Origin of the sequence: Blastococcus tunisiensis, assembly GCF_900112815.1 — a bacterium.
GTDB classification, from domain to species: Bacteria; Actinomycetota; Actinomycetes; order Mycobacteriales; family Geodermatophilaceae; genus Blastococcus_B; species Blastococcus_B tunisiensis.
On record NZ_FOND01000011.1, the window covers coordinates 55,785 to 170,733 of the forward strand.

The following is a 114,949-nucleotide window of genomic DNA, read 5'->3' on the forward strand; positions in this document are numbered from 1 at the left end:
CGCATCCCGGACGTGCCGGTGATCCTGATCGACGAAAGGCTCTCCACCGTGACCGCAGCCAGCCACCTGCGTGAGGGCGGCATCGACAGCCGCAAGCAGCGCGCGGTGATCGACCAGGCCGCTGCCGTGGTCATCCTGCAGCAGTTCCTCGACAGCCGGCGGCCGCGCGCGTGACCGAGTTCGCGAGGTCACGAGAAGGCATGGCACCGCCGGTCGCGAGGCCGACGAGCGCCGGCGAGGTGGCCTCGTGACCGGGTTCGGGGGCCGGCACTCCTCGCCGGAGGGCCCTCTGCCCCGGACGGACGGCTTCGGCTTCCCGGCCCCGCGGTACGAACCGGCCCGCTACGAGGTGCCCCCGTACGTCACCGGAGGGTTCGAGCCGATCGGGCGGGCCGGCACCGCCGCCCGCCCGGGCCCCGGCATCCTCGCCCGGCACGACGACGTGACCGGCCCGCTGGCCGAGCCCGACTGGTGGTCCTACCGGTCCAGCGACCACCCCGACCACCCGCTGAACGCTCGCTCCGGCGACGGCCGGGCGGCCGGGCGCGACGACCTCCCGCCCACGCACCCGTCCGCGCCGCTCCCGCCCCGGCCCCCGGGCGTCTGGGACCGGTTGCGCCCCCGCCCGGAGACCGACGACGACGAGACCGTCGCGACACCGCTGCTCCCGGGCGGGCCTCTCGACACGCCCGGGCACGGCGGGCAGACTTCCGGACCCGTGGGTGCCTCCCGCTCGTCGGACCCCGAGGATGCCGACGACGACATGACGGTCTCGCACGCTCCGCAGACCGGCGAGGGCTCCGACTGGGACGACCAGACCGGTGGCCTGGAGGTCATCGGTGCCCACGTCGAGGAGGACGCCCCCCGGCGCCGGGGGCGGCGCGGCAGGAGGTCCCAGGAGGGGGCCGGCGACGGCCCGCCCGCCGGGTCCGACCCGGCCGGAGCCGGGGACGACGCCCTCGTGCACGACCCGGCGTTCGGCGAGGACATCCCGGTCAAGCCCTACGACCCGCGCACCGGCCGCGCCCGCCGTCGCCGCAACCCGATCGCGGTCCTCGCGTCGCTGCTCGTGCTCGCCGGCATCGTGGTCGGCATCGTCCTGGGCGGCCAGAAGCTGATCGAGCTCGTCGACCCGACCGCCAAGGACTACACCGGCCAGGGCACCGGGGAGGTCTCGATCCGGGTGCAGGGCGGCGACACCCTCAGCGACATCGGCCGGACCCTCACCGAGGCCGACGTGGTGGCCTCCGTCGCCCCGTTCGTCGAGGCGGCAGAGGACAACGCCGCCGCGGTCGGCATCCAGCCCGGCGTCTACACGATGCGCCTGCAGATGAGCGGCCAGGCGGCCCTGGACCGGCTGCTCGACCCGGCGTCGCGGATGCTGTCCCGCGTCACGATCCCCGAGGGGCTCACTGTCGAGCGGACCCTGGCCCGCATAGCCGAGGAGACCGGCCGCCCGGTGGAGGAGTTCCGGGCCGCCGCCGCCGATCCCGCCGCCCTGGGCCTGCCCGCCTACGCCAACGGCCAGCTGGAGGGCTTCCTCTTCCCGGCCACCTACGACGTCGAGCCCGACGACGCCCCGGTCGACGTGCTGCGCGGCATGGTGGCGCAGTTCAACGAGGTCGCCGGGCGGATCCAGCTCGAGCAGCGGGCGGCGGCCATGGGCCGGACCCCGCTGGAGGTCGTCACCGTGGCCTCGATGATCCAGTCGGAGACCAGGCTGGACGAGGAGCGCGCCGACGTGGGGCAGGTCATCTACAACCGCCTCGACCAGGGCATCCCACTGGGGATCGACGCGACCCTCGCCTACGCCCTGGACAAGAGCGGCAACGACCTGACGGTGACGGACCTGCAGACCGACGGTCCGTACAACACCCGGACCCGGGTGGGCCTGCCGCCCACCCCGATCAGCTCGCCCGGCGAGGCCAGCCTGGAGGCGGCGCTGGCACCTAGCACGGGCAACCTCCTGTACTACGTGCTGGAGAGCGAGGAAGGGTCGCACTTCTTCACCAGCGACTACGCGGAGTTCCAGGCCGCGCGGCAGCGGTGCGCCGACGCCGGTCTCGGCTGCGGTGGCTGACGGGACGACGTCTCCGGGTGGGCCCCGGCGGGCCGGCGTGCTCGGCCGGCCGGTGGCCCACTCGCTGTCCCCGGTGCTGCACCGGGCGGCGTACGCGGCGCTGGGGCTCTCCGACTGGACCTACGACGCCCTGGACATCGGGGCCGAGGACCTGCCGGTGCTCCTGGCCGGGCTGGGCGAGGAGTGGCGCGGCTTCTCGGTGACCATGCCGTGCAAGCAGGCGGCCGTGGACGTCGCCGACGTGGTGGAGCCGCTGCCGCGCCTGCTGCACGCGGCCAACACCCTGGTGCGCGTCCCCGAGGGCTGGCGGGCGGAGAACACCGACGTCACCGGCATCGGCATGGCGCTCCAGCTCGCCGGGGTCGACCAGGTCGGCGCGGCGGTGGTCGTCGGCGCCGGAGGGACCGCGGCCGCGGCCGCGGTGGCCCTGGCCTCCCTGGGGGCCGAGCACGTCGACGTCGTCGTCCGCGAGCCGACGAGGGCCCGCGAGGTGGTGCGGGTCCTCGCCGCGCTCGACGTGCCGGCCACCATCACCCCGATCTCCCGGGCGACCCTCGACGCCCCCCTGGTGATCAGCACCGTGCCCGTCGACGGCCAGCCGGCGTTGCTCGGTCTGCCCTGGCGCGCGGACCACACGCTGCTGGACGTGCTGTACGCGCCCTGGCCCTCGGTGCTCGCCGCGCACGTGGCGGCCCTCGGTGGCACGGTCGCCGGCGGGCTGGACGTGCTGTTCTGGCAGGCGACGGCCCAGGTGGAGCTGATGACCGGGCTCCCGGCCCCGATCGAGGCCATGCGCACCGCCCTCGACGCGGCGCTCGCCACCCGCTGACGGCCGTGCTCGTCGGCGCCGCGCTGCTCGTCGCCCTGATCGCCGGGCCACTGCTGGCCCGGGTGGCCGTCCGGCTGGCGAGCGGGGACGCCGCCGCCAGGCCGACGGCGGCCCGCGTGGCGGTCATGACGGCGGTGCTCGCCGGCCTGCTCGCCGGCAGCGTCGCCCTCCTCGGCCTGCGCCCCGGGACGGCGGCACTGGCCTGGGCGGCCGGGGCCGCCGTCGTGCTGGGCGCGGTCGACCTGCTCAGCCACCGGCTGCCCGACCGGGTCACCTACCCCGCGGTGGCGGTGTGCGCCGCCGCGTTCCTGGTCGACGCGCTGGTGCTCGGCACCTGGCCGGCGCTGCTGCGGAGCCTGCTGGTCGCGGTCGTCTCCTTCGCCGTCGGGGTGGGTGCCGCGATGGTCTCGCCCGACGGGTTCGGGTTCGGTGACGTCAAGCTGCTGGGCCTGCTCGGCCTGGTGCTGGGCTGGTTCGGCTGGGGAGTGCTCCTGACCGGGGTGTTCCTGGGGCTGCTGACCGGTGCGCTGGTCTCCCTGGTCCTGCTGGCGACCCGGCGGGTGGGGTGGCGGAGCGCGATCCCCTTCGGCCCGCCGCTGCTGACCGGGGCGGTGCTGGTCCTCGCCCTCGGCGCCGTCTCGCTGACCTGAGCGGACGGCGCCGCGAGGGACCCTCCCCGCTGCTGGCAGAATCGCGCTCATGTTGCGCTGGTTGACCGCAGGGGAATCGCACGGTCAGCAGCTCACCGCGATCCTGGAGGGGCTGCCCGCCGGTGTGCGGGTGCAGTCCTCCGACATCGACCTGCAGCTCGCCCGCCGGCGGCTCGGGCACGGCCGCGGCGCCCGGATGTCCTTCGAGCAGGACGAGGTCACCCTCACCGGCGGCGTCCGGCACGGGCGCACCCAGGGCGGGCCGATCGCCGTCCAGGTGGGCAACACGGAGTGGCCGAAGTGGTCCACGGTGATGTCGGCCGACCCGGTCGACCCCGAGGTGCTGGCCGGGCAGGCGCGCAACGCGCCCCTCACCCGGCCGCGCCCCGGCCACGCCGACCTCGCCGGCATGCAGAAGTACGGCTTCGACGACGCCCGCCCGGTGCTCGAGCGGGCCAGCGCGCGGGAGACGGCGGCCCGGGTGGCGCTCGGCGCCATCGCCCAGGCCTTCCTGCGCCAGGTGCTCGACGTCGAGGTGGTCAGCCACGTCGTCGCGATCGGGCCGGTCGTCGTGCCCGAGGGCGTGCTCCCCGGCCCGCAGGACAACGCGCGCATCGACGAGGACCCGGTCCGCTGCGCCGACCCGGCGACCAGTGCGGCGATGATCGCCGAGATCGACGACGTCCGGAAGAACGGCGACACCCTCGGCGGGGTGATCGAGGTGGTCGTGCACGGCCTGCCCCCGGGCCTGGGCAGCCACGTGCACTGGGACCGCCGGCTGGACTCGCGGCTGGCCGGTGCGCTCATGGGCGTCCAGTCGGTCAAGGCGGTCGAGGTGGGCGACGGGCTGGAGACCTCGCGCCGCCGGGGCTCGGTGGCCCACGACGAGATCGACTACGCCGAGGGCCGGGTGCGGCGGCGCACCGACCGGGCCGGCGGCATCGAGGGCGGCATGACCAACGGCGAGGTGCTCCGCGTCCGGGCGGCGATGAAGCCGATCTCGACCGTCCCGCGGGCCCTGGCGACGGTCGACACGGGGACGCTGGAGCCCGCTGTGGCGATCAACCAGCGCAGCGACGCCTGCGCGGTGCCCCGCGGCAGCGTCGTCATGGAGGCCATGGTGGCCCTCGTGCTCGCCGACGCGGTCCTGGAGAAGTTCGGTGGCGACTCGGTGCCCGAGACCCGCCGGAACGCGCAGGCCTACCTCGACGCCCTGCCGGTCCGATGAGCACGCCCCTGCTCGTGCTGGTCGGTCCGCCGGCGTCGGGGAAGACGACGGTCGGGATCGCGCTGGCCGACGCCCTGGGTGCCGGCTTCCGCGACACCGACCGCGACGTCGAGACCGCCACCGGCGTCTCCGTCGCCGACCTGTTCGTCGCCGAGGGGGAGCCGCACTTCCGGGCGCTGGAGGAGCAGGCGGTCGCGGACGCGATGGCCGGGCACGACGGTGTCCTCGCCCTGGGTGGCGGGGCGGTGACCAGTGCCGCGACGCGCGAGCTGCTGGTGGGGTACGGCCGCGCCGGCGGCGTGGTGGTGTGGCTGGACGTCGACCTGGCCTCGGCGGCCAAGCGCGTGGGCCTGTCCCGGGATCGCCCGATCCTGGGCATCAACCCGCGGCAGATGCTGCGCCACATGCTCGAGACGCGCGCGCCGCTCTACGGCGAGGTCGCGACGCTGACCGTGCCGACCGGCGGCCGTCCGCCCGAGGACGTCGTCGCCGAGGTCCTGGCGGCCCTGCCGACGGCGAGGACCGGCCGATGAGCGGACAGGGGCGTGAGCATCGCAGCGAGGAACGAGCGAGGAGCGGAGCGTCCCGCGGGAGCGGACGACAGTCCCAGCGGCGGGTTCCGGTCGCGGGGGACCGGCCCTACGAGGTGGTGATCGGGCCGGGGGCGCAGGCCGAGTTGGGGCTCGTGCTCGCCGGCACCGCCAGGGCCGCGGTCGTGCACGCGCCGCCGCTGGCGGCGATGGCCGGTGCCGCGGTGGAGACGCTGCAGAGCGCGGGTGTGGCGGCCGAGGCGGTGGTCGTCCCCGACGGCGAGGCGGCCAAGACCGCCGCTGTCGCCGCCGGGCTGTGGGAGGAGTTCGGCCGGCTCGGCCTGACCCGCTCCGACGCGGTCGTCGGCATCGGCGGGGGAGCGGTGACCGACCTGGCCGGCTTCGTGGCGGCCACCTGGACGCGAGGTGTCCGGGTGGTGCAGCTGCCCACCAGCCTGCTCGGGATGGTCGACGCCGCCGTGGGTGGCAAGACGGGCATCAACACGGCGGCCGGCAAGAACCTGGTCGGCTCGTTCCACCCCCCGGCCGCCGTCCTGGCCGACACCGACTCGCTCGCCGGACTGCCGGAGGCGGAGTTCCGGTCGGGCCTGGCGGAGGTCGTGAAGTGCGGCTTCATCGCCGACGGCGTGATCCTGGACCTGCTCGACGCCGACCCGACCGGCCGCCGGGACACCGCCGAGCTGATCGAGCGGGCGGTGCGGGTCAAGGCCGACGCGGTGGGGGAGGACCTCTACGACACCGGCCGCCGCGAGTTCCTCAACTACGGGCACACGCTGGCGCACGCGATCGAGCGGGTCGAGGACTTCGGCTGGCGGCACGGCGAGGCGGTCGCCGTCGGCCTGGTCTTCGCCGCCGAGCTCGCCGGGCAGGCCGGCCTGCTCGCCCGCGGCGACGTCGACCGCCACCGCGCGCTCGTCGACCGGATGGGCCTGCCCACCCGGTACGCCGGCCACTGGGCCACGCTGCAGTCGGTGATGCGGGTGGACAAGAAGGCCCGCGGCGCCACCCTGCGCTTCGTCGTCCTCGACGGCCTCGGCAATCCCACGATCCTGACCGATCCCGACCAGGCCTGGCTCGACGCCGCCTGGGCCGCCGTCTCTGCCGAAGGAACCCCATGACCATCCAGGTGCTCAACGGCCCGAACCTCGGCCGGCTCGGGCTGCGTGAGCCGCAGAAGTACGGCACGACGACCTACGCCGAGCTCGTCGAGCTGGTGGAGGCCACCGGCCGGGAGATGGGCGTGGAGGTGCGGGTCCGTCAGACCGACGACGAGGGCGAGATGCTGCGCTGGGTGCACGCCGCCTCCGACGCCGGCGACCCGGTGCTGATCAACCCCGGCGGCTGGTCGCACACCTCCGTGGCGCTGCGCGACGCCCTCGCCGGGCTGAACGCCCCCCTGGTGGAGGTGCACCTCACCAACATCCACGCCCGCGAGGAGTTCCGGCACCACTCCTACGTCTCCGGGGTGGCCGACGGCGTGATCGCCGGGCTCGGGGTCAGCGGCTACATCCTGGCGCTGGGCTGGCTGGCGCAGCAGGGCGTGCGTTGAGGACGGCGGACCGCCGCGACGCGCTGCGGCGGACGGCGGCCGAGCGCGGGCTCGACGCCGTCCTGGTCACCAACCTGCTGAATGTGCGGTACCTGACCGGGTTCACCGGGTCCAACGGCGTGCTGCTGGTTTCGACTTCCGGCGCCGACCTGTTCGGCACCGACGGGCGGTACACCACCCAGGCCGCGGCCCAGGTGCCCGGCGTGGAGGTGCTCGTCGACCGCGGCACCGTGGCCGCGGTCGCCCGCGAGGCGGTGCGCCGTGGCCTCGGCCGCCTCGGCTACGAGTCCCACCACCTCACCGTCGACGGGCTGGCGCACCTGGAGAAGGTGCTCGCCGATGCGGCCGCCGGGGGCACCCTGCCGGAGCTGGCCTCGGTCCGCCGGGCCGTGGAGGCGCAGCGCGCGATCAAGGACGACGACGAGATCGAGGCCCTCCGCCGCGCGTGCGCGGTGGCCGACCAGGCGCTGGCCGAGCTCGCCGCCGAGGGGGCACTGCGGCCCGGCCGCACGGAGCTGGAGGTCGGGCGCGAGCTCGACGCCCGGATGCTGCGCCTGGGCGCGGAGGCGCCGTCGTTCGAGACGATCGTGGCCGCCGGCGCCAACTCCGCGATCCCGCACCATCGGCCCGACGCCACCGTGCTGCGGGACGGGGACTTCCTCAAGCTGGACTTCGGCGCCACCGTCGACGGCTACCACTCCGACATGACCCGCACCGTCGTGCTCGGGCACGCCGCCGACTGGCAGCGGGAGGTCTACGCGCTCGTCGCCGCCTCCCAGGCTGCCGGCCGGGCGGCCCTGGCGGTCGGGGCGGACGTCGTCGCCGTGGACGCCGCCGCCCGGGACGTCATCGTCGACGCGGGCCACGGCGAGCACTTCTCCCACGGGCTGGGGCACGGGGTCGGGCTGGAGATCCACGAGGCGCCGGGCATCGGTCCGCTCGGCGCGGGTACCCTGGCCGCCGGCATGGCCGTCACCGTGGAGCCGGGCGTCTACCTGCCCGGCCACGGCGGTGTCCGGATCGAGGACACCCTGGTCGTCACGGACGACGCGCCCGAACTGTTGACCCTCACGAGCAAGGAACTGCTGGTTCTCTGATGGCTACCACCAACGACCTGAAGAACGGCATCGTCCTCAACCTGGACGGCCAGCTCTGGACGGTGACCGACTTCCAGCACGTCAAGCCGGGCAAGGGTGGCGCGTTCGTCCGCACCACGCTGAAGAACGTGCTGTCGGGCAAGGTCGTCGACAAGACGTTCAACGCCGGCACCAAGGTGGAGACCGCCAACGTCGACAAGCGGTCGATGACCTACCTGTACAAGGACGGCACCGACTTCGTCTTCATGGACGGCGACACCTACGACCAGATCCACGTGTCGTCGGAGGTCGTCGGCGGGGGTGCCGACTACCTGCTGGAGAACACCGAGGTCATCGTGGCCGTGCACGACGGCACCCCGCTCTACGTCGAGCTGCCGGTGACCCTGGAGCTCGTCGTCGAGCACACCGACCCGGGCCTGCAGGGCGACCGCTCCACCGGCGGCACCAAGCCGGCCACGCTGGAGACCGGCGCGCAGATCCAGGTCCCGCTGTTCATCACCACCGGCGAGAAGCTGAAGGTCGACACCCGCGACGGCCGGTACCTCGGCCGGGTCAACTGAGCTGCGTCGGCTGAGCGAGGCACCTCGTCCCATGGCTGCCCGTACCAAGGCGCGCAAGCGTGCCGTCGACGTCCTCTACGAGGCCGACCTGCGGGGGGACGACCGGCTCGCCGTCCTCCGCGACCGGATCGGGACGGCGAACCCCCCGGTTCCCGAGCACACCGTCCGGCTGGTGGAGGGCGTGGCCGAGCACGCCGCCCGCATCGACGGGCTGATCGACGCGCACGCGGCCAACTGGTCGATCGACCGGCTGCCCGACGTCGACCGGGCGATCCTGCGGATGGCCGTGTTCGAGCTGCTGTGGGTCGACGACGTGCCCGACGTCGTCGTCATCGACGAGGCGGTCGAGCTGGCCAAGGCGCTGTCCACCGACGACTCACCGGCCTACGTCAACGGTGTCCTGGGCGCGATCCTCGCCGCCGAGGTGCCCACCGCCTGACGGCGGGCGCACGTGCGCCCCAGGGTGTCGCTCCAGGCGCTGCATGACGGTGCGGCATCGTCCATGACCAGGTGCCACGGCGCGCCCGGGGTGGTTGACGGGTCGTCGACGGCGGCGCTTCGATCGTCCACGGGTAGGGGCAGCTCTCTGGATGGAGCGTCGGTCGCCGGCTGACCCGTGGAACCCACTCTCGATAGCGCAACGGGGGCACCGAAGCCTCCCTGGCGCGGACGTCCCGGCGCGATCCCTCGTACGAGGAGATGCACATGTCCGTGCCCGTCGACCCCACCCCACGTACGGCGACCGTCGCCGCCGTGCCCGAACCGCGCGCCGAGGCCGACCTGACCGCGGTCCGCCCCTTCGAGGTCCACGTCCCGGATGCGGAGCTCGCCGAGCTGCGCCGCCGTCTCGCGGCCACGCGCTGGCCCACCCGGGAGCTGGTGCCGGACCGCGCGCAGGGCGTGCAGCTGACGACGATGCAGGAGCTCACCCGCTACTGGGCGAGCGAGTACGACTGGCGCCGGTGCGAGGCCCGGCTGAACGCGCTGCCGCAGTTCACGACCGAGATCGACGGGGTCGACGTCCACTTCGTCCACGTGCGGTCGCCGCACGCGGACGCGATGCCGCTGATCATCACGCACGGCTGGCCGGGGTCGGTCCTGGAGCTGCTCGACGTCATCGGCCCGCTCACCGACCCCACCGCGCACGGCGGGCGCGCCGAGGACGCCTTCGACCTCGTGCTGCCATCGCTGCCCGGCTACGGCTTCTCCGGCGAGCCGTCGGTGCTCGGCTGGGACTCGGGCCGGGTGGCACGCGCATGGGCGGAGCTGATGCACCGCCTCGGCTACACCCGCTACGTCGCCCAGGGCGGCGACGTGGGCGCCCTCGTCACCGACCTCATGGGACGACAGGCGGTGGCCGGTCTCGTCGGCTACCACCTCAACCTGCTCACGGCAGTGCTGGCGATCGGCGACCACCTGCCGAAGGAATCCGACCAGGAACGCGCGGCGGCCGAGGCCTTCGCGACGTTCCGGCAGGACGGCTTCGGCTACTTCCTCGAGATGGCCACCCGGCCCCAGACGATCGGCTACGCACTGCTGGACTCACCCGTGGCGCTGGCGGCGTGGCTGCTCGACCACGACACGGACAGCTACCAGAAGATCTCCCGCGCGTTCGTCGACGGGCAGCCCGTGGGCAGGCTCACCCGGGAGAGCATCGTCGACAACGTCACGCTGTACTGGCTCACCCGCACCGCGGCGTCGGCGGCCCGGTCGTACTGGGAGGACGCACGAGCGCTGGCCGCGGCGCTGGCGAGCGGTCAGCCTCCTCCGGCCGTCACGGTGCCGGTCGGCTTCACCACGTTCCCCGGCGAGATCTGGGCCTCCCCCCGCAGCTGGGTGGAGGCGGTCTACCCCGGCCTCGCCTACTTCCACGAGGCCGAGAGGGGCGGCCACTTCGCCGCATGGGAGGAGCCCGAGGTCTTCACCAGGGAGGTCAGGGCGGCGTTCCGGCACCTGCGCTAGCCGCGGCGTCGGGAAGGTCCGCCGGCGCGGGCCTTCCCGACAGGCGGGTCGAGGCGGTGCGGGGTGGAGCCGACCTCGCAGCAGCCACCCGTCGCCGATGCCGGTTCAGCGGGGGGAGCGGCGGCGCTCCCAGTTGGGGTCGAGCTCCTCGTCGTCGTCGCCGCCGAAGCCGACGACGCTCTCCATGCCGGGGGAGAGGACGCCCCACTCGATCAGCCGGGTGGTCAGCTCGTCGGGGCTCATGTCGTAGATGATCGCCAGCGACTTGAGGTCCTCGGCGCGGATCGAGAGCACCTTGCCGTTGTAGTCGTGCCGCTGTGCCTGGATGGTCGAGGCGTAGCGGGCCAGCGGGCCGGCCTCGTCGGCGGGCAGCGAGCCCAGCGACTCCAGGTTCAGCACGATCTTGGTGCTGGAGGTGACCGCGGAGCTGGGCCGCGGGTCGGGCAGCAGCTCGGAGACGGGGACGCCGTAGAACACGGCCAGCTCCGAGAGCCGCTGCACGGTGACGGCGCGGTCCCCGCGCTCGTAGGAGCCGACGACGACTGCCTTCCAGCGGCCGTGCGACTTGTCCTCCACCCCCTGCAGCGACAGGCCCTGCTGATTGCGGATGGCGCGGAGGCGGGCACCGAGGGCCCGTGAGTAGTCGGTGCTCATCGCTGTCTGCTCACTGTCCGTCGTCTCGGGAACGTCATGTTGGTCACTGAGCGTACTGGTCGCGGGCGGCGCGCAACAGGCGGCGTCCCGTCCTTCGTCGGTGGCTCTCCGGTGGGCGCGCCCGGCCCATTCCGGTCCCGACCTGGGGCGGAACAGGCGGCGGTCGGGGCGGTCGGCGGGTGCAGTACCGTCGGCGTCGGTCCCACCCACTCCTTTAACGACCCGTCCCGTGAGGCGGGGAAGGAGGCCTGATGGCCAGCTCGACCGAGCCTGCCCGGAGTCCGTCTCCCGACAGTGCCCCCTCGGGTGCCCCCGGCACCCTGCTCTCCGCCGCCGACGTCGCCCGCGTGGTCGACCGCATGGCCCACCAGCTCATCGAGCGGGCCGCGTCCCTCGCTCCCGGCGCGGACGACGGCGGCCTGTCCGACCTGGTGCTCGTCGGCATCCCGACGCGGGGTGCGCCGCTGGCCCGGCGTCTGGCCGCCCGCATCGAGGCGTTCAGCGGGACGGCGGTGGATGTCGGCACCGCGGACATCACGCTCTACCGCGACGACCTCCGGCTGCGCGGCGTCCGGGCGCTGGAGCCCACGGTGCTGCCCGACGCCGGGATCGACGACCGGCTGGTGGTGCTCGTCGACGACGTGCTGTTCTCCGGCCGGTCGGTCCGCGCGGCACTGGACGCCCTGCGCGACCTGGGCCGGCCCCGCGGCGTGCAGCTCGCGGTGCTGGTCGACCGGGGGCACCGCGAGCTGCCGATCAAGGCCGACTTCGTGGGGAAGAACGTCCCGACGTCGAGGTCCCAGCAGGTCAAGGTGCACCTGACCGAGGTGGACGGGACCGACGAGGTGCTCGTGACCGAGGAGAGGGACAAATCGTGAAGCGGCACCTGCTGGAGTCCGCCGACCTCGACCGGTCCGACGCGACGCTGGTCCTCGACACGGCCGCGCAGATCGAGCAGGCGCTGGCCGGCCGGGAGGTCAAGAAGCTGCCCACGCTGCGCGGGCGCACGGTGGTCAACCTCTTCTACGAGGACTCCACGCGCACCCGGATCTCCTTCGAGCTGGCCGCCAAGCGGCTCTCCGCCGACGTCATCAACTTCTCGGCGAAGGGCAGCAGCGTCTCCAAGGGCGAGAGCCTCAAGGACACCGCGCTCACCCTCGAGGCGATGGGCAGCGACGCGATCGTCGTCCGGCACGGTGCCTCCGGGGCTCCGCACCGGCTGGCGAACTGGGTGCGCGGCAGCGTGGTCAACGCCGGTGACGGCACCCACGAGCACCCGACGCAGGCGCTGCTGGACGCCTACACGATCCGCCGGCGGCTCGGCCGGCTGGACGGCGTCCGGGTGGTCCTCGTCGGCGACGTCCTGCACAGCCGGGTGGCCCGCTCGAACGTCTGGCTGCTGCACACCCTCGGCGCCGAGGTCACCGTCGTCGCCCCGCCCACGCTGCTCCCGGTGGGCGTCGGCAGCTGGCCGGTCGAGGTGGGCTACGACCTCGACGCCGTCCTGCCCAAGGCCGGCGTGGTGATGATGCTGCGGGTCCAGGCGGAGCGGATGAACGCCTCGTTCTTCCCGAGCGCCCGCGAGTACAGCCGCCGCTACGGCCTCGACGCCCGCCGGATGGCCGCGCTGTCCGACGACGCGATCGTCATGCACCCCGGCCCGATGAACCGCGGGATGGAGATCGCCGCCGAGGTGGCCGACTCCGTCCGATCCACGATCGTCGAGCAGGTCGGCAACGGGGTCTCCGTGCGCATGGCCGTCCTGTACCTGCTGCTCGGAGGTAACGAGCCCGCATGACCACGTACCTCATCACGGGCTCGCGGCCCTACGGCGGGGACGCCACGGACATCCTGATCGCGGACGGGCGGATCACGGCCGTCGGCGACTCGCTGTCGGCTCCCGGTGCCGAGGTCGTCGACGCGGCCGGGCTGATCGCCCTGCCCGGACTGGTCGACCTGCACACCCACCTGCGCGAGCCCGGCCGGGAGGACGCCGAGACCGTCGAGACCGGCAGCCGCGCCGCCGCGCTGGGCGGCTTCACCGCCGTGCACGCCATGGCCAACACCGACCCGGTCGCCGACACCGCGGGTGTCGTCGAGCAGGTGTGGCGGCTCGGCGAGCAGGCCGGCCTGGTCGACGTCGTCCCGGTGGGTGCGGTGACCGTCGGGCTCAGGGGCGAGCGGCTGGCCGAGCTCGGCGCGATGGCGGACTCGGCGGCCCGGGTGCGGGTGTTCTCCGACGACGGGCTCTGCGTCAGCGACCCGGCGCTCATGCGCCGGGCGCTGGAGTACGTGAAGGCCTTCGACGGCGTGGTGGCCCAGCACGCCGAGGAGCCGCGGCTCACCGCCGGCGCCCAGATGCACGAGGGCGACCGGTCGGCGCGCCTGGGCCTCACCGGCTGGCCGGCCGCCGCCGAGGAGGCGATCATCGCCCGCGACGTGCTGCTGGCCGGCCACGTCGGCGCCCGGCTGCACGTCTGCCACGTCTCCACGGCCGGCTCGGTGGAACTGCTCCGCTGGGCGAAGGCGCGCGGCGTCCAGGTGACCGCCGAGGTCACCCCCCACCACCTGCTGCTCACCGACGCCTGCGCGGAGAGCTACGACCCGGTGTTCAAGGTCAACCCGCCGCTGCGCACCGACGAGGACGTCGCCGCGCTCCGGCAGGGGCTCGCGGACGGCACGATCGACGCCGTCGCCACCGACCACGCCCCGCACGCGGTCGAGGACAAGGAGAGCGAGTGGGCCCAGGCCCGGCCCGGGATGCTCGGGCTGGAGCAGGCCCTGTCGGTCGTCGTCGAGACGATGGTCGAGACCGGCCTGCTCGACTGGGCCGGCGTCGCCGACCGCATGTCCGTCCGCCCCGCGGCGATCGGTCGCCTCGCCGGTCACGGCCGGCCACTGGCCGTCGGCGAGCCGGCCAACCTGCTGCTGCTGGACCCCGCGCACCGGGCTCCCGTCGACCCGGCCGCACTGGCCAGCCGCAGCCGCAACAGCCCCTATGCCGGCCGGGAGCTCCCCGGCCGGGTGGTCGCGACGTTCCTGCGGGGGACGCCGACCGTTCTGGACGGAAAGGCAACACGGTGAGGCGACAGCGAGTGAGCATCGCAGCGAGGGACGAGCGAGGAGCGGAGCGAGCGCGGAGCCGAACAGGAGTTGCGGAGTGAGTCAGGCGATCCTCGTGCTCGAGGACGGCAAGACGTTCCGGGGCGAGGCCTACGGCGCGGTCGGGACGACGGTCGGCGAGGCGGTCTTCGCCACCGGGATGACCGGCTACCAGGAGACGCTGACCGATCCCAGCTATCACCGGCAGGTCGTCGTCATGACCGCCCCGCACGTCGGCAACACCGGCGTCAACGGCGAGGACGACGAGAGCAGCCGCATGTGGGTGGCCGGCTTCGTCGTCCGCGACCCGGCCCGCCGGTCCTCGAACTGGCGGGCCACCGGCAGCCTGGACGACGAACTGGTGCGACAGGGGATCGTCGGCATCAGCGGGATCGACACCCGTGCGCTGACCCGGCACCTGCGCGACCGCGGCGCGATGCGCGCCGGCATCAGCTCGGTGCTCACCGACCCGGACGAGCTGCTGGCGCAGGTGACCGCGGCCGACAGCATGACCGGGGCGGACCTCGCCCCGCAGGTGAGCACCGGGGCGGCCTACGTCGTCCCGGCGGTGGGGGAGAAGCGGTACACGATCGCCGCCCTCGACCTCGGCATCAAGACGGCCACCCCGCGGCACCTGGCCGAGCTCGGTGTCGAGACCCACGTCCTCCCGTCCACCGCCACCGCCGAGGAGCTGCTGGCGGCCGGCCCGGACGGCGTCTTCCTCTCCAACGGCCCCGGTGACCCGGCCGCCGCCGACTACGCCGTCGAGGCGGTCCGCGGGGTGCTGGACGCGCGACGGCCGCTGTTCGGCATCTGCTTCGGCAACCAGATCCTCGGCCGGGCCCTGGGCCTGGGCACCTACAAGCTGCGCTTCGGCCACCGGGGCCTGAACCAGCCGGTGCTCGACCGGGTCAGCGGCACGGTGCGGGTGACCAGCCACAACCACGGCTTCGCCGTCGACGCCCCGCTCGACCGGCCGACCGACACGCCCTACGGGCCGGTGGAGGTCAGCCACGTCGGGCTCAACGACGACGTGGTGGAGGGCCTGCGGCTGACCGGGGCGCCGGCGTTCAGCGTCCAGTTCCACCCGGAGTCCGCGGCCGGGCCGCACGACGCCGCGCCGCTGTTCCAGCGGTTCGTCGACCTGATGGAGACCGCACGCCGCGACGGTGCGGCGGTCAGCCCGCCACCCGTGGTGGAGCACAGCACGGGGGAGGACGCCTGATGCCGAAGCGCACCGACATCGAGCACGTGCTGGTGATCGGCTCCGGGCCGATCCTCATCGGCCAGGCCGCGGAGTTCGACTACTCCGGCACCCAGGCCTGCCGGGTGCTGCGCGCCGAGGGGCTGCGGGTCAGCCTGGTCAACAGCAACCCGGCGACGATCATGACCGACCCGGAGGTCGCCGACGCGACCTACATCGAGCCGCTGACGCCGGAGTTCGTCGAGAAGGTGATCGCCAAGGAGCGCCCCGACGCGCTGCTGGCCACCCTCGGCGGGCAGACCGCGCTCAACATCGCGATCGGCCTGTACGAGAACGGCGTGCTGGAGAAGTACGGCGTCCAGCTCATCGGCGCCGACGTCGCCGCGATCAACCGCGGCGAGGACCGGCAGCTGTTCAAGGACATCGTCCGTTCCGTCGGCGCCGACGCCCCGCGCTCGCGGGTGTGCGGGTCGATCGACGAGGCCCTGGAGACCGCCGCCGAGGTCGGCTACCCGGTGGTCATCCGGCCCAGCTTCACCATGGGCGGCCTGGGCTCGGGGTTCGCCACCGACGAGGCGATGCTGCGCCGCATGGCCTCGCACGGACTGGCCGACTCCCCGGTGCACACGGTGCTGATCGAGGAGTCGGTGCTCGGCTGGAAGGAGTACGAGCTGGAGCTGATGCGCGACCGCAGCGACAACGTGGTCGTCATCTGCTCGATCGAGAACATCGACGCGATGGGCGTGCACACCGGGGACTCGGTGACGGTGGCACCGGCGATGACGCTCACCGACCGCGAGTACCAGCAGATGCGCGACGTCGGCATCGCGGTGCTGCGCGAGGTCGGCGTCGACACCGGCGGCTGCAACATCCAGTTCGCGGTGAACCCGGCCGACGGCCGGCTGGTCGTCATCGAGATGAACCCGCGGGTGTCGCGGTCCTCCGCACTCGCGTCCAAGGCCACCGGGTTCCCGATCGCGAAGATCGCCGCCAAGCTCGCGATCGGCTACACCCTCGACGAGATCACCAACGACATCACCGGGGTCACCCCGGCCGCGTTCGAGCCGACGCTGGACTACGTCGTGGTGAAGATCCCGCGGTTCGCCTTCGAGAAGTTCCCCGGCGCGGACCCGCGGCTGACCACGACGATGAAGAGCGTCGGCGAGGTCATGTCGATGGGCCGCAACTTCGCCGAGGCGCTGGGCAAGGCGATGCGCTCGACGGAGACGAAGGTCGCCGGCTTCTGGACCGGCGAGCCCGATCCCCGGTCGGCCGAGGAGCTGCTCGACGCGCTGCGCGTCCCGGTGGACGGCCGGCTGTACCTGGCCGAGGCCGCGCTCGCGGCCGGCGCGACCGTCGAGCAGGTGGCGGCGGCCAGCGGGTTCGACCCGTGGTTCGTCGACCAGATCGCCCTGGTCCGCGAGGTCGGCGAGGCCGTCCGGGACGCGCCGTCCCTGACCCCGGAGCTGCTGCGCCGGGCGAAGCGGTTCGGCCTGTCCGACCGGCAGGTCGCGGCACTGCGGCCCGAGCTGGCCGGGGAGGACGGCGTCCGGACGCTGCGCTGGCGGCTGGGCATCCGGCCGGTCTACAAGACCGTCGACACCTGCGCCGCCGAGTTCGCGGCCCGCACGCCGTACCACTACTCCTCCTACGACGAGGAGACCGAGGTGCAGCCGCGGGAGAAGCCGGCGGTGCTCATCCTCGGGTCCGGGCCCAACCGGATCGGGCAGGGCATCGAGTTCGACTACTCCTGCGTGCACGCCGTCCTGGCGCTGCAGGACGCCGGCTACGAGGCGGTGATGGTCAACTGCAACCCCGAGACCGTCTCCACCGACTACGACACCGCCGACCGGCTCTACTTCGAGCCCCTCACCTTCGAGGACGTCCTGGAGGTCGTCGAGGCCGAACGTGCCGCGGGCCCGGTGGCCGGGGTGATCTGCACGCTCGGTGGGCAGACCCCGCTGGGCCTGGCGCAGCGGCTCAAGGACGCCGGGGTCCCCGTGCTGGGCACGTCCCCGGAGGCGATCGACGACGCCGAGCACCGGGGCGCCTTCTCCCGGGTGCTGTCCGACACCGGACTGCTGTCGCCGAAGCACGGCACGGCGACCACGTTCGCCGAGGCGCGGGCGATCGCCGCGGGGATCGGCTACCCGGTGCTGGTCCGGCCGTCCTACGTCCTCGGCGGCCGCGGCATGGAGATCGTCTACGACGAGGGGACCCTCGAGGCCTACATCGCCAAGGCGACCGACGTGAGCGCCGCACACCCGGTGCTGGTCGACCGGTTCCTGGAGGACGCCGTCGAGATCGACGTCGACGCGCTCTACGACGGCACCGACCTGTACCTGGGCGGGGTCATGGAGCACATCGAGGAGGCCGGCATCCACTCCGGCGACTCCGCGTGCGCCCTGCCGCCGATCACCCTCGGGACGGCCGACCTGCTGAAGATCCGGGCCGCCACCGAGAAGCTGGCCGCCCGGATCGGCGTGCGCGGGCTGGTGAACGTCCAGTACGCCATCAAGGACGACATCCTCTACGTCATCGAGGCCAACCCGCGGGCCAGCCGCACGGTCCCGTTCGTGTCCAAGGCGACCGCCGTCCAGCTGGCGAAGGCCGCCGCCCGGATCGCGGTGGGGGAGACGATCGCCGACCTGCGGACGGCGGGCGTGCTGCCGGCGACCGGGGACGGCACCGACCTGCCCGACACCGCGCCGATCGCGGTGAAGGAGGCGGTGCTGCCCTTCCACCGGTTCCGCACGGTCGAGGGGCACGGCGTGGACACCGTGCTGTCGCCGGAGATGAAGTCCACCGGCGAGGTGATGGGCCTCGACGCCGAGTTCGGCACCGCGTTCGCCAAGTCGCAGGCCGCGGCCTACGGGTCGCTGCCCACCCGCGGCACGGTGTTCGTCTCGCTGGCCAACCGGGACAAGCGCTCGGCGGTCTTCCCGATCAAGCGGCTGGCCGACCTCGGGTTCACGGTGCTCGCCACCGCCGGCACCGCCCAGGTGCTGCGCCGCAACGGGGTCGCCGCGGAGGTCGTCGGGAAGTTCAGCGAGGGCCCGGGGAACGTCGTGGAGCGGATCCTGGCCGGTGACGTCGACATGGTGGTCAACACCCCGTTCGGCGCACCGGGCAACAGCGGCCCGCGGCTGGACGGGTACGAGATCCGCACGGCTGCCGTCGCGGCCGGGATCCCGTGCATCACCACGGTCCAGGGCATGGCCGCGGCGGTGCAGGGCGTGGAGGCGCTGCTGCGCGGCGACATCGGGGTGCGGAGCCTCCAGGAGGTCCACGCGACCCTGGCCGCGGCGCAGGCGGGGTCGCGTCGGTGACCCCGCTGACCACCCCGGCCCCGCGCGCGGCCCGGCCGCCGGTGCAGCGCGTGGTACGGGTCGCCGGTCGCCGGCCGGTCGGCGACTACGTCGAGCTGACCCTGGCCGCGCCGGAGATCGCCGAGCGCGCCGAACCGGGCCAGTTCGTCGCCTTCGCCGTCGGGGGCCCGACGTCCGGGCTCCTGCTGCGCCGCTCGATCGCGATCGCGACCGCCCGGGACGGCGAGGTGAGCGTGGTGGTGTCCGCCGCGGGGCCCGGGTCCACCTGGCTCACCGAGCGGCAGGTGGGCGACACCGTGGACGTGGTGGGCCCGCTGGGCCGGCGGTACCCGATGCCGCCCCCGGGCACCCCGGCGCTCGTCGTCGGCGGGGGGTACGGGTCGGCCGCGCTGCTGGGCCTGACCGCGGCCCTGCGCGACGCCGGCTCGGCGGTCGTCGCCGTCGTGGGCGCGGCCACGGCCGGGCGGCTGTGCTCGGTGGACGACCTGGGGGAGCTGGCCGAGGTGGTCGTCACGACCGACGACGGCAGCGCCGGGCAGCGGGGGTGGGTGACCGACGCCGTCGCTCGCGTGATCGGCCGGGCCGGGATCGTCTACGCGTGCGGGCCGATGGGCATGCTCCGGGCGGTCGCCGAGCAGGCGACCGCCGCCGGCGTGCCGTCCTACGTCGCGGTGGAGGAGTCGATGGCCTGCGGGATCGGGGTCTGCATGACCTGCGTGCTGCCGGTGGTCGGGGAGGACGGGCGCACCCGGTTCTCCCGCTCGTGCACCGAGGGGCCCGTGTTCGGCGGGGACCGGGTGCGCTTCGCCGACGTCGGCACCCTGCCGTGGGACGTCGTCGGCGCCGACGCGATGGGAGTGGTGCAGCCGTGACCGCCGTGGACACCGCCGTCGACATGTCGACCGCGCTGGGGGCCGCACCGATCCCGAGCCCGGTGCTCACCGCGTCCGGCTGCTCGGCCAACGGCGCGGAGCTCGAGCCGTTCGTCGACCTCACCGCGATCGGCGCGGTGGTGACCAAGTCGGTGCAGCTGCGCCCCCGGTCCGGCCGGCCGACGCCGCGCATGGCCGAGACGCCCAGCGGCATGCTCAACTCGATCGGCCTGCAGGGCCCGGGCATCGACGGTCTGCTCGCCGACGACCTGCCGTGGCTGGCCGAGCGCGGGGTCCGGGCGTTCGTCTCGATCGCCGGCACCCGCGTGGAGGACTTCGCCGAGCTGGCCCAGCGGCTGCGTGGCGTCCCGGGGGTGCTGGGCCTCGAGGTCAACATCAGCTGCCCGAACGTCGAGAGCCGCGGCGAGGTGTTCGCCTGCGACCCGGTCGCCGCCTCCGACGTGGTCTCCGCGGTGCGCGCCGTCGCGGACCCGGCGCACCCGGTCTACGCCAAGCTCAGCCCCGACGTCACCGACATCGTGAGCGTGGCCCGGGCGGTCACCGACGCGGGCGCCGACGGCCTGTCGATGATCAACACGCTGCTGGGCCTGGTCATCGATCCCGACACCATGCGCCCGGTCCTCGGCGGGGTGACCGGTGGCCTCTCCGGGCCGGCGATCCGGCCGGTCGCGCTGCGGTGCGTCTGGCAGGTGCACCGAGCGCTGCCCCACGTGCCCATCCTGGGCATGGGCGGCATCCGCACCGGCCTCGACGCCCTGCAGTTCGTGCTCGCCGGCGCGTCGGCGGTCTCCGTCGGGACGGCGGTCTTCCACGATCCGTCCGCGGTCGCCCGGGTCCACGAGGAACTCGCCGTCGCGCTCGCCCAGCGGGGCTTCGCGAGCCTGCGGGACGCCGTCGGCTTCGCACACCGGGAGGCGGCGTGACCGCCGACCGCGTCGAGCCCTTCGGCGCCCGGCTGGCCCAGCGGGTCGGCGAGCGGGGCCCTCTGTGCGTGGGCATCGACCCGCACCGTGAGCTGCTGACCGGCTGGGGCGTCGGGGACGACCTCGACGGCCTGCGCCGGTTCACCGACGCCGTCGTCGACGCCCTCGCCGGGACCGTGGCGGTGCTCAAGCCGCAGATGGCCTTCTACGAGCGGTTCGGGGCGCGCGGGATCGCCGTCCTCGAGGAGGCCGTCGCCGCCGTCCGCGCCGCGGGCTGCCTGGTGCTGCTCGACGCCAAGCGCGGGGACATCGGCTCGACGATGGCCGCCTACGCCGACTACCTGCGCGCCGGGCACCCGATGCAGGTCGACGCCATGACGGTGAGCCCGTACCTCGGGCCGGAGTCCCTGGCCCCCGCGGCCCGCACGGCGAAGGACGCCGGTGGCGGGCTCTTCGTCCTCGCGCGCACGTCCAACCCCGACGCCGGCACCTTCCAGCACGCCCGGGTGGGGGAGCGGTCGGTGGCCCAGGCGGTCGTCGACACCGTGGGTGGCTGGAACGACGGTGGGGTCGGCTCGTGGGGATCCTCCACCGGCTCCTTCGGCGTCGTCGTCGGTGCCACGCTCGCCGACCTCGACGTCGACCTGGACGGGCTCCGCGGGCCGATCCTGGCGCCGGGGCTCGGCGCGCAGGGCGGTTCGGTGGCCGACCTGCGGCGGCTGTTCGGCCCCGACCGCGCCGTCGTCCCGACGGTGTCGCGGGACGTGCTGGCCGCCGGGCCCGACGCCACCGCCCTGCGGGCCGCGGCTGACCGGTGGACGGCGGAGCTCGCGGGGTGAGACGAGCCCTGCCGGCGCTGCTGGTCGCGTCCGGGGGACTCCTCGTCGGCGCGGGCATCGCCGTCTTCTGGCTGACCAACACCCGGCGGTGGACCCACTACGACGGCAGCTACGCGCCCCTGCGGCCGGGATCGGCCTACGAGAGCCGGCTCACGCTCACGTTCGACGACCGCTGGACGGTGCTCTGGACCACCGGCCACCTGGTCGGCGCACTGCTCGCGGTGGCCGGACTGCTGGTCCTGGCCGCGACGGGTGGCTGGTGGCTCGGGCGTCGAGGCGGCCGCCGGAGGGGCGCGCGCGACGCCTGACCGGCGTGTCGTCCTGCGGCGTGTCGTCGTCCCCACGGACAGCTCCGAGCCCGGGCGCCGGAGGTGCGCGAACCGGAACGGAAACGCACGGTTCCGGTCTCGACCTGCGAAGATCCGTGATCGCCGCCGCGTAGGTGAACACCATGTGAACCGCGACGACACGCGAGCAGCGGATTTCCCGGCGGGGATGCGCGTGACCAGCGGATTTGCCGGGAACTAGGTTGATCGTGAGGCTCAGAGGCGAGCCACCCCTACGACTCCCTGCGACGACTGACCGGCCGAAATCCGCGCCGGCACCGACACGATTGGGTCGCCATGCCTTTGCCAGATCTGTCCCCCGAACAACGCGCAGCGGCCCTCGAGAAGGCCGCCGCGGCCCGCAAGACCCGTGCCGAGCTGCGCGAGCGGCTCAAGAGCAAGGGCGCCACCGTCGCCGACGTCCTGAAGCAGGGCGAGACCGACGAGGTGATCGGGAAGATGCGGGTCTCGGCCGTCCTGGAGTCCCTGCCCGGAGTGGGCAAGGCCCGGGCTGCGAAGATCATGGAGCGCCTGGAGATCTCCCCGACCCGCCGCGTGCGCGGCCTGGGGGCCAACCAGCGAAAGGCGCTCGAGGCCGAGTTCGCGGACGCGAAGGTCGAGCCCTGAGGCGCCCCCGTAGCTAGACCGAGCGAGGACGGCGAGTGGTTGCAGGTGATGTGGCACGGCTGACCGTGCTGTCCGGCCCCTCCGGGGTCGGCAAGGGCACGGTCGTGGCGGAGGTCCGACGGCGGTATCCCGGCGTCTGGGTCTCGGTGTCGGCCACCACTCGCCGTCCGCGTCCGGGCGAGGTCGACGGCGTGCAGTACCACTTCGTGGACGACGCCGAGTTCGACCGGCTGATCGCCACCGACGGGCTGCTCGAGTGGGCCGAGTACGCGGGCAACCGGTACGGCACCCCGGTCGCGCCCCTCCGGGAGCGGCTCGCCGCGGGGGCGCCGGCCCTGCTGGAGATCGAGCTCCAGGGCGCGCGCCAGGTCCGGGCCCGCGATCCGCAGGCGCAGCTGGTCTTCCTGGCCCCGCCGTCGTGGGCGGAGCTGGTCAGCCGGCTGGCCGGCCGCGGCTCCGAGCCGCCCGCCGTGCAGGAGCGCCGGCTGGCCCTGGCGCAGGCGGAGCTGGACGCCGCGGGGGAGTTCGACGTGGTCGTCGTCAACGACGACGTCGCCCGCGCCGCCGACGAGTTGGTAGGCTTGCTGACTGCGCCCTCGCCCGGCCTCGTGCCGGGGGAGTAGCGCCCACGAGGAAGAGCCTCGCCGGGGTCCCGCGCCGGCGCCTTCCTCCCGCTTACGAATGAGGAGCACGCCCGCCCGTGTCCGGAGTCGCACCCGCCCCTGAGGGCATCACCAACCCGCCGATCGACGAGCTGCTCGAGCGCACCAGCAGCAAGTACGGCCTGGTCATCTTCGCCGCCAAGCGCGCGCGGCAGATCAACGCGTACTACAGCCAGCTCTCCGAGGGCCTGCTCGAGTACGTCGGCCCGCTGGTCGACACCGCGCCGCAGGAGAAGCCGCTGTCGATCGCGCTCCGCGAGATCAACGAGGGTCTGCTGACCCACACCGCCGGCGAGAACTGAAAGAGGACCCCGGTCCCCCTCATCCCCTCGCAGGCTCGGGGACGAGCCTCTGGACCGGGGCCTTGCGCCGGGTACCCACCCGCGCGAGGGAATCCGTAGTGATGAGAAGGCACCCGGCTGCTGCCGGGTGCCTTCTCGTGTTGGGAGGATGAACGGCGTGAGTTCGATCGTGCTCGGTGTCAGCGGGGGAGTGGCCGCGTACAAGGCCGCCTTCGTGCTGCGTGCGTTCACCGAGGCCGGCCACGACGTCCGCGTCGTCCCGACGCCCGGGGCCCTGCACTTCGTCGGCGCCGCCACCTTCGAGGCGCTGTCGGGCAACCCGGTGACCACCGACGTCTGGTCCGACGTCCCCGAGGTCGCGCACGTGCGGATCGGGCAGCATGCCGACCTCGTCGTGGTGGCGCCGGCGACAGCGGACCTGCTCGCCCGGGCCGCCGCGGGCCGCGCCGACGACCTGCTCACCGCCACCCTGCTGACCGCCTCCTGCCCGGTGGTCTTCGTGCCCGCCATGCACACCGAGATGTGGCTGCACCCGGCCACGCAGGACAACGTGGCCACCCTCCGCCGTCGCGGCGCGGTCGTGCTGCCGCCTGCCGTGGGCCGGCTGACCGGGCCCGACTCGGGACCCGGCCGGCTGCCGGAACCGGCCGACATCGCCGCGCTGGCCATGGTCGTCCTCGAGCACGGCGCCGGGGCGCTCGCGCCCGATCTCACCGGACGGCGGGTGGTGATCAGCGCCGGCGGCACCCGTGAGCCCCTGGACCCCGTCCGGTACCTGGGCAACCGGTCCTCGGGCCGGCAGGGCTGGGCGCTCGCCCGGCTCGCCGCCGCACGGGGCGCCGACGTGGTCCTGGTGGCGGCCAACGTCGAGGCCGCCGCGCCGTTCGGCGTCCGCGTCGTCGCGGTGGGCACGGCCGACGAGCTGCGCACCGCGATGCACGCCGAGGCCGCGAACGCCGACGTCGTCGTCATGAGCGCGGCGGTGGCCGACTTCCGGCCGTCGGCCGTCGCGGGCAGCAAGCTGAAGAAGGGCTCCGCGGGCGAGCCGGACTCGGTCGCCCTGGTGCGCAACCCCGACGTCCTCGCCGAGCTCGTGGGCAGCCGGGCGGCCGGGCAGCTGGTCGTCGGGTTCGCCGCCGAGACCGGGGACGCCGACGCCGACGTGCTCACCCATGCCCGGGCCAAGCTCGCGCGGAAGGGCTGCGACCTGCTGGTGGTCAACGACGTCTCGGCCGGCCAGGTGTTCGGCCAGGCGGACAACACCGTCGTGGTGCTGGCCCCCGACGGCTCGGCCACGGAGCTGCCGCACGGCAGCAAGGACGCGGTCGCGGCCGGCATCTGGAGCACCGTGGCCGACCGGCTCCCGGCGGCCGCGCAGAGCTGAGGAGCCCTCGGGGGGTGCGCGGGCAGGGATGCGCAGCCGGTAGCGTTCCGCCCGGGCCGTGCTCCGATCGGCCCGACGACTTGTCCACCACGTTAGGGAGTGCCGCGTGCCGCGCCGTCTCTTCACCTCCGAGTCGGTCACCGAGGGCCACCCGGACAAGATCGCCGACCAGATCAGCGACTCGATCCTGGACGCGATGCTGGCCCAGGACCCGGCCAGCCGGGTCGCCGTCGAGACCATGATCACCACCGGTCAGGTGCACATCGCCGGTGAGGTGACGACCGGTGGCTACGTCGACATCGCCTCGATCGTCCGCGACACCGTGCTCCGGATCGGCTACGACTCCTCGCGCAAGGGCTTCGACGGAGCCTCCTGCGGCGTCAGCGTCTCCATCGGCGCGCAGTCGCCCGACATCGCCCAGGGCGTGGACACCGGCTACGAGGCGCGCACCTCCGGCACGAGCGACGACGCGATCGAGCGGCAGGGCGCCGGGGACCAGGGCCTGATGTTCGGCTACGCCACCGACGAGACCCCCGAGCTCATGCCGCTGCCGATCGCCCTGGCCCACCGCCTCGCGCGCCGGCTGTCGACGGTCCGCAAGGACGGTTCGGTGCCCTACCTGCGCCCCGACGGCAAGACCCAGGTCACGGTCGTCTACGAGGACGACCAGCCGGTCGCCGTCGACACGGTGGTCGTCTCCTCCCAGCACGCCGAGGACATCTCGATCGAGCAGCTGCTCGCCCCCGACATCCAGGAGCTCGTCGTCGAGCCGGAGCTGGCCGCCCTCGGCCTGCCCACCACCGGGTACCGGCTCCTGGTGAACCCGACCGGCAAGTTCGTCATCGGTGGCCCCATGGGGGACGCGGGGCTGACCGGCCGGAAGATCATCGTCGACACCTACGGCGGCATGGCCCGTCACGGCGGGGGCGCCTTCTCGGGCAAGGACCCCTCGAAGGTCGACCGCTCGGGCGCGTACGCCATGCGCTGGGTGGCGAAGAACGTCGTCGCCGCCGGGCTGGCCCGCCGCTGCGAGGTGCAGGTCGCCTACGCGATCGGTGCCGCGCACCCGGTGGGGCTGTTCGTGGAGACGTTCGGCACCGGCACCGTGCCGGAGGACGCCCTCGAGAAGGCGATCAGCGCCGTCTTCGACCTGCGCCCGGGTGCGATCGTCCGCGACCTGGACCTGCTGCGGCCGATCTACGCGCAGACGGCCGCCTACGGGCACTTCGGCCGGACCGACGTCGACCTGCCGTGGGAGCGCCTGGACCGGGTCGACGCACTCCGCGCCGCCGTGGGCGCCTAGTTCCGCTGGACGCCCCCGTTCCACCCGACGACCCGGGCCGCCCGCTGGTGGCCCGGGTCGTCGTCGACGTGCCGCTGGCGCACCTGGACCGGCCCTTCGACTACGCCGTCCCGGAGAAGCTCGCCGGCACCGTGCAGGCCGGCTGCCGGGTCCGGGTGCGGTTCCACGGCCGGCTGGTCGACGGCGTCGTCTGGGAGCTGGGGGACACCACCGACTTCCCCGGCTCCCTGCAGCCGCTGTCCCACGTCCCCTCCGGCGAGCCGGTGCTGACCCCCCAGGTCGCGCGGCTGGTCCGGACCGTCGCCGACCGCTACGCGGGGACGGCCACCGACGTGCTCCGGCTCGCCCTCCCACCGCGCCGCGGCGCCGCGGAGAAGCGGCCGACGCCCACCCCGGACGCCCTTCCCGGCCCGCCGGATCCCGCCGGCTTCGCCCGCTACCGGGCGGGGCCGGCCCTGCTGGACGCGCTGGCCGACGGCCATCCGGCCCGGGCGGTCTGGACCGCGCTGCCCGGCGGGGACTGGCCGGCCCGGCTGGTCGAGCTGTGCCGGGCCGCGCTGTCGGGCCGGCGGGGGGCGCTGGTCGTCGTCCCGGACGGCAAGGACCTGGACCGGCTCGCCGCCGCGGCCGAGGGGCTGCTGCCGGAGCACTCCTGGACCGTGCTGCGGGCCGACGACTCGCCCGAGAAGCGCTACCGGCGGTTCCTGGCGGCCTCGCGCGGCGCGGCCCAGGTGGTGCTCGGCACCCGGGCGGCGATGTTCGCCCCCGTCCGCGACCTCGGGCTCGTCGTGGTCTGGGACGACGGCGACGACCTGCACGCCGACGAGCGCGCGCCCTATCCGCACGCGCGCGACGTCCTCGTCCAGCGGGCCTGGCTGGACAACTGCGCCGCCGTCGTCGCGGGCACGTCGCGCACCGCGGAGGCCGCGCTGCTGGTGCAGTCGGGCTGGGCGCACGAGCTGGTGGCCGAGCGCGCCGTCCTCCGCGCGGCCGCCCCCCGCGTGCAGGCGCTCGGCGAGGACGCCGAGCTGGCCCGCGACCCGGCCGCACGGTCGGCCCGGCTGCCGTCGCTGGCCCACGAGGTGGCCCGCCGGGCGCTGGCCGCGGACGCCCCGGTGCTGGTGCAGGTGCCCCGGCGCGGCTACGTGCCCTCCCTGGCGTGCGCACGCTGCCGGGCGCCGGCACGGTGCGCGCACTGCGCCGGTCCGCTCGGGATCTCGCCGCGGCCGGGCCCGGGCGGGACGCGGATCCCGGCCTGCCGGTGGTGCGCCCGTCCCGCGGCCACCTTCGACTGCCCGCACTGCCACGGCACGAAGCTGCGGGCGTCGGTGGTCGGGGAGTCGCGGACGGCCGAGGAGCTGGCCCGGGCCTTCCCCGGCGCCACGGTCCGCACGTCCGGCAGCACGTCGGGGGTCCTGGCCACGGTGCCGGGCGGACCGGCGCTCGTCGTCGCGACGCCGGGCGCCGAGCCGGTCGCCGAGGGTGGCTACGGCGCCGCGCTGCTGCTCGACTCGTGGGCGCTGCTGGGCCGCGCCGACCTGCGCGCGGGCGAGGAGACCCTGCGTCGCTGGATGAACGCGGCGACGCTGGTCCGCCCGGCCTCCGCCGGTGGCCGCGTGATCGTCGCGGCCGACGCCGCGCACCCCGTCGTCCAGGCGCTGGTGCGCTGGGACCCGGGCTGGCTCGCCGACCGCGAGCTCGCCGACCGCGGCGAACTGGGCTTCCCGCCGGTCACCCGCATCGCGTCGGTGGCCGGTTCCCAGGCGGCCCTGGGCGAGTTCCTCGACGCGCTGCGGCTGCCGGCCGACGCCGACCTGCTGGGGCCGGTGCCCGAGCGGCCCCGTCCGGGCCAGGAGGGGGAGCGGGAGCGCTACCTGGTCCGGGTGCCCCGCAGCGAGGGCGGTGCCCTGGCCCACGCGCTGGCCGAGGTGCAGGGCGTGCGCAGCGCGAAGAAGTCGCAGGAACACGTGCGAGTCCAGCTCGACCCGCTCGACCTCGTGTAGCCCGGCGGAGCCGCCGCGCGCCCGGTCATCGTGCCCGGGGGGGTGCAGGCCGAAAGGGCAGTCGTGGTCGCCCCCGCCGGCGAGTCGACGCGTGTCGGCGACCACAACTGCCTTCTCGGCCTGCGACGGGGGACGACGACGCCGAGCAGGCCACGCCTACGATCGTCCGGTGAGCGTGACCCCCATCCGGTTGTTCGGCGACCCGGTGCTGACCACCCCCGCCGCGCCGGTGGTCGACTTCGACGCCGAGCTGCGGCAGCTCGTCGACGACCTGACCGAGACCATGCACGCGGCCGGGGGCGCCGGGCTGGCCGCCCCGCAGATCGGTGTCGGCCTGCGGGTGTTCACCTGGTACGTCGACGGTGAGGTCGGGCACCTGGTCAACCCGGACGTCTCGCCGGTCGGCGCGGAGACCGAGGAGGGCCCCGAGGGCTGCCTGTCCATCCCCGGTTTCCGCTGGGACTGCCGCCGCCACCTGCACGTGGTGGCCAGCGGCTGGAACGTGCACGGCGACCCGGTGCGCGTGGAGGGCTCGGAGCTGCTGGCCCGCGCCATCCAGCACGAGACCGACCACCTCGACGGCGTGCTGTTCGTCGACCGGCTCGACCCCGACGCCCGGGCGGCGGCGCTGGCCGAGCTGGCGGCCGCGGAATGGGCCGGTGCCGCCGCGTACCTGCCCAGCCCGCCGCCGGTCGTGAAGGTGAGCCCGCACTGAGGCTCCTGTTCGCCGGTACGCCGGCGCCCGCCGTCCCGTCGCTGGAGGCGCTGCTGGCCTCCGGGCACGAGGTCGCCGCCGTCCTCACCCGTCCCGACGCCCGCTCGGGGCGGGGGCGCCGGGTGAGCCGCTCGCCGGTGGCCGAGACCGCGGACGCGGCCGGGCTGCCGGTCCTGCAGCCCCGGTCGCCCCGCGAGCCGGAGTTCCTCGAGCAGCTGGCCGGGCTGGCCGTCGACTGCGTCCCGGTGGTGGCCTACGGCGCGCTCGTGCCGCCGGCCGCGCTCGGCGTCCCGGAGCACGGCTGGGTCAACCTGCACTTCTCGCTGCTGCCGGCCTGGCGCGGCGCCGCGCCCGTGCAGCACGCGATCATGGCCGGCGACGAGATCACCGGTGCCTCGACGTTCCGGCTGGAGGCGGGCCTGGACACCGGGCCGGTCTACGGCACCGTCACCGAGCCGATCGGCCCGCGGGACACCGCCGGCGACCTGCTCGGCCGGCTGGCGATCAGCGGTGCCCTCCTGCTGGTGGCCACGCTCGACGGCATCGCGGCGGGCACGCTGGTCGCCGAACCGCAGCCCGCCGAGGGGATCAGCCTGGCACCCAAGCTGGAAGCGGCCGACGCGCAGGTGGACTGGTCCCTGCCGGCGCACGTGGTGGACCGGCGCGTCCGCGGGGTCACCCCGGTGCCCGGTGCGTGGACGACGTGGCGCGGGGACCGGCTCCGGCTCGGCCCGGTGGTCCCGGTCGCCGAGCGGTCCGACCTCGCTGCCGGTGAGCTGTCGGCCGGCCCGGACGGCGTCCTCGTCGGCACCGGCCGCGGCGCGGTGCGGCTGGGCGACGTCCAGCCCGCGGGCAAGCGGATGCTCCCGGCCGCCGACTGGGCGCGCGGCGCGCGCCCGGCCCCCGGCGAGCGGGTGGGTCCGTGACCCCGCCGAAGCGGCGCCATCCGGCCGCCCGACGACGCAACCTGGACGGTGCCCGGCTGACCGCCTTCGACGTGCTCGACGGCGTCTCCTCGCGGGCCGCCTACGCCAACCTCCTGCTGCCGCAGCTGCTGCGGGAACGACCCGAGCTCGACGAGCGGGACGCCGCCTTCGCCACCCAGCTGGCGTACGGGGCGCTGCGCGCGCAGGGCGCCCTGGACGCGATCCTGGCCGGGCTGGTGTCCCGCCCGCTCGGCGAGCTCGACCCGAGAGTGCTGGACCTGCTGCGGCTGGGGACCTACCAGCTCATCGACCTGCGGGTGCCTGCGCACGCCGCCGTCGACACCACCGTGGACCTGACCCGGGCCATCGTCGGCACGGGCGCGTCCGGGCTGGTCAACGCGGTGCTGCGCAAGGTCGCGGCGGGTGGGGCCCGGGAGCAGTGGCTCGACGCCCTCGGTGGGGACGACGCCCGGCGGCTGGCGCTGGCCACGAACCACCCCGCCTGGATCGTGGACGCCTGGCGCGACGCGCTCGGCGGCGACGCGGAGCTCGAGCCGGCGCTGCTGGCCGACGACGCGGCACCGGAGGTGCACCTGGTGGCCCGGCGCATGGCGCGCGACGAGCTGGCGGCAGAGTCCGGCGGCGAGGCGGGGCCGTGGTCCCCGTACGCGGTGCGCCTGCACGGCGGCGACCCGGGGCGGCTGGCCTCGGTGCGCTCGGGCGCCGCCGCGGTGCAGGACGAGGGCAGCCAGCTCGCCGGGCTGCTGCTCGCCCGCGCACCGCTCGAGGGCAGGGACGAGGCGTGGCTGGACGTCTGCGCCGGCCCCGGGGGGAAGGCCGGTCTGCTGGCCGCCGTCCGGCCCGCCGGCGTGCGGCTGACCGCCGCGGACCGGGCGACGCACCGGGCGGAGCTGGTCCGCGCCGCGCTGCGGGACGCGGCCGACGTCGAGGTGCTGACCGCTGACGGGCGCGAGCCGCCGTGGGCGCCCGGCTCGTTCGACCGGGTGCTGCTCGACGCCCCGTGCACGGGGCTGGGCGCTCTCCGGCGGCGGCCCGAGGTCCGCTGGCGGCGGACGCCCGAGGACGTCGCCCCGCTGGTGGAGCTGCAGCTGGAGCTGCTGGCCGCGGCGCTCGCGGCGGTCCGCCCCGGGGGAGTGGTCGCCTACGTGACCTGCTCCCCGCACACCGAGGAGACCGTCGGCGTGGTCGACGTGGCGGCGGCCCGGGACGACGTCGAGGTCCTGCCCGTGGCTCCGCTGTTCCCCGAGGTGCCGGGGCTGGCGCGCGGGCGGTACGGCCAGCTCTGGCCGCACCGGCACGGCACCGACGCGATGTTCATGGCGCTGCTCCGCCGCACGAGCTAGGGGGCGGCCGGCCCGCCCGCTCAGGCCGCGAGGGTCAGCACGACGACGACCAGGACGTAGGCGGCCAGCAGGCCGAGCAGCCGGCGGCCGCCGAGCCAGGGCTCCCACCACGGGATCGGTGGCCCGGCCCGGGGCGGGCCGGGCGGATCCGCCGCCCAGCGGGATGCGGCGGCGACCTGCCGGTGGTGCCACCCGGCGAGAACGGCGTAGGCCACGACGAGTACGACCGCTGCCGGCAGCGCGCGGGCGCCGTCCCAGTCGGCCTGCACCAGCACCGACAGCGGCAGCAGGGGCAGCGCCCGGCCCGTCCACCGGAGCCGCAGCGACCGGCGGGCGAGCACGTCGACCCGCGCGCGCAGGCCGGGCCCGGGATCGACGTGTGCGCGCAGCGCGTGCTGCACCCGTACGGCGGTGTCCCGGAGCGCCCGCAGCACGGGGACGGTCGCGGCGGCCAACGGAGCCGCCAGGACCAGTCCCACGACGGCGAGCAGCAGCGACCGTGCCGCCGCACCGTGGAGGCCGGCGTAGTCGCCGGTCAGCAGCACCCGGCACGCACCCAGGACGACCACCAGCGCGGGGAGCAGGAGCCCGGTCACCCGACCGCGGCGCTCCACCTCCACCCAGTCGACGTCCGCGCCGTCGGCGACCGCCGGGGCGGGGTACGCCGCACCGCCGACGTCCTGCGCCCGGTTGCCGGCCACGACCACCCGACGGACGCCGGCCGTCCCCTCACCCTCGGTGATCTGATCGCCCGACGGCCAGGTCGGACGTCGATCGGACGGGGACGGACGGGCCTGCACGGTCACCGACCGTAGGGGGCGGGAGCCGGTGCCCGCGCCTCGTGCACCCGCCCGGGTGAACGGACGGGCGCCGACGATCAGAAGGGGAACGCCCGGCGGGTGTGCTGGACGCTGACCCAGTGGTCGCTGGTGAACTCGTCGATCGCCCACTCGCCCCCGAAACGGCCCAGACCCGACTCCTTCTCCCCGCCGAACGCGGTGTTGTTCTCGTCGTTGAGCGGGGAGTCGTTGACGTGCGTCATCCCGGCCTCGACCCGCAGCGCGAAACGGACACCTCGCTCGGTGTCGCGGGTGAAGACGGCGCTGGAGAGCCCGTACTCGGTGTCGTTGGCGATCGCGAGGGCGTCGTCCTCGCCGCGCGCCCGGATGATGGTGGCCACCGGGCCGAAGACCTCCTCGCGGGCGGTCGTGACGTCGTTGGTGCCCAGCAGCACGTGCGGCGGCAGCACCGAGCCGATCGGTCCGGTCGGGTCGCCCCCGAGGACCTGCTGCGCCCCGTCGGCCAGGGACCGGGAGACCTTGTCCTGGATGCCCTCGAGCTGCTTCGCGTTGATGATCGGCCCGATCACGGTGTCCTGCTCGGACGGGTCGCCGGCCTTGAGGCCGCGCACCTTCGCCACGTACCGCTCGACGAACTCGTCGTGCACCGCGTCGTCGACGACGATCCGGTTGGTGATCATGCAGACCTGGCCCTGGTGGAAGAACTTCCCGAACGTCGCGGCGTCGACGGCGTACTCCAGGTCGGCGTCGTCCAGGACCACGAGCGGCCCGTTGCCGCCCAGCTCCAGGGAGAGCTTCTTCAGGCCGGCCTTCTCCGCGATGCCCTTGCCGACCGGGGTGGACCCGGTGAAGGACACGACGCGCGGCGTGGGGTGGGAGACGATCGCGTCGCCGATGTCGCTGCCGGAGCCGATGACGACCGACAGCAGCCCCTCGGGCAGCCCGGCCTCCTCGTAGACCTTGGCGAGCAGCAGCCCGCCGGTCACCGGCGTGTCCCCGGCCGGCTTGAGGACGACGGCGTTGCCCAGCGCCAGCGCCGGCGCGACCGAGCGGTTGGACAGGTGCATGGGGACGTTCCACGGGCTGATGACGGCGACGACGCCCACCGGCCGCTTGTAGACCCGGCTCTCCTTGCCCTCGACGTCGGCCGGGAGGATCCGGCCCTCCATCCGGTACGGGTAGGAGGCGGCCTCGTGGAAGTCGCGCAGGGTGATCGCGTACTCGAACTCCGCGGCGGGTGCGGCGGCGCCGCTCTCCCGGACGTGCCAGTCCACGATCTCGTCCTTGCGGGCCACCATGATGTCGGCGGCGCGGCGCATCACGTCCGCGCGCCCGCTGGGCAGCCGGGCGAACCACTCCCGCTGCGCCTCCGTGGCCCGGGCATAGGCCTCGTCGAGGTCGTCGGCGTCCGCGAGGGGGATCTCGGTGAGCGTCTCGCCGGTGTAGGGGTCGGTGTCGGTGGCGGTCTTCCCGGAGCGCCCGGCACGCCAGGTGCCGGCGATGGGCATGCGGTCGAAGCCGTCGTAGCGGGGCGGGGGAGTGTCGGAAGCCATGGGTTGCGCCCTACCCGGTCGTCTGCGGCGAACACGTCCCCCGCCGGGGTGCCGACCGGGCTCCTGCCGGGCCGATGCACGGTGCCGCCCACCTACGATGCAGCCGTGCCCCGGGAACCGATGATCGCGCCCAGCCTGCTGTCGGCGGACTTCGCCCGGCTCGGCGAGGAGGCCCGGCGGGTGGCCGACGCCGACTGGCTGCACTTCGACGTCATGGACGGGCACTTCGTGCCGAACCTGACCTTCGGCCTCCCGGTGATGGCGGCGGTCCAGGCGGTCAGCCCGGTGCCGCTGGACTGCCACCTGATGATCGAGGAGCCCGGGCGCTGGGCGCCGGGCTACGCCGAGGCCGGCGCGCGCAACGTCACGGTGCACGCCGAGGCGTGCACCGATCCCCGGGCCGTGGCCCGCGACATCCGGGCGGCCGGTGCCCTGGCGGGCCTGGCGATCAAGCCGGGCACCCCCCTGGAGGGCTACCGGGACGTCCTGCGGGACTTCGACACCCTGCTGGTCATGAGCGTCGAGCCGGGGTTCGGCGGCCAGTCCTTCATCCCCGACGTCCTGGACAAGGTCCGGACGGCGCGGCGGCTCGTCGACGCCGGCGAGCTGACCCTGATCGTCGAGATCGACGGTGGCATCAACGCCGACACCATCGAGCAGGCCGCCGAGGCCGGCGTCGACATGTTCGTCGCCGGGTCGGCCGTGTACGGCGCCGACGACCCCGGGAAGGCGATCGCCGCCCTGCGCGACCGGGCCGCGGCGGCGATGCGCGGGTGAGCGTTCCCGCGGCCGAGCTGCGGGCCATGCTCCGGGCACGCGAGCTCGGTGCCTCCGTCCTCGGCACGACCAGCCCCAACCCGGCGGTGGGTGCGGTGGTCCTCGCCGCCGACGGCACGCCGGTGGGTGAGGGCGCCACGGCCCCGCCCGGCGGTCCGCACGCGGAGGTCGCCGCCCTCGCCCGGGCCGGCGAGCGCGCCCGCGGGGGCACCGCCGTCGTCACCCTGGAGCCTTGCGCGCACACCGGCCGCACCGGCCCCTGCGCGGACGCGCTGATCGCGGCCGGCGTCGCCCGCGTGGTGGTGGCCGTCCCCGAGCCGACCGAGCTGGCCGGAGGGGGCGCGGACCGGCTGCGTGCCGCCGGGATCGACGTCGAGCTCGGCGTCGATCGGGACGCCGCCGAGGAGGGCGCGCTCGCGGCCTGGCTCACCGGCGTGCGCGAGCAGCGGCCCTTCGTGGTGTGGAAGGTCGCGGCGACCCTCGACGGCCGGGTCGCCGCCGCCGACGGCACCAGCCGGTGGATCACCGGCGAGCGGGCGCGGGCCGCGGTGCACCGGCTGCGGGCCACCTGCGACGCCGTCGTCGTCGGGTCCGGCACGGCCCTCGCCGACGACCCGCAGCTCACCGTCCGCGACGCCGCGGGCGCGGCCACCGGCCGGCAGCCGCTGCGGGTGGTCGTCGACCGCCGGGGCCGCGTCCCCGCCGCCGCCCGGGTGCGCGACGACGCCGCGCCGACCCTGGTCAGCCGTGCCGGCACCCCGGCCGAGCTGCTGGCCGAGCTCTACGCCCGCGACGTCCGCCGGGTGCTGCTGGAGGGCGGCCCCACGCTCGCCGCGGAGTTCCTGCGCGCGGAGCTGGTGGACGAGGTGCTGGTGCACCTGGCGCCGGTCGTCCTGGGCGCGGGGCCGTCCCTGGTGGGCGACCTGGGAATTCCCACGATGGCCGACGCGCTGTCCCTGCGGATCGTCGATTCCATCCCGCTGGACGGGGACCTGCAGATCCGGCTGCGGCCCACCCGGCACACTGGTGGCGACCAGCACGCCGGCGGAGGGAGTTGAGGTGTTCACCGGGATCGTGGAAGAGGTGGGCACCCTCGTCGTCCGCGAGGAGCGGTCGGACTCGGCGGTGCTGCGGATCCGGGCGTCCCGCGTGCTCGAGGGAGTCGCGCTCGGCGACTCGATCGCGGTCGACGGCGTCTGCCTCACCGTGACCGCCGTCGACGGCGACGTCTGGAGCACCGACGTCATGGCCGAGACCCTCTCCCGCAGCAGCCTCGGCGGCGCGGGAGCCGGGCAGCCGGTCAACCTCGAGCGCGCCGTCACCCCGCACACGCGGCTCGGCGGGCACCTGATGCAGGGCCACGTCGACGGTGTCGGCCGCGTCCTGGCGCGCAGCGCGGGGGAGCAGTGGGAGGTCGTGCGGATCGCGCTGCCCCCCGGCCTGGCCCGCTACGTCGTGGAGAAGGGCTCGATCGCCGTCGACGGGGTCTCCCTCACGGTCAGCGCGGTCAGCGCCGTCCCGGAGCCGGACGCCCACCCCGACGCCGAGGCATGGTTCGAGGTCAGCCTCATCCCCACCACCCTCCGCGAGACCACGCTCGGTGGGCGCGCCCCGGGGGAGCCCGTCAACCTGGAGGTCGACGTGATCGCGAAGTACGTGGAACGCCTGCTGGGGGACCGGCGATGAGCGAGAGCCCCCTGACGCGGCTGGACACCATCGAGACCGCCATCGCCGCGATCAAGAGCGGCCGCCCCGTCGTGGTCATCGACGACGAGGACCGCGAGAACGAGGGCGACCTGATCTTCGCCTCCGAGCTCGCCACCCCCGAGCTCGTGGCGTTCATGGTCCGGTACACCTCGGGATACGTCTGCGTGGCCGTGACCGAGGCCGACGCCGACCGGCTGGACCTGCCGCCGATGTTCCGGGTCAACCAGGACCGGCACGGCACCGCCTACACGGTCACCGTCGACGCCCGCGAGGGCATCACGACGGGGATCTCCGCCGCCGACCGCGCGACCACCGTCCGCACCCTCGCGGCGGCGGACACCACCGCGCAGGACCTGAGCCGCCCCGGCCACGTCGTGCCGCTGCGCGCCAAGGACGGCGGCGTGCTGCGCCGGCCCGGGCACACCGAGGCGGCCGTCGACCTGGCGGTGCTCGCCGGGCTGCGGCCCTCCGGTGTGCTGTGCGAGATCGTGAGCGAGAAGGACCCGACCGGCATGGCCCGGGGTGAGGAGCTGCGGGTCTTCGCCGACGAGCACGACCTGGTGATGGTCTCCATCGCCGACCTCATCGCCTACCGGAAGCGCTTCGACAAGCTGGTCGAGCGGGTCGCCGAGGCCACCGTGCCGCTCGCGCCGGGAACGTTCACCGCCGTCGGCTACTCCAGCTCCTACGACGACCGCGAGCACGTCGCCTTCGTGTACGGCGACATCGGCGACGGCGAGGACGTGCTGGTCCGCGTGCACTCCGAGTGCCTCACCGGCGACGTGTTCGGCTCGCTGCGCTGCGACTGCGGCCCCCAGCTGCAGGCCGCGCTGGCGGCGGTGGCCCGGGAGGGGCGCGGCGTGGTGCTCTACATCCGCGGCCACGAGGGCCGGGGGATCGGCCTCCTGCACAAGCTGCAGGCCTACCAGCTGCAGGACCTGGGCGTGGACACCGTCGACGCCAACCTCGACCTCGGCCTGCCCGCCGACGCCCGCGACTACGGCACCGGCGCGCAGATCCTCGTCGACCTGGGGGTGCGCACGATGCGGCTGCTCACCAACAACCCGGCCAAGCGCGCCGGGCTGGAGGGCTACGGGCTGAGCATCCTGGTCCGGGTGTCCCTGCCCAGCCACGTCACCGCCGAGAACCTGGCCTACCTGCGCACCAAGCGCGACCGGATGGGCCACCTGCTCGACATCATCGAGCCGTCGGCGCAGCCGGGCGCCGTGGCGGGACCGGCCGACGACCCCGGCGAGCCGGCGCACGCCGACCCGATCCCGGACAACGTCCCCCTCCGCGTCGACGAGCAGCCCTCATGAGCGGGAGTGGAGCTCCCGCGGTGGAGGCCGTCGACGCCGCCGGGCTGACCCTCGGCATCGTGGCCACCACCTGGCACGCCGAGATCACCGACCAGCTGCTGGCACGGGCCGTCGCGGCGGCCGCGGCCAGCGGCGTGCCCGAGCCGACGGTGGTCCGCGCGCCCGGCGCCGTCGAGCTGCCCGTCGTCGCGCAGGCGCTGGCCGAACGGCACGACGCCGTCGTCGCCCTGGGGGTCGTCATCCGCGGGGGGACGCCGCACTTCGAGTACGTCTGCGACGCCGTCACCGCCGGGCTCACCCGGGTCGCACTCGACGCCGGCCGGCCGGTCGGCAACGGCGTCCTCACCTGCGACACCGAGGACCAGGCACGGGACCGGGCGGGGCTGCCCGGCTCGGCCGAGGACAAGGGCTGGGAGGCCACCATCGCCGCGCTCGCCACGGCACTGACCCTGCGCACGCTGCGCATCCCGGCGCGGGCGACCGGCTTCGCCGCCTCGCCCACCGGCGTCCTGCGGGACGGCCGGTGATGAAGACCTTCGACGAGCTGTTCGCCGAGCTGTCGGCCAAGGTCGCCGCCGCCGACCCGGCGTCGGGCACCGTGCAGGCGGTGCGCGACGGAGTGCACGCGGCCGGCAAGAAGGTCGTCGAGGAGGCGTCGGAGTCCTGGATGGCCGCCGAGCACGAGACCGACGAGCGGACCGCCGAGGAGATCAGCCAGCTCCTCTACCGGGTGCAGGTGCTCATGCTGACCCGGGGCCTGACCCTGGACGACGTCTACGCTCACCTCTGAGAAGTCGAAGGACCCCGCTGCCCCCCACGGCTCGCAAGCTCGCCGCGGGCCCCTGCACCGGGGCCGTTCCATCACGTCACCGAGGAGTTCCTCCAGTGCTGCGCATCGCCGTGCCCAACAAGGGGGTCCTGAGCGAGCCCGCTGCGGAGATGCTCGCCGAGAGCGGTTACCGGCAGCGGCGCAGCACCAAGGACCTCGCCGTCTACGACCCGGACAACGACACCGAGTTCTTCTACCTCCGGCCGCGCGACATCGCCGTCTACGTCGCCGCCGGGACGCTGGACGTGGGCATCACCGGACGCGACATGCTCCTGGAGACCGCGCCGGACGCCGGCGAGGGGCCGGCCGCGGTCGAGGTGATGCCGCTGGGGTTCGGCCGGTCCTCCTTCCGCTTCGCCGCGCCCGTGGAGTCCGGGATCGAGCGGGTGGACCAGCTCGCCGGCAAGCGGATCGCGACCGCCTACCCGGTGCTCCTCCAGCGCTTCCTCGAGGAGTCGGGGATCAAGGCCGACGTGGTCAAGCTCGACGGCGCGGTGGAGACCGCGTGCCGCCTCGGTGTGGCCGACGCGGTCTGCGACGTCGTCGAGACGGGGACGACGCTGCGCGCCGCCGGCCTGCACATCATCGGTGAGCCGGTCCTCACCAGCGAGGCCGTCCTGGTCCGGCGCGAGGGGGCCGAGGAGATCCCGGCCGTCGCCCAGCTGCGCCGCCGGCTCAAGGGTGTGCTCGTGGCCCGCCAGTACGTGATGCTCGACTACGACTGCCCGGACGAGATCCTGGCCGAGGCCACCGCCATCACGCCCGGGATCGAGGGGCCCACGGTCAGCCCCCTGCAGCGGGCCGGGTGGTCGGCGGTGCGCGCCATGGTGGCGCAGTCGGACACCAACCGCGTCATGGACGAGCTCTGGGAGCTCGGCGCCCGCGCGATCCTGGTCACGAGCATCCACGCCTCCCGCGTCTGAGGCGCAGCCGCCGTGCCTGCCGCCGCCCGACCGTTCGCCGTCCTCGCCGTCCTCGCGACGCTGGCCCTGCTGGCCGGCTGCGCCGACGGGCCGGCCGACGACCCGACCGCGGCGACCGGGTCCCCGTCCGCCGGGCCCACCGACGACGCCGCGGCGGGCGGCGGCATCCGGCAGGCCGACAACGACCTGCAGCTGACCGTCGACCCGGGCGACGGCGCGCCCCCGGAGGAGTGGACGCTCACCTGCGTGGGGTTCGTGGAGGGCAGCCATCCCGAGGCGGAGGCCGCCTGCGAGCACCTGCGCGCGATGGACGAGCCCTTCGAACCGCTGCCGGAGGACGTCGTCTGCACGGAGCAGTACGGCGGCCCCCAGACCGCGCACGTGACCGGCCGCTGGGGCGGGGAGCCGGTCGACCTGCAGCTGTCCCGCACGAACGGCTGCCGGATCTCCCAGTGGGACAGCCTCGGGCCGCTGCTGCCCATCCCGGTGGGCTGACGAAGGACCACCCTTCCCCCCACGCCTCGCAGGCTCGGCGCGGGCCCCTGGAGGGTGGCCTCAGCGGGGGCGGGTGGTCCGCTCCACCAGGTCGATGGCGGTGGACAGGCCCAGGGCCATCGCCCGGCCGCTGGTCGAGCCGGTGGACAGCAGCCGCGCCACGGCCGGCGCGAGGGGGCGCTCCCCGACGAGCCCGTGGAGCACGGCGGCGTACTCGGCGCTGACCCGGCCCGAGGCGGCGTGCCGGAGGAGGGCCCGGGACAGCTCGGTGGTGCGCCCGGCGGCCAGCGCGTAGACACCCGCGGCGAACCGCTCGGCCGACGGGTGGCCCAGCAGCACCAGCCCGGCGATCGTCCCGGCCATCACGTCGTCCCCGGCCGGGGTCAGCCCGGGGCCGAGGCCGATCAGCCGGGTGGCGGTGCGCAGCGCGGCCTCGAGATCGGCCCGGCGCACCGCCCCGCGCAGGGCGGCCAGCGGACCGCCCGGGCCGACCGGCAGGCCGGGCAGCGTGAAGGCGCTGTGCGGGACGCCCTCGCCGTAGAGCGCGTTGCGGAGCTGGCGCACGCCCTCGGGGAGGAGCGCCGGCCGCAGGCTGGGCAGCTTCGGCCGCGGGTTCCACCAGGCAGCCGCGCTCACCGCCAGGTCCCCCACGACGATGCGGCCGCCGCCGACCTCGGCCGGTGCGCCGACCGGCAGGGCGACCAGCGGCCGGCCGTTGCTCGGCCGGAACAGCACGCAGCCCAGCGGCAGCCGCGCGGCATCGTTGGTCATGACCCCCACGACGTCGCCGCCGCGGTCGTTCGGGACGTGCAGGTACACCGCGGCCGGCAGGCTCAGCAGCACCCGGGCCGGACGGACCGGGCCCCGCAGCAGCTCGGCGATCCCCGTGCTGGCCGCCGCGGGCACGGCCGTGGCCGCACGGGCGGGGCGCGCGGTGCGTGCGGCCGCCTGGGCCGAGTCGCGGGGGAGCGGGAAGGTGGGAACTCCTGCGCGCGCGGCGCGACCGCGCTGCGCGTCGTCCGTCTGCGGGCGGCTGCCCGGGGCGGTGGTTCCATCGATCGTGCGCATCGGTGCGACCCTTCGGCGGAGGGGCGACGGGAGGTGCCCAGTACCCCCCGCTCGGCCCCGGCCCATTCCGGCCCGCGGCAGGAGGGGCGGTGGCCGCCGGGGTCCGACGACCGCCTACCATCCAGCGAAACGGGATGGACCGGGTCTCGAACCTATTCGGCGCGTCGCACGGCGTCTCATGGCGGAACTCGCCAAGAATGAACCGCAGCGTCCAGGGACTCCTGACAGCCACGAGTGGTGTGGCAACCTGAACCGCGACAAGAAGGGGATATGTCGTGACCCAGGGTGATGCTTCGCTCGTCGTGCCGACGCACCGTGACGGGTCCCTCCCTTTCCGGCGTAACTGGGCCGTCGACGAGTCGCGGGTCGAGGTGCCGCGCGACGACCGGACCAGCTGGCAGGAACGGATGGGTCTCACGGTCGAGGAGGCGCTGCAGCTCCCCGGCCTCGCCGGTGCCTCGGTGGCCGCCGGTGCCGCGGGGCTGGGCCGCGTCGTCCGCCACATGGTCGTCGACGACCCGGCGAACCCGCTCTCGGCGGCCGGCCCGGACGTCCTCGTCGTCCTCGGGGCACGGCTGCCGCCGGCCGATCCGGCGAACTACCGAGCGCTGGTCGAGCGCCTGGACTCGATGGGCACCGCCGCCCTGGCCTTCCGCCGGACGGAGGGCCCGGCGCCCGTGCCCGGGGAGGTCCTCGCCGAGGCCGAGCGCCGGGGCCTCCCGGTGCTCGCGCTGCCGGGTGGGGTCCGCGCCGACGAGATGGTGTCCGAGGTGCTGGGCGCCGTCGTCGCCAAGCAGAGCCAGGCGCTGGCGCTCTCCTCCCGGATGGACGACGAGTTCATCGGCGTCGCGCTCAGCGGCGGGGGGCTGGCCGAGGTCACCCAGCGGCTGGCCGTGATGCTCGAGGGGGCCGCCGTCCTGGGGCTCGGGCCCGACCGCGAGGTGGTGACCAGCGCGGGGCCGCGGGACGACGTGGTGGAGATCAGCGACTGGCTGTGGCTGCTCGACGCCGCGGCCGACGACGAGCTGGCGGCCATGACGCCGTCCGGCCGGCTGTCCGGCGTCCGCGCGGACCAGACGGTGGTGACCCCGGCCGACCTGGACGCCGACCTGTCACCGGCCGACGGCATCCTGCTGGTGCCCGGTCACCACCAGCTGCCGGGCGGGGTGGGGGAGTACGCGGTCGCCCCGATCATGGCCGGCGACCAGCGGCACGGCTGGCTGGTGGCGGTGCACCGCACCGGCGAGCTGATGCTCGGCGCCGGTGGCGTGCTCGAACGTGCCGCGGTCATCGCCGCCCTCTCGGTCATCCGGCTGCAGGCGGTCCACTCGGTGGAGCTGCGCTTCCAGGGTGACCTGGTGCGCCGGCTGGTCGGTGGCGCGGTCGGCCACACCGAGCGGACGCTGGCCTACACCCGGTCGTTCGGCTGGCGGCTCGACGGGCCGGTCGCCGTGCTGGTCACCGCCACCGAGACCGTCGCGGACGCGGCCGCCGACCCGACCAAGGCCCTCGACGTCCTCGACCGGCTGGCCGACGGGTGGCGCGCCGCGCTGGAGCCCGAGGTCGCCGGGGCCGCCGTCGCCGGGCTGGCCACCGAGATCGTCACGTTGCTGCCGCTGGACGGCCGGACCGCCGAGGAGCTGTCCGCCCTGGTCTCCGCCGTCACCTCGCGGGTGAACGGCCGGCTGCGCCGCGTGGGCCGGCTGCTCGGCACCGGCATCGGCCGCCCGGCGACGTCGCTGTCGGCGCTGCAGGAGGCCCACCGCCAGGCGCAGCGGGCGCTCGGCGTCGGCCAGGAGATCCACGGCGGCTCCGCGGTGACGCACTTCGACCAGCTGGGCGTGTTCCGGTTGCTGTCGCTCATCCCCGACAGCACCGAGCTGCGGACCTACGTCGACGAGGTGCTCGGCCCGCTGGCCGACGCCGCCGACGCGGATTCCGCGGACCTGCGCGACACCCTGCGGGTGCTGCTGGAGACCAACCTCAACGTGGCGGAGTCGGCCCGGCGACTGCACTTCCACTACAACACCATGCGGTACCGGATCGGCAAGCTCGAGCGGCTGCTGGGCCCGTTCACCACCGACCCGACGCTGCGGCTGAACCTGCTGCTGGCGCTGCACGCCGCCCGCATGCGCGGGCTGGACCAGCCGCACCGGCCGCCGGTCGACGCCGTGGGTCCGTCCCCGGACGACGGCCTCGACGCCCTGCTCTGACGAAGGACCCCGTTGTCCCGACTGCTCGGAGAAGGATCCCGTCCTCCCGACCCCTCGCACGCTCGGGGCGAGCCTCTCGAGGGAGCCGGGATCCCTGCACCGGGGGCCGGGACGTGACCGAGGCCGTCGCCGCCGTGGTGGCGCGCATGGAGGCGCTGCTCGCCCCGCTGGAGGCGGCGGGCGATCCGGCGCGCTGCTTCCTCGGCACCTACCTGCGCACCACGCGGGCGGTCGGGGTGGCGCTCGCCCGGGGCCGGTTCGAGGACCCGGAATGGGTCGCCGCCTGGGACGTGGACTTCGCGGGGCTCTACCTCGACGCGCTCGAGATCTCCCGGCACTCGCCGGACGCGGTCGCCGCCCCGTGGCGGCGGGCCTTCGGCGCAGATCCGGGACTGCGGCCCGAGGCGCACGTCCTGCTCGGCATGAACGCGCACATCAACTACGACCTGCCCCAGTCGCTGCTCGCCGTCATCCCGCCCGACGACTTCGCCTCGCCGTCCCTGCTGGACCGGCGCCGGCGCGACCACGAGCGGATCGACGACGTCCTGGCCGCCCGGATCGGGGAGGAGGACGTCGCGCTGCAGGGCGCGGGCGGTCGCCGCACGCCGCTGGACCGCCTGCTCGCGCCGGTGAACCGCCGGGCGAGCCGGACCTTCCTGCGCGAGTCCCGCCGGAAGGTGTGGGCCAACACCTCCGCGCTGCACGCCGCGCGGATGCAGGGGGAGGCGGCCTACGCCGTGCGGCTGGCCGACCTGGAGGCGGCCAGCGCCGAGCGGGTCGCCGACCTCCTCCGCCCGGGACCGGTGCTGGTGCGGCTGGCCCTGCACGGGTTCGGCGTCACCGTCTGAGCCCGCTCCGGACCCACGCATCCGTCCCGGGCCCGCTCCGGACCCACGCACCCGTCCCGGGCCCGCTCCGGACCCACGCACCCGTCCCGGGCCCGCTCCGGACCCACGCACCCGTCCCGGGCCCGCTCCGGACCCACGCGCCCCGCCTGCTCCCGTAGGGCTCGCCCCGGCGCGTCCTCCCTCGCCGTAGCGCGTCCTCCCTCGCCGTCCACCGTGGGGGAGGACGCCCGATGATCAGGGAAGCTGATCATGGCGGGCGGGGCGGGTCAGTCGTGGAAGACCTCGATGGCGGCGCCCATCTCGATGAGTCGCTCGTAGAGCTGCTCGTAGCCGCGGGCGATGATGTCGACGTTGCGCAGCACCGAGGTGCCCTTCGCGGCCAGCATCGCCAGGAGGATGACCACCGCCGGGCGCAGCGCGGGCGGGCAGATGACCTCCGCGCTCGACCAGTGGGTCGGGCCGTTGACCAGCACGCGGTGCGGGTCCATCAGCCGCACGTCGGCGCCCAGGCGGGTCAGGTCCGACAGGTGGATGGCCCGGTTGTCGTAGACCCAGTCGTGGATCAGCGTCGACCCGGCGGCCTGCGCCGCGATGACGGCGAAGAACGGCAGGTTGTCGATGTTGAGGCCCGGGAACGGCATCGGGTGGATCTTGTCGATCGGCGCGCGCAGCTCCGACGGGTGGATCGTGATGTCGGCGAGCCGGGTGTGGCCGTTGTCGGCGAGGTACTCCGCGGACAGCTCGTAGCGCAGCCCCATCTCGGCCAGCACGGCGAGCTCGATCTCCAGGAAGTCCACCGGGGCCCGCTGGACGGTCAGCTCCGAGCCGGTGACGATGCCGGCCGTCAGCAGGCTCATCGCCTCCACCGGGTCCTCGCTGATCGTGTAGTCCACGTCGGCGTCGAGCACCGGGCGCCCGTGCACGACCAGCGTCGTGGTCCCGAGGCCCTCGATGCCGACGCCGAGCAGCTCCAGGTACAGGCAGAGGTCCTGGACCATGTAGTTGGAGCTGGCGTTGCGGATGACCGTCGTGCCGTCGGTGCGGGCGGCGGCGAGCAGGGCGTTCTCGGTGACGGTGTCGCCGCGCTCGGTCAGCACGATGGCGCGAGCCGGGGCGCCGGTGTGCTGCACGGTCGCGTGGTACTCCCCGGCGCGCGCCTCGATCTCCAGGCCGAACGGGCGCAGCGCGATCATGTGCGGCTGCACGGTCCGGGTGCCGAGGTCGCAGCCCCCGGCGTAGGGCAGCTCGAAGGTCTGCGCGCGGTGCAGCAGCGGCCCCAGGAACATGATGATGCTGCGGGTCCGCCGGGCCGCGTCGGCGTCGATCGCGGCCAGGTCGAGGGCGTCCGGGACGACGAGGGTGAGGTCGTGCCCCTCGTCGTCCCACGTCGCCGAGACGCCGATGGACCGGAGCACGTCGAGCAGCCGTTCCACCTCGACGATCCGGGCCACGTTGCGCAGCGTCGTCCGGCCGCGGTTGAGCAGGGCCGCGCAGAGCAGGGCGACGGCGGCGTTCTTCGACGACTTCACCGCCACGCTGCCGCGCAGCGGGTGTCCCCCCGCGACGCGCAGGTGGGTCGGACCCGTCGGGCCCAGGCTGATCAGCTCGCTCTCCAGCGCCGCGGACAGCCGGCCGAGCAGCTCGAGGGTCAGGTTCTGGTTGCCCTGCTCGATCCGGGCCACGGCGCTCTGGCTCGTGCCCAGCCGGGCGGCCAGCTGCTGCTGGGTGAGGCCCCGGTGCAGCCGGGCGTCGCGGACGAGCGAGCCGATGCGCGTCGTGGTGTGGGCGGTGTCGGTCGGGATGTCCGTGGGCGTCACGGACGCACACGCTATCTCTTCTGTGAGATAGGGATCGGTCCGGACCCGACTCCGGCCCGAGAGGGCAGTTCCGGTCGCCGGGGTCGGCGTGTCCGAGCGTGTCGCCGACGCCAACTGCCTTCTCGGTGTCCTGCACGTGGCCGACCACCGCGTCGTGCCGTGGGCGGGAGGGGTGTTCCGGCGCGGCCTGTCGCGAGAGACTGCGGTCATGGACGTACTCGTCACCGGTGCGACCGGTCGGCTCGGCACCCGGCTCGTGGAACCGCTGCAGGCGGCCGGGCACTCCGTGCGGCGGATGTCGCGCCGTGGCGCCGGGCCCGGTGGCGTCCGCGGGGACCTCGCCACCGGCTTCGACCTGGCGACGGCGCTGGCCGGTGCGGAGGTGGTCGTGCACGCCGCCAGCGACCCGCGCGGCGATCCGTGGCAGGTCGACGTCGCCGGCACCCGGCGCCTCGTGCAGGGCGTGGACCGCGACCGCCTCCGCCACCTGGTCTACGTGTCGATCGTCGGGGTGGACCGCATCCCGTACGGCTACTACCGCGCGAAGTTCGCCGCCGAGCAGGTGCTGCTGGCCTCCGGGCTGCCGGTGACGCTGCTGCGCATCACCCAGTTCCACGACTTCGTCGACGACCTGCTCGACACCGCCCGCCGGGGCCCCGTGCTGCCGGTGCCGATGGGCTGGCGCGTGCAGCCGGTCGACGTGGGGGAGGCGGCGCAGCACGTGGTCGACGTCGTGGGCCGGCCACCGACCGGCGACGTCGTCGAGTACGGGGGTCCCGAGGACCTGTCGGCCGCCGACCTGGCCCGTGCCTGGGTCGCCGCGCGGGCGCCGGGCACGCACGTGGTGGCGACCCCGGTGCCCGGGAAGCTCGGAGCGGCCTTCCGCGACGGAGCCGCCGTCTCCACCGGCGGCGAGCGGGGCCGGCGGACCTACGCGGAGCACCTGCACGGCTCCTGAGGGACCGGCCGCGTCCGCAGGGCGCGGCGCTCGTGCGCTCCGGGACCGAGGCGTTCCTGCCAGGTCCCGCGGCAGGACGGACGGGTGACGGTGCGACGACCGGAAACCGCCGGAAAGCGTCGTCCCTGCCGCCTACGGTCCCTCCGTGAGCATCCAGACCCCGGCCCGCGCCCTGCCCTCGGCTGCGCCGGACGGCCGCACGGTCGCGGCCGTCGTCGTCACCGTCCTCGCCTGGGCCTCGGCCTTCGTCGCCATCCGGGGGGTGGGCCAGGACATCTCGCCGGGGGCGCTCGCGCTGGGCCGGCTGCTGATCGGGACGGCGGTCCTCGGCCTGCTCATGGTGGGCCGCGGCTGGGTGCGCCCGCAGGGGCGGGAGTGGGGCCTGCTCGCCGTGTGCGGGATCGGCTGGTTCGGCGTGTACAACGTGGCGCTCAACGCCGCCGAGCAGCACCTGGACGCCGGCACCACCGCGATGCTGGTGAACATCGGGCCGATCCTCATCGCCGTCTTCGCCGGGCTGCTGCTGGGCGAGGGGTTCCCGCACTGGCTGATCGCCGGGATCACCGTCGCCTTCGCCGGCGTCGTCCTCATCGGAGCCGCCACCCGCAGCTCGGAGACCGACCTCGTGGGAGTGGCGCTCTGCCTGGTCGCGGCGGTCACCTACGCCGCCGGCGTGGTGGCCCAGAAGCCGCTGCTGCGCCGGCTGCCCGGCCTGCAGGTGACGTTCCTGGCCTGTGCGACGGGCGCGGTGTGCTGCCTGCCGTGGGCCGGCGTCCTCGCCGACGACCTGGCGGCCGCGCCGGCGGGCTCGATCCTCGGCATGGTCTACCTGGGTGTGGTGCCCACCGCCGTGGCCTTCAGCACCTGGGCGTACGCGCTGCGCCGCATGGACGCCGGCCGCCTCGGGGTCACGACCTACCTGGTGCCACCGCTGGTCATCCTGCTGGGCTGGCTGCTGCTGGCGGAGGTGCCACCGGCGCTCGCCCTGGTCGGCGGCGCCGTCTGCCTCGTCGGCGTGGCGCTGTCCCGCCGCCGGGAGCGGGTGCGGACACCGGTGCCGGTCGCGCAGGAAGCCGGCCCGACGGTCTGACTCAGCGGTAGGCCCGGGGGTCGACGGCCGGCGGCAGCTCGCCGGGCACGATCCGCCGGCCGGAGATGTCGTGGGTGATCAGCCGCAACCAGGTGCCGTGCTCGCCGGGGGCCCACGGCTGGACACCCGTCGCCAGCGTGCGGGCGACGAGCTCGGCGCGGTGCTCCTCGCCCACCTCCTCGGCCTGGCCCCGGACCAGCACGCTCCACCCGCTCCGCGTCTGCCGGTCGATCTCGTCGACCTCGAAGGTGACGTTGGCGTGGGGAGCGGCGCGCAGCAGGGTCCCCGGCCGGGTCCGGACGACCACCGTCGTGCCGTCCAGCCCGTAGTTCACCGGCAGGATGAGGGGATAGTGCTCGGCGTTGATGCCGATCCGGCCGATCTCGTGCGTGGCCAGGAGGCGGTAGCACTCGTCGGTGGGGATGGTCTGCATCGAAGCTCCGGGCCGGCCCGCGGCGTTCGTCATGGGCCCATCCTGGCGAGCGCCGGCGGCTCCTGCAGCCCGCCGTGCGGCGACGGCCCCCGGGCCGGGCCGAGCGCGCGTCCGCGAAGATGGGGTAGGCAGGGACCAGGGCCGGAGCGCGGACGTCGTGTCGCCGGTGCACGGACGAGCCAGGAGGTCGGCGTGGAGGAGCAGGGCTGGACGCAGGTGGTGGCCGCGGCCACGCGGGCGCCGTCGATCCACAACACGCAGCCGTGGCGGTTCGTCGCCACGCCCGACCGGCTCGAGGTGTTCTTCGACCGCGACCGCGCCCTCCCGGTGCTCGACCCGACCGGCCGGCAGCAGGTGATCAGCTGCGGGAGCGCGGTGGAGTTCGCGGTCGTGGCGCTGTCCGCGGCCGGCTACGACGGCGAGGTCGACCTGCTCACCGACGACGGCGATCCCGACCACCTGGCGTCGATCGAGGTCACCGGCACCCGCCCGGCCACGGACGAGGACCGGGCGCTGGCCGCGGCGATCGGGCAGCGGCACACCGTGCGGGCGCCCTTCCAGCCACGCGCGGTGCCGCCCGAGCTGGTGGACCGCCTGCAGCAGGAGGCGCGGCTGCACGACACCTGGGTCAAGCCGATCACCCGCTCCGAGGAGGAGGTCGCAACCGTCTTCCTCATCTCCCGGGCGGAGGAGATGGAGCAGGGCGACCCGGCCTACCGGGAAGAGCTGGAGCGCTGGATGCGCACCGATCCCACCGCGGTGGACGGCGTCCCCGTCGAGGCGGTGCCCAGCGACGACCCGCACACGCGTCCCTCCAACTGGCTGATCCGGGACTTCGTCGTCGGTCAGCGGGAGCAGCACGCCTTCCTGCCGCCGGGCGACCCGGATGCGCCTCCGCCGGAGGTGGAGCGGCCGACCGTCGTCCTGCTGGGCACCGCGGGGGACGACCGGTTCGCGTGGCTGCAGGCCGGCCGTGCCCTGGGACGCCTCCTGCTGGTCGCCACCGCGACCGGCCTGGCGGCGTCGCCGCTCACCCAGGCCCTCGACTGGCCGGCCACGCGCACCAGGATGCAGTCCCGCCTCTCGCTGGTGGGGCATCCGCAGATGCTGCTGCGCATGGGCTACCCGCCCGACACCTCCACGGGTGCGGTCAGCGGTCGCCGGCCGGTCGCCGACGTGCTGCGCTTCGAGCCTGCCGGGAGCTGAGCGGCGTCCGCGGTCAGTCGCGCCGGCCGCGCGACCCCCACAGGTCCTCCGACTCGTCGGTCTCCGGCCGGCCGCCGGCGTCCCGCCGGGCGGCGGCTGCCAGGGCGGCGTCCCGTTCGCGGTCCCGGGCCGCCTTCGCGGCCCGTTCCTGCGCGCGCTCCTCCCGCCGGCTTCCCGGCGCCGAGGGGTCCCGGTCGGCCGCGCCCGGCGCCTCGGGCCCGAGCCGCCAGAGCGCGGCGGCGGCCACGGCCAGCCCGAGCGGCAGAGGGTAGGCAGCGGCCCGTTCGGTGCCGCCCTCGCCCAGATAGCCGGTGACGCCGGTCAGGAAGAAGACGGTCGCTGCGGTGGCCACGAGCCCGAGCAGCGCCAGGGTCGTGCCCACCGCCTCAGACCGGGAGCGGACGGCGTAGGCCAGGGCGATGAGGCCCAGGCCGCCGCCGACGAGGTAGAGGACCGCGCCGACCGCGTGCAGGGTGGAGTTCCCGTCGGTCGGGAACACGCCCACGAGCAGGACCCCGAGCGACGCGGCGCCCAGCAGCACCGGAACCGCCGTGGCGGCGCCCCGGAGGAGGGCCGGGCGGAGCAGCAGGGCCCCGGTGAGGATCAACGCGCTCTGGACCACGAAGGAGGCGTTCATCAGCTCCCGCCCGGCCGAGTCCGAGGCGCCGAGCGCACTGATGACGTCGTCGATCCGGCTGTACGGGCCGTCGACGCGGGCCTGCGCGATCGCCTCCAGCACGAAGAACTGCAGGGTCAGCAACCACGCGATCGCGCCCCAGCGCAGACGGTTCCGGTTCACGGCGCCCATGGTCCCAGGCCGGCCCTGCGCGCCCCGGCCCGAGTCGGTCGGGATGTCAGTCGGTCGCGGAGTGGAACTCGGCGCCGGCCGGGTCCGCGTCGTCCGAGCCCACCGCCTGGCGTTCCTGCTCGGTGCGGTGCTCGAGGACCTCGTCGCCCGGGCGCGGGTCCTTGGCGTGCTGCGTGCGGTCGCGGGTCACGTTCTCCTCGGGCGTGATGACGTCGTCGAGGTTCGGGGTGTCGTGCGGGCCGGTCATCGGTGCTCCGTCCGGTTCGAGCGGTCAACGGTCGGCAATCCCATAGCCGCCCCGGGAGGGGCCTAACCGCCGGCGAGGTCAGCGCGGTTCCAGCCGGGCGGCGGGCAGCCAGGCCTCGACCAGAGCGGCGCCGTGCGGACCGGTGACGGAGTAGACGACGCGGCCCTGCCAGGTTCCTGCCCGCTGCCGCCATTCCACGAGCAGCCCCGGCCAGGTCCCGGGAGCCCCGGCCGGGTCCCGCACCCAGCAGTGCCGGCCCTCGCCGCCGTCCCCGGCCGCGGCGTAGCCGTCGGGGCGCCCGTCCGCCGGCGGCGTGGTGGGCCGGCGGGGACCGGCCTCGAGCGGGCCCGGGGAGGCCCCGGAGGCGACGCCGGAGCTCGCGGCACGCTCGCCCAGCGAGCGCCCGGAGCGCCCTCGTTGCATGCCGCCGGCCATGGGAGCAGTCTCGCACGGCGATCGAACACACGTTCGAGACGCGGCGCGCGGACGCGACGGCGCGTCCTGCAGACACGCGGGGCGTGTCGGGTTGTGACAACGACCACTCGGTCTCGGGTCAAGGTCCCCGTCCGGCCGCCGTATGCGGCCGCGAGTGCCCGCGCCGCGCCGTCACTGTCCGGAGCTGAACCTGGACGCCACGTGGGGACGTTGTGCGGTGAACCGGTACCCCGCCCCAGATCGTGGGCAACGCGTCACCCAATGGTCACTGAGCGCTCCTACGGTCCCGCCGTCATCTCTTCCTCCGGAAGGAACAACGCGTGCCCGCACATCCCGGCACCACGTCACGCCGAACCGCTCGTGCGGTGGCGCGACGTGCCGCCCTCGGCACCGCGGCTGCGTCCCTCGCAGTCGTGGGCATGCCCGCCATCGCTCTCGCAGCGCCGCCGACCACTCCGTTCATCTCCGAGATCCACTACGACAACACCGGTGCGGACACCGAGGAATTCGTCGAGGTGCAGCTCCCGCCCGGCACGAGCTCCGCCGGCATGTCGATCGTTCTCTACAACGGCAGCAACGGCACCGCGTACGGCACGCTCGCCCTCCCGGCCGCGACCGCACCTGCAGACCGGCCGGCCGTGGTGTCCGTCGACGGTCCCTCCGGCGGCATCCAGAACGGCGACCCGGACGGACTGGCGCTGATCAGCGGCGGCGCCGTCGTGGAGTTCCTCTCCTACGAGGGCGTCTTCCCAGCGACCGACGGCCTCGCCGCGGGCATGACGAGCACGGACATCGGCGTCGCGGAGGAGCCGGTGCCCCCCGTGGGCCAGTCGCTGTCCCGCGGCTACGACGCAGGATCCGACGCGCTCGTGTGGTCGGGCCCGGCCGCCGCGACGCGGGACACGGTGAACTCCACCGGTCCGGATGAGGAGGAGCCGCCGCCGGACGCCGAGGTCTGCGACGTGACGCCGACGCACGAGATCGGGGCGGTCCAGGGCACCGGGGACACCACCCCGCTCGACGGCCAGCAGGTCACCGTGCAGGGCGTCGTGGTGGGCGACCTGCCGGGCATGTCGGGCTTCTTCCTCCAGGACGCCGACGGTGACGGCGACCCCGCCACGTCCGACGGCGTCTTCGTGTTCAGCCCCCTCGCGGTCGACCTCGGCGACACCGTCGCCGCGACCGGCACCGCCGAGGAGTACTTCCTGCAGACCCAGGTCAGTGCCGGCAGCTCCGCCGAGGTGTGCACGGACGGCACGGCCACGGACCTTCCCGGGCCCACGGCACTGGACCTGCCGGCCGACGACTCCGCCCGCGAGCGGCTCGAGGGCATGCTGGTCGCCCCCGCGGACACCCTCACCGTGAGCGAGGTCTACGACCTCACCAGCTTCGGTGACCTGACCCTGTCCGAGGGCGGCCTGCTCGTGCAGCCGACCGAGCTCGCCCGCCCGGGCGAGGCAGCCGAGGCCATCGCCGAGCAGAACGAGCTGCGCCGCATCGTGCTCGACGACGGGGTCAGAGGCCGGCTCAGCGTGGAGACCGCCCCCTACCTGACGCCGGAGACGCCGGTCCGGGTCGGTGACGAGCTCGACCTCACCGAGCCGCTGGTCCTGGGGTACGGCTTCGACCTGTGGCGGCTGTTCCCGGCCGACGGCACGGCGGAGGGGGTGTTCGCCCCGCAGAACACCCGGCCGGAGTCGCCCGACGAGGTCGGCGGCGACGTCCAGGTCGGCGCCTTCAACGTGCTGAACTACTTCCTGACGTTCGGCGACAGCAGCACCGCCCGCGGCGCCGCGAACGCGGCGGAGTTCGAGGAGCAGGCCGCCAAGATCGTCACGGCGATCAACGAGATGGACGCCGACGTCCTGGCCCTCATGGAGATCGAGGACACCGCCTCCACCGGGTACGGCGACGGCACCCCCGACCAGGCGGTGGCCGACCTCGTCCGGCGGCTGAACGAGGCCGCGGGCACGGAGAAGTGGGCCTTCGCCGCCTTCCCGGAGGAGCTGCTCGCCGTCGACCGGGACGTCATTCGCAACGCGATCATCTACCAGCCCACCGCGGTCACCCCGGTCGGCGACCCGGTGGGCCGGGTCGACGAGGAGAACTTCGACAACGCTCGCGAGCCGATCGCCCAGACGTTCGAGGCCGCGGGGGACCGGTTCACCGTCATCGCCAACCACCTGAAGTCCAAGGGCGGGAGCGGTGCCGGCGGCGACAACGTGGACACCGGTGACGGGCAGGGCGCGTACAACGCCGACCGCACGCGGCAGGCACGGTCCCTGGCGGCCTTCGTCGAGGAGCTCCGCGCGGGCACCGGCGACGACGACGTCATGGTGCTCGGCGACCTCAACGCCTACAGCCAGGAGGACCCGATCGAGGTGCTCCGGGCGGCCGGTCTGACCGACCTGGGCACGCAGTTCGACGAGGGCCGGTACAGCTACGTGTTCGACGACAAGTCGGGGTCCCTGGACCACGCCATGGCCACCGCGAGCCTGACGGCCAAGGTCACCGACGTGGCGCACTGGAACATCAACTCGGTCGAGTCGTTCGCCTACCAGTACGAGGGCGACCCGGAGCTGTACGCACCGCACCAGTTCCGGTCCAGCGACCACGACCCGATCCTCGTCGGCCTCGACCTCGGCGAATCGGCGGAGCCGGAGCCCGAGGTCGGCAACCCGACCGGGCCGGCGAACGGCAACAGCTGGGTGCACCCGCAGGACCGGGTGGCCTACATCGCCGGCTACTTCGTGAACACCGACAGCGTGCCGGTGGACGTCCGGCTGCTGACCGACCACGGCCAGTCGGAGGCGCAGCGGGTGGCCCCGGGCGCGGCGGCCTACCTCACGGTGAACACGGGGCTGGCCGAGCTGCCGGCGGGCACGGCGACGCTCCGGGTGTACAAGAACGTGGGCGGCAAGGGCTACCAGTCGCTGTTCCCGGTCACCTATCCGGGCCGCAGCGCCACCGGGAACCCGCCTGCGACGGGCAACCCGACGGGCGTGGCCAACGGCAACAGCTGGGTGCATCCGCAGGAGCAGGCGGCCTACATCGCCGGCCACTTCGTGAACACCGACGGCGTGCCCGTCGACGTCCGGCTGCTCACCCCGCACGGCCAGTCGCAGGCGCAGCGGGTGGCCCCGGGCGCGGCGGCCTACCTCACGGTGGACACGCAGCTGGCCGAGCTGCCCGCGGGTACCGCCACCTTCCGCGTCTACAAGAACGTGGCCGGCAAGGGCTACCAGTCCCTCTTCCCGGTCGCCTACCCGGCGCGGAGCGCCGCCGGCGAGTGACCCGGGCCCGGTGGCGAGCGTTCCGCGTCACCGGGACCCGGCTGCGCACCAGGTGCCGGACCGGATCTCCGTGAGGGGATCCGGCCCGGCACGGGGCGGGCCGACGGGCCGGTCGTGATCCATCCCACGCGGCGTGCCCCACGTGTCCGCCCCGCCGTCAGTTCGCGTTCACCATGGGACGGAACGGTTCGTCCCGGAACGACCCCTCACCCTCACCTGAAGCTCGGAGAGTTCTCGATGCAATCTGTTCATCGGACGGCGCGCGGAGTCGCCGTCGTCACCGCTGCCGTCGTGGGCGGCGGACTGCTCGGGGTGTCGCCTGCACTGGCTGCCCCCGTCGACGCCCCGGCCGTCACCGGATCCCAGGCCGCCGGCGCTGCGGCGCCGGCGGAGGTCGGCAACCCGACCGGCACCGCCAACGGCAACAGCTGGCTGCACCCGCAGGACCAGGTGGCCTACATCGCCGGCCACTTCGTGAACACCGACAGCGTGCCCGTCGACGTCCGGCTGCTCACCCCGCACGGCCAGTCGGAGGCGCAGCGGGTGGCCCCGGGTGCCGCCGCCTACCTCACGGTGAACACCGGGCTGGCCGAGCTGCCGGCGGGCGAGGCCGAGCTCCGCGTGTACAAGAACGTGGCCGGCAAGGGCTACCAGTCGCTGCTCCCGATCTCCTACCCGGCGCAGAGCGCCGGCGACGGCGGCGGGGACGACGACGGCGTCACGGAACTGCAGCTGCTGGGGATCAACGACTTCCACGGCCGGCTGGACGACGCCGTCGCCCTCGCCGGCACGGTGGAGGAGCAGCGGGCCGCCGAGGGCGTCGACGCGACGCTGCTGCTGTCGGCGGGGGACAACATCGGCGCCTCCCCGTTCGTGTCCTCCGTCCAGCAGGACGTGCCGACGATCGAGGTGCTGAACGAGATGGGCCTGCAGGCCTCCGCCGTCGGCAACCACGAGTTCGACCGCGGGTTCGACGACCTGGTCGGCCGGGTCGGCGTCGACGGGGAGAGCGGTCTGGCCGCCTTCGACTACCTGGGCGCGAACGTCTACCGGGACGGCACCACTCCGGCGCTGCCGGAGTACGCGCTGCTCGACGCGGCGGGCGTGTCCGTCGGTGTCATCGGCGTGGTCACGGAGGAGACCAGCTCCCTGGTGTCGCCGGCCGGCATCGAGGGGATCACCTTCGGCGACCCGGTGGCGGCCACCAACCGCGTGGTCGGGGAGCTCACCGACGGGGTCGGCGACGAGGCGGACGTGATCGTCCTGCTCGCGCACGAGGGCGCTCCGGGCAGCGACTCCGTCGAGGAGGCGCTGGCCGAGGACACCGCGTTCGCCGCCATCGTCAACGGCGTGGACGCCCAGGTGGACGCGATCTTCACCGGCCACACCCACCGGAGCTACGCCTGGGAGGCGCCGGTCCCCGGCGGCGACGACACCCGCCCGGTGATCCAGACCGGGTCCTACGCGGACGCGCTGGGCCGGATCGGGCTGACCTACGAGGCCGCGACCGACGACGTGACCGCGTTCACGGTGGAGAACCTGCCGCTCACCGCCACCCCGGCCGACGAGCTCACCGCGACCTACTCGACGGTCGCCGAGGTGGCCGCGACCGTGGCCGCCGCACAGGCGTACGCCGAGGAGGTGGGCAGCGAGGTGGTCGGGTCGGTGACGGCCGACATCACCCGGGCCTTCACCGAGGCCGGCGCCGAGGACCGCGGGTCCTACTCCGGTCTCGGCGGCCTGGTCGCCGACACCTACGTGTACGGCTCCGAGCTCAGCGCCATCGAGCCGGCCGACCTCGGCCTGGTCAACCCCGGCGGCCTGCGGGCCGACCTGCTGTACGGCGAGAACGGGGAGATCACGCTGGCCGAGGCCAACGAGGTGACGCCGTTCGCCAACGACCTGGTCATCGTGTCGCTGACCGGCGCCCAGCTGGTGCAGGTCCTCGAGCAGCAGTGGCAGCCCGAGGGCAGCTCGCGGCCGTTCCTGGCGCTCGGCACGTCCGAGGAGCTGACCTGGTCCTACGACCCGGCCGCGCCCGCCGGCGAGCGGATCCACAGCGTGCGGATCTCGGACGAGCCGATCGACCTCGGGGCGACCTACCGGGTGGCCACCAACAGCTTCCTGGCCTCCGGTGGGGACAACTTCACCACCTTCGCCGAGGGCACCACCGAGCTGACCGGGCTGATCGACTTCGACTCCTTCCAGGCCTACCTGGAGGACAACTCGCCGCTGAGCCCGGAGGACTACACCGGCCGGGTCACCGTCGGCGAGGCCGAGGAGCCGGCGCCCGCCGCCGGGGTGACGGTGTCGTCGACGACGGTCGCGGTGCGCGAGCGCGTCACGGTCTCGGTCACCGGCTTCGGACCCGCCGAGCGGGTCACGGTGACCCTGGGCGGCGACCGGCTGGGCCGCATCCGCACCGACGCCGACGGCGCCGGCTCGGCGACGGTCCGCATCCCGCGCGGCGCCGGAACCGGTCCGGCCGAGATCGTGGCCACCGGGGCGGACACCGAGCGCGTGGCGACGGTCCCGGTGGAGATCACCGGGCCGCAGCAGCCGGGCAACGGCAACGGGAACGGGAACGGCAACGGGAACGGCGGCACCGTCGGCAGCCCCGCGCCGGGCCAGTTCCTGACCACCCTCCAGGAGCTGCTCCGCACCCTCCTGCGCGGCTGGTTCGCCGGCTGAGCACCGTGCCGACCGGCCACCCCGGCCGGCACGCCCAGCACGACGGCCGGAGGCCGGCTCCCGCACGGGAGCCGGCCTCCGGTCGTGCTGCGCCACGAGGGGTGGCGGCTCAGTCCCCGGACGCCGCGCCCACCCCGTCGGCGAGGGTCTTCGCGACCTGTTGCAGCAGGGGGTGGCCGGCCAGGTCCTCCACGAGGACCGGCAGGGGCAGCGACCAGTTGGGCCGCTCGGTGGTCCCCGGCATGTTCGGCCGGCGGAGCTCCCCGAGCGCGTCGTCGAGCGTGGCGGACAGCAGGGTCGACGGCGCCTGCGCCAGCAGCTCGTGGGCCCGCGTCACGGCGTCCTCCACCGACGCGCCGTCCTCGAGGCCGGGCAGGTGCGCGAGCAGCGACGTCCGTCCGCGAGCCAGCTCCTCCTCGGTGCCGGTGCCGTGCTCCCGCTGCTCCTCGACGTCCTTCCCCGTCCACAGGCCGGCGACCGTCGGCAGGTCGTGCGTGGTGATGGCCGCCATCGCCTCGGCGGGCCACTCCGCCGGGTCGTCCTCCTCGAACCAGAGCAGCCGGTAGGACAGCACGCCGTGCTCGGCCATGGCCTCGCGGACACCGTCCTCGACGGTGCCGAGGTCCTCGCCCACGACGAGCGCCCGCGCGCGGGAGCTCTCCAGCGCGACGATGTCCAGCAGGTCCTCGGCCGGGTAGCGCACGTATGCGCCGTCGGCCGCACTGCCGTCGGACGGCACCCACCACAGCCGGAACAGCCCCATGACGTGGTCGATCCGCAGCCCGCCGGCGCCGGCCATCGTGGCGCGGATCGACTGGACGAACGGCTCGTAGTCGGCGTCCCGCAGCCGCCACGGGATCAGCGGCGGTGAGCCCCAGTCCTGGCCCTGGCTGTTGAACGCGTCCGGCGGCGCACCGACGCTCACGCCCTCGGCCAGCGCCTCCTGCCACGCCCAGGCATCGGCGCCACCGCCGGCGAACCCGATGGGCAGGTCCTGGATGACGGTCATGTCGCCGCTGGCCGCAGCGAGCTGCAGGTCGAGAGCCCACTGCAGCCAGGCGTGGAAGGCCACGACGGCGCCGTGCTGCTCGACGTACGCGGTCAGCTCCGGGCCCTCCGGACGGCGGAGCCCGGCCGGCCAGGTGTGCCAGTCGCCGCCGTGCTCCTCCGCGATCGCCGCCCAGGTCGCCCAGTCCTGCAGCGGCTGGCCCTGCTCCTCGCGCCAGCGGGCGAACGCCTCGCCGCCGCCGTGGGCGAAGAAGATCCGCATCAGGACCTCCCGCTTGCGGGCCCAGATCGCGTCCCGGTCGATCAACGGGCCCCCGGACAGGGCGCGGCCGGCGTCCTCCTCGAGGTCGACGGCGTCGGCGCCCGGCACCTCGGCGACGCGGAGGTAGAGCGGGTTGCGGAACCGCCGGGTCGCCGGCAGGTAGGGGCTTGCCTCCTGCCCCGCGGTGGGGGCGACGGCGTGCAGCGGGTTGATCAGCACGAAGCCGGCGCCCTGCTCGGCGGCCATCCGGCGGATCGCGCGCAGGTCGGCGAGGTCGCCGATGCCCCAGCTCTCGCGGCTCCGGGTCGCGTAGAGCTGGACCGCCCACCCCCAGGAACGGCCCTCCGGCAGCCAGCACCGGCCGGGGGAGACGATCAGCCGGCGGCGGTGCCCCTCCGGCGACTGCAGCCAGTGGTAGCCGAGCGGGAAGTCCGCGGGTAGCTCCCCGTCGACGTGCCGCACCTCGCCGTCCTCGCAGACGACGTCGGCCTCGTCGACCTCGAGCGCGTCCCCCGGCCTGGCCACGATGGGCGCCCGGTCCTCCAGGTCGGCCGGCGGCCGCCCGATCACCTCGCGCAGCCGGTCGATCGTGGCCGGGGCGACCTCGTGCTCGGTGTCGAGGGCGTCCAGCCAGCTCGCGTCGATGCCCCACTCGTCGGTGGTCGGTGTCGGTGTCACCGGGTGATCCTCGCCGGGGCCGGAGAACCGCGCAGCCTCAGGGGCGGGGGCGCGACCGTGACGTCGCTCGCTTCGTCGCCGGCGCGGTCGCCGGGTCCTCCGGCCAGGGGTGGCGGGGATAGCGGCCGCGCAGCTCGCTGCGGACGGCGGGGTACCCGGTTACCCAGAACCCGGCCAGGTCGGCGGTGGTCGCGACGACCCGCTGTGCGGGGGACAGCAGCTGCAGCCGCAGCGGGCGGCCGGCGACGCGGGGTGCCTGCGGCCAGCCGAACACCTCCTGGACCCGGACGGAGAGGGTGGGGACCGCCGGATCGGTGTAGTCCACCCGGATCCGCGAGCCGGTGGGCACCGGAACGTGGTCGGGCACGACGGCGTCGAGGTCGCCGGCCAGCTGCCAGGGCACGAGCGCCCGCAGCGCCGCGACGACGTCCAGCCGGGCCAGCTCGGCGCGGCTGCGGGCGCCGGAGACGTCGATGGCCGCGAGCAGGGCCTCGTCGTCCACGGCCGGCCACGGCTCCCCGAGCCCGTCGCGCGCGGCCGCCAGGCGGGCGCGCAGCCGGCTGCCGGCCGGCGTCCAGTGCAGCAGGCCCAGCCCCTCCTGGCGCAGGCCCTCGGCCACCGCGGCGCGCACGCCGGCCGGGTCCGGGTCCGGCAGCGGGCGTTCGGCCAGCACGATCGCGCCGAGCCGCTCGACCCGCGCGCTGCGCACGTCGCCGTCGCGCCAGGACACCTCGTCGCCGTCGGTGTGCAGCGGGCCGCCGGCCTCCAGGGCGGTGGCCTCGTCGATCGCCACGGCCGAGCGGATGCGGGCGTCGCGGCGTCCGGGGGACCGGTCGGCGACGGCGACGGCCAGCCACGGTGCACCGGCCAGCGCCGTCCCGGGGGCGAGCTCGGCCCCGGTGCCGGCGGCCATGAGGTAGGTCGCGGTGCCGCCCGGCCGTCGCCGGGCCAGCCGTTCGGGATGGGCCAGCCCCACCACCAGGCCGGCCACCGTGTCGTCGGGAAGAGTGCCGTCGGGAGGCCCGGCGTCGGGAGGGCCGGCGCCGTCCCCGGCCGGCCGCTCGAGCCGGGCGACCTCGTCCCGCCACCGGGCGGTCGCGCCGCGGTCGGTGCCCGCGCGCAGGCCCCGCCAGGCGGCGACGAGGTCGTCGCCGCGGACGGGGAGGTCCGCGGACAGCAGGGCGACCACCTCGGCGGCGCGCCGGCGGCCGACCAGCGGGGTGCCGTCGAGCAGCGCGCGGGCCAGTCGCGGGTGCACGCCGGCCGCGGTCAGCGCACGGCCCCGGGCGGTCACCCGGCCGTCGCCGTCGACCGCACCGAGGGTCTGCAGCGTCCGGACGGCGACCAGCAGGGCGGCCGGCGGGGGAGCGTCCAGCAGGCCGAGGCCCCGCCCGCCCGGCGCGCCCCAGCAGGCGAGCTCCAGGGCGAACGCGGTGAGGTCGGCGGTGGCGACCTCCGGCTCCTCGTGCGCGGGGAGCCGGTCGTGCTCGGCGGCGGTCCAGCAGCGGTAGACCGCCCCCGGTCCCTCCCGGCCGGCCCGGCCGGCGCGCTGGGTGACCGAGGCCCGGGAGGCCCGGACGGTGACCAGCGAGCCCAGGCCGCGGGACAGGTCGGCGCGCGGCACCCGGGAGAGCCCCGCGTCGACGACGACCCGGACACCGGGCACGGTCAGGCTGCTCTCGGCGAGGGCGGTGGCCAGGACGACGCGACGACGGGGCCCGGGTTGCAGCGCGGCGTCCTGCGCCCGGGCCGGCAGCCGGCCGTGCAGCGGCAGGACGTCGGCGTCGACGCCGTGCAGGGAGCCGGCCACGGTGCCGATCTCCCCGGCGCCGGGCAGGAAGACCAGGACGTCCCCGGATCGCTCGGCCAGCGCGCGGCGGACGGTCGCGGCCACGTGCGCGAGCAGCCGCGGGTCGACGCGCAGGCCGTGGGGTGGGTCGACCGGGCCGGGCGGCGGGGTCCAGACGACGTCGACGGCGTGCTGCGCCCCCGTGGCCTCGACGACGGGTGCGGGCCTCCCGGCCCCGCCCAGCAGGGCGGCCAGCCGCTGCGCCTGGGCCGTCGCCGACATCGCGAGCAGCCGGAGGTCGGGACGCAGCGCCGCCCGCACATCGAGGCAGAAGGCCAGCGCCAGGTCGGTGTCCAGGTGGCGTTCGTGGCACTCGTCCAGGACCACGGCCGCCACGCCGGCCAGCTCCGGATCGGCCTGCAGCCGGCGGACCAGCAGCCCGGTGGTGACCACCTCGACGCGGGTGCCGGCGCTGCGCCGGCGCTCGCCCCGCACGCTGTACCCGATCCGGCCGCCGACGGGCTCGCCCAGCAGCGCGGCCATCCGGCGGGCGGCCGCCCGCGCGGCGACCCGGCGCGGCTCGGCCACGACGACGCGGCCGGGGAGGTCCCCGGCCAGCGCCAGGGGGACGAGGGTCGTCTTCCCAGTGCCGGGCGGGGCCACGAGCACGGCCGCGCCGGAGGAGGACAGTGCCCCGGCCAGCCCGGGCAGGGCGGAGCGCACCGGGAGGTCGGTCCCCGGTCTCCCCGGCGGTGGCAGCACGGGGCCCAGTGTCGCGGTCACCCGTCGGAGGGGTGCGCACCACCCGCCGGCTCCAGCGGCGGAGCCGGGCGCCCGACACAAGGGGGGACGACCACGGACAGGGCGGTACCCATGGGCGAGCGAGCCCCGCGAGGACCGAGCCGGCCGGCGCGCACGCGCGGCTGGTTCGTCGTCGTGCTCGCCGCCCTGGCCGGGCACCTGCTCCTCGCCGGCACGGGAGCGTCCGACGGGATCTACTTCCTCGTCGTCGTCGGCGCGGCCGCCGCGTCGTGGTTCCTGGTCGGGACCGGGGCGGGTCGCACGTCCGGGGTGCTGCTCGCCCTGGGGCTGACCGCGAACGCCGGCGCCGACCTGGTGTGGCAGGTGCTGGTCTGGCGGGGCGTCGACGTGGACGTGTCGGCCGCCGAGGTGCTCTACCTCACCAGCTACGTCCTGGTCGCCGCCGCACTCACCCGCATGGCGGACGCGACGGGCCGGCCGGCCCGCGCCCGCGTCGATGGCTGGATCGACGCCGTCATCGTCTTCGTCGCCGTGCTCCTGCTCATGGGGGAGCTCACCCTCGCCGACACGCTGGCCGATGCTTCGCAGCCCTGGGTCGTCCGCGTCACGTGGGCGCTGTACCCCGCCCTGGACGCCGCGCTGATCGCGCTGGTCTTCCGGCTCGTCGCCGGCTCGGGGCGCTACGACCGCCGGGCTCTCGCGGTGGCAGCGGGCGCGGTGTGCTGGCTGGCGTCGGACGTGGGGTACCTGCTCACCGCCGATCCGGAGGCGCCACCCGTCCTGCTCGAGTCCGGCTGGATGCTCGGCGCCGTCCTGCTCGCCGTGGCGAGTCGCCGGCGGCCCGACCGGCCGGTCCCGCGGGACCGGCCCGAGAGCGGTGGCCTGGCCCGCCTCGCGGTGTGCCTGGGGGCGCTGCTCGTGCCCGCCACCATCGAGCTCGTCCACGACCTCACCGACGGGGCGGAGTCCCCGCTGTCGATGTTCGGCGCGACGCTGGTCCTGGTCCTCCTCGTCTTCCTGCGCACCGCCCGGCTGCTGCAGGCGGAGTCCGCGGCCCGCGCGCTGGTGCGCTCCCAGGCCCGCTACAGCGCCGCCCTCGCCGCGCACTCCTCCGACGCGGTGATCGTCGTCGACCGGCTCGGCCGGCTGCAGAGCGATCCCGCGCCGCTGGCCGCGCTGCTCGGCGCGGACCTCGCGGCCGACCTGGCGGTCTCCGCCCTGCTCGCGGGCGCCGGCCTCGACGCCGTGGAAGGCCGGATGGCCTTCCGCCGCGCGCTGGACGCCGGGGGCGCCGTCGTGAGCGCCGAGCTGCCCCGCCGGACCGCGGACGGGGAACGCTGGCTCGGGGTCCGCCTGGTCGACCTCTCCGACGACCCGGACGTGCGCGGTGTCGTCATCCACGCCACGGACATCACCGAGCGCAAGCGCGCCGAGCAGACCCTGGCCCACCAGGCCTTCCACGACGGCCTGACCGGGCTGGCGAACCGGGCGCTGTTCACCGACCGGGTGGAGCAGGCCCTCCGGCACAACGCCCGGCACGGCGACACCGCCGCCGTCGTCTACATCGACCTCGACGGCTTCAAGGCGGTCAACGACAGCCTGGGCCACCAGGCCGGGGACCGGCTCCTGCAGAAGGTCGCCGAGCGCCTGGCAGCCACCGTGCGCGGCGGCGACACCCTGGCGCGGCTGGGCGGCGACGAGTTCGCCATCCTCGTCGAGCAGACCACCGGTGCGGCCGAGGCCTCCGCCGCCGGCGAACGGGTGCTCGCGGCCCTGGAGGGCCCCATCCGGATCGGACGCCAGTCGGTCACGGTCTCGGGCAGCATCGGCATCGCGGTCAGCGACGGCGAGGCGACCAGCGACTCCATGATCCGCGACGCCGACAACGCCATGTACGCCGCCAAGGCCGCCGGGCGTGGCCGGGTCGTGGTCTTCGACCCCGCGATGCGCGCGGCCGCCGTGGAGCAGCGGGAACTGGAGCGGGAGCTGCAGGGGGCGCTGGCCGGGGGGCAGCTGCGACTGGTCTACCAGCCCGTCATCGACCTCGCCGACGAGGCGGTGGTGGGGTTCGAGGCACTGCTGCGCTGGCGCTCACCCGCTCTCGGCAGCATCCCGCCGGACCGCTTCGTCCCGCTCGCCGAGGACCTCGGGCTGATCGGGGAGATCGGCTCGTGGGTGCTCCGGGAGGCCTGCACCACCGCGGCCGCCTGGCGCCGGCAGGACCCGGCCGCGGACCTGACGATCGCGGTCAACGTCTCGGCGGTGCAGCTGGCCTCGCCCGACCTCGTCGGCCATCTCGCCGAGGCGCTGCGGGTGAGCGGGCTGCCGGCGTCCGCGCTGGTGCTCGAGGTGACCGAGACCGCCCTCGTGCGCGACCCGGACGCCGCCGCCGACCAGCTGGCCGCCCTGCGGGCACTCGGGGTGCGCCTGGCGCTGGACGACTTCGGTACCGGCTACTCGTCGCTGAGCTACCTGCGCCAGTTCACCGTCGACATCCTGAAGATCGACCGCTCGTTCATCTCGACCATCCAGGGCGCCGCGCTCCCGCCGATCGTCCGCGGTCTGATCGACCTGGGCCGCACCCTGGACCTGGAGATCGTCGCCGAGGGGGTGGAGCTGGAGGTCCAGCGCGACCAGCTGCGCAACGCCCGCTGCGATCTCGCGCAGGGCTACCTGTTCGCCGCCCCGCTCGAGCAGGCCGACGCCGGGGCGCTCCTCGGGCGCCGTCCGGCGCCCTTGAGGTAGCCGCCGGGGCCGGACCTGGGTAGGCATGACGGATGCCGGTCCTGGGATTCCACAACTCGCACGAGCAGGTCCACCCCGCCGAGCTGCTGCGTGCGGTCCAGCACGCCGAGGAGGTGGGCTTCACCGCGGCGATGAGCTCCGACCACTTCTCGCCCTGGAGCGAGCGACAGGGCCAGTCGGGATTCGGCTGGTCCTTCCTCGGGGCCGCACTGGCGACCACGTCCCTGCCGTTCGGTGCGGTCAACGCGCCCGGCCAGCGCTACCACCCCGCGATCGTCGCCCAGGCGATCGCCACGCTCGGCGCGATGTTCCCGGGACGGTTCTGGGTCGCCCTGGGCAGCGGGGAGGCGTCCAACGAGCACATCACCGGGCAGGGATGGCCGCGGAAGGAACTGCGGGACGCCCGGCTGCGGGAGTGCGTCGACGTGATCCGCGCGATGCTGGCCGGCGAGGAGGTCAGCCACGACGGCCTGGTCACCGTCGACCGGGCCCGGATCTGGACCCTGCCGGAGATCCAGCCGGCGCTGGTCTGCCCGGCGGTCAGCGTGGCCACGGCCCGCGCCGGCGCGGACTGGGCCGACGGCCTGGTCACCGTCAACCAGCCGCACGACAAGCTCCGGGAGATGATCGCCGCCTACCGGGACGCCGGCGGGCGGGGAAAGCTGGCCATCCAGGTGCACCTCTCCTGGGACCCGGACCCCGACCGGGCCGTCGCCATCGCCTACGACCAGTGGCGCAGCAACGTCTTCCCGCCGCCGATCTGCTGGGACCTGGACCACGTGGCGGCCTTCGACGTCGTCAGCGAGAAGGTCACGCCCGAGGACGTCGCGGAGGTGGTCAACGTCTCCGCGGACTTCGGGCAGCACACCGCCTGGCTGGCCGAGTACGCCGACCTGGGCTTCGACGAGATCTACCTCCACCACGTGGGCCAGGAGCAGCGCGCGTTCCTCGACGCGTTCGGCGAGCACGTCCTGCCGCAGCTCGGGGTCACCGCCCCGGAGCCGGCGGTCGCCATCGACCCACCGGGACCGGCCGGGAACCGTCGTCCGGACCTCGACCCGGTGCCGGCGCCGTGAGGATCACCGACACCAGCGATCTCTGGTGGAAGAACGCCGTCGTCTACTGCCTCGACGTCGAGACCTACATGGACTGGAACGGCGACGGCATCGGCGACTTCGAGGGGCTCGCCCAGCGCATCGACCACTTGGCCGACCTCGGTGTCACCTGCCTGTGGCTGATGCCCTTCTACCCGACCGCCGAGCGCGACGACGGCTACGACATCACCGACTTCTACGGCGTGGACCCGCGGCTGGGCACCCACGGCGACCTGGTCGAGGTGATCCGGACGGCCCAGGACCGTGGCATGCGGGTGATCGCCGACCTGGTCGTCAACCACACCTCCCGCAAGCACCCGTGGTTCCGGTCGGCCGAGGCGTCGAAGGAGTCGCCGTACCGCGACTACTACGTCTGGCGCTCGGACCCGCCGCCGGACACCTCCGGCCAGGTCGTCTTCCCCGACCAGGAGAACAGCATCTGGACGCTGTCGGAGAAGACGGGGGAGTGGTACCTGCACAAGTTCTACAAGGAGCAGCCCGACCTGGACGTGACCAACCCGAAGGTCCGGGACGAGGTCGCCAAGGTGATGGGCTTCTGGCTGCAGCTGGGTCTGGACGGGTTCCGGGTGGACGCCGTCCCGTTCTTCCTGGAGACCGCCGGTGCCGACGGCGACGCACTGCCCCGGCCGCACGACTACCTGCGGAGCCTGCGTTCGCTGGTCAGCCGGCGCTCCGGCGCCGGCGTGCTGCTGGGCGAGGTGAACCTGCCCTTCGAGCAGCAGCTGGAGTTCTTCGGCGGCACCGACGGCGACGAGCTGACCATGCAGTTCGACTTCAACGGCATGCAGGCCCTCTACCTCTCCCTCGCCCGCGCCGACGCCTCGCCGCTGGCCGCCTCCCTGGCGCAGCGCCCGGAACTGCACCCGGACTCGCAGTGGGCCACGTTCGTGCGCAACCACGACGAGCTCACCCTCGACAAGCTCACCGACGACGAACGCGCCGAGGTCTTCGCCGCGTTCGGACCCGAGGAGCGCATGCAGGTCTACGGCCGCGGGCTTCGCCGCCGGCTGCCGCCGATGCTGGACGGCGATCCGCGACGGGTGCGGATGGTCTACAGCCTGCTGTTCTCGCTGCCCGGCACCCCGGTGCTGTTCTACGGCGAGGAGATCGGCATGGGGGAGGACCTCGACGCCGAGGGCCGGCTCGCCGTCCGGACGCCGATGCAGTGGACGTCCGGCCGCAACGGGGGCTTCTCGGCCGCCGCACCCGGGAAGCTGCCCGGCCCGGTCGTGGACGGCGGCTTCTCCCCGGAGTACGTCAACGTCGCCGACCAGCGCAACGACCCGGACTCGCTGCTGTCGTTCATGAAGCTGCTGATCCGCCGGTACCGCGAGTCGCCGGAGCTGGGCTGGGGCGGTTTCCAGGTGCTGGAGCACCCGTGCCCGGAGGTGCTGGCGCACCTGTGCACCTGGGACGACGGTGCGCTGGTGGCCCTGCACAACCTCTCACCCGAACCGCGGACGGTGCCGATCCGGCTCGAGCGCTGCGACTCCTCGCACCGGCTGGTCGACCTGCTGGAGCGGGGTAGCACGCCGGTCGGTGACGACGGGACCGTGGAGCTCCCGCTCGGCGGCTACGGGTACCGCTGGCTGCGGGTCGTCGCCCAGGACAGCCGCCGGCTGGTGTGAGGACCCCAGAAGGACCCCGTCCTCCCCACCGCTCGCACGCTCGCGGCGGTGCCCTGGACGCGGCCGCTCGGCACTCGCTCCGCTCGCGCCGGGTCCCTGCGACGGGGCCGCTCCAGCACGTCGCCAGGGTGTCGGTCCGGGGAACCGGGGGCGGGCGCTCGTAGCGTCCGGGGGTGCCCCGCTCCGCTGTCGTCGTCCTGCTCGCCGTCCTGCTCGCGCTGACCGGATGCGAGTTCGAGTGGGAGATCGAGTCCGGCCCGCCCGAGCCGGCGGCGTCGGTGGGGCAGGGCGACGTCCCCGCGGGAACGCTCGACCCGGTCGCGGCATCGACGGCGCTGGCGGCGCTGCCGGTCGCGGAGAAGACCGCGCTCGACGGCTACGAGCGCGGCTGCGGCGAGGGCGAGGGGTGCGTGTTCGGGCCGGCCTGGTCCGACGTCGACCGCAACGGCTGCGACCAGCGCAACGACGTGCTGCACCGCGACCTCACCGACATCGAGGTCCGCGAGGGGACCCGGGGCTGCGTGGTTATCGCCGGGCTGCTCGAGGATCCCTACACCGGGCAGCCGGTCGTGTTCGAGAAGGCCGACGCCGCCCAGGTGCCCGTCGACCACGTCGTCCCGCTCGCCGCCGCGTGGGTGCAGGGGGCCGACGCATGGTCGGATGCGCAGCGGGAGGTCTTCGCCAACGACCTGGGCAACCTGCTGGCCACGACCCGGGCGGAGAACTCGTCGAAGGGCGACTCGACGGCCGACGAGTGGGTGCCGCCCGACCCCGCGTACGGCTGCTCCTACGCGACCGTGGTCATCACGGTGAAGTCGACCTACGCGCTCTCGGTGACCCCGGCCGAGTGGGATGCGCTGCGGTCGCTGCTCGCCACCTGCTGAGCTCGCGGTCCGACCGGCGCGGCATCACGCTGCGTGAGCGGGTCGTCGGGGCGGCGTCCCGTGTGCCCGGGACGGCTGCGCCTAGCGTGACGGGTGAGGTGATCAGTCATGAGTGAACGCAACGGAAGCCCGACCGCCGGCACGGGGACCGCCGAGATCCCGGTCGTCCGTCCCGCCGCGCCCGCATCCGCATCTCCGGAGCCGACGCCGCCGCCGCCCGCCGAGCCGGGCGATGCGGCCACGGCCGGCGACCGGTCGGCCGACGACCGGTCCCCGGAGGAGGACGACGTCGTCCCCGGCATGCAGCCCACGGCGCCGGTGACCGTCCGGCCGCGGCCGCGGATGCCGCGGCGCGGCCCGCTGACCGTGATGGGCCCGTGGGCGCCGGTGGCCGGGGGGCTGCTCGGCCTCGTGCTGGGTGCGATCGCCGTGCTGGTGCTCGCCGGGACCGCGGAGAGCTTCGAGGACCGGCTCGCCCTCGTGTTCGTCGTGGTGGGGCTGGGCATGCTCGGCAGCGCGGGCGTGCTGCTGGCCGACGAGGTGCGGATGATGCGCCAGCGTTCCCGGGATGCCGTCGTCCGGCCGCAGTGGGTGGAGGCCACGGCCGGCCTGGTCAACGGGCTGACGCCGGCCCGCCTGCTGCTCCTGGGCAGCGGGTTCGTGCTCTTCCTGGCGGCCTTCGTCAGCCGGTGACGGGCCGGGCGCCCGCCGGCGTCAGCCGCCGAACGCCTGGATCGCCAGGTGGACGGCGAGGCCGAGGCCGGCGACGGCGATGACCCGGCGCAGGCCCGCCTGCGGGGCGCGGCGGACCACGGTGGGGCCGATCCGTCCGCCGATCAGGCAGCCGATCGCCAGCGGCAGCACCGCTGACCACGCGACCGACGTGAACAGCACGTAGCCGAGGGCCGCGACGGCGTTGGCGACCCCGAGGACGACGTTCTTCATCGCGTTGCCACGGGGGAGGCCCTCGCCGGTGCTCAGCAGGTAGTACGCCAGCAGCAGGACGCCGGCGGCCGCGCCGAAGTAGCCCCCGTAGATGGCGACCGCGAACGTACCCAGCGGCAGCCACCACGGGTCGCCGGCGCCGGCGTGCTGCCGCGCCCCCTCGAGGGCGAGCTCCCGCGGGGGGCGCTGGACGAGGATCGCCGCGGACGCCCCGGCGATCAGGAACGGCACGATCCGCTCGAAGGCCGCCGACGGGGTGAGCAGCAGCAGGACGGCTCCGGCGACACCGCCGAGCACGGCCGCCCCGGCCAGCGGGAGCAGGCGGCGGGCCTGCCCGCGGAGCTCCGGCCGCGAGGCGCTGACCGAGCCGACGCTGTTGAGCACGAGGGCGACGGTGTTGGAGACGTTCGCGGTGATGGGCGGCAGGCCCGTGGCCAGCAGCGCGGGGTAGCTGATCAGCGAGGCGAGGCCGGCGATGCTGCCGGTCAGCCCCGCCCCGACGCCGGCGAGGACCAGGAAGCCGAACTCCCAGACGTTCACCCGGTCACCAGCACGACGATGGCGACGACGCCGAGGACGACGATGGCCCCCCGCAGGACCGCCGCCGGGAGACGCCGGCCGTAGCGCGAGCTGACCGCCCCGCCGACGAGGGAACCCGCGGCCAGCAGCCCGGCGGCCGCCCAGTCGATGCGGTCGGCGGCGACCACGACGTAGGCGCCGGCGGCGACGGCGTTCACCGTGAGGGTGAGGACGTTCTTCAGGGCGTTGAGCCGCTGCAGGGACTCGCGCAGCAGGAGCCCGAAGATGCCGATCTGCAGGACGCCCTGGCTGGCGGCGAAGTAGCCCCCGTAGGTGCCCGTGGCGTACGCGCCGGCGAAGAGTGCGGCGAGCCGCCCGCCGGTGACGGGGGCCGACGGGCCGCCGCGGGCGGGGAGCCTGCGCTGCACCAGCGGCTGGAGGGCGACGAGCACGACGGCGAGGCCGATGAGCACCGGGACGACCGCCTCGAAGGTGGCCGCGGGCAGGTGCAGGAGGAGGAAGGCGCCGGTGAGCGCCCCCAGGATCGACGCGGGCATCAGCCGCAGGAGCAGCCGGCGCTGGCCGCGCAGCTCCCGCCGGTAGCCGATCGAGCCGCTCAGGTTGCCGGCGACCAGGCCCAGGGAGTTGCTGATCGTGGCCGGCACGGGCGGCAGGCCAACGGCCAGCAGCACCGGGAAGCTGACCAGGGTGCCCGACCCGACGACGGCGTTGATGCCCCCTGCGCCGAACCCGGCCGCGGCCACCGCGACCATCTCCCACCCGGTCATGCGTTCATCGGCGTCGAGCCTGGCACGCTGCGGCCCTGGTCCGCCGCGTGTCGAGGGTGGATCCGCTCACACCGGGCGCCGCCCGGTCCGCGTCAGTCCTTGCGGCCGGCGTCGACGACGCGCAGCACGGCGGTGCCCTCCTCGTCGGAGGCCTCGAGGTCCACCTCGACGTCGATGCCCCAGTCGTGGTCGCCGGCCGGGTCGTCGAGGATCTGCCGCACCCGCCAGAGGCCCGGCTCGTCCTTGTCGACGATCAGCAGCGCCGGACCGCGGGCGTCGGCGCCGGTCTGCACCTCGTCGTGCTCGGCGAAGTAGGCCCGGACGACGGTCTCCCAGCGGTCGGCGTCCCAGCCCGAGCCGGAGTCCAGCTCGCCCAGGTCGTACCAGCGGCGCCGGGCGAACAGCTCGACCCGGCGGAACAGGGCGTTGCGCACCATCGCGGTGAACGCGCGCACGTTGCCGGTGAGCGGGCGCGGCCGCGCCGGGACGGCGACCTCGGCGACCGGCCCGTCGTCGGGGTTCGTCAGCGCCTCCCACTCGTCCAGCAGGCTGGAGTCCACCTGGCGGACCAGCTCGCCCAGCCACTCGACGACGTCGGTGACCTCCTCGGTGCGCGCGGCGGCCGGCACCCCCGAGCGCAGCGCCTTGAACGCGTCGGACAGGTAGCGCAGCACCGCGCCCTCCGACCGGGTCAGCCCGTAGGTGTTCACGAACTCCCGGAAGGTGAACGCCCGCTCCCACATCTCGCGGACCACGGACTTCGGTGACAGCGCCCCGTCCGCGGCCCACGGGTTGGTCTGCCGGTAGACCTCGAAGGCGTGCGCGAGGACCTCCTCCAGCGGCTTCGGGTAGCTGACCTCCTCGAGCAGCTCCATCCGCTCGTCGTACTCGATGCCCTCGGCCTTCATCTGCGCCACGGCCTCGCCCTTGGCCTTGTTCAGCTGCGCGGCCAGGATCTGCCGGGGGTCGTCGAGGGTGGCCTCGATGACGCTCACCACGTCCAGCGCGTAGCTCTCCGACTCCGGGTCCAGCAGGTCGATGGCCGCCAGCGCGAACGTCGACAGCGGCTGGTTGAGGGCGAAGTCCGGCGGCAGGTCGATCTTCAGGTCGTAGCGGCGTCCGTCCGGCTCCGGCTCGGGCAGCCGCTCCAGGACGCCGGCCTGCAGCAGCGACCGGGCGATGCCGATCGCCTCGCGGATGTGCTGGAGCTGCCGCTTCCGCGGCTCGTGGTTGTCGGTGAGCAGCCGCCGCATGGCCTGGACGGGGTCGCCCGGGCGGTCGACGACGTCGAGGATCATCGACGTCGACACCCGCATGTTGCTGGTCAGCTTCTCCGGCTCGCCCTCGACCAGCCGGTTCATCGTCGCCTCGCTCCACGGCACCATGCCGTCGGGCACCTTCTTGCGCACCAGCTTGCGGCGCTTCTTCGGGTCGTCGGCGACCTTGGCGAACTGCTTGAGGTTCTCCACCTCGTGCTCGGGCGCCTGGACGACCACGGTGCCCGCGGTGTCGTACCCCGCGCGTCCGGCCCGGCCGGCGATCTGGTGGAACTCGCGCACCTGCAGCAGCCGGGTGCGGGTGCCGTCGTACTTCGACAGCGCGCTGAACACCACGGTGCGGATCGGCACGTTGATGCCGACGCCGAGCGTGTCGGTGCCGCAGATGACCTTGAGCAGGCCGGCCTGGGCCAGCTGCTCGACCAGCCGCCGGTACTTGGGCAGCATCCCGGCGTGGTGCACGCCGATGCCGTGCCGGACCAGCCGCGACAGCGTCGTCCCGAAGGCGGAGGAGAACCGGAAGCCGCCGATCAGGTCGGCGATCGCGGCCTTCTGCTCCTTGCTCGCCACGTTGACGCTCATCAGCGCCTGCGCCCGCTCCAGCGCCGAGGCCTGGGTGAAGTGGACGACGTAGACCGGCGCCTGCTGGGTGTCCAGCAGGTCCTGGATGGTCTCGTGCATCGGCGTCGTCGCGTAGTAGTGGTGCAGCGGCACCGGGCGCTCGGCGTTGGCGACCAGCGCGGTGGGCCGGCCGGTGCGGCGGGTCAGGTCCTCGCGCAGCGAGGTGACGTCGCCCAGGGTGGCGCTCATCAGCAGGAACTGGGCCTTCGGCAGCTCCAGCAGCGGCACCTGCCACGCCCAGCCGCGGTCGGGGTCGCCGTAGAAGTGGAACTCGTCCATGACCACGAGCCCGATGTCGGCCTCGCTGCCCTCGCGCAGCGCGATGTTGGCCAGCACCTCGGCGGTGCAGGCGATGATCGGCGCCCCGGCGTTGACGCTGGCGTCCCCGGTGAGCATGCCGACGTTGGCCGCGCCGAAGACGCCGCAGAGCGCGAAGAACTTCTCGCTGACCAGCGCCTTGATCGGGGCGGTGTAGTAGCTGCGCCGGCCGGCGGCCAGGGCGGCGTACTGGGCGCCGGTGGCCACCAGCGACTTGCCGGAGCCGGTCGGGGTGGCCAGGACGACGTTCGCGCCGCTGACCAGCTCGATCAGCGCCTCCTCCTGGGCGGGGTAGAGCGTCGTCCCGCTGCTCTCGGCCCACTGCGCGAACGAGGCGAACAGCTCGTCGGCGTCGTCCCCCAGCGCGCGCAGGGTGGAGAGATCGGCGGCGTCGGCGAGGAGGGGAGGGGCGGTCAGGGAGGAGGACATCGTCCCCCCAGCCTGCCAGGCCCCGTCCGGGATCAGGTGACCTGATCGTCGAGCGTCCTCCCGCACGGTGCGCGGTGGGGGAGGACGCTCCGCGGTGAGGGAGGACGTCGTCGGGCCCCAGGGAGGACGTCGTCGCGCCGCAGGGAGGACGTCGTCGCGCCGTGGGAGGACGTCGTCGCACGGCAGGGAGGACGTCGTCGTCGCGCCCCGCGGGCCCACGTGTCGGCGGGCGGCGCCGGGGTAGGCGGACGGCGACGTCGAACAGTGGCGCCGAGCCCCAGCGCACCGCAGGAGGATCCCCGTGTCAGAGCCCCGCCCCGAGTCCCAGCCCGCGCAGCAGCAGACCCCGCCCGGCACTCTCGGGGAGATGCGCCCGAAGCCCGACCACGGGGAGGAGAGCTACCGCGGCTCCGGGAAGCTGACCGGCAAGGTGGCAGTGATCACCGGCGGCGACAGCGGGATCGGCCGGGCCGTGGCGATCGCCTTCGCCCGCGAGGGCGCCGACGTGCTGATCTCCTACCTCAGCGAGCAGGAGGACGCGAAGGACACCGCGCGCTACGTCGAGGAGGCCGGCCGCCGGTGCGTGCTGGTGCCCGGTGACATCTCCGACCGCGCGCACTGCGCGACGATCGTCCCGAAGGCCATCGAGGAGTTCGGCCGGATCGACGTGCTGGTCAACAACGCCGCCTTCCAGATGAGCCACGACTCGCTGGAGGAGATCTCCGACGAGGAGTGGGACCACACGCTGGCCACGAACCTGTCGGCGATGTTCACCCTGTGCAAGGCCGCTATCCCGCACATGCAGGCGGGGGCCTCGATCATCAACTCCTCCTCGGTGAACTCCGACAACCCGAGCCCGAACCTCATCGCCTACGCGATGACCAAGGCCGGCATCGCCAACTTCACCGCCAGCCTCGCCCAGCTCTACGGGGAGAAGGGCATCCGGGCCAACAGCGTGGCGCCCGGGCCGGTCTGGACGCCGCTGATCCCCTCCACCATGCCCGAGGAGAAGGTGGAGAGCTTCGGCGGCAACACCCCGCTGGGCCGGGCCGGCCAGCCCGCCGAGCTCGCCCCGGTCTACGTGCTGCTGGCCAGCGACGAGGCCTCCTACGTCTCCGGCGCCCGGGTCGCGGTCACCGGCGGCCGCCCGATCCTCTGAGTGCCGCCGGGATCAGCTGACCTGATCATCGAGCGTCCTCCCTCACGTCCGGCGCTGAGGGAGGACGCTCCACGATCAGGTCAGCTGATCGTCGCGGCCAGGATGGCGATGTCGGCCGGCCGGACCCGGCAGCAGCCGCCGACCAGCCGGGCGCCGGCGGTCACCCACCCGGGCACGTGCTCCGGGGAGACCCCGGGGCTGCCGGTCCAGCACCGGGCCGCGGCGTCCCAGGCCTCGCCGCTGTTCGGGTACACGACGACCGGCGTGCCGGCCGCGGCCGCCGCGGTGATGCCGGGGGCGACGGCTGCCGGTGCGGTGCAGTTGATCCCCACGGCCAGCACGACCGGCAGACCCGCGGCCATGGCGAAGACGTCGGCCGCCGGCTCCCCCCGCCGGGTCCGGGCGACGCCGTCGTCGTCCACGACCGTGGTGAGGGAGAGCCAGATCGGCACGTCGAGCGCCTCGGCCTCGGTGAGCAGCGCCTCGGCCTCCGCGGCGGCGGGGACGGTCTCGCAGGCGAGGACGTCGGCCCCGGCCTCGGCGAGCAGCTCCATCCGCGGCCGGTGGAAGGCGCGCAGTGCGGCGATGCCCACGTCGGGGACGTAGCCGCCGGTGTACTCCGAGCCGTCGGCCAGCATCGCGCCGTACGGGCCGACCGAGCCCGCGACCCACCCGTCGCCCTGCCCCTCGCGGGCCAGCGCCACCGACGAGGCGATCAGCCGGCGGGCCTCCGTCGCGTCGATGCCCGTGGCCGCGAACCCCTCGATCGTGGCCTGGTAGCTGGCGGTCGTGGCCACCTGCGCCCCCGCCGCGGCGAACGCGGCGTGCGCGGCCACGACCGCCGCCGGGTCCTCGCGCAGCAGCCGGGCCGACCACAGCGCGGAGGAGACGTCGTGCCCGCGCGCCTCCAGCTCGGTGGACAGCCCGCCGTCGAGGACCACCGGGCCGGCGGCGAGCGCGTCGGCGAGGGGGAGCATGCCGTCGATCATCCCGCGTACCGGGCGGCGGGGGGTCGGTGCGCGAGACTGTGTCCGTGCCCGGCATCGACGACGCCTCCGGTGACCTCCCGGTCACCGCGTCCGTCGTCGTCCCCGCATCCGCCCTGAGCTGGCGGTTCTCCCGGTCGTCCGGCCCCGGGGGGCAGGGGGTCAACACCGCCGACTCGCGCGTCGAGCTGTCGATCTCGCCCCTGGAGCTGGCTGGGCTCACCGATCCGCAGCGGGCCCGCCTGGCCGCGCGGCTGGGTCCCCGCCTGGTGGGCGGCGTCCTGACGATCGCCGCCAGCGAGCACCGCCAGCAGCTGCGCAACCGGCAGGCGGCGCGGGAACGGCTCGCCGCCGTGCTGCGGGCCGCCCTCGCGCCGCCGGCGCCCGGCCGGCGGCGGACCAAGCCCACCCGCGGCTCGAAGGAGCGCCGGATCGAGGCGAAGAAGCAGCGCGGCCAGCTGAAGAAGCAGCGCCGCTCCTGGGACTAGCCGAGCCGCGCCCGGCGCCCCCGCAGGAATGCCCGGTCGGCCGCGTTGCCGGCCAGCGCCAGCGCCTCGTCGTAGGCGGCGCGGGCCTCCTCCGCCCGGCCCAGCCGGCGCAGCAGGTCGGCGAGGACCGCGGGCAGCAGGTGGTGCCGCGGCAGGTCCAGGTCCGCCACGAGTGCCAGACCCGCGGCCGGCCCGTCGACCTCGGCCACCGCCACGGCGCGGTGCAGCGCCACGACCGGGCTGGGCGCGACCGCCATCAGCTGGTCGTACAGCGCGACGACCTGCCGCCAGTCGGTGTCGGCCGCGGTGGCCGCAGCGCTGTGCACGGCAGTGATCGCGGCCTGGATCTGGTACGGACCTGGCTGGTTGCGGCGCAGGCACTCCCGCACCAGGGTCTGCCCCTCGGCGATCAGCGCGCGGTCCCAGCGCGCGCGGTCCTGGTCGGCCAGCAGGACGAGCTCACCGGACGGGCCGACGCGGGCGGGCCGCCGCGCCTCGGTCAGGAGCATCAGCGCCAGCAGCCCGCTCACCTCCGGCTCGTCGGGCATCAGCTCCGCCAGCAGCCGCCCCAGCCGGATCGCCTCGGCGCACAGGTCCTCGCGCACCACCCGGTCGCCGGACGAGGCGCTGTGCCCCTCGGTGAACACCAGGTAGACGACGGCCAGCACCGCGCGCAGCCGGTCGGGCAGCTCCGCCTCGGTCGGCACCCGGTAGGGCACGCGGGCGGCGCGGATCTTGGCCTTCGCCCGCACCAGCCGCTGCGCCATCGTCGGCTCGGGCACGAGGAAGGCGGCCGCGACCTCGGCGGTGGTCAGCCCGCCGAGCAGGCGCAGGGTCAGGGCCACCTGGGCGGCCGTCGACAGCGCCGGGTGGCAGCAGGTGAAGATCAGTCGGAGCCGGTCGTCCGGCACGCTGCCTCCCTCCTGCGGTGCGTCGTCCGCCCGCAGCAGGGCGGCCTTGCGGGAGCGGTCGGCGCGGGTGCTCTCTCGGCGCAGCCGGTCGATGGCCCGATTGCGCGCAGTGGTGACGATCCAGCCGGCCGGGCTGGGCGGGGCGCCGTCGGTCGGCCAGCGCCGGACCGCGGTCAGGAACGCCTCCTGCACCGCCTCCTCGGCGGCGTCGATGTCGCCGAGGAGGCGGACCAGGACGGCGACCGCCCGCCCGTAGTGCTCGCGGAAGACCCGCTCGACGTCCGGTGCCGGCACCGGCTCAGGCGGAGGTGTCGTAGAAGGGGCGGACCTCGATCGGGATGGTCGTGGCCAGCGCCAGCCTGCGGCCCCACGCCAGCGCGGCGTCGAGGTCCGGGACGTCGATGACCGAGAAGCCCCCGACGTGCTCCTTGCCCTCGGCGAACGGCCCGTCCACGACCAGGACGTCGCCGTCCCGCGGCCGGAGGGTGGTCGCGGTGGCCGGCGGGTGCAGGCCGCCGCCGAACACCCAGATCCCGGCGTCGTGCATCTCCCGGTGGACGACGTCGACGTCCTTCATGATCTGTTCCAGCTGACCCGGCGCGAGCCCGGGGCCGGTGCTGGGCTCGACGACGGTCATCAGGTAGTTCGGCATCGCGTTCCTCCTCGGGTCGGCGCCGGCCTCGCGCCGGTCACTCACCCTCTGTACGAACGGCCGCCGCCCGGATCGACGGGTTCAGCCGACGAATCTGGGCTGAGGTTGCCGCACGAGCACCCACAGCGGGAGCTCGTCGTCCGCCGTCCGGAACTCGGCCGTGACCTCGAAGCCGAAGCCGCGCAGGAAGCGGACGTTGGCCCACGAGTACACGGCCGCGGCGGCCAGCACCCGGTCGGTGTCGCAGCGCACCAGCGCCGGCGCCAGGACGGCGGCGGCCAGGCCGCGGCGGCGCGAGCTCGGGCGCACCGCCAGGTGCCGCAGCCACCAGTGCGGTTCCTGCGGCCGTGCCGCCTCCACGCGGGCGGCGGTGTCGCGGACGGCGCCGATGCGGTGCGCGGAGAGGTAGGGCAGCTCACCCGTCAGCGCCGCGCGGACGTCGGCGGGCAGGGGAGTGGTGCCCTCGGCGCCCGGCGGCGGCTCCCAGACGGCGACGGCGTCGACCTCGTCGGTGACCCAGGCCGTGCCGGTGCCCACCCCGCGGTGGCCGGCGTCGAGCTCGGCGAAGCGGGTCAGCCGCTGGATCCGCCCGTCGTCGGGCAGCGCCCACCGGGCCCAGCGGGAGGCACCGAGGGCGATGGTGAGCGTCGCCGCGATGCGGGGGACGTCGCGCTGTTCGGCCCGCCGGACGTCGGGCCCCTCCTCGTCCGGGTCGTCGATCCGCTGGATCGTCGGGCCGGGAGGAGTCACCCCGGCATTCGACCACGGCCGGGCCGCACACCCGGCCCGAGGCCCCGGTGAGGACGACGGAACGCAGCGTTGACGCCGGTGTCCCGGCGGGGAAACGACGACGACCCAGTCTCGGTGCATGCCCGCCGCCGTTCCGCAGTCGGCGTCGCGCGGCCTCGGGGGCACGCAGACGACGCGGACGCACTGCCCGTACTGCTCGCTGCAGTGCGGGCTGGACGTCACCGCCGGCGACCGGCCGGCCACCCTCGTCCCCGCCGACTTCCCGACCAACCGCGGCGGGCTGTGCTCCAAGGGCTGGTCGTCGGTCGAGCTGCTCGACCACCCCGAGCGGCTGCTCCGCCCGCTGGTGCGCGGCACCCCCGGCGACCGCACCAGCCCGCTGGTCGAGGCCACCTGGGACGACGCCCTCGGCCGGCTGGTGGACGCGATCCGGGCGACCCAGGCCCGGCACGGCCGGGACGCGGTCGGCTGCTTCGGCGGGGGCTCGCTGACCAACGAGCAGGCCTACCAGTTCGGCAAGTTCGCCCGCGTCGCCCTGCGCACCAGCGCGGTCGACTACAACGGCCGCTTCTGCATGTCCTCGGCGGCGGGTGCGGCCAACCGGGCGTTCGGCCTGGACCGCGGGATGCCGTTCCCGCTCGCCGACATCGCCGAGGCCGACGTCGTCGTCCTGGTGGGCAGCAACCCGGCCGACACCATGCCGCCGGCCATGCAGTACTTCGACGCCGGCCGGGAGCGGGGCGCGCAGCACGTCGTCGTCGATCCGCGCCGCACCGCCACGGCCCGCAACGCCGCCCTGCACCTGCAGCCGCTGCCGGGCACCGACCTGGCACTGGCCAACGGGCTGCTGCACATCGCCGTCGCCGAGGGGCTGGTCGACGAGGCCTACGTCGCCGGGCGGACCACCGGGTTCGACGAGGTGCGGGCCGGGGTCGCGGCCTACTGGCCGGACCGGGTCGAGCGGCTCACCGGCGTGCCGGTCGCCGACCAGCGGCGCACCGTCTTCGCCCTCGCCCGCGCGGAGAGGGCGATCGTGCTCACCGCCCGCGGCGCCGAGCAGCACCGCTCCGGCACCGACACCGCCTCCGCCTGGATCAACCTGGCGCTGGCGCTCGGGCTGCCCGGCCGGCCGGGCAGCGGGTGGGGGACCGTGACCGGCCAGGGCAACGGGCAGGGCGGCCGCGAGCACGGCCAGAAGGCCGACCAGCTGCCCGGCTACCGCTCGCTGACCGACCCGGCGGCCCGCGCGCACGTCGCCGCCGTCTGGGGCGTCGACCCCGGCGACCTGCCGATGCCCGGGCGGTCGGCCTTCGAGCTGCTCGACGCCCTCGGCACCGAGGGCGGGGTGCGCACCCTCCTGGTGCTCGCGTCCAACGTCGCGGTCAGCGCCCCCGACGCCCGCCGGGTGATCAGCCGGCTGGGCGACCTGGACTTCCTCGCCGTCAGCGACTTCTTCCTCTCCGAGACCGCCGAGCTGGCCGACGTCGTCCTGCCCAGCGCCATGTGGGCCGAGGAGGACGGGACCATGACCAACCTCGAGGGGCGGGTGATCCGGCGCCGCAAGGCCCTCGACCCGCCGTCCGGCGTCCCCGACGACCTGCGGCTGCTCGCCACCCTGGCCGACCGGCTCGGCGCCGGGCGGCACTTCAGCGGCGACCCGGAGACGGTGTTCGAGGAGCTGCGCCGGGCCAGCGCCGGGGGAACGGCCGACTACTCCGGGATCAGCTACCGCCGCATCGACGACGAGCAGGGCGTCTTCTGGCCGTGCCCGGACGAGGGACACCCCGGCACCCCCCGCCTGTTCGCCGAGCGGTTCGCCACCGCCGACGGCCGGGCCCGCTTCGTCCGCGTCGAGCACGTCGACGCCGCCGAGCGGCCCGACGCCGACTACCCCTACGTGCTCACCACCGGCCGGGTGCTGGCGCAGTACCAGTCGGGCACCCAGACCCGCCGCACCCGCAGCCTGCAGCTCGTCGCCCCGACCCCGCGCGCCGAGCTGCACCCCGACCTGGCCCGCCGGCTCGGGATCGGCCCGGACGACGTCGTCGAGCTGACCACCCGGCGCGGCCGCGCCCGCTTCCACGCGCTGGTCACCGACACCATCCGGCCCGACGTCGTCTTCGCGCCCTTCCACTGGGGCGGCGGCTCCAGCGCCAACGCGCTCACCGACGCCGCCCTCGACCCCACCTCGCGGATGCCCGCCTTCAAGGTCTGCGCGGTCGCCGTCGCCCGCGCCGACGGGCCCGCCGAGTCCATCCCCCCGCCGGCTGCGGCCACCCAGCCCCGGCCGCAGCCGCACACCCCGCCCAGCACCCTCGAACCCCGGCATCCCGCCCGGAGGAGGAGCACCCGCATGAAGAGCACCCCCCGCTTCCTGCAAGGCGTCTTCCCGATCACCGGGGACGGGCTGACCAAGCCCGGCCCGGTCGACCCCGCGCTGCGGTACACCGTGCCGCACGGCACGTCCGCGCAGGCGCTCTACTTCCGCGGCGGCAACTCCACCGGTGAGCTGGTCTACGTCCTGCTGGTGCGCGACGGCGAGCCGATGCGCTGGTTCCCCATCGGCGCCAGGGGCGAGGTGCACGTGCCGCTGCGGGTCGTCGAGGACCTTCCCGGCGGGACGGTGGTGGAGCTGCACGCCGCGGCCCCGGAGGGCGTCACCGGCGAGCTGGTGGTCGACCTCGGGTTGGTGGAGGTCTAGTGGGCGGGCGGGATCGGGGCATGACGACCGTCCTGGGCGGGCGGCTCGACGGGCTCACCACCGTGCACGTCGACGACGAGCTGGACACCCACGACCGGCTGGTGGTGGTCGGCAACGGCATGGCCGGCGCGCGCCTCGTCGAGGAGGTGCTCGAGCGCGGCGGCGACTCCTTCCGGATCACCGTGTTCGGCGACGAGCCGCACGGCAACTACAACCGGATCATGCTGTCACCGGTGCTGGCCGGGGAGGAGCACGAGGACGACATCGTCCTCAACAGCCACGAGTGGTACGCCGACAACGGGGTCACGCTGCGGGCCGGCACGCGGGTCGAGCGGATCGACACCGCGGCCAAGCAGGTGCACGCCGACGACGGGACGGTCACGCCCTACGACCACCTGGTGCTGGCGACCGGCAGCTACTCGTTCATTCCGCCCATGAAGGGCGTCCGGGACGACGCGGGCGAGCTGCTGCCCGGTGTGTACGGGTTCCGGACGATCGACGAGACCCGGGCGATGCTCGACGCCGTGGGCCGGTGCCGCCGGGCCGTCGTCATGGGCGGCGGCCTGCTCGGCCTGGAGGCGGCCCGCGCGCTGCAGGGCCACGGCCTGCAGGTGGAGCTCGTGCACGCCGCGCCGTACCTGATGAACGTGCAGCTGGACCCGGAGGCCGGCGCGATCCTCAAGCGCAGCGTCGAGTCGCTGGGGATCGCCGTCCACCTCGACGTCTTCGCCACCGAGGTGCTCGGCGGCGACCGCGTGACCGGCGTGGGCCTGGCCGACGGCCGGCAGCTCGAGGCCGACCTGCTCGTCGTCGCGGCCGGGGTGCGGCCCAACAGCGACCTCGCCGTCCGCTCGGGGCTGGAGGTCCAGCGCGGCATCGTCGTCGACGACCAGCTGCGCACCGAGGATCCCGACGTCTACGCCATCGGCGAGTGCGCCCAGCACCGCGGCGAGGTCTACGGGCTCGTCGCGCCGGCGTGGGAGCACGCGAAGGTCCTGGCCGACGTGCTGACCGGGGCGGACCCGGACGCCGAGTACCACGGCAGCCGGACGGCCACGAAGCTCAAGGTGGCCGGCGTCGACGTCGCCGTCATGGGCGTCAACACCCCGGAGCGCGACGAGGACGAGTTCCTGGTCATCTCCGAGCCGAGGCGCGGGGTGCACCTCTCGGTGGTCATCCGCGACGACGTGCTGGTGGGCGCCACGCTGCTCGGTGACACCCGCAAGGTCGCCTTCCTCACCCAGGCCTTCGACCGGGGTGCCCCGTTGCCCGAGGAGCGGATCCGGCTGCTGGTCGACCTCTCCGACGGGGCGGAGGAGGTCGGGGTCGCCGAGATGCCGGCCGACTCGCAGGTCTGCAACTGCAACGGCGTCTCGAAGGGCGACATCTGCGGCGCGGTGGCCGGCGGCTGCGGCAGCGTCGGGGAGGTCATGGACCGCACCCGCGCCGGCAAGGGCTGCGGGTCGTGCAAGAGCCTGGTGAAGCAGATCGTGGAGTGGGCCGCCGACGGGGAGCTGACGGAGGACCCGGCGGCGTCCTGGTACGTGCCCGGGATCCCGCTGCCCAAGCCGGAGCTGGTGCGGGCCATCCGCGAGCACGAGCTGCGCAGCGTGTCGGCGGTCTTCGCGCTGCTCGCCCCGGACGGCAAGGACGACGCGAAGTCGAAGATGGGGCTCACCTCGCTGCTGCGGATGATCTGGGGCGCCGAGTACGCGCAGGAGAACGACGCGAAGTTCATCAACGACCGCGTGCACGGCAACATCCAGCGCGACGGCACGTTCTCCGTCGTCCCGCAGATGAAGGGCGGGGTGACCACCCCGGCGCAGCTGCGGAGGATCGCCGACGTCGCCGAGAAGTACGAGGTGCCGATGGTCAAGGTGACCGGCGGCCAGCGGATCGACCTGCTCGGCGTCCGCAAGGAGGACCTGCCGGCCATGTGGGCCGACCTCGGCATGCCGAGCGGCTACGCCTACGGCAAGAGCTTCCGGACGGTGAAGACCTGCGTCGGCAGCGACTTCTGCCGGTTCGGCCTGGACGACTCCACCCAGCTCGGCATCGACCTGGAGACCCGGTTCCAGGGCATCGAGAGCCCGGCGAAGATCAAGATGGCCGTCGTGGGCTGCCCGCGCAACTGCGCCGAGGCCTACGTGAAGGACGTCGGGGTGGTGGCCGTCGGCAACGGCCGTTGGGAGGTCTACGTCGGCGGCGCGGCCGGGGCCTCGGTGCGCAAGGGCGACCTGCTGGCCACCGTCGACTCCCCGGAGGCGGTGACGACGCTGGCCGGCCGGTTCCTGCAGTACTACCGCGAGAACGCGAACTGGCTGGAGCGCACCTACGACTTCGTCCCGCGCATCGGGCTGGAGACGATCAGGGCGGTGCTGCTCGAGGACAGCGAGGGCATCGTCGCCGACCTCGACGCCGGTCTGCAGCGCTCCGTCGACGCCTACACCGACCCCTGGGGCCAGGACGGGAAGCAGCCGGCCACGCCCGGCCAGTTCCGTCCCGCCCTGCCGCTGATCCCGCTGCCGAAGGTGCCCGTCCGATGAGCGTCACCGAGCTGACCACCAGTGGCCCGACGACGACGGCGCACGTCGTCGGCCGGGTCGAGGAGATCCCACCGGGGGAGGGCCGCACGTTCGTGGCCGGCGGCACCCAGGTCGCGGTCTTCCGGCTGCGGGACGGGTCGCTGCACGCCACCCAGGCGGCCTGCCCGCACGCCGGCGGACCCCTGGCCGACGGGCAGACCGACGTGGACGTGCTGGTGTGCCCGCTGCACCTCTACGCCTACCGCTGGGCGGACGGGGCCTCGACGAGCGGGGCCCCGCCGATCCGGCTCTTCCCGGTGCGGGAGGTCGACGGGGACCTGGTGGTGGAGGTCCAGCCCGTCGAGGTGTAGCGGCAGGTCAGGCGAACTCGTAGGAGACCGCGCCGCTGCTGTCCACCGTCGCGACGACCTCGACGGTGTCGGTCGCGTCGGCGGCGTTGTCCACGAAGCAGGGGATCGGCGTCCCGACGGCGTCCACGAGGACGGAGTGCCCGCCGGTGTCGCAGGTGCTGATCACCGCCACCCCCGTCAGCGCGCCCAGCTGCTCGTCCAGCGACGCCTCCACCACCCCCACGTCCACGAAGGTGTTGTCGCTGTCGATCCGGACGGTGCCCTCGTCGTCGGTCTGCGTGACGGTGAAGGAGATCGGCTGGTTCTCCAGCGACGCGGTGCAGCTGAAGGCCGAGCCCGACTCCGCCCGGATGTCCGCCGGGCAGGAGACGTCGGTCGGTGCCACACCGGCCTGCTCCGCCGTGAGCTGCCCGATCCGGCGCTCCACCTCGGCGGTGTCCAGGGTGGCGCCGCCGATCCAGACGAGGGCGGCGACGACGAGCCCGCCCAGCACCACCACGGCGGCGACGATCCCGCCGATGATCGCCCCGGTGCGCCGACGCGGCGCCGGTGCCGGGGCGTAGCCACCCGCCGGCGGGCCGTAGCTCGGTGGGCCGTAGGTCGTCGGGCCGTTCTGCGGCTCCGGCGAGCCGGTGGGCGGGGTGGGGTAGGTCTGGGAAGCCATCGGGGTTCTCCTCGTCGAATGGGTGGGGGCGACCATGACGGGAGGCGCTCGCGGACGGCGTGGATGCACGTGGAGCCGACTTGGGGCCGGGCTCAGGGATGCATGTGGGCGCCCTTCATCACCTTGTCGACGGCGTTCTTCGGGCCGTGCACGGCCGGCCCGACCAGGTCCAGCTTCGCGCCCGCGACGGCACGGACCGCGGCGCGGTTCTGCACGTCACCCGTCGAGGTGGCGGGAGTGGCGGAGTTCGCCGCCAATCGCAACTGACCCGGCACTTCCGCACGATGATCGCCACGACCCCGGCGGCCTACGCCCGATCGGGCCGCAGCTGACCCCTGGGTCACGGCGCCGGGACGACGACGGTCGCCTCCATGGGGCCGCCGCACTGCTCGCTGCCGCCGACCCGGCGCCAGTCCAGGTCGGTGTCCACGTCGGCGAGCTCCGTCTTGTCCGGCCCGAGGACGCGGATGCTCACCGCGTCCGGTGCGGACATGTCGAGCTGCACCACCGCGGTGGGGCCCTCGAGGGGCACAGCCAGGTGGTCCTGCTCGGCGAGCGGTGCGTCCTCCACCACGGCCCAGCCGCACATCGGCGCGCAGTCCACGGTCAGGGAGCCGCCCTCGACCGGCGGCCAGTCGTCGGCGAGCTCGACGATCACCGCGTTGGTCCAGCCGATCGCGGGGCAGACAGTCGGCGCTCCGCCGGCGCAGGCGCCCAGCGCCACGGCGGCGGCCATGACGGCGACGCCCCCGGCGATCCACCCGGTGCCGGAGTCGCCGGCCGGGTCCCGCCACGGCGACCGTCGTCCGGGACCCGCCGGGCCGGGCTTCCCGGCGCCCACGCCCCGAGGGGTCACTCCCCGGCGTCCTCCCGCTGCTTCCGGGTGGCCGGCAGCGGCGGGACGTAGAGCGGACGGCGGGAGCGCCGGTGCAGCTCGGACAGCGTGCGCCGCCGCTGCGCCTCCTGGGCGAGCTGGCGGGCGGCGATCACCGACGCCGAGTCGGCTGACGTGCTGTGGCTCTCGAGCAACGCTGGCTCCCCTCGCTGGCCCCCTGCACGTAGAGACGCGGTGAGGGGGCGGAAAGGATGACAGCCGCCGGCAACGAAACGGTAACGATTCGTGCCGGAGCTCAGCTGCGGGGGAGGCCCAGGTCGGCGAGGGCCGCCGCGACGGCGTCGTCGTGCAGCAGGTCGAGCACCAGCAGCCGGTGCACGAGGACCCCGCGACGGGTGAGCCGCAGGTCGGCGGCGCGCAGCCGGGGGAGCGTGGCGCCCGGGCGGGCCGGCACCGGGGACGGGGCGAGCAGGCCGGCCGCCTGGAGGTCGGTGACGTCCTCGCGGGCGCCCCAGGTCGTCCAGGCGCGCGGCTCGTCCTCCAGCGGTGCCATCGGCAGCGGCACGCGGTCCCGGCGGCCCACCCCGGCGAGCAGGGCGAGCTGCCGCCAGCTCAGCGACCCGGCCAGCCGCAGGGCACGGCCGGCGAGCTCCGGATCCACGTCGGGCGAGACGCCCACCTCGGCCAGCAGGTAGCCCAGGTGCCGGACCCGCCGCTCCTCGGTCGACCGGCGCGCCGCCGCGACCACCGCCTCGGCGAGCTCGTCGGCGGCCGGTCGACCGCCGGGCCGCGGGTCGAACCACCCGTCGCTGCGGGCCGTCCGGCCGTTGCCCCGCAGCGTCGCCGCGTACTCCACGGCGAAGGCGAGGACGGCCCCGGCGCGGACCCGTTCGCGGGGGACCGGCAGCGCGGCCGCCTCGTCGGCGACCGTGCGCAGGGAGCCGGCGAAGCGGGGATCCACCGAGACCTTGGCCGCGCCCGGCTCGAAGACCACGGTGGCGGCCGCCCGGCACATCGACCCGGCCACGGCGTCCCCGGCCTCGATGAGGTCGCGGCCGGTGGCGGTCTGCTCGGATGCGGTCACCCGGTGATCTTCGTCCGTTCCCGGGGCGACCTGCACGCCGGGAACCGCCCCCTCCCCACAGCGGGGCAGTTCCCGGCGACGATCGCGGTCAGACGCCGGCCCGCTGCATCAGCGTCCCGCGGCGCAGGTAGACGAACCAGGTCACCGCCACGCAGGCGATGTAGAAGCCGCAGAAGGACAGCAGCGCCGTCTCGACGCCACCGGTGGCGCCGTAGGACTCCGAGACGATCCGCGGGATGAACACCGCCCCCAGGGCACCGACCGCCGAGATGATGCCCACCGCCGCGGCGGTGTCACGCCGCGCCCGGTAGAGCACGCCGGCCGGGGTCTCCTCGGGGTGGCCGGCGGCGGCCTCGGCCCGGTAGATGATCGGGATCATCCGGTAGGTCGACCCGTTGGTCATGCCGACGATCGCGAACAGCACGAGGAAGTTGGCGAGGAAGCCGCCGAAGCTCCCCGCGCGGAGGAACAGGATCGCGCTGCCGATGGCCAGGGCCTGCCCGACGAACGTCACGACGGTGACCTTGGCGCCGCCGACCCGGTCGGCCAGCCACCCGCCGAACGGGCGGGACAGCGATCCCACGAGGGGTCCCAGGAACGCGTAGCGGTAGGTGTCGGCCGCGAACTCGTTGGCCAGCACCAGCGGGAACGCCCCGGAGAACCCGATGAAGGAGCCGAAGGCCCCGATGTAGAGGAAGGACATCACCCAGGTCTGCCGACGACGGGCGATCGCCGCCTGGTCGGCGATGTTCGCCTTCGCGCCGGACAGGTTGTTCATGCCGAACCAGGCGCCCACGACCGCGAGCACGATGAACGGCACCCAGATCAGCGCCACGTTCTGCACGTAGCGCGCGTCGCCGCCGTCGGTCGTCCCGGTGCTGCCGCCCACGATCGCGATCGCGCCGGCGGTGACCGCCAGCGGCCCGACGAGCTGGATGATCGCCACCCCGATGTTGCCGCCGGCGGCGTTGAGGCCGAGCGCGAAGCCCTTCTCCTTGTCCGGGTAGAAGAAGGAGATGTTCGCCATCGACGAGGCGAAGTTGCCACCGCCGAAGCCGCAGGTGACCGCCGTGAGCACCCAGAACCAGTACGGCCGGTCGGTCGTCGCGGCGACCGTGAGCAGGGTGACCGGGATCAGCAGCAGGGCCGCGCTGACCACCGTCCAGTTCCGCCCGCCGACCAGCGCCGGCATGAACGTGTAGGGCACCCGCATGATCGCGCCCACGAGGCCGGCGGTGGCGACCAGCCAGAACAGCTGGTCGCTGGTGAAGCCGTAGCCGATCGACGCGAGGACGGCGGTGGCGATGCTGAACATCTGCCACACGCTGAAGCCGATGTTCTCGGCCAGGACCGACCACACCAGGTTCCGCCGGGCCACCGGGCGGCCCTGCGGCGACGCCCAGAAGGCGGGGTCCTCGGGGTTGTAGTCGTCGATCCACCGGGAGCCGAGCTGTGCCACCGGTCCGGTGCCTGCCGGTGGCGCCGGGGCCGTGGCGACCACGTTCTCGGTCGTGCGGACGGTGGGCGTGGAGGTCATGGGCGCGTTCCTCGGCTCGTGGGGGCCGGGCGGCCGGCCCGGTCGCCGGGAACGCTAGGAAGGCGCCGTTTCCTCGGCGCCGCGCGCGGATGACCTCTCGGGAACGTCCCCCTCACCCCGGGCATCCGGCGGTGTGAGGCCCGGCGCGGGACGGCGTGCGCCGGAGAGTGTGCGCGCGTCGGCAGTTCGAGGCGCGGGAACTGCCGACCCGCGCACGCCGTCGCCCCGGAACCTGTCGGGGGTCGCTGCCACGATGCCGGCATGGCGATCGAGGTGCGTGCCGCGACCGATTTCGACGACGTCGCGACGATGGTCGGCCCCAAGCGGCCGGACGCCGACGTCTGCTGGTGCCTGAGCTACCGGCTGCCGACGTCGAAGGAGAACCGGGAGCTGCGCGGCCCGGCGCGCGGCGAGCGGGTGCGGCAGCTGGTCCGCGAGGACCCGCCGCCCGGCGTGCTCGCCTACGACGGCGACGAGGTGGTGGGCTGGGCGGCGATCCACCCGCGGGCCGACACGAGCTTCGCGACCAGCCGCACGATCCCGCACGTCGACGACCTCGACGTGTGGTCGCTGTGGTGCGTGCGGGTCCGTCCCGGGCACCGCGGCGCGGGCATCAGCCACTCCCTGGTCGAGGGCGCCGTCGGGTTCGCCCGCGACCGTGGCGCCCCGTGGTCGAGGCCTACCCGGTGGACAACCGCGGCGCGAAGGTCGACCTGACGATGGCCTACGTCGGCACGCGCGCGCTGTTCGAGCGGGCCGGGTTCCAGAAGGCGGCCGACACCCAGTCGGTGCTCAACGGCTTCCCCCGGGTGCTCATGCGCCTCGACCTGCGCCCTCAGACCGCCAGCCGGTAGCCGCGCTTCACGACCGTCTCCACGACGGGGGCGCCCAGCGCCGCGCGGAGCCGGGTGACCGCCATCTCCACCGCGTGCCCGTCACCGCCGCCGGGCAGGGAGCCGACCAGCTCGGCCCGGGCGACGACGTGCCCGGGCCGCCGGGCCAGCTCGCGCAGGACGGCGATCGAGCCGGGCGGCAGTTCCACGATCCGGCCGTCGAGGACGGCGGCGTACCCACGGACCTGCAGCGTGTGCGGGCCCACCTGCAGCACCGGGTCCCGTTCGGGCAGCCGGGCGACCACCTCGCGGGCCAGCGCACCGAGCCGGGCGCGCTCGGGCTGGACGGACCCGATGCCCGCCGCGTCGAGCGGGCCGGCGGTCACCGGGCCGACCGCGACGGCCAGCACCCGCTCGCCGAACGCCGTCACGACGTCGTCGCGCAGGCCGAGCTCGTCGGCGACGCTCAGCAGGCTGGCCGCGGCCGGCGCGCTGGTGAAGGTGACCGCGTCCACCCCGCCCCCGGCGATCGCGCCCACCAGCCGGCGCACCGGCGCCACGTCCTCGGGCAGCACCCAGCGGTACACCGGCACGGGAAGGACGTCCGCGCCGGCCGCGCGTAGGCCCGAGACCAGGTCCGGCAGCGGGTCGCCGTGCAGCTGGACGGCGATCCGGCGCCCCTCCAGCGGTCCCTCGGCGCCGGACAGCAGGTGCGAGAGGACCTCGGCAGAGGACTCCGACTCCGGCGACCACGCGTCGACCAGGCCACCGCCGCGGATCGCCCCCCGCGCCTTCGGGCCGCGGGCCAGCACCCGGGCCGGGCGCAGGTGCTCGACCAGGGGCAGGTCCCACGCCTCGGCGGTCTCCAGCCATCCACGGAAGCCGACCCCGGTGGTGGCGACCACGAGGTCGACGGGGGAGGCCAGCACCTCGCGGGTCGCGGCCACGAGCTCGGCGTCGTCGGCCAGCGGCACGATCCGGATGGCGGGGGCGTAGACCACGCGGGCGCCGCGGCGGTCCAGCAGGGCGCCGAGCTCCTCCCGGCGGCGGGCGGCGGTGACCGCGACGGTGTAGCCGGCCAGGGGCAGGGGCTCGGGGGCAGCGGCGGGCTCGGTCACCACCCCATGGTGCGGCGTCCGTGTTGCCGCCATGTGTCGGCGTCCGGTCCGGGGGCGCCGGCACACCGTCAGCCGGGCCGGCGTCGGTCCGGTCCGACGTGCATCCACCGGGCCAGCAGGACCGTCGCGTCGTCCTGCAGGAGGCCCCCCTGGTGGCGCAGCACCGCCTGGGTCAGCCGGCGCACCGTCTCTGCGGGCGGTTGACCGGCGGCGATCTCGCGGGACAGGAAGTCCATCAGCCGGTCCTCGCCGAACCAGGCCCCCGACGCGTCCCGGGCCTCGGCGATCCCGTCGGTGTAGAGGCACAGCCAGTCACCCGGCTCGAGGAGCTCCTCCGCGATCGCCACGCCGGTCACGTCCAGACCGAAGGGGACCCGCCGCCCACCCGTCAGCTGCTTGACGACCTTGCCGCCGCGCAGCAGGACGGGCGGCGGGTGCCCGGCGTTGAGGTAGCGGAGCCGGCCCGAGCTCAGCTCCACCTCGCCCAGCACCCCGGTGACGAACGCGCTCCCGGGGAACGCCTCGGCGACGACCGCGTCGATGGCCGCCGCCTGGTCGAACAGACCGCGGGCGTCGCGCCGCGCGCTGCGGTAGCCGGCCAGCGCCCCGGCCGACATGAGGGCGGCCGGCACGCCGTGCCCCACGGCGTCGAAGATGCCCAGCGACACCGCCGTCTCGGAGAACGCGTAGTCGAACGCGTCGCCCCCGACCCGGTAGCTGGGCTCGAGCATGCCGGCCAGCACGAAGTCGTCGGTCGCGGCGGTCAGCGGCGGCAGCTGCTGCCAGATCAGCTCGGCGGAGGTCGTGAGCGGCCGGTGCCGCCGCAGGCGCTCGAGCTCGTCGCCGTAGGGCTGCATCGAGACGATCAGGTGCCCCAGCATGCGGGCCAGCCAGGTGCACTGCTGACGGAGGCCCGGATCGTGCAGGTCCGCCGCAGCGCCGGTCGCCACCTCCAGGACCCCGATCCGGTCGGCGCCGTCGATGATCGGCACCCACATCCGTGGGCCGTCCTCTCGCTCGGACAGCAGGATCTCGTCCGCGCGGAACGCCCGGCCCGCCATGGTGCCGTCCACCGACTGCGCCTCGGGAGCGGCCGTGCCGCCCACCCGCACGAGGCTGCGCTGCTCGTGGTCGATCAGATGGACCTCGACCTCCACGCCCAGGGTCCGACCCGCCGACGCGGCCAGCGCGGGCAGCCGCTCCGGCGGGGAGGAGCCGGCGGCCCCGAGCAGGTCCACCAGGGCGGCCAGCGGACCGGTCGTCGGGCGGGTGGTGCGCAGCGGCCGGCTGTAGGGCACCCGTCGCTCGGCGATCAGTTCGTCCAGCCGCTCGTTCACCGCGTGGGCCAGCACGTCGGCCTCGGTGGGGGGCAGCCGGACCAGGCCGGTCAGGTGGGCGTCGAGGTCGACCAGGTCGGCGTGCCCACCGAGGCTGAAGTACCGCATCCAGAGCTGCTCGAGCGACAGGTCGGCGAACTGCATGGCGGCGCGCAGTGCCGACTGCTGCCGGTCCTCGGGCGGCCGGCGATCGGAGTGCACCATCAGCGTCTCCGTCGGGCCGTCGACTCGAGGACGGCGTGGGCGGCGGCGGTGACGGTCGTCTCGGCGGTGTGCGCCTGCCGGAGCAGGACGGCGGCGGCCGACTCCTCGTCGAGGTTGCTGCGCCCCATGAGCACGCCCTTCGCCATGTTGACGACGTCGCGGTCGCGGACGGCCTTGCGCATGTCCTCGCTGAACCGTTTCGCCCGGTCGTAGGACCGGACGTTCGCGACCAGGACGGCGGCCTGAGGGGACAACATGCCCAGCAGCTGCTCGCTGTGCGCGTCGAAGACCCCGGGGCGGTCGGCGTAGACCTTCATGGCGCCGAGCGAGACGTCGCCGGCGACCAGGGGGGCGCTGAGGGTGGCGCGCAGGCCCAGCGGCCGGGCGGCGGCCGCCCAGCGCGGCCAGCGGTCCTCCTCGGCCAGGTCGTCGATGCGCACCACGTCGCGCAGGGACGCCGCGGCCAGGCACGGCCCCTCGTCCAGCTCGTACTGCAGGGCGTCGGCCCGGCGCACCTGCTCGTCGGTGGCCCCGGAGGAGACCCGGCGTCCACCGTCGATGATCGACACCCCGGCGCCGGTCGACCCCGGGATCGTCTCCTGGGCCAGCGCGCTGAGCAGGCCGAGAGCGGTGTCGACGGTCTCCTGGGTCAGGAGCAGGCCCGACATCCGGGCGAAGGCGCCGGCGAGCTCGTCGGTCAGCGGCAGGTGGCGGTCGGCGGTCGGGTGACTGGGCACGGCAGGTCCTGTCGGGGGCGTCGGCGCTGCGCCACCGTCGCTTCGATGGGAACGCCGCCCCTCACCTGCGCACCTGCGGCGCCGCGCAAACCTCTCCGGTCACCGCCGGTCCGGCGGTCAGCCCAGGAGGGGCAGGTCGGACGCCGGGTCGCCGCCCGCGCCGTCGAGCCGGAGGTCGGCGTGCGCCCGGGTGTCCTCGCGGGCGAACTCCGCGGCCTCGGTGCGCTGCCAGCGGCGCCACTCGTCCGCCAGCTCCGCCCCGTCCCGCGCCAGGCCGCGGGCCAGCCGCAGCTCCGCCGGCGCCTCCACCCACAGCCGCAGCGTCGTCCACGGGTCCAGCGCGCGCGGACTGGACCCGCAGCCCTCGACGACCAGCACCGGACGCACCGGCACCACCACCGGCTCGGGGGCGAACCACCGTCTGGTCCAGTCGAACCGGTGGTGGGCGCCCGGGCGGCCCTCGGCCAGCGGCGCGAGGACACCGGCCTGCAACCGGCCCGAGGCGCCGGTCAGCGTCCAGCCGGCGTACAGGTCGTCGAAGTGCAGCAGCACGGCGGCGTCCCCGAGGGCGGCCGCCAGCCGGCCGGCCACGGTGGTCTTGCCCGACCCCGCCGGGCCGTCGACACAGACCAGCCGGACCCCACCCAGCCGTGGGGGAGCGGCCAGGACCCGGGCGGCGACGACGCCGACCGGCACGGCGCTCAGCGGACCGCCAGGGTCCAGGTCGGCACCGGGCCACCGCTGCTGACGACGAGCCCCCGGCTGGCGAGCAGGCGCAGGTGGGCGTCGGTCTCGGTCACCGCGAAGATCCGCATCCGCCGCTCGTACTGCTCCCACGGCCGCGACCAGGTGAGGTGCGCGGCCAGGTCCCACGGGGTGGAGCCCGGGTGCGACCGGATCGCGTCGAGCAGCTCGGCGAGCCGCTGCTCGTGGTGGGCGGTCAGCGCGTCCACCCGGCTCTGCAGCCCGCGGAAGCGCCACTCGTGCGCCGGCAGCACCTCGGCGACGTCGAGGTCGCGCACGGCGGCCAGCGAGTCGAGGAAGTCGCGCAGCGGATCGGCGGCACCGCGCTGCCCGGTGGAGATGTTGGGGCTGATCCGCGGGAGGACGTGGTCGCCGGAGAAGAACAGCCGGGTGCCCTCCTCGGCGAAGCAGAGGTGCCCCGGGGTGTGGCCCGGCGTGTGGACCGCGCGCAGCCGCCAGCCGGGGAAGTCCGCGACGTCGCCGTCCTCCAGGAACCGGTCGGCGACGGCCATCCGGGTGAACGCCTCCATCCGCTCCGGTGGGCCGACGTCGGAGGCGGCCTCCTCGCGATCGGCGCCCAGGCCCACCAGGAAGTCGATCTCGCCGGCGACGGCCGCGGTGGCGCCCGAGGCGTTGAGCCCGGCGACGACGCCGACGTCGGCCGGGTGCATGGCGATCCACGCTCCCGACTCCTCCCGCACGCGGGCCGCCAGGCCGAGGTGGTCGACGTGCAGGTGGGTGACCAGCACGCCCCGCACGTCGGGGACGGCCGCGCCGATGGCGGCCAGCCCGCCGGTCAGCGCCGTCCAGCTCTCCTCGCTCTGCCAGCCGGTGTCGAGCAGGCCCAGACCGCCGCCGGACAACGCGAACGCGTGCACGCTGACGTACCGGAGCGGGTTGTGCGGGATCGGCACCGGGATCGACCACAGCCCGCTGCGCACCTCTTCGACCGGGGGCAGGGCCCGGGCCTGCCAGGCGGCGTGCTGGGCGGTGCCGGTGATCTCCACGGGCCCGCACTCTGCCAGCCGCCTCCGGACGGCTGGCTGCCACCATGGACCCGTGACAGCAGCTCCCGCAGCACCGGTGTCGGCCGTTCCCCGCCGTCTCCGGCTGATCCTCGCCGTCGTGGCCGCGGTCGTCCTCGCGGTGATGGTGTACGTCGCGCTGGGCCTGAAGGAGACGACGAACACCGTCGTCACCTACCGGACGTCGGACCAGGTCGCCCTCGCGGGCGTCGGGCTCGTGCTCGCCGCCGGCATCCTGTTCCTGGGCCGCTCCCGGGTGGATGCCGACGCCGAGGGCGTCCAGGTCCGCAACCTGCTCGTCCAGCACCGGCTGCCCTGGAGCGCGGTGCGTGCGGTCCGGTTCGACCGGAAGTCCTCCTGGGCGTCGCTGCTGCTGGAGAACGGCGACGAGATCTCGGTGCTCGCCGTCCAGGCGGCCGACAGGGAGCACGCCGTCCGCGCCGTCGAGGGGCTGCGCGCGCTGCGGGACGCCGCCCGGGCGAACGACCCGGTCCGCCCACCGCTGCTCTACGACGACTAGTGCCCCGGCTGCCGACGTCCGCCCTGGACGGCCCCGGCCGGACGTCGTGCGCTGGGCAGCAGTTTCCGGAAGGAAAGCTGCCGACGTGCGCACGATGCTCCTGGTTGCGGGGTGCCCGCAGGGCGAAGGTCGCTCCCTGCAGGGGGGAATGATCGGCGTCGCGGGGACGCTGTAGCATGGACGTGCCTCCCTGCTTCATCGAGGCACGCGAACCATCCAGCGGTCCTTCCCGGGCCGCTGATCCAAGAGGAGCCCGCTCCCACCTGACGCCGTCCAGGCGCTCAGGTCCCCGGATCGCGAGAGCCGGCCTGCCGGCTGTCGCGAGACGTACGCGCCCTGGTGCGTGCGGCACCGGAGAGTGGGCCCCGTGAGCTGATGCTCCGGGGCCTTCGTCTCATCCGGTGCCCGGGACGGGTCAGGACTCCTCCCAGGCAAGAGCAGAGGAGAGGCCATCACCGAGCCCCGCATCAACGACCGCATCCGCGTCCCCGAGGTCCGCCTGGTCGGACCCGAGGGTGAGCAGGTCGGCGTCGTGTCCATCGGCGAAGCGCTGCGCCTGGCGCAGGACGCCGAGCTCGACCTCGTCGAGGTCGCGCCGATGGCCCGCCCGCCGGTCGCCAAGCTGATGGACTACGGGAAGTTCAAGTACGAGTCCGCCCAGAAGGCCCGCGAGGCCCGGCGGAACCAGGCGCTCACCGTCATCAAGGAGATGCGGCTGCGCCTCAAGATCGACCCGCACGACTACGAGACCAAGAAGGGCCACGTCGAGCGCTTCCTCAAGGGCGGCGACAAGGTCAAGATCACCGTGATGTTCCGCGGTCGCGAGCAGTCGCGCCCGGAGATGGGCTACCGCCTGCTGCAGCGGCTGGCCGCCGACGTCCAGGAGCTGGGTGTCGTCGAGTCCAACCCCAAGCAGGACGGCCGCAACATGGTCATGGTGATCGCCCCGCACCGGAACCAGGCCGCCACCGACGCCGCGCGCCGCAGCGCCAAGGCGGAGAAGGCGTCGGCGACCGAGGAGCAGGCGCCCAGCGCGTAACCCGCGCACCACGCACCACCGAGACGGCCGGCGCCGCCCGGCAGCAGCACGCTGCCGACGACCGCCGACAGACAGAACAGGACGAGGGACATGCCGAAGCAGAAGACCCACAAGGGCACGGCCAAGCGCGTGCGCGTGACGGGGTCCGGGAAGCTCGTGCGCGAGCACACCAACAACCAGCACAAGTTCGAGCACAAGTCGTCCTCGCGCAAGCGGCGGATCAAGGGCATCGGGGTGCTCTCCCCGGCCGACACCAGCCGCATGAAGAAGCTGCTCGGTCTCTGACCGCCCTCTTCCCGTAACGAACAGACAGGAGCTCTCACGTGGCACGCGTGAAGCGGGCGGTCAACGCCCAGAAGAAGCGCCGGACGACCCTGGAGGCCGCTGCCGGCTACCGCGGTCAGCGCTCCCGGCTGTACCGCAAGGCCAAGGAGCAGCTGCTCCACTCGGCGACGTACTCCTACCGCGACCGCAAGGCGCGCAAGGGTGACTTCCGCAAGCTGTGGATCACCCGGATCAACGCCGCGGCCCGGCTCAACGACATGACCTACAACCGGTTCATGCAGGGCCTCAAGCTCGCCGGCATCGAGCTGGACCGTCGCGTCCTCGCCGAGCTCGCCGTGAACGAGCCGGCCGCGTTCGCCACGCTCGTGGAGTCGTCGCGGGCCGCGCTCGCCGCCAACCCCCAGGCGACCGGTTCCCAGGCCGCCTGACGGAGGACCACCCTGCTCCGCAGGATGGCCTTCCAGCACGTCACCGGACGCCGTCGGTGACCGACCCTCCGGGGCCGGCGCCGGCGGCGTCGGCGTCTGTCCGGCTCCCTCGCCCACGAGACCTGCGATCCGGTGGCCATCAGCCGCCGATGACCACGAGATCGCAGGTCTCGCCGCACGCCAGAGAGGACCGCTCGTGACCGAGCTGCTCACGGAGCGGTCCGCGCGCATCGTGGCCGCCCGCAAGCTCACCCGCCGGTCCGGCCGCGACGCGGCCGGTCTGTTCCTGGCGGAGGGCCGGCAGGCGGTGGCCGAGGCGCTGGCCGATCCCGGCGGCGTCCGCGAGGTGCTGGCCACGGAGCCGGCGCGGGCCGCTCACCACGACCTGCTGGCCGCCGCGCCGGTCCCGGTCCGGCTGATCACCGAGAAGGCCGCCGCCGGGCTCTCGGAGACGATCACCCCGCAGGGACTGCTGGCCGTCTGCGCACTCCGGGACGTCGACCCCGGCCGGCTGGTCGCCGGGCCGCCACGGCTCACCGTCGCCCTGGCCGAGCTGGCCGACCCGGGCAACGCCGGCACGGTGCTGCGGACGGCGGACGCGTGCGGGGCCGGGGCCGTCGTCTTCGGCGCCGGCTCCGCCGATCCCTACGGGGGCAAAGCGGTGCGGGCGAGCGCGGGCAGCATCTTCCACGTCGACGTCGTCCGTGGCGCGGACCTGGGGGTGCTGCTGACCGGGATGCGCGCCGCCGGGGTGACCGTCCTCGCTGCCGACGGCGGTGGCGAGGCGGCCCTGGACGAGGTGGCCGCCGACGGACGGCTCGCGGGACCGGTCCTGTGGCTGTTCGGCAACGAGGCACGCGGCGTGCCGGCCGGTCTGGCCGAGCTGGCCGATCTGCGGGTGCGCATCCCGATGCGCGGTCGGGCGGAGAGCCTCAACCTGGCCGCCGCCGCCGCGATCTGCCTCTACACGACCCAGGTGCGGCAGGGCCGCTAGAACGACGCGGCCCGCCTCCCGACTGACCGGCCGTCGCAGTGGGCATGGCACCAACGGTCATCGGCGAACCGCCCGGGGAGGTCGCACGCCGCTGCGAGGAGAGGTAGTGACAACCGTGAAGCACGTGGACCAGGTGGCCGGCGACCGGGCCGCGCCGCGGCACCCGGAGGGCGGACCACCCTCCGCGGCACCCCCGCAGGACGGCCGGCGGGCCCGCTGGACCGAACACCGCCGGGCCCGCCGGGAGGACCTGGTGGGCGCCGCCGTGGCGGCCGTCCGGTCGATCGGGCCGGAGTTCGCCGTGGACGACGTCGCCCGCAGCGCCGGGGTCTCCAAGACCGTCATCTACCGGTACTTCTCCGACAAGGACGAGCTCGTCGACGCCGTCCTGGACCGGATCTCCCGGACGGTGCTGCTCCCACGGCTGCTCGGCGAGATCACCCGGGAGCACGCCGACGACCGGGCCGCGCTGCGCGCGGTGATCACCGCGTTCGTGTCCCTGATCGAGGACGAGCCGGAGCTCTACCGGTTCGCCTACGCGCAGACCGGCCGGTCGGGGAGGGCCGACCTCGTGGCGGACGCCGAGCACCAGATCGCCGGGGCGCTGGCGACGATCATGGCGGCTCGACTGGAACGTGCGGGGCAGCCGGGGGAGCCGGCCACGACCTGGGCCTACGGGATCGTGGGCATGGTGCAGCTGTCGGCCCACTGGTGGTCCACGGCCAGGACCGTGCCCGCCGGCGAGCTCATCGAGCAGCTGGTGTGCCTCGCCGACGGGGGGCTCGGCACGCTGCTGCCACCCGCCCGCTGAGCCACCCGCCCGCTGAGCCCGCCGGCTGAGCCCGCCCGCCCGCTCAGTGGGCAGCCGCTGCCCGCCGCGCCGTCTTCCGGGCGTACATGTCCACGTCGGCGCTGTGCAGCAGTGCGCCGAACTCCTCGCCGTCGGCCGGGTAGATCCCGACGCCCACGCTGGCGCCGACGCTCACCGCGCCGGCGCCGAGGGTGACCGGGGCGCCGGCCGCCGCCGACAGCTCGTCGGCCACCCGGCGTGCCTCGGCGCGGGCCGAGTCCGGTGCCAGGCCGGGCAGCGCCACCAGGAACTCGTCGCCGCCGAGGCGGGCGAGCAGGTCGCCGCGGCGCAGGCGGGAGCGCAGCGTCCGCGCCACCGTCTGCAGCAGCTCGTCGCCGGCCGCGTGGCCCAGGCCGTCGTTGACCGCCTTGAAGCCGTCGAGGTCGACGAAGAGCAGGGCGACGGTGTCGGCGCCGCTGCGGGCGTCCCAGATCGCCGTCTCGACCTGTTCCTCGAGCCGGCGCCGGTTCGGCAGGCCGGTGAGCGGGTCGGTGAACGCCAGCTCCTCGATCCGCGTCAGGCAGGCGCGGTTGCGGTCGCGCTCCTGGAGCAGGGCCCGCTCGGCCTCCACCCGCGCGGTGACGTCGTGCTGCACGCCGATGTACTGCGCCACGGCGCCGTCGGCGTCGAGGACGGGCGCCAGGTGGATCTCGTTCCACCACGGCACACGGTCCGGGCCGCGCAGGTTGAGGACGGTCTCGCGGCACTCCTCGCCCCGGGCGATCGCCGCGCGCATGCGGGCCACCGCCGCCGGGTCGGTGTCCGGCGACTGCAGGAAGCGGCAGTTGCGGCCGAGGACGGTCCCGCTCGGCAGCCCGGCCAGCTGCTCGAACGCCTCGTTGACGTAGACCAGTGGATGGTCCGGCTGCCGCATGTCGGCGATGGTCACCCCGCTCGTCGTCGCGGCGAGCGCGCTGCGCAGCAGGGCCTCGCCGTCCCCGCTGATCGGGGCCGGCAGGGTGGACCTGCCGGCCGGGGCGACCTGCGGCGCGAGGGGGATGCCGGAGGGGACGGCGATCCGCGGCGCCACGCGGGTGAGCAGGGAGTGCGCGGCCCGGACGACGGTGTCGCGGTCGTAGGTGAGCGCGTACTCGAAGGTGCGGTCGAGGTCCGGGCCGTCGTCGCCGAGGTCGCGGGCCAGCAGCGCGGCGGCGAAGTGCGGCCCGAGCACGACCACGTCCCACTCGCCGCGCACGGGGTCGGCCGGGTCGAGCGCCGCCCCGCGCAGGCCGGGCAGCGGTTCGACGGCGAGGTCCTCGCCGAGGGCGCAGACGAAGCCGGTGCGCTCGACCAGGTCGCGGTAGCGCTGGATGGTCGAGGGGGTGAAGTGGCGGGCCTCCTGGAAGGTCGCCGCGACCACGCAGGCCTCGCCCAGCCGCATCGCCTCCCGCTCGAGCTGCTTGCTCAGCTCGATGAGCAGCGACTTCGCCGAGCGGCGCAGCGGGACCGTGGCGGGCAGGCAGCCGAAGGGGGAGCCGTGCGACGGCGCGGCCGTCCCGGCCGCCGGCAGTGCCAGCTCACCGGGAGGCAGACCCGCGGCGGGCCCGGGGCCGGGGCGGCCGAAGAGCCAGCCCTGGCCGAGCGTGGCGCCGAGCGCGCGGGCGGTGGCCAGGTGCTCGGGGGTCTCGATCCCCTCGGCAAGGACGACCGCACCGGTCCGTTCGGCGTGCGCGTTGACCGCGTTCATGATCTCGGCGATCGCCGGGCCGGGGCGCTCCTGCACCAGCCGCAGGTCGAGCTTGATCACGTCGGGCGCGAGGAGGGGCAGGAAGGCCAGGGACATCGAGTCCGCGCCCACGTCGTCGACCGCGACCCCCCAGCCCAGCGAGCGGACGCGCTCGACGGTGCGGAGCAGCTCGGCCGGCCGTGCGGACAGGGCCCGCTCGGTGATCTCGATGACGATGCGCAGCTCGCGGGGGGCGCCCTCGGCGATGGCCAGCAGGTCGTCCATCGGCGCGCTGTCGAGGACCTCGGGCTCGACGTTGACGAACACCGTCAGCGGCGCCAGCAGGCCCTGCTCCACCGCGCCCCGGAAGGCGGCGGCCCGGCAGATCCCGTCCAGCTCGGCGAGCCGGCCGGCGGTGCGGGCCGCCGCGAACAGCAGGTCGGGCCGCTCGAGCGGTCCCTCGGGTCCGCGGGCGAGGGCCTCGTAGGCGACGACGGCGCCGGTGTCGAGCTCGACGATCGGCTGGAACACGCTGCGCACACCACCGGGCGCCAGCGCGGCGTCCAGCGCGCCCGCCGGCGCAGGGGGGAAGGAGTCCACGTCCTGCCATCGGCCGGCCGCGCCGGTGGGATGAGCCGTGCCCCGCGCTCCCCTCCCATGGGGGGAGACGTCAGGCCGGGAGCGTGATCAGGACGACGGCGACGACGGCCGACAGCAGCCCGGCGACCTGCGCGGTCACCAGCCGCTCCCGGAGCACCAGCTGGGCGAGGACCACGGTGCTGACCGGGTAGAGCGAGGCGAGCACGCCGGTGATGGCCAGCTGGCCGTCGGCCTGGGTGGCCAGCAGGAAGAGTGCGTTGGCCGTCATGTCGCCCAGCCCGGACACGGCGACCAGCGGCAGCGCCGGCCGGGCGACGCGCAGCCGCTGCCGCCCGACGAGGGCGATGAGGACGACGAGGGCCACCGAGGCGACCCGGGCGGTGACCAGCGGCGTGAGCCCGGCGTCGGACGACGTCCGGTCGAGGAGGACGAAGAACAGCCCGAACAGGGCGCCGGCCAGCAGCGCCGGCGCCAGCGCCGAGGGGCGGGCCGCACCGAGCGCGGCCAGCCCCGCCTCCGCGGACACCAGGACGACGGCGACGAGGGCGAGCGCGATGCCCACCGCCGTCCAGACCCCGATGACCTCACCGCCCAGCAGCCCGACCAGGACGGGGACGGCCGCCGCCGTGACCGCGGTGACCGGCGCGATCACGCTCATCACGCCGCCGGCCAGCGCGCGGAAGAAGACGACCAGCCCCCCGGCGCCGGCCAACCCCGCGACCGCACCCCAGGCCAGGTCCGCGCCGCCCACCGCACCGCCGAGCCAGGGGAGGAGGAGCAGCAGGGCGGCGAGGCCGATGAGCTGGGACCCCGCGACCACGCCGAACACCGACGCCCTGCGGCTGGCCAGCCCGCCGAGGAAGTCCGACGCGCCGTAGACCGCCGCCGACGCCAGGGCCAGGACCACCGCCACGCCGACCTCCGGGTTCCGCGGCCCGCAGGGTGCGCCGCCGCGCCCGTTCTAGCACCTGCCCCCGACCGGCCCGCCGGGGCCGGCGCATCCGTCGAACCCTGCGAACTCGGGGTGATCAGCCACTGATGGCCACGAGTTCGCAGGGTTCGCGCCGGCGGCGCGGCACCGCGGGCGCGCATCGGACCTCGACCGGCCGGTATCCCGGGCGCGGCCCGGCCGCACCGGCGGGCAGAATGGCCTCCCGTGTCTGGCGCCAACGATCCCTACGACCCCAAGCAGGTCGCCGCGCTCTCCCCGGAGGCCCTCGACGACGCGGTGACCGCGGCGCGGCAGGCCTTCGCCGGAGCCACCGACCTGGAGGGCCTGGCCGCCGTCCGGCCGGCGCACCTCGGCGATCGCGCGCCGGTGCTGCTGGCCCGTCGCGAGCTGGGCGCGCTGCCGCCCGCCGCCCGGAGCGACGCCGGCAAGCGGGTGAACGCCGCCCGGCAGGCCGTGACCGAGGCCTACGAGGCCCGGCTCGCCGAGCTGGAGGCCGAGCGCGACGCCCGCGTGCTGGCAGAGGAGCGGGTCGACGTCACCCTGCCGTGGGACCGCACGCCGCGCGGCGCCCGGCACCCGCTGACGACGCTGACCGACCGGATCGCCGACATCTTCGTCGGCATGGGCTACGAGGTCGCCGACGGCCCGGAGCTCGAGGCGGAGTGGCTGAACTTCGATGCGCTCAACATCGGTCGCGACCACCCGGCGCGCACGATGATGGACACCTTCTTCGTCGCACCGGAGGACTCCGGCCTGGTGCTGCGCACGCACACCAGCCCGGTGCAGGCCCGCACCATGCTGTCGCGCACGCCGCCGATCTACGTCGTGGCGCCCGGCCGCGTCTACCGGACCGACGAGCTCGACGCGACGCACACGCCGGTCTTCCACCAGGTCGAGGGCCTGGCCGTCGACCGCGGGCTGACCATGGCGCACCTGCGCGGCACGCTGGACCACCTGGCGCGGTCGCTGTTCGGCGCCGACGCGATCACCCGCTGGCGGCCCAGCTACTTCCCGTTCACCGAGCCGTCGGCGGAGTTCGACGTCTGGTTCCCGGAGCACCGCGACGGCCCGCGCTGGGTCGAGTGGGGCGGCTGCGGGATGGTCAACCCGCGGGTGCTGGTCGCCTGCGGCATCGATCCGGAGGAGTACTCCGGCTTCGCGTTCGGGATGGGCATCGAGCGCGCCCTGCAGTTCCGCTCGGGCGTCGGCGACATGCGGGACATCGTCGAGGGCGACATCCGTTTCACGAAGGCATTCGGGGTGGATCAGTAATGCGCGTGCCCATCGGCTGGCTGGCCGAGTACGTCGACGTGCCCGCGGGGACGTCCGTCGAGGACCTCGACCTGGCCTTCGTGCGCCTCGGGCTCGAGGTGGAGGACATCCACCGCCCCGAGCCGGTCACCGGCCCGCTCGTCGTCGGCACGGTCCTGGAGATCGACGAGCTGACCGGCTTCAAGAAGCCGATCCGCTACTGCCAGGTGGACGTCGGGGAGGACGCGCCGAGGGGCATCGTCTGCGGCGCCCGCAACTTCGCCGTCGGCGACACCGTCGTGGTGGCGCTGCCGGGAGCCGTGCTGCCCGGCGGGTTCGCCATCGCCGCGCGGACCACCTACGACCACGTCTCCGACGGGATGATCTGCTCGGTCCGCGAGCTGGGCATCGGCGAGGACCACGCCGGCATCCTGGTCCTCGGCGGCCCCGGCGCCGACGTGCCGCCGCCCGGGACCCCGGCCGGTCCGGTCGTCGGGCTGGACGACGTCGTCGTCGAGCTGGCGGTCACCCCCGACCGCGGCTACTGCCTGTCGATGCGCGGCATCGCCCGCGAGATGGGCACCGGCCTGGCCGCGCCCTGGCGCGATCCCGGCGCGATCACGCCACCCGCGTGGTCCGGCGCGCCCGCCTGGGAGGTGGCCGTCGCCGACCCCGAGCGCTGCGACCGCTTCTCCATGCTGGCCATGGAGGGCCTGGACCCGACCGCACCGAGCCCCTGGTGGATGCGCCGGCGGCTCGCGCAGGCCGGCGTCCGCAGCATCTCGCTGGCCGTCGACGTCACCAACTACGTGATGCTGGAGCTGGGCCAGCCGATGCACGCCTTCGACCGCAAGGCGGTCACCGGCCCGATCACCGTCCGGCTGGCCCGGGACGGCGAGAAGCTGACGACGCTCGACGGCACGGTGCGCCGCCTCTCGACCGACGACCTGCTGATCACCGACGACAGCGGCCCGATCGGCCTGGCCGCCGTCATGGGCGGGGCCACCACCGAGATCGGGGACACGACCACCGCCGTCCTGCTGGAGGCGGCGCACTGGGAGCCCACCGGCGTCGCCCGCACCGCCCGCCGGCACCGGCTGCCCAGCGAGGCGGCCAAGCGGTTCGAGCGCGGCGTCGACCCGGAGATGACCGTGGTCGCCCTGGCCCGCGCGGCCGACCTGCTCTGCGAGTACGGCGGCGCGCAGGTCGCCGGCGGGATCGTCGACGTCGACACCCGGGCCCCGCGGCCGGCGATCGAGCTGGACGCGGCCCGGCCGGCGCAGGTGGCCGGGGTGCCCTACACCGCCGGGCAGGTCGTGGAGCTCCTGGAGGCCGTCGGCTGCGTCGTCGACGCGAGCGCCGGCCCGCTGGCGGTCACCCCGCCGCCGTGGCGCCCCGACCTGACCGATCCGGCGGACCTGGTCGAGGAGGTCGTCCGGCTCGCCGGCTACGACGACGTCCCGTCGGTGCTGCCCACGGCTCCGCCCGGGCGCGGGCTCACCGACGTCCAGCGCCGGCGGCGCAGCGTCGGCCGGACGCTCGCCGAGGCCGGGTACGTGGAGGCGCCGTCCTACCCGTTCGTCGGGACGCCGGCCCTCGACGCCCTGGGCCTGGCCGAGGACGACGAGCGCCGGCAGGTCGTGCTGGTGCGCAACCCGCTGTCGGAGGAGGAGCCGGCGCTGCGGACGACGCTGCTGCCGGGTCTGCTCGCGACGCTGCACCGCAACCTCTCCCGCGGCCAGCGGGACGTCGCGCTGTTCGAGCACGGCGCGGTCTTCCCCGGCGGGCGGCGCACGCCGGCCCCGCTGCCCGGCGTGGAGCGGCGTCCGGACGACGCGACCCTCGCCGCGCTGCTGGGCGCCGTCCCCGAGCAGCCCTGGCACGTGGCCGTGGCGCTGGCCGGGAACCGCGAGCCGCGCGGCTGGTGGGGCCCGGGCCGCCCGGCCGTCTGGGCCGACGCCGTCCAGGCCGCCCGGCTGGTGGCCGCCGCGGCCGGCGTGGAGCTGACCGTCCGGGCGGGGGAGCGGGCGCCCTGGCACCCGGGCCGCTGCGCGGAGCTGCTGGTGGGGGACACGGTGGTCGGCCAGGCCGGCGAGCTGCACCCGCGGGTGTGCGCCGCGCTGGAGCTGCCGGCCCGCACGTCGGTCATGGAGCTGTCGCTGGACGCGCTGCCCGAGGGCGCCGTGCCGGTGGGCCCGCCGATCTCGGCCTTCCCGCCGGTGCTGCTCGACCTGGCGCTCGTCGTGGGCGACGAGGTGCCCGCGGCCGACGTGGGCGGCGCGCTGCGCCGGGGGGCGGGGGAGCTGCTGGAGTCGCTGCGGCTCTTCGACGTCTACACCGGGGCGCCGGTGCCGGCCGGATCGCGCTCGCTGGCCTACGCGCTCACGCTGCGCGCGCCCGACCGGACGTTGACCAGCGAGGAGGCGACGGCCGTCCGGGACGCCGCCGTCGCCGCCGCGGCAACGGCGACGGGGGCGGTGCTCCGTGGCTGAGGAAGGAGCACGAGCCGGGACCGGGTCGCTCTCCGGCCAGGTCGCCCTGGTCACCGGTGCCTCCACCGGGATCGGCCGGCACCTGGTCGAGGCGCTGGCGGCGCGCGGCATGGCCGTGGCCGGGCTGGCCCGCGGCGAGGAGCGGCTGCGCACCGCGATGGACGAGGTGGCCGCGGCCACCGGCGCCCGGACCCTCGCCGTGCCGGCCGACGTCACCGTCCGCGGCTCGGTGGAGGCGGCGGTGGAGGGTGTCGTCGCCGAGCTCGGCCAGATCGACCTGCTGATCAACAACGCCGGCCTGATCGACGCGCGCGAGGTTCCGCTCTGGGAGGCCGACCCCGACCAGTGGTGGGACGTCGTCTCCAGCCACCTCCGGGGCGGGTTCCTGCTGTCGCGCGCGGTGATCCCCTGGATGGTGCTGCGCAACCGCGGCCGGGTGGTCAACATCGCCAGTGGCAGCGGCGTGCGCGCCCGGCCGGAGTACTCGGCGTACTCGGTGGCGAAGACCGGCCTGATGCGCATGACCGAGGCCCTGGCGACGGCGCTGGAGGGCAGCGAGGTGCGGGCCTTCGACGTCTCCCCGGGCGTGGTCGACACCCCGATGACCCGCTCCATGGCGATGTGGGAGGGGTTCGAGGACTGGACGCCGCCGGAGCGCGTGGTCGAGCTGGTCGTGGCCATCGCGGAAGGGGAGCTGGACGCCTGGTCCGGGCGCTTCCTGCGGGCCGGCGCCGACGACCTGGAGGCGGTCCGGGGCATCGTTCCCGGGGACTCCGCCCGGCAGCTCCGCCTGCGGCCCTACGGGGACGACGATCCCGTCGCCTGACGACACAACCCGCGTGAACGGTCATGCATGGACGTGTATGGTCATGCATCGTGAGCACAGGGCAGACGTGGACGGTCGGGGTCACCGGCGCCACCGGGTACGCGGGCGGGGAGGTGTGCCGGCTGCTGGCCGGGCACCCGAACCTCCGCCTCACCGGGGTGCATGCCAACTCGAGCGCCGGCCGACGCCTGGGTGAGCTGCAGCCCCACCTGCTGCCCTTCGCCGACATGGTCGTCGCCCCCAGCGGACCCGCGGACCTCGCCGGCTACGACGTCGTCGTCCTCGCGCTGCCGCACGGGGAGTCCGCGGCCGTCGCCGCCCAGCTCCCGGCCGACACGCTGGTCATCGACTGCGGTGCCGACCACCGGCTGAACGATCCCGCCGCCTGGGCCCGCTGGTACGGGGGGGACCACGCCGGCTCCTGGCCCTACGGGCTGCCGGAGCTGCCCGGCCAGCGGGAGAAGCTGGCCGGTGCGCGGCGGATCGCCGTCCCCGGCTGCTACCCGACGTCGGTGACCCTCGCGATGGCCCCGGCGCTCGCCGCGGGCCTGGTCGGGCCCGAGGTCGTGGTCGTCGCCGCGAGCGGGACGAGCGGGGCGGGCAAGTCCGCCAAGCCGCACCTGCTCGGCAGCGAGGTCATGGGCAACGTCAGCGCCTACGGCGTCGGCGGGGCGCACCGGCACACGCCGGAGATGATCCAGAACCTGTCCCAGGCCGCGGGCGCACCGGTGACCATCAGCTTCACGCCGACGCTGGTGCCGATGAGCCGCGGCATCCTGGCCACCTGCTCGGCGAAGCTGGCCCCGGGCACCGACGCACAGGCCGCCCGGGCCGCGTACGAGCAGGCCTACGCCGACGAGCCGTTCGTGCACCTGCTGCCCGAGGGCCAGTGGCCGACCACCGCACAGGTGCTCGGCGCCAACACCGTCGCGCTGCAGCTCGCCGTCGACCCCGACGCCGGCCGGCTGATCGTGGTGGCCGCCGTCGACAACCTCACCAAGGGCACCGGGGGAGCGGCACTGCAGTGCGCCAACCTCGCCCTGGGCCTGCCCGAGACCACCGGTCTCCCCCTCGTAGGAGTTGCGCCGTGAGCACCACCGCACCGAAGGGCTTCTCCGCCGCCGGCGTCGCCGCCGGCCTCAAGTCCTCCGGCGACCCCGACGTCGCCGTCGTCCTCAACCACGGCCCGGACGACGCCGCTGCCGCCGTCTTCACCACCAACCGCTTCCCGGCCGCCCCGGTGCTCTGGAGCCGCCAGGTGCTGGCCGGCGAGCGGGCCCGCGCGGTCGTCCTCAACTCCGGCGGGGCCAACGCCTGCACCGGCCCCGAGGGCTTCCAGGACACCCACGCCACCGCCGAGCACGCGGCCACCGAGCTCGGTCTCGGCGCGGTCGACGTCGCCGTCGCGTCCACCGGCCTGATCGGCGTCCGGCTGCCCATGGACAAGCTCACCGCCGGCGTCACCGACGCGGTCGAGGCCCTCTCCGAGGACGGCGGGCCCGACGCCGCCCGCGCGATCATGACCACCGACAGCGTCCCGAAGACCACCGTGCAGCAGCGGGACGGCTGGTGCATCGGCGGGATGGCCAAGGGCGCGGGCATGCTCGCCCCGGCGCTGGCCACGATGCTCGTCGTCCTCACCACCGACGCCGTCGTACCGCCGGAGATCCTCCGGCCGGCACTGAAGCGGGCGACCTCGCTCTCCTTCGAGCGGGTCGACTCCGACGGCTGCCTGTCGACCAACGACACGGTGCTGGTGATGTCCAGCGGCGCCAGCGGGATCACCCCCGGCGCCGAGGAGTTCACCGAGGCGCTCACCGCGGCGGCCACCGACCTGGCGATGCAGCTGCTCGCCGACGCCGAGGGCTCGACCAAGGACATCGCGATCACCGTCCGCAACGCCGCCAGCGTCGACGACGCACTGACCGCCGGCCGGGCCTGTGCGCGCAACAACCTGCTCAAGACGGCGCTGTTCGGCAACGACCCCAACTGGGGCCGGGTGCTGGCCGCGATCGGCACCACCGACGCGGCATTCGAGGCCGACCGGGTCGACGTCACCATCAACGGAGTCACCGTCTGCCGGGGCGGCGCGATCGGCGACCCCCGCGAGGGCGTCGACCTCACCGGCCGGGCGATCACCATCGACGTCGACCTGAGGGCCGGGACCGAGCAGGCCACCATCTGGACCAACGACCTGTCCATCGCCTACGTGCACGAGAACTCGGCCTACTCGACATGAACCGTCCCGATCCCGAACCCCACGTCAGCACCGCGCACGACGACCGCGCCCAGGACCCGACGCCACCGGACGTCGCACCCGACCTGGCCACCCCGCGCCGCAAGGTCGGCACCAGCCGGGTCATGCGCACCAAGGACCCGGAGGGGGACGCGCAGAAGGTCGCCGTGCTCACCGGCGCGCTGCCGTGGCTGAAGGAGTTCCACGGCAACGTCGTCGTCATCAAGTACGGCGGGCACGCCATGGTCGACGACGAGTGCCGGCGCGCCTTCGCCGACGACATGGTGTTCCTGCGGACCTGCGGGATCCTGCCCGTCGTCGTGCACGGCGGCGGCCCGCAGATCACCGAGATGCTCGGCCGGCTCGGCATCGACAGCGAGTTCCGCGGTGGTCTCCGGGTGACCACGCCCGAGACGATCGACGTCGTCCGCATGGTGCTCACCGGCCAGGTCGGCCCCGACATCGTCGGGCTGATCAACCAGCACGGCCCGATGGCCGTGCACCTCTCCGGCGAGGACGGCGGCCTGTTCACCGCCCGCCGGACGACGGCGCAGGTCGACGGCCGGCCGGTCGACATCGGTCTCGTGGGGGACGTCGCCTCGGTCGACACCACCCCCGTGACCGCGCTGCTGGCGGCCGGCCACATCCCGGTGGTGGCCAGCGTCGCCCCCGATGCCGACGGCGTCGTGCACAACGTGAACGCCGACACCGCCGCCGCCGCTCTCGCCGCGGCGCTGGGCGCCGTGAAGCTGGTCGTGCTCACCGACGTCGAGGGGCTCTACGCCGACTGGCCCGACCGGGACTCCCTGGTGCAGCAGATCGACGCCCGCGAACTGGCCGAGATCCTGCCCACGCTCGACGCCGGGATGATCCCGAAGATGGCTGCCTGCCTGCGCGCGGTCGAGGGCGGGGTGAAGCGGGCGACCGTCGTGGACGGACGGACGCCGCACGCCCTGCTGCTGGAGACGTTCACCACCGAAGGCACCGGGACGATGGTCGTCCCGGCGAGGACAGCGAAGGAGGGCACAGCACCATGACGCGCACGGAGGAGCTGGCCCGTCGCTGGTCAGCGGTGATGATGAGCAACTATCGGACCCCGCCGGTCGCCCTGGAATCCGGCTCCGGGGCCACCGTCACCGACGTCGACGGCCGCGAGTACACCGACCTGCTCGGCGGCATCGCCACCACGATCCTCGGCCACGCGCACCCGAAGGTGGTCGAGGCGATCACCGCACAGGCGCAGAAGCTCGGCCACGTCTCCAACCTGGCCATGCACGAGCCGGGGGTGCTGCTCGCCGAGCGCCTGCTGGAGCTCGCCGGGCGGCCGGGACGGGTCTTCTTCTGCAACTCCGGGGCCGAGGCCAACGAGGCCGCCTTCAAGATCAGCCGGCTCACCGGCCGGCCCGAGGTGGTCACCGCCGAGGGCGCCTTCCACGGCCGCACGATGGGTGCCCTGGCGCTCACCGGCCAGCCGTCCAAGGCCGCGGCCTTCGCACCGCTGCCCGGCGGCGTCCGCTACGTGCCCTACGGGGACGGCGACGCGCTCTCGGCTGCCGTGTCCGAGCAGACCGCCATGGTGCTCCTCGAGCCGATGCTCGGTGAGGGCGGTGTGGTCCCCGCCCCGGCGGGCTACCTGGCCGGCGCCGCGACGACGGCCGCGGGCGCGGGCGCGCTGTTCGCCCTCGACGAGGTGCAGACCGGCATCGGCCGCACCGGGCACTGGTTCGCCCACCAGGCGGACGGCCTCCAGCCCGACATGATCAGCCTGGCCAAGGCGCTGGGCGGCGGCCTGCCGATGGGCGCGCTGCTGACCTTCGGGGACGCGGCGGACCTGCTCACCGCCGGTGCGCACGGCTCGACGTTCGGCGGAAACCCGATCGCCGCCGCGGCCGCGCTCGCCGTGCTGGACACGATCCGCGACGAGGGCCTGCTGGAGCGCGCCAAGGAGCTCGAGCACCGGTTCACCGCCGGCATCGAGGGCCTCGGCCACCCGGGCATCAGCTGCGTGCGGGGGAGGGGAGCGCTGCTCGGCGTCGTCCTCACCGCCGACGTCGCCCCCGCGCTGGAGGAGCAGCTGCGCGACGCCGGCTTCCTCACCAACGCCGTCGCGCCGGGCGTGCTCCGGCTCGCCCCGCCCCTCGTCCTTCCCGACGGGCAGGTCGACGCCTTCGTGGCGGCGCTGCCCGCGGCCCTCGACGCCGCGATGACGACGGGCGAGCGAGCATCGCAGGGAGCGCCAGCGACCGAGGAGCGGAACGAGCCCGGAGTCGAGCCCTCCGACAGCGCGATGGAGACCGTCCAGTGACCCGGCACTTCCTCACCGACGACGACCTGACCCCGGACGAGCAGGCCGAGGTCCTGGCGCTGGCCGCCTCCCTCAAGGCCACCCGGCACACGGCGGAGGCACCCACCCCGCTGGCGGCCCCCAACGGCGTGCCGCGCGCGGTGGCCGTGCTGTTCGACAAGCCGTCGACCCGCACCCGGGTGTCCTTCTCGATCGGCGTGGCCGAGCTCGGCGGTTACCCGCTGGTGATCGACGCCGGCAGCAGCCAGCTCGGCCGGGGCGAGCCGGTCGAGGACACCGCCCGCGTGCTCGACCGCCAGGTCGCCGCCATCGTCTGGCGCACCTTCGGCCAGGACCGCATCGAGGCCATGGCCTCGGCCGCCCGCGTGCCCGTGGTCAACGCGCTGACCGACACCTACCACCCGTGCCAGATCCTGGCCGACCTGCAGACCGTGATCGAACACCACGGCTCCCTGGCCGGGCGGTCGCTGGCCTACCTCGGCGACGGTGCGAACAACATGGCGCACTCCTACCTGGTGGGCGGCGCCACGGCCGGCATGCACGTGCGGATCGGCTCTCCCGAGGCGTTCCAGCCCGACCCCGAGATCTTCCTGCGGGCGGCCGGCATCGCGGCGCAGACCGGCGGCTCGGTGGAGTGGACGGCCGACGCAGCGAAGGCCGCCGAGGGTGCCGACGTGCTGGCCACCGACACCTGGGTCTCGATGGGGCAGGAGGGCGAGCACGACGAGCGCAACGCGCCGTTCCGGCCCTACGCCGTCGACACGGCGGCGCTGTCCCGGGCCGCCGACGACGCGGTCGTCCTGCACTGCCTGCCGGCCTACCGCGGCAAGGAGATCGACGCGGCGGTCATCGACGGGCCGCAGAGCGTGGTCTGGGACGAGGCGGAGAACCGGCTGCACGCCCAGAAGGCGCTGCTCACGTGGCTCCTGGAGAAGTCGTGAGCGGCCGACGACGGGGGCGACGGTGACGGCGGCGGTGACACGCTCGGCGCGGCAGGCCCGGATCCGCGCGCTCATCGAGGCCCGGCCCGTCACCTCGCAGACACACCTGGCGGCGCTGCTCGCCGAATCCGGCGTCGAGGTCACCCAGGCCACGCTGTCGCGGGACCTGGAGGAGCTCGGGGCGGTGAAGATGCGCGGCTCGGACGGCGCGCCGGCCTCCTACGTGCTGCCCCCGGAGAACGCCCCGCTGCGCCCGGCGCAGGCCGCGCCGGCCCGGCTCACCCGGCTGCTGGCCGACCTGCTGACCCACGCCGAGGGCAGCGCGAACCTCGCCGTCCTGCGCACACCGCCCGGGGCCGCGCAGTTCCTCGCCTCGGCGCTGGACAAGGTCGGCCTCCCCGACGTGCTGGGCACGATCGCGGGGGACGACACTGTCCTCGTCGTCGCCCGCGAGCCGGACGGCGGACCGGCCCTGGCCGAGCGCCTGAGCGCGCTGGCCGCCCGCACCCCGGCCGTGTACCCCGAGCTGCAGAAGGACCTGGAGGACGACGCACCGTGAGCACGGCCGATCCTGCCGCCGCGCCCGGCATCCCCGCCGAGCCCGCCGCCCCGGCTTCCCAGACCCGGCTGTGGGGTGGCCGCTTCGGCGGCGGCCCGTCGCCGGCCATGGCGGCGCTGTCGAAGTCCACCGACGTCGACTGGCGGCTGGCCCCCTTCGACCTGGCGTCGTCCCGGGCGCACGCGCGGGTGCTGCACCGCGCCGGGCTGCTCGACGACGACGAGCTCGAGCGGATGGTCGGCGCGCTGACCGAGCTCTCGGCCGAGGTGGCCGCCGGCACGTTCGCGCCGATCGAGTCCGACGAGGACGTGCACGAGGCCCTCGAGCGCGGGCTCACCGAGAAGCTCGGCACCCTCGGCGGCAAGCTGCGGGCCGGCCGGAGCCGCAACGACCAGGTCGCCACCGACCTGCGGCTCTACCTCCGGCACAACGTCCGCGCGCTGGTCGCCGAGCTGTCGTCGCTGGAGTTCGCCTTGCTGGGCCTCGCCGAGCGGTACTCCGACGTCGCCGCGCCCGGCATGACCCACCTGCAGCACGCCCAACCGGTGCTCATCGCCCACCAGCTGCTGGCGCACGCCCACTCGATCGCCCGCGACGTGGACCGGCTGCAGGACTGGGACCGGCGGACGGCGGTCAGCCCGCTGGGCGCCGGCGCGCTGGCCGGGTCCTCCCTCCGCCTCGACCCCGATGCCGTGGCCGCCGAGCTCGGCTTCGACCGGGCGGCGGACAACTCCATCGACGCCGTGAGCGACCGCGACTTCGCCGCGGAGTTCTGCTTCGCCGCCGCCCTGCTCGGCGTCCACCTCTCCCGGCTGGGGGAGGAGGTCGTCCTCTGGACGTCGACGGAGTTCGGCTGGGCCCGCCTCGACGACGCCTGGGCGACCGGGTCGTCGATCATGCCGCAGAAGAAGAACCCCGACATCGCCGAACTGGCCCGGGGGAAGTCCGGCCGTTTCGTGGGCAACCTGACCGGGCTGCTCACCATGCTCAAGGGCCTGCCGCTGGCCTACGACAGGGACCTGCAGGAGGACAAGGAGCCGGTCTTCGACTCCCTGGAGCAGCTGATGCTCCTGCTGCCCGCGGTCACCGGCATGGTCGCCACCCTGACCCTGCGGCCCGAGGTGCTCGAGGCCGCGGCGCCGCAGGGCTTCGCCCTCGCCACCGACGTCGCCGAGTGGCTGGTGTCGAACGGCGTGCCCTTCCGCTCCGCGCACGAGATCTCCGGCGCGATGGTGGCCTTCTGCGAGGAGGCCGGTCTCGAGCTCGACCAGCTCGACGACGACCAGCTGGCCGGCATCGACGAGCGGCTGACCAGCGGCGTCCGGTCGGTCCTGTCGGTGCCCGGCGCCCTGGCGGCCCGCAAGGCCCGCGGAGGGACGGCGCCGGAGCGGGTGGCCGAGCAGCTGGCCGCGGTCAAGGGCCTCGCCGCCGCGCATGCCGACTGGGCCCAGGCCTCACCGGTGGCCGGAGCGCTCCAGGGGACGGCACGCTGACCGCTCGCCCCGACCCCGACCTGCCCGCACCGGGTCCACTCCTGGACGAGGAGGACCTGCTCGGGCCGGTCGACGTGGTGGCACCGTCGCTGCTCGGGTGCTGGGTGGTGACCGACCGCCCGGAGGGCCGGGTCGCGCTGCGGCTCACCGAGGTGGAGGCGTACTCGGGGGAGGGCCAGGACCCGGCCTCGCACGCCCACCGGGGGCCGACTCCGCGGGCGGAGATCATGTTCGGCCCGCCGGGCCGGCTGTACGTGTATTTCAGCTACGGCGTGCACTGGTGCGCCAACGTGGTGGTCGGCCCGGAAGGGCGTGGGTCGGCGGTGCTGATGCGGGCCGGCGAGGTGGTCGTGGGGGAGGAGCTCGCCCGCTCGCGTCGGCGTGCGGCGCGCACTGCCCGCGACCTGGCCCGCGGTCCCGCGCGGCTGACGCAGACGCTGGGCATCGGCCCGGACGACCGCGGCGCCGAGCTGCTGGACCCGGAGTCGCCGGTGCGCCTGCACCGGGGGCCGCAGCCGGCGGCGGTGAGCGCCGGGCCCCGGGTCGGGATCAGCCAGGCGACGGACCTGCCGTGGCGCTTCTGGGAGACCGGCGCGCCCTCGGTGAGCGTGTTCCGGGCGGGTGGCAGGCCGCGCCCCCGAGCCGCCGGGCAGGATGGAGCCCCGTGACCGGAGACCGCTCGTGAACGACGTCATCGACGACCTGCACCGCCGGGGGCTGATCGCCCAGAGCACCGACGAGGCCGCGCTGCGCGCCCACCTCGCCGAGGGGCCGGTCGCGTACTACGCCGGCTTCGACCCCACCGCGCAGAGCCTGCACGTCGGGCACCTGCTGCAGTTCATGGTGCTGCGGGCCCTCCAGCGCGCCGGGCACCAGCCCGTCGTCCTCGTCGGTGGCGCCACCGGTCTGATCGGGGACCCGCGGCCGTCGTCGGAGCGCCAGCTCAACGACAGGGACACGGTGGCCGCGTGGGTCGGGCGCATCCGGGAGCAGGTGGCACCGTTCCTCGACCTGCCGGCGGAGACCGACGGTCTCAAGGGCCCGATCTACGTCGACAACCTGGACTGGACCGCCCCCGTCTCGGCGATCGACTTCCTGCGCGACATCGGCAAGCACTTCCGAGTCAGCCAGATGCTGGCGAAGGAGGCGGTCTCGGCGCGGCTGAACTCCGAGGCGGGCATCAGCTACACCGAGTTCAGCTACCAGATCCTGCAGGCCAACGACTTCCGGGAGCTGCACCGCCGGCACGGGGTCACGCTGCAGACCGGTGGCTCCGACCAGTGGGGCAATCTCACTGCCGGCATCGACCTCGTCCGCCGTACCGAGGGCGCTCGCGTGCACGCGCTGTCGACCCCCCTGGTCACGAAGTCCGACGGCACCAAGTTCGGCAAGTCCGAGGGCGGCGCCGTCTGGCTGGACCCGGCGTTGACGTCGCCCTACGCCTTCTTCCAGTTCTGGCTCAACGCCGACGACGCCGACGCCCGGATGTGGCTGCCGCTCTACTCCGAGCGCCCGGCCGAGGAGGTGGCGGCGCTGATCGCGGAGAGCATCGAGCGTCCGGCGGCCCGGACGGCGCAGCGGGCGCTCGCCGAGGAGCTCACCGTGCTCGTCCACGGCCCGGAACAGCTGCGGCAGGCGGAGGCGGCCGGGCGGGCGCTGTTCGGCCGGGACGACCTCGCCGGCCTCGAGGCGGGCACCCTCGGTGCCGCGCTGCGCGAGGCGGGCAGCGTGACGGTGGACGGCGAGGTGCCGTCGATCGCCCAGCTGCTGCAGCTGACCGGTCTGGCCGCCAGCCTCTCCGAGGCCCGCCGGACCGTGAAGGAGGGTGGCGCCTACCTGAACAACGAGCGGGTCACCGACGCCGATGCCGTGCCGGGGGCGGACGCCTGGCTGGCCGGGGGATGGCTCGTCCTGCGGCGCGGGAAACGGGCGGTGGCGGGCGTCCAGCGGGTCCGCTGACCGGCCTCCGGGGGCCGGTGTCCGCGAGGTTGCGGGCCGGTGTCCGGGGCGTGTCGGGCGTCACGGGCCGCACGGTTTGACACCGTGCCCCCCGCGCACGTAACTTTCTCTCTGCGCCGCGCGAGACCCCGTCTGGGGCCGGCGGGAAGACCCCGAGGGGCCTGACCGTTGTGCGGTGCCACACGAGAAGAACGTCTCGAGCGAAGCCCGCGAGGGTGGAGCACGAGCGCGTCCGCTCTTTGAGAACTCAACAGCGTGCCGAAAGTCAGTGCCAAGTAATACCCCGTGTCGGGTTCTTCGGAGCTCGGCTGGGATTCCTTTGGTTGATTGATATCGAGAGTGCTAGCTCTCGGTTCTCAGCCGGTTCAAATTCATCTACGGAGAGTTTGATCCTGGCTCAGGACGAACGCTGGCGGCGTGCTTAACACATGCAAGTCGAACGGTGAACCCGCTTCGGTGGGGGATCAGTGGCGAACGGGTGAGTAACACGTGGGCAACCTGCCCTCAGCTCTGGGATAACTCCAAGAAATTGGGGCTAATACCGGATATGAC

At 74.8% G+C, this 114,949-nt stretch carries 106 protein-coding genes and 1 rRNA gene (1 of these 107 running past the window's edge); 76 read left to right on the forward strand and 31 right to left on the reverse strand.

Features of this window, described 5'->3' with window-relative positions:
* From ruvX to BM142_RS14725, 12 genes are all read left to right on the forward strand, one after another.
* Positions 1-174 carry the 3' portion of a Holliday junction resolvase RuvX gene (gene ruvX / locus BM142_RS14670; RefSeq protein ID WP_092200466.1) on the forward strand. 495 nt of this gene lie to the left of the window's left edge, so the window shows 174 of its 669 coding nt (coding positions 496-669); the start codon falls outside the window, past its left edge; it ends in the stop codon at positions 172-174.
* A 73-nt stretch (positions 175-247) separates the two neighbouring features.
* Positions 248-2,080: an endolytic transglycosylase MltG gene (gene mltG, locus BM142_RS14675; protein WP_092200209.1), complete on the forward strand. Its 1,833-nt coding sequence runs from the start codon at positions 248-250 to the stop codon at positions 2,078-2,080.
* Positions 2,073-2,909 carry a shikimate dehydrogenase gene (locus BM142_RS14680; RefSeq protein ID WP_092200211.1) on the forward strand — a complete coding sequence of 279 codons (837 nt, stop codon included), beginning with the start codon at positions 2,073-2,075 and terminating at the stop codon, positions 2,907-2,909. The genes mltG and BM142_RS14680 overlap by 8 nt, the downstream gene beginning before the upstream one ends.
* A 5-nt stretch (positions 2,910-2,914) precedes the next feature.
* Positions 2,915-3,559: a prepilin peptidase gene (locus BM142_RS14685; RefSeq protein WP_254790963.1), complete on the forward strand. Its 645-nt coding sequence runs from the start codon at positions 2,915-2,917 to the stop codon at positions 3,557-3,559.
* Positions 3,560-3,620: 61 nt separating this feature from the next.
* A complete protein-coding gene (aroC, locus tag BM142_RS14690) occupies positions 3,621-4,787 on the forward strand; it encodes a chorismate synthase (protein WP_254790965.1) in 1,167 nt (388 codons plus the stop codon).
* A complete protein-coding gene (locus BM142_RS14695; protein ID WP_092200217.1) occupies positions 4,784-5,320 on the forward strand; it encodes a shikimate kinase in 537 nt (178 codons plus the stop codon). Before aroC ends, BM142_RS14695 begins: the two co-directional genes overlap by 4 nt.
* A 116-nt stretch (positions 5,321-5,436) precedes the next feature.
* Positions 5,437-6,456: a 3-dehydroquinate synthase gene (aroB, locus tag BM142_RS14700; RefSeq protein ID WP_254790967.1), complete on the forward strand. Its 1,020-nt coding sequence runs from the start codon at positions 5,437-5,439 to the stop codon at positions 6,454-6,456.
* Entirely contained in the window at positions 6,453-6,887 is a 435-nt protein-coding gene (gene aroQ / locus BM142_RS14705; protein ID WP_092200223.1) for a type II 3-dehydroquinate dehydratase, read from the forward strand. Before aroB ends, aroQ begins: the two co-directional genes overlap by 4 nt.
* Entirely contained in the window at positions 6,884-7,984 is a 1,101-nt protein-coding gene (locus BM142_RS14710) for a M24 family metallopeptidase (protein ID WP_092200226.1), read from the forward strand. The genes aroQ and BM142_RS14710 overlap by 4 nt, the downstream gene beginning before the upstream one ends.
* Entirely contained in the window at positions 7,984-8,544 is a 561-nt protein-coding gene (gene efp, locus BM142_RS14715) for an elongation factor P (protein WP_092200229.1), read from the forward strand. The genes BM142_RS14710 and efp overlap by 1 nt, the downstream gene beginning before the upstream one ends.
* A gap of 31 nt (positions 8,545-8,575) precedes the next feature.
* On the forward strand, positions 8,576-8,983 hold the full coding sequence (gene nusB / locus BM142_RS14720; RefSeq protein ID WP_092200232.1) for a transcription antitermination factor NusB: 408 nt from the start codon (positions 8,576-8,578) through the stop codon (positions 8,981-8,983).
* A gap of 266 nt (positions 8,984-9,249) precedes the next feature.
* Entirely contained in the window at positions 9,250-10,506 is a 1,257-nt protein-coding gene (locus BM142_RS14725; protein WP_092200235.1) for an epoxide hydrolase family protein, read from the forward strand.
* A 105-nt stretch (positions 10,507-10,611) separates the two neighbouring features.
* Here the strand turns inward: BM142_RS14725 and bldD are convergent, their stop codons facing one another.
* Positions 10,612-11,160: a transcriptional regulator BldD gene (bldD, locus tag BM142_RS14730; protein ID WP_092200238.1), complete on the reverse strand. Its 549-nt coding sequence runs from the start codon at positions 11,158-11,160 to the stop codon at positions 10,612-10,614.
* Between the two features lie 251 nt (positions 11,161-11,411).
* On the opposite strand from bldD, the gene pyrR reads away from it, so the two are divergent.
* From pyrR to BM142_RS14820, 18 genes are all read left to right on the forward strand, one after another.
* On the forward strand, positions 11,412-12,038 hold the full coding sequence (gene pyrR / locus BM142_RS14735) for a bifunctional pyr operon transcriptional regulator/uracil phosphoribosyltransferase PyrR (RefSeq protein ID WP_092200243.1): 627 nt from the start codon (positions 11,412-11,414) through the stop codon (positions 12,036-12,038).
* Positions 12,035-12,958: an aspartate carbamoyltransferase catalytic subunit gene (locus BM142_RS14740; RefSeq protein ID WP_092200246.1), complete on the forward strand. Its 924-nt coding sequence runs from the start codon at positions 12,035-12,037 to the stop codon at positions 12,956-12,958. Before pyrR ends, BM142_RS14740 begins: the two co-directional genes overlap by 4 nt.
* The gene (locus BM142_RS14745; RefSeq protein ID WP_092200249.1) at positions 12,955-14,244 is read left to right on the forward strand and encodes a dihydroorotase; all 1,290 of its coding nucleotides are present in this window, start codon (positions 12,955-12,957) and stop codon (positions 14,242-14,244) included. The genes BM142_RS14740 and BM142_RS14745 overlap by 4 nt, the downstream gene beginning before the upstream one ends.
* Positions 14,245-14,320: 76 nt before the next feature.
* Complete coding sequence (carA, locus tag BM142_RS14750) at positions 14,321-15,487, forward strand: glutamine-hydrolyzing carbamoyl-phosphate synthase small subunit (protein ID WP_217640726.1); 1,167 nt, start codon at positions 14,321-14,323, stop codon at positions 15,485-15,487.
* Entirely contained in the window at positions 15,487-18,795 is a 3,309-nt protein-coding gene (carB, locus tag BM142_RS14755; RefSeq protein WP_092200255.1) for a carbamoyl-phosphate synthase large subunit, read from the forward strand. Before carA ends, carB begins: the two co-directional genes overlap by 1 nt.
* Positions 18,792-19,667: an iron-sulfur cluster-binding protein gene (locus BM142_RS14760; protein WP_217640727.1), complete on the forward strand. Its 876-nt coding sequence runs from the start codon at positions 18,792-18,794 to the stop codon at positions 19,665-19,667. The genes carB and BM142_RS14760 overlap by 4 nt, the downstream gene beginning before the upstream one ends.
* A complete protein-coding gene (locus tag BM142_RS14765; protein ID WP_254790969.1) occupies positions 19,664-20,611 on the forward strand; it encodes a dihydroorotate dehydrogenase in 948 nt (315 codons plus the stop codon). Before BM142_RS14760 ends, BM142_RS14765 begins: the two co-directional genes overlap by 4 nt.
* Positions 20,608-21,450: an orotidine-5'-phosphate decarboxylase gene (gene pyrF, locus BM142_RS14770; protein WP_092200258.1), complete on the forward strand. Its 843-nt coding sequence runs from the start codon at positions 20,608-20,610 to the stop codon at positions 21,448-21,450. Before BM142_RS14765 ends, pyrF begins: the two co-directional genes overlap by 4 nt.
* Complete coding sequence (locus BM142_RS14775) at positions 21,447-21,758, forward strand: hypothetical protein (protein WP_092200261.1); 312 nt, start codon at positions 21,447-21,449, stop codon at positions 21,756-21,758. The genes pyrF and BM142_RS14775 overlap by 4 nt, the downstream gene beginning before the upstream one ends.
* Before the next feature lie 315 nt (positions 21,759-22,073).
* Positions 22,074-22,403: an integration host factor, actinobacterial type gene (mihF, locus tag BM142_RS14780; RefSeq protein ID WP_092200263.1), complete on the forward strand. Its 330-nt coding sequence runs from the start codon at positions 22,074-22,076 to the stop codon at positions 22,401-22,403.
* A 35-nt stretch (positions 22,404-22,438) separates the two neighbouring features.
* Positions 22,439-23,026 (forward strand): guanylate kinase, encoded by a 588-nt coding sequence (gene gmk, locus BM142_RS14785; RefSeq protein ID WP_092200266.1) that lies wholly within the window; start codon positions 22,439-22,441, stop codon positions 23,024-23,026.
* A 77-nt stretch (positions 23,027-23,103) separates the two neighbouring features.
* A complete protein-coding gene (gene rpoZ, locus BM142_RS14790) occupies positions 23,104-23,367 on the forward strand; it encodes a DNA-directed RNA polymerase subunit omega (protein WP_012949163.1) in 264 nt (87 codons plus the stop codon).
* A gap of 157 nt (positions 23,368-23,524) precedes the next feature.
* Positions 23,525-24,751 carry a bifunctional phosphopantothenoylcysteine decarboxylase/phosphopantothenate--cysteine ligase CoaBC gene (coaBC, locus tag BM142_RS14795; RefSeq protein WP_217640728.1) on the forward strand — a complete coding sequence of 409 codons (1,227 nt, stop codon included), beginning with the start codon at positions 23,525-23,527 and terminating at the stop codon, positions 24,749-24,751.
* A gap of 106 nt (positions 24,752-24,857) precedes the next feature.
* On the forward strand, positions 24,858-26,054 hold the full coding sequence (metK, locus tag BM142_RS14800) for a methionine adenosyltransferase (RefSeq protein WP_092200271.1): 1,197 nt from the start codon (positions 24,858-24,860) through the stop codon (positions 26,052-26,054).
* Between the two features lie 47 nt (positions 26,055-26,101).
* Entirely contained in the window at positions 26,102-28,057 is a 1,956-nt protein-coding gene (locus tag BM142_RS14805) for a primosomal protein N' (protein ID WP_092200274.1), read from the forward strand.
* A 169-nt stretch (positions 28,058-28,226) separates the two neighbouring features.
* On the forward strand, positions 28,227-28,772 hold the full coding sequence (gene def, locus BM142_RS14810) for a peptide deformylase (protein ID WP_092200478.1): 546 nt from the start codon (positions 28,227-28,229) through the stop codon (positions 28,770-28,772).
* Positions 28,709-29,698, forward strand: a complete 990-nt coding sequence (locus BM142_RS14815) for a methionyl-tRNA formyltransferase (RefSeq protein ID WP_217640729.1) — start codon at positions 28,709-28,711, stop codon at positions 29,696-29,698. Before def ends, BM142_RS14815 begins: the two co-directional genes overlap by 64 nt.
* A complete protein-coding gene (locus tag BM142_RS14820; protein WP_254790970.1) occupies positions 29,695-31,062 on the forward strand; it encodes an RsmB/NOP family class I SAM-dependent RNA methyltransferase in 1,368 nt (455 codons plus the stop codon). Before BM142_RS14815 ends, BM142_RS14820 begins: the two co-directional genes overlap by 4 nt.
* Before the next feature lie 20 nt (positions 31,063-31,082).
* Here BM142_RS14820 and BM142_RS14825 read toward each other — a convergent pair whose 3' ends face one another.
* Positions 31,083-31,862, reverse strand: a complete 780-nt coding sequence (locus BM142_RS14825; protein WP_139228890.1) for a hypothetical protein — start codon at positions 31,860-31,862, stop codon at positions 31,083-31,085.
* A 77-nt stretch (positions 31,863-31,939) separates the two neighbouring features.
* Complete coding sequence (locus tag BM142_RS14830; protein WP_092200283.1) at positions 31,940-33,415, reverse strand: aldehyde dehydrogenase family protein; 1,476 nt, start codon at positions 33,413-33,415, stop codon at positions 31,940-31,942.
* A 105-nt stretch (positions 33,416-33,520) separates the two neighbouring features.
* On the opposite strand from BM142_RS14830, the gene rpe reads away from it, so the two are divergent.
* The 8 genes from rpe to BM142_RS14870 all read left to right on the forward strand — a co-directional run bounded on the left by rpe (position 33,521) and on the right by BM142_RS14870 (position 39,465).
* Positions 33,521-34,192: a ribulose-phosphate 3-epimerase gene (gene rpe / locus BM142_RS14835; protein WP_217640730.1), complete on the forward strand. Its 672-nt coding sequence runs from the start codon at positions 33,521-33,523 to the stop codon at positions 34,190-34,192.
* On the forward strand, positions 34,189-35,250 hold the full coding sequence (gene ribD, locus BM142_RS14840) for a bifunctional diaminohydroxyphosphoribosylaminopyrimidine deaminase/5-amino-6-(5-phosphoribosylamino)uracil reductase RibD (RefSeq protein WP_254790972.1): 1,062 nt from the start codon (positions 34,189-34,191) through the stop codon (positions 35,248-35,250). Before rpe ends, ribD begins: the two co-directional genes overlap by 4 nt.
* A 1-nt stretch (position 35,251) precedes the next feature.
* Positions 35,252-35,878, forward strand: coding sequence for a riboflavin synthase (locus BM142_RS14845; RefSeq protein ID WP_092200286.1), 627 nt, complete (start codon positions 35,252-35,254; stop codon positions 35,876-35,878).
* On the forward strand, positions 35,875-37,218 hold the full coding sequence (locus BM142_RS14850; protein ID WP_092200288.1) for a bifunctional 3,4-dihydroxy-2-butanone-4-phosphate synthase/GTP cyclohydrolase II: 1,344 nt from the start codon (positions 35,875-35,877) through the stop codon (positions 37,216-37,218). The genes BM142_RS14845 and BM142_RS14850 overlap by 4 nt, the downstream gene beginning before the upstream one ends.
* Positions 37,215-37,745, forward strand: a complete 531-nt coding sequence (gene ribH / locus BM142_RS14855; protein ID WP_092200291.1) for a 6,7-dimethyl-8-ribityllumazine synthase — start codon at positions 37,215-37,217, stop codon at positions 37,743-37,745. Before BM142_RS14850 ends, ribH begins: the two co-directional genes overlap by 4 nt.
* On the forward strand, positions 37,745-38,008 hold the full coding sequence (locus BM142_RS14860) for a phosphoribosyl-ATP diphosphatase (RefSeq protein WP_092200294.1): 264 nt from the start codon (positions 37,745-37,747) through the stop codon (positions 38,006-38,008). Before ribH ends, BM142_RS14860 begins: the two co-directional genes overlap by 1 nt.
* Positions 38,009-38,103: 95 nt before the next feature.
* On the forward strand, positions 38,104-38,970 hold the full coding sequence (gene hisG, locus BM142_RS14865; protein ID WP_092200297.1) for an ATP phosphoribosyltransferase: 867 nt from the start codon (positions 38,104-38,106) through the stop codon (positions 38,968-38,970).
* 12 nt (positions 38,971-38,982) lie between these two features.
* The gene (locus BM142_RS14870; protein WP_217640731.1) at positions 38,983-39,465 is read left to right on the forward strand and encodes an SSI family serine proteinase inhibitor; all 483 of its coding nucleotides are present in this window, start codon (positions 38,983-38,985) and stop codon (positions 39,463-39,465) included.
* 60 nt (positions 39,466-39,525) lie between these two features.
* Here BM142_RS14870 and BM142_RS14875 read toward each other — a convergent pair whose 3' ends face one another.
* The gene (locus tag BM142_RS14875; protein ID WP_092200300.1) at positions 39,526-40,533 is read right to left on the reverse strand and encodes an oxamate carbamoyltransferase subunit AllH family protein; all 1,008 of its coding nucleotides are present in this window, start codon (positions 40,531-40,533) and stop codon (positions 39,526-39,528) included.
* A 302-nt stretch (positions 40,534-40,835) separates the two neighbouring features.
* Here BM142_RS14875 and BM142_RS14880 point away from each other — a divergent pair, with 302 nt between their 5' ends.
* Entirely contained in the window at positions 40,836-42,746 is a 1,911-nt protein-coding gene (locus BM142_RS14880) for a helix-turn-helix domain-containing protein (protein WP_254790974.1), read from the forward strand.
* Between the two features lie 113 nt (positions 42,747-42,859).
* Entirely contained in the window at positions 42,860-43,594 is a 735-nt protein-coding gene (locus BM142_RS14885) for a DUF5995 family protein (RefSeq protein WP_092200304.1), read from the forward strand.
* Positions 43,595-43,860: 266 nt separating this feature from the next.
* On the opposite strand, the gene BM142_RS14890 is transcribed toward BM142_RS14885, so the two are convergent.
* Positions 43,861-45,411, reverse strand: coding sequence for a UDP-N-acetylglucosamine 1-carboxyvinyltransferase (locus BM142_RS14890; protein WP_175527287.1), 1,551 nt, complete (start codon positions 45,409-45,411; stop codon positions 43,861-43,863).
* Positions 45,412-45,499: 88 nt separating this feature from the next.
* Here BM142_RS14890 and BM142_RS14895 point away from each other — a divergent pair, with 88 nt between their 5' ends.
* Together BM142_RS14895 and BM142_RS14900 are read left to right on the forward strand one after the other, a co-directional pair.
* Positions 45,500-46,369, forward strand: a complete 870-nt coding sequence (locus BM142_RS14895; RefSeq protein WP_254790976.1) for an SDR family oxidoreductase — start codon at positions 45,500-45,502, stop codon at positions 46,367-46,369.
* A 145-nt stretch (positions 46,370-46,514) separates the two neighbouring features.
* Complete coding sequence (locus tag BM142_RS14900; RefSeq protein WP_254790978.1) at positions 46,515-47,459, forward strand: DMT family transporter; 945 nt, start codon at positions 46,515-46,517, stop codon at positions 47,457-47,459.
* A gap of 1 nt (position 47,460) precedes the next feature.
* Here the strand turns inward: BM142_RS14900 and BM142_RS24225 are convergent, their stop codons facing one another.
* A complete protein-coding gene (locus BM142_RS24225) occupies positions 47,461-47,925 on the reverse strand; it encodes a pyridoxamine 5'-phosphate oxidase family protein (protein WP_139228891.1) in 465 nt (154 codons plus the stop codon).
* A 159-nt stretch (positions 47,926-48,084) separates the two neighbouring features.
* On the opposite strand from BM142_RS24225, the gene BM142_RS14905 reads away from it, so the two are divergent.
* Positions 48,085-49,098 carry an Acg family FMN-binding oxidoreductase gene (locus BM142_RS14905; protein WP_175527288.1) on the forward strand — a complete coding sequence of 338 codons (1,014 nt, stop codon included), beginning with the start codon at positions 48,085-48,087 and terminating at the stop codon, positions 49,096-49,098.
* 13 nt (positions 49,099-49,111) lie between these two features.
* Here the strand turns inward: BM142_RS14905 and BM142_RS14910 are convergent, their stop codons facing one another.
* The 3 genes from BM142_RS14910 to BM142_RS14920 form a co-directional block, all read right to left on the reverse strand.
* Positions 49,112-49,906 carry a DUF998 domain-containing protein gene (locus tag BM142_RS14910; RefSeq protein WP_417852097.1) on the reverse strand — a complete coding sequence of 265 codons (795 nt, stop codon included), beginning with the start codon at positions 49,904-49,906 and terminating at the stop codon, positions 49,112-49,114.
* Between the two features lie 46 nt (positions 49,907-49,952).
* Positions 49,953-50,153, reverse strand: a complete 201-nt coding sequence (locus tag BM142_RS14915) for a hypothetical protein (protein ID WP_092200310.1) — start codon at positions 50,151-50,153, stop codon at positions 49,953-49,955.
* Between the two features lie 78 nt (positions 50,154-50,231).
* Positions 50,232-50,588 carry a hypothetical protein gene (locus BM142_RS14920; RefSeq protein ID WP_092200313.1) on the reverse strand — a complete coding sequence of 119 codons (357 nt, stop codon included), beginning with the start codon at positions 50,586-50,588 and terminating at the stop codon, positions 50,232-50,234.
* Positions 50,589-51,007: 419 nt separating this feature from the next.
* On the opposite strand from BM142_RS14920, the gene BM142_RS14925 reads away from it, so the two are divergent.
* Positions 51,008-53,881: an ExeM/NucH family extracellular endonuclease gene (locus BM142_RS14925; RefSeq protein WP_139228893.1), complete on the forward strand. Its 2,874-nt coding sequence runs from the start codon at positions 51,008-51,010 to the stop codon at positions 53,879-53,881.
* A 237-nt stretch (positions 53,882-54,118) separates the two neighbouring features.
* Positions 54,119-56,572: a bifunctional metallophosphatase/5'-nucleotidase gene (locus tag BM142_RS14930; RefSeq protein WP_092200319.1), complete on the forward strand. Its 2,454-nt coding sequence runs from the start codon at positions 54,119-54,121 to the stop codon at positions 56,570-56,572.
* 109 nt (positions 56,573-56,681) lie between these two features.
* Here the strand turns inward: BM142_RS14930 and malQ are convergent, their stop codons facing one another.
* Positions 56,682-58,520, reverse strand: a complete 1,839-nt coding sequence (malQ, locus tag BM142_RS14935; protein ID WP_092200324.1) for a 4-alpha-glucanotransferase — start codon at positions 58,518-58,520, stop codon at positions 56,682-56,684.
* Between the two features lie 37 nt (positions 58,521-58,557).
* On the reverse strand, positions 58,558-61,092 hold the full coding sequence (gene hrpB, locus BM142_RS14940; protein WP_254790980.1) for an ATP-dependent helicase HrpB: 2,535 nt from the start codon (positions 61,090-61,092) through the stop codon (positions 58,558-58,560).
* Between the two features lie 90 nt (positions 61,093-61,182).
* Here hrpB and BM142_RS14945 point away from each other — a divergent pair, with 90 nt between their 5' ends.
* The 5 genes from BM142_RS14945 to BM142_RS14965 all read left to right on the forward strand — a co-directional run bounded on the left by BM142_RS14945 (position 61,183) and on the right by BM142_RS14965 (position 68,136).
* A complete protein-coding gene (locus BM142_RS14945) occupies positions 61,183-63,816 on the forward strand; it encodes an EAL domain-containing protein (protein WP_092200327.1) in 2,634 nt (877 codons plus the stop codon).
* Between the two features lie 32 nt (positions 63,817-63,848).
* Entirely contained in the window at positions 63,849-64,892 is a 1,044-nt protein-coding gene (locus tag BM142_RS14950) for a TIGR03885 family FMN-dependent LLM class oxidoreductase (protein ID WP_092200330.1), read from the forward strand.
* Positions 64,889-66,559 (forward strand): alpha-amylase family protein, encoded by a 1,671-nt coding sequence (locus BM142_RS14955; protein WP_092200333.1) that lies wholly within the window; start codon positions 64,889-64,891, stop codon positions 66,557-66,559. Before BM142_RS14950 ends, BM142_RS14955 begins: the two co-directional genes overlap by 4 nt.
* A gap of 173 nt (positions 66,560-66,732) precedes the next feature.
* A complete protein-coding gene (locus tag BM142_RS14960; protein WP_217640732.1) occupies positions 66,733-67,443 on the forward strand; it encodes an HNH endonuclease family protein in 711 nt (236 codons plus the stop codon).
* 108 nt (positions 67,444-67,551) lie between these two features.
* On the forward strand, positions 67,552-68,136 hold the full coding sequence (locus BM142_RS14965) for a hypothetical protein (protein ID WP_092200336.1): 585 nt from the start codon (positions 67,552-67,554) through the stop codon (positions 68,134-68,136).
* A 21-nt stretch (positions 68,137-68,157) separates the two neighbouring features.
* On the opposite strand, the gene BM142_RS14970 is transcribed toward BM142_RS14965, so the two are convergent.
* The 3 genes from BM142_RS14970 to BM142_RS14980 all read right to left on the reverse strand — a co-directional run bounded on the left by BM142_RS14970 (position 68,158) and on the right by BM142_RS14980 (position 72,340).
* Complete coding sequence (locus BM142_RS14970; protein WP_092200339.1) at positions 68,158-68,928, reverse strand: sulfite exporter TauE/SafE family protein; 771 nt, start codon at positions 68,926-68,928, stop codon at positions 68,158-68,160.
* Positions 68,925-69,695, reverse strand: a complete 771-nt coding sequence (locus BM142_RS14975) for a sulfite exporter TauE/SafE family protein (RefSeq protein WP_092200342.1) — start codon at positions 69,693-69,695, stop codon at positions 68,925-68,927. The genes BM142_RS14970 and BM142_RS14975 overlap by 4 nt, the downstream gene beginning before the upstream one ends.
* A gap of 92 nt (positions 69,696-69,787) precedes the next feature.
* Positions 69,788-72,340: a DEAD/DEAH box helicase gene (locus BM142_RS14980; protein WP_092200345.1), complete on the reverse strand. Its 2,553-nt coding sequence runs from the start codon at positions 72,338-72,340 to the stop codon at positions 69,788-69,790.
* A gap of 301 nt (positions 72,341-72,641) precedes the next feature.
* On the opposite strand from BM142_RS14980, the gene BM142_RS14985 reads away from it, so the two are divergent.
* Positions 72,642-73,499, forward strand: coding sequence for an SDR family oxidoreductase (locus BM142_RS14985; RefSeq protein WP_254790982.1), 858 nt, complete (start codon positions 72,642-72,644; stop codon positions 73,497-73,499).
* Between the two features lie 80 nt (positions 73,500-73,579).
* On the opposite strand, the gene mmuM is transcribed toward BM142_RS14985, so the two are convergent.
* A complete protein-coding gene (gene mmuM, locus BM142_RS14990) occupies positions 73,580-74,476 on the reverse strand; it encodes a homocysteine S-methyltransferase (protein ID WP_254790983.1) in 897 nt (298 codons plus the stop codon).
* 56 nt (positions 74,477-74,532) lie between these two features.
* Here mmuM and arfB point away from each other — a divergent pair, with 56 nt between their 5' ends.
* Complete coding sequence (gene arfB, locus BM142_RS14995) at positions 74,533-74,973, forward strand: alternative ribosome rescue aminoacyl-tRNA hydrolase ArfB (protein WP_092200516.1); 441 nt, start codon at positions 74,533-74,535, stop codon at positions 74,971-74,973.
* Here arfB and BM142_RS15000 read toward each other — a convergent pair.
* The 3 genes from BM142_RS15000 to BM142_RS15010 form a co-directional block, all read right to left on the reverse strand.
* Positions 74,970-76,178, reverse strand: coding sequence for an RNA polymerase sigma factor (locus tag BM142_RS15000; protein ID WP_092200351.1), 1,209 nt, complete (start codon positions 76,176-76,178; stop codon positions 74,970-74,972). The genes arfB and BM142_RS15000 overlap by 4 nt on opposite strands.
* A gap of 4 nt (positions 76,179-76,182) precedes the next feature.
* The gene (locus tag BM142_RS15005) at positions 76,183-76,536 is read right to left on the reverse strand and encodes a YciI family protein (protein ID WP_092200354.1); all 354 of its coding nucleotides are present in this window, start codon (positions 76,534-76,536) and stop codon (positions 76,183-76,185) included.
* A gap of 81 nt (positions 76,537-76,617) precedes the next feature.
* The gene (locus BM142_RS15010) at positions 76,618-77,286 is read right to left on the reverse strand and encodes a GNAT family N-acetyltransferase (RefSeq protein ID WP_092200357.1); all 669 of its coding nucleotides are present in this window, start codon (positions 77,284-77,286) and stop codon (positions 76,618-76,620) included.
* A gap of 118 nt (positions 77,287-77,404) precedes the next feature.
* Here BM142_RS15010 and BM142_RS15015 point away from each other — a divergent pair, with 118 nt between their 5' ends.
* Genes BM142_RS15015 through BM142_RS15025 form a run of 3 tightly spaced genes read left to right on the forward strand, consistent with a single transcriptional unit; the run spans position 77,405 to position 82,883 of the window.
* Complete coding sequence (locus tag BM142_RS15015; RefSeq protein ID WP_092200360.1) at positions 77,405-79,987, forward strand: molybdopterin oxidoreductase family protein; 2,583 nt, start codon at positions 77,405-77,407, stop codon at positions 79,985-79,987.
* Positions 79,988-80,007: 20 nt separating this feature from the next.
* The gene (gene nirB / locus BM142_RS15020; protein WP_092200519.1) at positions 80,008-82,533 is read left to right on the forward strand and encodes a nitrite reductase large subunit NirB; all 2,526 of its coding nucleotides are present in this window, start codon (positions 80,008-80,010) and stop codon (positions 82,531-82,533) included.
* The gene (locus BM142_RS15025; RefSeq protein ID WP_175527289.1) at positions 82,530-82,883 is read left to right on the forward strand and encodes a Rieske (2Fe-2S) protein; all 354 of its coding nucleotides are present in this window, start codon (positions 82,530-82,532) and stop codon (positions 82,881-82,883) included. Before nirB ends, BM142_RS15025 begins: the two co-directional genes overlap by 4 nt.
* Positions 82,884-82,890: 7 nt before the next feature.
* Here BM142_RS15025 and BM142_RS15030 read toward each other — a convergent pair whose 3' ends face one another.
* The 6 genes from BM142_RS15030 to BM142_RS15050 all read right to left on the reverse strand — a co-directional run bounded on the left by BM142_RS15030 (position 82,891) and on the right by BM142_RS15050 (position 87,003).
* Entirely contained in the window at positions 82,891-83,547 is a 657-nt protein-coding gene (locus tag BM142_RS15030; RefSeq protein WP_175527290.1) for a DUF4333 domain-containing protein, read from the reverse strand.
* A gap of 92 nt (positions 83,548-83,639) precedes the next feature.
* Positions 83,640-83,822 carry a DUF2000 family protein gene (locus BM142_RS15035; RefSeq protein ID WP_254790984.1) on the reverse strand — a complete coding sequence of 61 codons (183 nt, stop codon included), beginning with the start codon at positions 83,820-83,822 and terminating at the stop codon, positions 83,640-83,642.
* Between the two features lie 65 nt (positions 83,823-83,887).
* The gene (locus BM142_RS15040) at positions 83,888-84,403 is read right to left on the reverse strand and encodes a hypothetical protein (RefSeq protein WP_139228894.1); all 516 of its coding nucleotides are present in this window, start codon (positions 84,401-84,403) and stop codon (positions 83,888-83,890) included.
* Positions 84,400-84,576 carry a hypothetical protein gene (locus tag BM142_RS24585; protein ID WP_175527291.1) on the reverse strand — a complete coding sequence of 59 codons (177 nt, stop codon included), beginning with the start codon at positions 84,574-84,576 and terminating at the stop codon, positions 84,400-84,402. The genes BM142_RS15040 and BM142_RS24585 overlap by 4 nt, the downstream gene beginning before the upstream one ends.
* Positions 84,577-84,677: 101 nt before the next feature.
* Positions 84,678-85,466, reverse strand: coding sequence for a hypothetical protein (locus BM142_RS15045; RefSeq protein ID WP_092200369.1), 789 nt, complete (start codon positions 85,464-85,466; stop codon positions 84,678-84,680).
* 88 nt (positions 85,467-85,554) lie between these two features.
* Positions 85,555-87,003, reverse strand: coding sequence for an MFS transporter (locus BM142_RS15050; RefSeq protein WP_092200371.1), 1,449 nt, complete (start codon positions 87,001-87,003; stop codon positions 85,555-85,557).
* Between the two features lie 261 nt (positions 87,004-87,264).
* Between BM142_RS15050 and BM142_RS15055 the strand changes: the two genes are divergently transcribed.
* A complete protein-coding gene (locus BM142_RS15055) occupies positions 87,265-87,720 on the forward strand; it encodes a GNAT family N-acetyltransferase (protein WP_254790985.1) in 456 nt (151 codons plus the stop codon).
* Complete coding sequence (locus tag BM142_RS25225) at positions 87,672-87,857, forward strand: hypothetical protein (protein ID WP_254790986.1); 186 nt, start codon at positions 87,672-87,674, stop codon at positions 87,855-87,857. The genes BM142_RS15055 and BM142_RS25225 overlap by 49 nt, the downstream gene beginning before the upstream one ends.
* Here the strand turns inward: BM142_RS25225 and BM142_RS15060 are convergent.
* From BM142_RS15060 to BM142_RS15080, 5 genes are all read right to left on the reverse strand, one after another.
* A complete protein-coding gene (locus tag BM142_RS15060; protein WP_254790987.1) occupies positions 87,839-88,954 on the reverse strand; it encodes a uroporphyrinogen-III synthase in 1,116 nt (371 codons plus the stop codon). The two genes, BM142_RS25225 and BM142_RS15060, sit on opposite strands and share 19 nt — an antisense overlap.
* 68 nt (positions 88,955-89,022) lie before the next feature.
* The gene (locus tag BM142_RS15065) at positions 89,023-90,495 is read right to left on the reverse strand and encodes a PP2C family protein-serine/threonine phosphatase (protein ID WP_092200377.1); all 1,473 of its coding nucleotides are present in this window, start codon (positions 90,493-90,495) and stop codon (positions 89,023-89,025) included.
* Positions 90,495-91,232: a GAF and ANTAR domain-containing protein gene (locus BM142_RS15070; RefSeq protein ID WP_092200380.1), complete on the reverse strand. Its 738-nt coding sequence runs from the start codon at positions 91,230-91,232 to the stop codon at positions 90,495-90,497. Before BM142_RS15070 ends, BM142_RS15065 begins: the two co-directional genes overlap by 1 nt.
* 117 nt (positions 91,233-91,349) lie before the next feature.
* Positions 91,350-91,928, reverse strand: a complete 579-nt coding sequence (locus BM142_RS15075; protein ID WP_254790988.1) for a uridine kinase family protein — start codon at positions 91,926-91,928, stop codon at positions 91,350-91,352.
* 5 nt (positions 91,929-91,933) lie between these two features.
* Positions 91,934-92,983, reverse strand: a complete 1,050-nt coding sequence (locus BM142_RS15080) for an MBL fold metallo-hydrolase (RefSeq protein ID WP_092200383.1) — start codon at positions 92,981-92,983, stop codon at positions 91,934-91,936.
* Positions 92,984-93,035: 52 nt separating this feature from the next.
* Here BM142_RS15080 and BM142_RS15085 point away from each other — a divergent pair, with 52 nt between their 5' ends.
* The 6 genes from BM142_RS15085 to BM142_RS15110 all read left to right on the forward strand — a co-directional run bounded on the left by BM142_RS15085 (position 93,036) and on the right by BM142_RS15110 (position 97,078).
* A complete protein-coding gene (locus tag BM142_RS15085; RefSeq protein WP_254790989.1) occupies positions 93,036-93,521 on the forward strand; it encodes a PH domain-containing protein in 486 nt (161 codons plus the stop codon).
* Positions 93,522-93,987: 466 nt separating this feature from the next.
* Positions 93,988-94,560 (forward strand): translation initiation factor IF-3, encoded by a 573-nt coding sequence (infC, locus tag BM142_RS15090; protein WP_254790995.1) that lies wholly within the window; start codon positions 93,988-93,990, stop codon positions 94,558-94,560.
* A gap of 90 nt (positions 94,561-94,650) precedes the next feature.
* A complete protein-coding gene (gene rpmI, locus BM142_RS15095) occupies positions 94,651-94,845 on the forward strand; it encodes a 50S ribosomal protein L35 (protein ID WP_092200389.1) in 195 nt (64 codons plus the stop codon).
* A gap of 38 nt (positions 94,846-94,883) precedes the next feature.
* A complete protein-coding gene (gene rplT, locus BM142_RS15100) occupies positions 94,884-95,273 on the forward strand; it encodes a 50S ribosomal protein L20 (RefSeq protein ID WP_092200392.1) in 390 nt (129 codons plus the stop codon).
* Between the two features lie 196 nt (positions 95,274-95,469).
* A complete protein-coding gene (locus BM142_RS15105) occupies positions 95,470-96,267 on the forward strand; it encodes a TrmH family RNA methyltransferase (RefSeq protein ID WP_092200395.1) in 798 nt (265 codons plus the stop codon).
* A 106-nt stretch (positions 96,268-96,373) separates the two neighbouring features.
* The gene (locus BM142_RS15110; RefSeq protein WP_139228895.1) at positions 96,374-97,078 is read left to right on the forward strand and encodes a TetR/AcrR family transcriptional regulator; all 705 of its coding nucleotides are present in this window, start codon (positions 96,374-96,376) and stop codon (positions 97,076-97,078) included.
* A gap of 43 nt (positions 97,079-97,121) precedes the next feature.
* On the opposite strand, the gene BM142_RS15115 is transcribed toward BM142_RS15110, so the two are convergent.
* Together BM142_RS15115 and BM142_RS15120 are read right to left on the reverse strand one after the other, a co-directional pair.
* Positions 97,122-99,383 carry a diguanylate cyclase domain-containing protein gene (locus BM142_RS15115; RefSeq protein ID WP_092200400.1) on the reverse strand — a complete coding sequence of 754 codons (2,262 nt, stop codon included), beginning with the start codon at positions 99,381-99,383 and terminating at the stop codon, positions 97,122-97,124.
* A 70-nt stretch (positions 99,384-99,453) separates the two neighbouring features.
* On the reverse strand, positions 99,454-100,296 hold the full coding sequence (locus BM142_RS15120; RefSeq protein WP_092200403.1) for an EamA family transporter: 843 nt from the start codon (positions 100,294-100,296) through the stop codon (positions 99,454-99,456).
* Positions 100,297-100,539: 243 nt separating this feature from the next.
* Between BM142_RS15120 and pheS the strand changes: the two genes are divergently transcribed.
* The 13 genes from pheS to BM142_RS15185 form a co-directional block, all read left to right on the forward strand.
* The gene (gene pheS / locus BM142_RS15125) at positions 100,540-101,607 is read left to right on the forward strand and encodes a phenylalanine--tRNA ligase subunit alpha (RefSeq protein ID WP_092200406.1); all 1,068 of its coding nucleotides are present in this window, start codon (positions 100,540-100,542) and stop codon (positions 101,605-101,607) included.
* On the forward strand, positions 101,607-104,078 hold the full coding sequence (gene pheT, locus BM142_RS15130; protein WP_092200409.1) for a phenylalanine--tRNA ligase subunit beta: 2,472 nt from the start codon (positions 101,607-101,609) through the stop codon (positions 104,076-104,078). The genes pheS and pheT overlap by 1 nt, the downstream gene beginning before the upstream one ends.
* A complete protein-coding gene (locus tag BM142_RS15135) occupies positions 104,071-104,904 on the forward strand; it encodes an SDR family NAD(P)-dependent oxidoreductase (RefSeq protein ID WP_092200412.1) in 834 nt (277 codons plus the stop codon). The genes pheT and BM142_RS15135 overlap by 8 nt, the downstream gene beginning before the upstream one ends.
* 50 nt (positions 104,905-104,954) lie before the next feature.
* The gene (gene argC / locus BM142_RS15140) at positions 104,955-105,995 is read left to right on the forward strand and encodes an N-acetyl-gamma-glutamyl-phosphate reductase (protein WP_217640733.1); all 1,041 of its coding nucleotides are present in this window, start codon (positions 104,955-104,957) and stop codon (positions 105,993-105,995) included.
* The gene (gene argJ, locus BM142_RS15145) at positions 105,992-107,143 is read left to right on the forward strand and encodes a bifunctional glutamate N-acetyltransferase/amino-acid acetyltransferase ArgJ (RefSeq protein ID WP_092200418.1); all 1,152 of its coding nucleotides are present in this window, start codon (positions 105,992-105,994) and stop codon (positions 107,141-107,143) included. Before argC ends, argJ begins: the two co-directional genes overlap by 4 nt.
* Complete coding sequence (gene argB / locus BM142_RS15150; protein ID WP_217640734.1) at positions 107,140-108,177, forward strand: acetylglutamate kinase; 1,038 nt, start codon at positions 107,140-107,142, stop codon at positions 108,175-108,177. Before argJ ends, argB begins: the two co-directional genes overlap by 4 nt.
* On the forward strand, positions 108,174-109,445 hold the full coding sequence (locus tag BM142_RS15155; protein WP_092200421.1) for an acetylornithine transaminase: 1,272 nt from the start codon (positions 108,174-108,176) through the stop codon (positions 109,443-109,445). The genes argB and BM142_RS15155 overlap by 4 nt, the downstream gene beginning before the upstream one ends.
* A complete protein-coding gene (argF, locus tag BM142_RS15160) occupies positions 109,442-110,386 on the forward strand; it encodes an ornithine carbamoyltransferase (RefSeq protein ID WP_092200424.1) in 945 nt (314 codons plus the stop codon). The genes BM142_RS15155 and argF overlap by 4 nt, the downstream gene beginning before the upstream one ends.
* A 22-nt stretch (positions 110,387-110,408) precedes the next feature.
* Entirely contained in the window at positions 110,409-110,945 is a 537-nt protein-coding gene (locus BM142_RS15165; protein WP_092200426.1) for an arginine repressor, read from the forward strand.
* Positions 110,942-112,438, forward strand: a complete 1,497-nt coding sequence (argH, locus tag BM142_RS15170; protein WP_092200429.1) for an argininosuccinate lyase — start codon at positions 110,942-110,944, stop codon at positions 112,436-112,438. Before BM142_RS15165 ends, argH begins: the two co-directional genes overlap by 4 nt.
* A 41-nt stretch (positions 112,439-112,479) precedes the next feature.
* A complete protein-coding gene (locus tag BM142_RS15175; RefSeq protein WP_256381311.1) occupies positions 112,480-113,106 on the forward strand; it encodes a DNA-3-methyladenine glycosylase in 627 nt (208 codons plus the stop codon).
* A gap of 13 nt (positions 113,107-113,119) precedes the next feature.
* Positions 113,120-114,397, forward strand: a complete 1,278-nt coding sequence (gene tyrS / locus BM142_RS15180; RefSeq protein ID WP_092200432.1) for a tyrosine--tRNA ligase — start codon at positions 113,120-113,122, stop codon at positions 114,395-114,397.
* 374 nt (positions 114,398-114,771) lie between these two features.
* A 16S ribosomal RNA gene (locus BM142_RS15185) occupies positions 114,772-114,949 on the forward strand; the annotation flags it as partial.

What these genes read in the sequence shown, in the direction of transcription:
- BM142_RS14695 (WP_092200217.1), top strand. Translation starts at nt 4,784, where the DNA reads ATGAGCACGCCCCTGCTCGTGCTGGTCGGTCCGCCGGCGTCGGGGAAG.
- aroQ (WP_092200223.1), top strand. Translation starts at nt 6,453, where the DNA reads ATGACCATCCAGGTGCTCAACGGCCCGAACCTCGGCCGGCTCGGGCTG.
- efp (WP_092200229.1), top strand. Translation starts at nt 7,984, where the DNA reads ATGGCTACCACCAACGACCTGAAGAACGGCATCGTCCTCAACCTGGAC.
- nusB (WP_092200232.1), top strand. Translation starts at nt 8,576, where the DNA reads ATGGCTGCCCGTACCAAGGCGCGCAAGCGTGCCGTCGACGTCCTCTAC.
- BM142_RS14725 (WP_092200235.1), top strand. Translation starts at nt 9,250, where the DNA reads ATGTCCGTGCCCGTCGACCCCACCCCACGTACGGCGACCGTCGCCGCC.
- bldD (WP_092200238.1), bottom strand. Translation starts at nt 11,160, where the DNA reads ATGAGCACCGACTACTCACGGGCCCTCGGTGCCCGCCTCCGCGCCATC.
- pyrR (WP_092200243.1), top strand. Translation starts at nt 11,412, where the DNA reads ATGGCCAGCTCGACCGAGCCTGCCCGGAGTCCGTCTCCCGACAGTGCC.
- BM142_RS14745 (WP_092200249.1), top strand. Translation starts at nt 12,955, where the DNA reads ATGACCACGTACCTCATCACGGGCTCGCGGCCCTACGGCGGGGACGCC.
- carB (WP_092200255.1), top strand. Translation starts at nt 15,487, where the DNA reads ATGCCGAAGCGCACCGACATCGAGCACGTGCTGGTGATCGGCTCCGGG.
- mihF (WP_092200263.1), top strand. Translation starts at nt 22,074, where the DNA reads ATGCCTTTGCCAGATCTGTCCCCCGAACAACGCGCAGCGGCCCTCGAG.
- BM142_RS14815 (WP_217640729.1), top strand. Translation starts at nt 28,709, where the DNA reads ATGGGCCGGTGCCGCCGCGTACCTGCCCAGCCCGCCGCCGGTCGTGAA.
- BM142_RS14830 (WP_092200283.1), bottom strand. Translation starts at nt 33,415, where the DNA reads ATGGCTTCCGACACTCCCCCGCCCCGCTACGACGGCTTCGACCGCATG.
- BM142_RS14850 (WP_092200288.1), top strand. Translation starts at nt 35,875, where the DNA reads ATGAGCGAGAGCCCCCTGACGCGGCTGGACACCATCGAGACCGCCATC.
- ribH (WP_092200291.1), top strand. Translation starts at nt 37,215, where the DNA reads ATGAGCGGGAGTGGAGCTCCCGCGGTGGAGGCCGTCGACGCCGCCGGG.
- BM142_RS14860 (WP_092200294.1), top strand. Translation starts at nt 37,745, where the DNA reads ATGAAGACCTTCGACGAGCTGTTCGCCGAGCTGTCGGCCAAGGTCGCC.
- BM142_RS14875 (WP_092200300.1), bottom strand. Translation starts at nt 40,533, where the DNA reads ATGCGCACGATCGATGGAACCACCGCCCCGGGCAGCCGCCCGCAGACG.
- BM142_RS24225 (WP_139228891.1), bottom strand. Translation starts at nt 47,925, where the DNA reads ATGACGAACGCCGCGGGCCGGCCCGGAGCTTCGATGCAGACCATCCCC.
- BM142_RS14910 (WP_417852097.1), bottom strand. Translation starts at nt 49,906, where the DNA reads ATGGGCGCCGTGAACCGGAACCGTCTGCGCTGGGGCGCGATCGCGTGG.
- BM142_RS14915 (WP_092200310.1), bottom strand. Translation starts at nt 50,153, where the DNA reads ATGACCGGCCCGCACGACACCCCGAACCTCGACGACGTCATCACGCCC.
- BM142_RS14920 (WP_092200313.1), bottom strand. Translation starts at nt 50,588, where the DNA reads ATGGCCGGCGGCATGCAACGAGGGCGCTCCGGGCGCTCGCTGGGCGAG.
- BM142_RS14925 (WP_139228893.1), top strand. Translation starts at nt 51,008, where the DNA reads ATGCCCGCCATCGCTCTCGCAGCGCCGCCGACCACTCCGTTCATCTCC.
- BM142_RS14930 (WP_092200319.1), top strand. Translation starts at nt 54,119, where the DNA reads ATGCAATCTGTTCATCGGACGGCGCGCGGAGTCGCCGTCGTCACCGCT.
- BM142_RS14945 (WP_092200327.1), top strand. Translation starts at nt 61,183, where the DNA reads ATGGGCGAGCGAGCCCCGCGAGGACCGAGCCGGCCGGCGCGCACGCGC.
- BM142_RS14950 (WP_092200330.1), top strand. Translation starts at nt 63,849, where the DNA reads ATGCCGGTCCTGGGATTCCACAACTCGCACGAGCAGGTCCACCCCGCC.
- BM142_RS14965 (WP_092200336.1), top strand. Translation starts at nt 67,552, where the DNA reads ATGAGTGAACGCAACGGAAGCCCGACCGCCGGCACGGGGACCGCCGAG.
- BM142_RS14975 (WP_092200342.1), bottom strand. Translation starts at nt 69,695, where the DNA reads ATGACCGGGTGGGAGATGGTCGCGGTGGCCGCGGCCGGGTTCGGCGCA.
- BM142_RS14980 (WP_092200345.1), bottom strand. Translation starts at nt 72,340, where the DNA reads ATGTCCTCCTCCCTGACCGCCCCTCCCCTCCTCGCCGACGCCGCCGAT.
- mmuM (WP_254790983.1), bottom strand. Translation starts at nt 74,476, where the DNA reads ATGCTCCCCCTCGCCGACGCGCTCGCCGCCGGCCCGGTGGTCCTCGAC.
- BM142_RS15005 (WP_092200354.1), bottom strand. Translation starts at nt 76,536, where the DNA reads ATGCCGAACTACCTGATGACCGTCGTCGAGCCCAGCACCGGCCCCGGG.
- BM142_RS15015 (WP_092200360.1), top strand. Translation starts at nt 77,405, where the DNA reads ATGCCCGCCGCCGTTCCGCAGTCGGCGTCGCGCGGCCTCGGGGGCACG.
- nirB (WP_092200519.1), top strand. Translation starts at nt 80,008, where the DNA reads ATGACGACCGTCCTGGGCGGGCGGCTCGACGGGCTCACCACCGTGCAC.
- BM142_RS15025 (WP_175527289.1), top strand. Translation starts at nt 82,530, where the DNA reads ATGAGCGTCACCGAGCTGACCACCAGTGGCCCGACGACGACGGCGCAC.
- BM142_RS15030 (WP_175527290.1), bottom strand. Translation starts at nt 83,547, where the DNA reads ATGGCTTCCCAGACCTACCCCACCCCGCCCACCGGCTCGCCGGAGCCG.
- BM142_RS15050 (WP_092200371.1), bottom strand. Translation starts at nt 87,003, where the DNA reads ATGACCTCCACGCCCACCGTCCGCACGACCGAGAACGTGGTCGCCACG.
- BM142_RS15055 (WP_254790985.1), top strand. Translation starts at nt 87,265, where the DNA reads ATGGCGATCGAGGTGCGTGCCGCGACCGATTTCGACGACGTCGCGACG.
- BM142_RS15065 (WP_092200377.1), bottom strand. Translation starts at nt 90,495, where the DNA reads ATGGTGCACTCCGATCGCCGGCCGCCCGAGGACCGGCAGCAGTCGGCA.
- rpmI (WP_092200389.1), top strand. Translation starts at nt 94,651, where the DNA reads ATGCCGAAGCAGAAGACCCACAAGGGCACGGCCAAGCGCGTGCGCGTG.
- pheT (WP_092200409.1), top strand. Translation starts at nt 101,607, where the DNA reads ATGCGCGTGCCCATCGGCTGGCTGGCCGAGTACGTCGACGTGCCCGCG.
- argB (WP_217640734.1), top strand. Translation starts at nt 107,140, where the DNA reads ATGAACCGTCCCGATCCCGAACCCCACGTCAGCACCGCGCACGACGAC.
- BM142_RS15155 (WP_092200421.1), top strand. Translation starts at nt 108,174, where the DNA reads ATGACGCGCACGGAGGAGCTGGCCCGTCGCTGGTCAGCGGTGATGATG.